The 114950-nt window shown below is 73.9% G+C and carries 105 protein-coding genes, 3 tRNA genes and 2 pseudogenes (2 of these 110 cut by a window edge); 61 read left to right on the top strand and 49 right to left on the bottom strand.

Annotated elements, in window-relative coordinates:
- The 3 genes from rpsR to rpsF form a co-directional block, all read right to left on the bottom strand.
- Window positions 1–178: the 5' portion of a 30S ribosomal protein S18 gene (gene rpsR, locus CRP39_RS16795; RefSeq protein WP_097207512.1), read on the bottom strand. Its footprint begins 59 nt before the window's first position; only the first 178 of its 237 coding nucleotides appear in the window; the start codon lies at window positions 176–178; its stop codon lies beyond the left edge, outside the window.
- A 94-nt stretch (window positions 179–272) separates the two neighbouring features.
- Window positions 273–758 carry a single-stranded DNA-binding protein gene (locus CRP39_RS16790; RefSeq protein ID WP_097207511.1) on the bottom strand — a complete coding sequence of 162 codons (486 nt, stop codon included), beginning with the start codon at window positions 756–758 and terminating at the stop codon, window positions 273–275.
- Window positions 759–760: 2 nt separating this feature from the next.
- A complete protein-coding gene (rpsF, locus tag CRP39_RS16785) occupies window positions 761–1048 on the bottom strand; it encodes a 30S ribosomal protein S6 (RefSeq protein WP_097207598.1) in 288 nt (95 codons plus the stop codon).
- Between the two features lie 191 nt (window positions 1049–1239).
- On the opposite strand from rpsF, the gene CRP39_RS16780 reads away from it, so the two are divergent.
- Window positions 1240–2052 (top strand): deoxyribonuclease IV, encoded by an 813-nt coding sequence (locus CRP39_RS16780; RefSeq protein ID WP_097207597.1) that lies wholly within the window; start codon window positions 1240–1242, stop codon window positions 2050–2052.
- Between the two features lie 30 nt (window positions 2053–2082).
- On the opposite strand, the gene CRP39_RS16775 is transcribed toward CRP39_RS16780, so the two are convergent.
- The 3 genes from CRP39_RS16775 to CRP39_RS16765 all read right to left on the bottom strand — a co-directional run bounded on the left by CRP39_RS16775 (window position 2083) and on the right by CRP39_RS16765 (window position 6707).
- On the bottom strand, window positions 2083–3588 hold the full coding sequence (locus CRP39_RS16775) for a glycosyltransferase family 87 protein (protein WP_245853923.1): 1506 nt from the start codon (window positions 3586–3588) through the stop codon (window positions 2083–2085).
- A 100-nt stretch (window positions 3589–3688) separates the two neighbouring features.
- Window positions 3689–6127 carry a transglycosylase domain-containing protein gene (locus CRP39_RS16770; protein WP_245853922.1) on the bottom strand — a complete coding sequence of 813 codons (2439 nt, stop codon included), beginning with the start codon at window positions 6125–6127 and terminating at the stop codon, window positions 3689–3691.
- A 166-nt stretch (window positions 6128–6293) separates the two neighbouring features.
- A complete protein-coding gene (locus CRP39_RS16765) occupies window positions 6294–6707 on the bottom strand; it encodes a DUF5318 family protein (RefSeq protein ID WP_097207509.1) in 414 nt (137 codons plus the stop codon).
- Between the two features lie 166 nt (window positions 6708–6873).
- Between CRP39_RS16765 and CRP39_RS16760 the strand changes: the two genes are divergently transcribed.
- Window positions 6874–7503, top strand: coding sequence for a PadR family transcriptional regulator (locus tag CRP39_RS16760; protein ID WP_097207508.1), 630 nt, complete (start codon window positions 6874–6876; stop codon window positions 7501–7503).
- Window positions 7504–7595: 92 nt separating this feature from the next.
- A complete protein-coding gene (locus tag CRP39_RS16755) occupies window positions 7596–8675 on the top strand; it encodes an inositol-3-phosphate synthase (RefSeq protein ID WP_097207507.1) in 1080 nt (359 codons plus the stop codon).
- 83 nt (window positions 8676–8758) lie between these two features.
- On the opposite strand, the gene CRP39_RS16750 is transcribed toward CRP39_RS16755, so the two are convergent.
- A complete protein-coding gene (locus CRP39_RS16750) occupies window positions 8759–9535 on the bottom strand; it encodes a glycerophosphodiester phosphodiesterase (RefSeq protein WP_097207506.1) in 777 nt (258 codons plus the stop codon).
- 290 nt (window positions 9536–9825) lie between these two features.
- Here CRP39_RS16750 and CRP39_RS16745 point away from each other — a divergent pair, with 290 nt between their 5' ends.
- The 3 genes from CRP39_RS16745 to CRP39_RS16735 are packed head-to-tail and all read left to right on the top strand — an operon-like array spanning window position 9826 to window position 13009.
- A complete protein-coding gene (locus CRP39_RS16745) occupies window positions 9826–10803 on the top strand; it encodes an ATP-grasp domain-containing protein (RefSeq protein WP_097207505.1) in 978 nt (325 codons plus the stop codon).
- Window positions 10800–11624 (top strand): ATP-grasp domain-containing protein, encoded by an 825-nt coding sequence (locus tag CRP39_RS16740; RefSeq protein ID WP_097207504.1) that lies wholly within the window; start codon window positions 10800–10802, stop codon window positions 11622–11624. Before CRP39_RS16745 ends, CRP39_RS16740 begins: the two co-directional genes overlap by 4 nt.
- Before the next feature lie 44 nt (window positions 11625–11668).
- Window positions 11669–13009: a phosphotransferase family protein gene (locus tag CRP39_RS16735; protein WP_097207503.1), complete on the top strand. Its 1341-nt coding sequence runs from the start codon at window positions 11669–11671 to the stop codon at window positions 13007–13009.
- Here the strand turns inward: CRP39_RS16735 and CRP39_RS16730 are convergent.
- The 5 genes from CRP39_RS16730 to CRP39_RS16710 form a co-directional block, all read right to left on the bottom strand.
- Window positions 13006–16434: an Hsp70 family protein gene (locus CRP39_RS16730; protein WP_097207502.1), complete on the bottom strand. Its 3429-nt coding sequence runs from the start codon at window positions 16432–16434 to the stop codon at window positions 13006–13008. The two genes, CRP39_RS16735 and CRP39_RS16730, sit on opposite strands and share 4 nt — an antisense overlap.
- Window positions 16435–16662: 228 nt before the next feature.
- Window positions 16663–20136, bottom strand: coding sequence for an ABC transporter ATP-binding protein (locus CRP39_RS16725; RefSeq protein ID WP_097207501.1), 3474 nt, complete (start codon window positions 20134–20136; stop codon window positions 16663–16665).
- Window positions 20137–20246: 110 nt separating this feature from the next.
- A complete protein-coding gene (locus tag CRP39_RS16720) occupies window positions 20247–21062 on the bottom strand; it encodes a protein kinase domain-containing protein (protein WP_172442481.1) in 816 nt (271 codons plus the stop codon).
- 77 nt (window positions 21063–21139) lie between these two features.
- Window positions 21140–22348 carry an FHA domain-containing protein gene (locus tag CRP39_RS16715; RefSeq protein ID WP_143426678.1) on the bottom strand — a complete coding sequence of 403 codons (1209 nt, stop codon included), beginning with the start codon at window positions 22346–22348 and terminating at the stop codon, window positions 21140–21142.
- Between the two features lie 58 nt (window positions 22349–22406).
- Complete coding sequence (locus CRP39_RS16710; protein WP_097207498.1) at window positions 22407–24200, bottom strand: glycoside hydrolase family 15 protein; 1794 nt, start codon at window positions 24198–24200, stop codon at window positions 22407–22409.
- 151 nt (window positions 24201–24351) lie between these two features.
- Here CRP39_RS16710 and CRP39_RS16705 point away from each other — a divergent pair, with 151 nt between their 5' ends.
- From CRP39_RS16705 to CRP39_RS16695, 3 genes are all read left to right on the top strand, one after another.
- Window positions 24352–25005, top strand: a complete 654-nt coding sequence (locus CRP39_RS16705) for an FHA domain-containing protein (protein WP_097207497.1) — start codon at window positions 24352–24354, stop codon at window positions 25003–25005.
- A 184-nt stretch (window positions 25006–25189) separates the two neighbouring features.
- Window positions 25190–25642 carry a PepSY domain-containing protein gene (locus CRP39_RS16700; RefSeq protein ID WP_097207496.1) on the top strand — a complete coding sequence of 151 codons (453 nt, stop codon included), beginning with the start codon at window positions 25190–25192 and terminating at the stop codon, window positions 25640–25642.
- Window positions 25643–25763: 121 nt separating this feature from the next.
- The gene (locus CRP39_RS16695) at window positions 25764–26525 is read left to right on the top strand and encodes a hypothetical protein (RefSeq protein ID WP_097207495.1); all 762 of its coding nucleotides are present in this window, start codon (window positions 25764–25766) and stop codon (window positions 26523–26525) included.
- A gap of 131 nt (window positions 26526–26656) precedes the next feature.
- On the opposite strand, the gene CRP39_RS16690 is transcribed toward CRP39_RS16695, so the two are convergent.
- Window positions 26657–27322, bottom strand: coding sequence for a YqgE/AlgH family protein (locus CRP39_RS16690; RefSeq protein ID WP_172442480.1), 666 nt, complete (start codon window positions 27320–27322; stop codon window positions 26657–26659).
- A gap of 117 nt (window positions 27323–27439) precedes the next feature.
- Between CRP39_RS16690 and CRP39_RS16685 the strand changes: the two genes are divergently transcribed.
- On the top strand, window positions 27440–28720 hold the full coding sequence (locus CRP39_RS16685; protein ID WP_097207494.1) for an MFS transporter: 1281 nt from the start codon (window positions 27440–27442) through the stop codon (window positions 28718–28720).
- Here the strand turns inward: CRP39_RS16685 and CRP39_RS16680 are convergent.
- Complete coding sequence (locus tag CRP39_RS16680; RefSeq protein WP_097207493.1) at window positions 28683–28937, bottom strand: hypothetical protein; 255 nt, start codon at window positions 28935–28937, stop codon at window positions 28683–28685. The two genes, CRP39_RS16685 and CRP39_RS16680, sit on opposite strands and share 38 nt — an antisense overlap.
- 155 nt (window positions 28938–29092) lie before the next feature.
- Window positions 29093–30580 (bottom strand): CCA tRNA nucleotidyltransferase, encoded by a 1488-nt coding sequence (locus tag CRP39_RS16675; RefSeq protein WP_097207492.1) that lies wholly within the window; start codon window positions 30578–30580, stop codon window positions 29093–29095.
- Window positions 30581–30622: 42 nt separating this feature from the next.
- Here CRP39_RS16675 and CRP39_RS16670 point away from each other — a divergent pair, with 42 nt between their 5' ends.
- The 9 genes from CRP39_RS16670 (at window position 30623) to CRP39_RS16630 (ending at window position 42577) form a co-directional block, all read left to right on the top strand.
- Window positions 30623–31099, top strand: a complete 477-nt coding sequence (locus CRP39_RS16670; protein WP_097207491.1) for an NUDIX hydrolase — start codon at window positions 30623–30625, stop codon at window positions 31097–31099.
- 73 nt (window positions 31100–31172) lie between these two features.
- On the top strand, window positions 31173–33497 hold the full coding sequence (locus CRP39_RS26930) for a DUF6049 family protein (protein WP_097207490.1): 2325 nt from the start codon (window positions 31173–31175) through the stop codon (window positions 33495–33497).
- A 230-nt stretch (window positions 33498–33727) separates the two neighbouring features.
- Window positions 33728–35557 carry a murein biosynthesis integral membrane protein MurJ gene (gene murJ / locus CRP39_RS16660; protein WP_245853921.1) on the top strand — a complete coding sequence of 610 codons (1830 nt, stop codon included), beginning with the start codon at window positions 33728–33730 and terminating at the stop codon, window positions 35555–35557.
- A 71-nt stretch (window positions 35558–35628) separates the two neighbouring features.
- Window positions 35629–37281, top strand: coding sequence for a protein kinase family protein (locus CRP39_RS16655; protein ID WP_097207488.1), 1653 nt, complete (start codon window positions 35629–35631; stop codon window positions 37279–37281).
- An 88-nt stretch (window positions 37282–37369) separates the two neighbouring features.
- Window positions 37370–38386, top strand: a complete 1017-nt coding sequence (gene trxB, locus CRP39_RS16650; RefSeq protein WP_216359773.1) for a thioredoxin-disulfide reductase — start codon at window positions 37370–37372, stop codon at window positions 38384–38386.
- Window positions 38387–38501: 115 nt separating this feature from the next.
- Window positions 38502–38828 carry a thioredoxin gene (gene trxA, locus CRP39_RS16645; RefSeq protein WP_097207487.1) on the top strand — a complete coding sequence of 109 codons (327 nt, stop codon included), beginning with the start codon at window positions 38502–38504 and terminating at the stop codon, window positions 38826–38828.
- A 131-nt stretch (window positions 38829–38959) separates the two neighbouring features.
- Window positions 38960–40114 (top strand): N-acetylmuramoyl-L-alanine amidase, encoded by a 1155-nt coding sequence (locus CRP39_RS16640; RefSeq protein WP_245853920.1) that lies wholly within the window; start codon window positions 38960–38962, stop codon window positions 40112–40114.
- A 67-nt stretch (window positions 40115–40181) separates the two neighbouring features.
- Window positions 40182–41585, top strand: coding sequence for an aminotransferase-like domain-containing protein (locus CRP39_RS16635; protein ID WP_245853919.1), 1404 nt, complete (start codon window positions 40182–40184; stop codon window positions 41583–41585).
- Window positions 41582–42577, top strand: coding sequence for a D-alanine--D-alanine ligase family protein (locus CRP39_RS16630; protein ID WP_097207486.1), 996 nt, complete (start codon window positions 41582–41584; stop codon window positions 42575–42577). Before CRP39_RS16635 ends, CRP39_RS16630 begins: the two co-directional genes overlap by 4 nt.
- A 103-nt stretch (window positions 42578–42680) precedes the next feature.
- Here the strand turns inward: CRP39_RS16630 and CRP39_RS16625 are convergent, their stop codons facing one another.
- From CRP39_RS16625 to rpmH, 8 genes are all read right to left on the bottom strand, one after another.
- Window positions 42681–43733: a ParB/RepB/Spo0J family partition protein gene (locus CRP39_RS16625; protein ID WP_097207485.1), complete on the bottom strand. Its 1053-nt coding sequence runs from the start codon at window positions 43731–43733 to the stop codon at window positions 42681–42683.
- On the bottom strand, window positions 43730–44797 hold the full coding sequence (locus CRP39_RS16620) for a ParA family protein (protein ID WP_097207484.1): 1068 nt from the start codon (window positions 44795–44797) through the stop codon (window positions 43730–43732). Before CRP39_RS16620 ends, CRP39_RS16625 begins: the two co-directional genes overlap by 4 nt.
- A gap of 82 nt (window positions 44798–44879) precedes the next feature.
- Window positions 44880–45539, bottom strand: coding sequence for a 16S rRNA (guanine(527)-N(7))-methyltransferase RsmG (gene rsmG, locus CRP39_RS16615; RefSeq protein ID WP_097207483.1), 660 nt, complete (start codon window positions 45537–45539; stop codon window positions 44880–44882).
- Window positions 45536–46168: a Jag family protein gene (locus tag CRP39_RS16610; RefSeq protein WP_172442479.1), complete on the bottom strand. Its 633-nt coding sequence runs from the start codon at window positions 46166–46168 to the stop codon at window positions 45536–45538. Before CRP39_RS16610 ends, rsmG begins: the two co-directional genes overlap by 4 nt.
- 97 nt (window positions 46169–46265) lie before the next feature.
- A complete protein-coding gene (gene yidC, locus CRP39_RS16605; RefSeq protein ID WP_097207482.1) occupies window positions 46266–47384 on the bottom strand; it encodes a membrane protein insertase YidC in 1119 nt (372 codons plus the stop codon).
- Window positions 47377–47727, bottom strand: a complete 351-nt coding sequence (gene yidD, locus CRP39_RS16600) for a membrane protein insertion efficiency factor YidD (protein WP_375791628.1) — start codon at window positions 47725–47727, stop codon at window positions 47377–47379. The genes yidC and yidD overlap by 8 nt, the downstream gene beginning before the upstream one ends.
- On the bottom strand, window positions 47724–48107 hold the full coding sequence (gene rnpA / locus CRP39_RS16595) for a ribonuclease P protein component (protein WP_097207481.1): 384 nt from the start codon (window positions 48105–48107) through the stop codon (window positions 47724–47726). The genes yidD and rnpA overlap by 4 nt, the downstream gene beginning before the upstream one ends.
- Before the next feature lies 1 nt (window position 48108).
- Window positions 48109–48246, bottom strand: a complete 138-nt coding sequence (gene rpmH, locus CRP39_RS16590) for a 50S ribosomal protein L34 (protein ID WP_089305879.1) — start codon at window positions 48244–48246, stop codon at window positions 48109–48111.
- 591 nt (window positions 48247–48837) lie between these two features.
- Here rpmH and dnaA point away from each other — a divergent pair.
- The 7 genes from dnaA to CRP39_RS16555 all read left to right on the top strand — a co-directional run bounded on the left by dnaA (window position 48838) and on the right by CRP39_RS16555 (window position 58180).
- Complete coding sequence (dnaA, locus tag CRP39_RS16585; RefSeq protein ID WP_097207480.1) at window positions 48838–50622, top strand: chromosomal replication initiator protein DnaA; 1785 nt, start codon at window positions 48838–48840, stop codon at window positions 50620–50622.
- Window positions 50623–51390: 768 nt separating this feature from the next.
- Complete coding sequence (gene dnaN / locus CRP39_RS16580) at window positions 51391–52551, top strand: DNA polymerase III subunit beta (RefSeq protein ID WP_097207479.1); 1161 nt, start codon at window positions 51391–51393, stop codon at window positions 52549–52551.
- 116 nt (window positions 52552–52667) lie between these two features.
- Window positions 52668–53600, top strand: a complete 933-nt coding sequence (gnd, locus tag CRP39_RS16575; RefSeq protein ID WP_097207478.1) for a phosphogluconate dehydrogenase (NAD(+)-dependent, decarboxylating) — start codon at window positions 52668–52670, stop codon at window positions 53598–53600.
- 65 nt (window positions 53601–53665) lie between these two features.
- Window positions 53666–54868, top strand: coding sequence for a DNA replication/repair protein RecF (gene recF, locus CRP39_RS16570; protein ID WP_097207477.1), 1203 nt, complete (start codon window positions 53666–53668; stop codon window positions 54866–54868).
- Window positions 54865–55365, top strand: coding sequence for a DciA family protein (locus tag CRP39_RS16565; RefSeq protein WP_097207476.1), 501 nt, complete (start codon window positions 54865–54867; stop codon window positions 55363–55365). The genes recF and CRP39_RS16565 overlap by 4 nt, the downstream gene beginning before the upstream one ends.
- Before the next feature lie 41 nt (window positions 55366–55406).
- Window positions 55407–56420: a hypothetical protein gene (locus tag CRP39_RS16560; protein ID WP_143426677.1), complete on the top strand. Its 1014-nt coding sequence runs from the start codon at window positions 55407–55409 to the stop codon at window positions 56418–56420.
- Complete coding sequence (locus tag CRP39_RS16555; protein ID WP_216359772.1) at window positions 56417–58180, top strand: ABC transporter ATP-binding protein; 1764 nt, start codon at window positions 56417–56419, stop codon at window positions 58178–58180. Before CRP39_RS16560 ends, CRP39_RS16555 begins: the two co-directional genes overlap by 4 nt.
- 45 nt (window positions 58181–58225) lie before the next feature.
- On the opposite strand, the gene CRP39_RS16550 is transcribed toward CRP39_RS16555, so the two are convergent.
- The gene (locus tag CRP39_RS16550) at window positions 58226–59749 is read right to left on the bottom strand and encodes an SDR family oxidoreductase (RefSeq protein ID WP_097207474.1); all 1524 of its coding nucleotides are present in this window, start codon (window positions 59747–59749) and stop codon (window positions 58226–58228) included.
- 137 nt (window positions 59750–59886) lie between these two features.
- On the opposite strand from CRP39_RS16550, the gene CRP39_RS16545 reads away from it, so the two are divergent.
- The 7 genes from CRP39_RS16545 to CRP39_RS16520 all read left to right on the top strand — a co-directional run bounded on the left by CRP39_RS16545 (window position 59887) and on the right by CRP39_RS16520 (window position 67608).
- Complete coding sequence (locus CRP39_RS16545; RefSeq protein WP_097207473.1) at window positions 59887–61302, top strand: APC family permease; 1416 nt, start codon at window positions 59887–59889, stop codon at window positions 61300–61302.
- Between the two features lie 302 nt (window positions 61303–61604).
- Window positions 61605–63641, top strand: a complete 2037-nt coding sequence (gene gyrB, locus CRP39_RS16540) for a DNA topoisomerase (ATP-hydrolyzing) subunit B (protein ID WP_097207472.1) — start codon at window positions 61605–61607, stop codon at window positions 63639–63641.
- Window positions 63642–63753: 112 nt separating this feature from the next.
- Entirely contained in the window at window positions 63754–66222 is a 2469-nt protein-coding gene (gene gyrA, locus CRP39_RS16535; protein WP_097207471.1) for a DNA gyrase subunit A, read from the top strand.
- 171 nt (window positions 66223–66393) lie between these two features.
- Window positions 66394–67131 carry a DUF3566 domain-containing protein gene (locus CRP39_RS16530; RefSeq protein ID WP_097207470.1) on the top strand — a complete coding sequence of 246 codons (738 nt, stop codon included), beginning with the start codon at window positions 66394–66396 and terminating at the stop codon, window positions 67129–67131.
- A 63-nt stretch (window positions 67132–67194) separates the two neighbouring features.
- A tRNA-Ile gene (locus CRP39_RS16525) sits at window positions 67195–67268 on the top strand.
- Window positions 67269–67366: 98 nt separating this feature from the next.
- Window positions 67367–67510, top strand: a complete 144-nt coding sequence (locus CRP39_RS26925; RefSeq protein WP_172442478.1) for a DLW-39 family protein — start codon at window positions 67367–67369, stop codon at window positions 67508–67510.
- A 25-nt stretch (window positions 67511–67535) separates the two neighbouring features.
- Window positions 67536–67608 (top strand) — tRNA-Ala (locus CRP39_RS16520).
- Window positions 67609–67777: 169 nt separating this feature from the next.
- Here CRP39_RS16520 and CRP39_RS16515 read toward each other — a convergent pair.
- From CRP39_RS16515 to CRP39_RS16500, 4 genes and pseudogenes are all read right to left on the bottom strand, one after another.
- Window positions 67778–68773 (bottom strand): annotated as a pseudogene (locus tag CRP39_RS16515) (site-specific integrase); the annotation flags it as partial.
- Window positions 68774–68934: 161 nt separating this feature from the next.
- Complete coding sequence (locus CRP39_RS16510) at window positions 68935–69162, bottom strand: helix-turn-helix transcriptional regulator (protein WP_097207469.1); 228 nt, start codon at window positions 69160–69162, stop codon at window positions 68935–68937.
- 152 nt (window positions 69163–69314) lie between these two features.
- Entirely contained in the window at window positions 69315–72104 is a 2790-nt protein-coding gene (gene mobF, locus CRP39_RS16505) for a MobF family relaxase (RefSeq protein WP_375791629.1), read from the bottom strand.
- Between the two features lie 593 nt (window positions 72105–72697).
- Window positions 72698–73048, bottom strand: a complete 351-nt coding sequence (locus CRP39_RS16500; RefSeq protein ID WP_216359771.1) for a cupin domain-containing protein — start codon at window positions 73046–73048, stop codon at window positions 72698–72700.
- Window positions 73049–73217: 169 nt separating this feature from the next.
- Between CRP39_RS16500 and CRP39_RS16495 the strand changes: the two genes are divergently transcribed.
- From CRP39_RS16495 to CRP39_RS16460, 9 genes and pseudogenes are all read left to right on the top strand, one after another.
- Entirely contained in the window at window positions 73218–73736 is a 519-nt protein-coding gene (locus CRP39_RS16495) for a MarR family winged helix-turn-helix transcriptional regulator (RefSeq protein ID WP_245853918.1), read from the top strand.
- A 123-nt stretch (window positions 73737–73859) separates the two neighbouring features.
- Entirely contained in the window at window positions 73860–74312 is a 453-nt protein-coding gene (locus CRP39_RS16490; RefSeq protein WP_097207465.1) for a DUF5313 family protein, read from the top strand.
- A gap of 233 nt (window positions 74313–74545) precedes the next feature.
- Window positions 74546–74719 (top strand): hypothetical protein, encoded by a 174-nt coding sequence (locus tag CRP39_RS28385; RefSeq protein WP_245853937.1) that lies wholly within the window; start codon window positions 74546–74548, stop codon window positions 74717–74719.
- Window positions 74716–75312, top strand: a complete 597-nt coding sequence (locus CRP39_RS16485) for a sulfurtransferase (RefSeq protein ID WP_425432563.1) — start codon at window positions 74716–74718, stop codon at window positions 75310–75312. Before CRP39_RS28385 ends, CRP39_RS16485 begins: the two co-directional genes overlap by 4 nt.
- A gap of 920 nt (window positions 75313–76232) precedes the next feature.
- Window positions 76233–76823 carry a dihydrofolate reductase family protein gene (locus CRP39_RS16475; RefSeq protein WP_097207463.1) on the top strand — a complete coding sequence of 197 codons (591 nt, stop codon included), beginning with the start codon at window positions 76233–76235 and terminating at the stop codon, window positions 76821–76823.
- A 147-nt stretch (window positions 76824–76970) separates the two neighbouring features.
- A complete protein-coding gene (locus CRP39_RS16470) occupies window positions 76971–77465 on the top strand; it encodes a DUF1059 domain-containing protein (RefSeq protein ID WP_097207462.1) in 495 nt (164 codons plus the stop codon).
- A gap of 110 nt (window positions 77466–77575) precedes the next feature.
- Window positions 77576–78109, top strand: coding sequence for a peptidylprolyl isomerase (locus CRP39_RS16465; protein ID WP_097207589.1), 534 nt, complete (start codon window positions 77576–77578; stop codon window positions 78107–78109).
- A pseudogene (locus CRP39_RS28380) lies at window positions 78106–78240 on the top strand (hypothetical protein); the annotation flags it as partial. The gene CRP39_RS16465 and the pseudogene CRP39_RS28380, both read left to right, overlap by 4 nt.
- A 6-nt stretch (window positions 78241–78246) precedes the next feature.
- Window positions 78247–79005 (top strand): rhomboid family intramembrane serine protease, encoded by a 759-nt coding sequence (locus tag CRP39_RS16460; RefSeq protein WP_097207461.1) that lies wholly within the window; start codon window positions 78247–78249, stop codon window positions 79003–79005.
- On the opposite strand, the gene CRP39_RS16455 is transcribed toward CRP39_RS16460, so the two are convergent.
- Window positions 79002–79409: a PH domain-containing protein gene (locus CRP39_RS16455; RefSeq protein WP_097207460.1), complete on the bottom strand. Its 408-nt coding sequence runs from the start codon at window positions 79407–79409 to the stop codon at window positions 79002–79004. The two genes, CRP39_RS16460 and CRP39_RS16455, sit on opposite strands and share 4 nt — an antisense overlap.
- 99 nt (window positions 79410–79508) lie before the next feature.
- On the opposite strand from CRP39_RS16455, the gene CRP39_RS16450 reads away from it, so the two are divergent.
- Window positions 79509–80666 carry a thiolase family protein gene (locus CRP39_RS16450; protein WP_097207459.1) on the top strand — a complete coding sequence of 386 codons (1158 nt, stop codon included), beginning with the start codon at window positions 79509–79511 and terminating at the stop codon, window positions 80664–80666.
- A gap of 611 nt (window positions 80667–81277) precedes the next feature.
- Here CRP39_RS16450 and crgA read toward each other — a convergent pair.
- Window positions 81278–81550: a cell division protein CrgA gene (crgA, locus tag CRP39_RS16445; protein WP_097207458.1), complete on the bottom strand. Its 273-nt coding sequence runs from the start codon at window positions 81548–81550 to the stop codon at window positions 81278–81280.
- A 69-nt stretch (window positions 81551–81619) separates the two neighbouring features.
- Here crgA and CRP39_RS16440 point away from each other — a divergent pair, with 69 nt between their 5' ends.
- Together CRP39_RS16440 and CRP39_RS16435 are read left to right on the top strand one after the other, a co-directional pair.
- A complete protein-coding gene (locus tag CRP39_RS16440; protein WP_097207457.1) occupies window positions 81620–82387 on the top strand; it encodes a DUF881 domain-containing protein in 768 nt (255 codons plus the stop codon).
- 69 nt (window positions 82388–82456) lie between these two features.
- Window positions 82457–83113: an aminodeoxychorismate/anthranilate synthase component II gene (locus tag CRP39_RS16435; protein WP_097207456.1), complete on the top strand. Its 657-nt coding sequence runs from the start codon at window positions 82457–82459 to the stop codon at window positions 83111–83113.
- A 66-nt stretch (window positions 83114–83179) separates the two neighbouring features.
- Here CRP39_RS16435 and pknB read toward each other — a convergent pair whose 3' ends face one another.
- The 7 genes from pknB to CRP39_RS16400 form a co-directional block, all read right to left on the bottom strand.
- Window positions 83180–85090: a Stk1 family PASTA domain-containing Ser/Thr kinase gene (gene pknB / locus CRP39_RS16430; protein ID WP_097207455.1), complete on the bottom strand. Its 1911-nt coding sequence runs from the start codon at window positions 85088–85090 to the stop codon at window positions 83180–83182.
- A gap of 133 nt (window positions 85091–85223) precedes the next feature.
- Window positions 85224–87017, bottom strand: coding sequence for a serine/threonine-protein kinase (locus tag CRP39_RS16425; RefSeq protein WP_097207454.1), 1794 nt, complete (start codon window positions 87015–87017; stop codon window positions 85224–85226).
- On the bottom strand, window positions 87017–88465 hold the full coding sequence (locus CRP39_RS16420; RefSeq protein ID WP_097207453.1) for a peptidoglycan D,D-transpeptidase FtsI family protein: 1449 nt from the start codon (window positions 88463–88465) through the stop codon (window positions 87017–87019). Before CRP39_RS16420 ends, CRP39_RS16425 begins: the two co-directional genes overlap by 1 nt.
- Window positions 88462–89880 carry an FtsW/RodA/SpoVE family cell cycle protein gene (locus tag CRP39_RS16415; RefSeq protein WP_097207452.1) on the bottom strand — a complete coding sequence of 473 codons (1419 nt, stop codon included), beginning with the start codon at window positions 89878–89880 and terminating at the stop codon, window positions 88462–88464. The genes CRP39_RS16420 and CRP39_RS16415 overlap by 4 nt, the downstream gene beginning before the upstream one ends.
- Window positions 89877–91292 (bottom strand): PP2C family protein-serine/threonine phosphatase, encoded by a 1416-nt coding sequence (locus CRP39_RS16410; protein WP_097207451.1) that lies wholly within the window; start codon window positions 91290–91292, stop codon window positions 89877–89879. Before CRP39_RS16410 ends, CRP39_RS16415 begins: the two co-directional genes overlap by 4 nt.
- A gap of 55 nt (window positions 91293–91347) precedes the next feature.
- A complete protein-coding gene (locus CRP39_RS16405) occupies window positions 91348–91812 on the bottom strand; it encodes an FHA domain-containing protein FhaB/FipA (protein ID WP_097207450.1) in 465 nt (154 codons plus the stop codon).
- A 91-nt stretch (window positions 91813–91903) separates the two neighbouring features.
- Entirely contained in the window at window positions 91904–92710 is an 807-nt protein-coding gene (locus tag CRP39_RS16400) for an FHA domain-containing protein (RefSeq protein ID WP_097207449.1), read from the bottom strand.
- Between the two features lie 177 nt (window positions 92711–92887).
- Here CRP39_RS16400 and CRP39_RS16395 point away from each other — a divergent pair.
- Window positions 92888–92970 (top strand) — tRNA-Leu (locus tag CRP39_RS16395).
- Between the two features lie 222 nt (window positions 92971–93192).
- On the opposite strand, the gene CRP39_RS26920 is transcribed toward CRP39_RS16395, so the two are convergent.
- Window positions 93193–93369, bottom strand: coding sequence for a hypothetical protein (locus CRP39_RS26920; RefSeq protein WP_172442477.1), 177 nt, complete (start codon window positions 93367–93369; stop codon window positions 93193–93195).
- Between the two features lie 218 nt (window positions 93370–93587).
- Entirely contained in the window at window positions 93588–95495 is a 1908-nt protein-coding gene (locus CRP39_RS16390) for an alkyl/aryl-sulfatase (protein ID WP_097207448.1), read from the bottom strand.
- Window positions 95496–95881: 386 nt separating this feature from the next.
- Between CRP39_RS16390 and CRP39_RS16385 the strand changes: the two genes are divergently transcribed.
- Window positions 95882–96148 (top strand): SHOCT domain-containing protein, encoded by a 267-nt coding sequence (locus tag CRP39_RS16385; RefSeq protein WP_097207588.1) that lies wholly within the window; start codon window positions 95882–95884, stop codon window positions 96146–96148.
- A gap of 5 nt (window positions 96149–96153) precedes the next feature.
- Here the strand turns inward: CRP39_RS16385 and CRP39_RS16380 are convergent, their stop codons facing one another.
- The 3 genes from CRP39_RS16380 to CRP39_RS16370 all read right to left on the bottom strand — a co-directional run bounded on the left by CRP39_RS16380 (window position 96154) and on the right by CRP39_RS16370 (window position 98489).
- Window positions 96154–96630, bottom strand: coding sequence for a DUF1707 SHOCT-like domain-containing protein (locus CRP39_RS16380; protein ID WP_097207447.1), 477 nt, complete (start codon window positions 96628–96630; stop codon window positions 96154–96156).
- A 90-nt stretch (window positions 96631–96720) separates the two neighbouring features.
- A complete protein-coding gene (locus CRP39_RS16375) occupies window positions 96721–97200 on the bottom strand; it encodes a pyridoxamine 5'-phosphate oxidase family protein (protein WP_097207587.1) in 480 nt (159 codons plus the stop codon).
- 125 nt (window positions 97201–97325) lie between these two features.
- Complete coding sequence (locus CRP39_RS16370) at window positions 97326–98489, bottom strand: acyl-CoA dehydrogenase family protein (RefSeq protein ID WP_097207446.1); 1164 nt, start codon at window positions 98487–98489, stop codon at window positions 97326–97328.
- Between the two features lie 85 nt (window positions 98490–98574).
- On the opposite strand from CRP39_RS16370, the gene CRP39_RS16365 reads away from it, so the two are divergent.
- On the top strand, window positions 98575–99168 hold the full coding sequence (locus CRP39_RS16365) for a TetR/AcrR family transcriptional regulator (RefSeq protein WP_097207445.1): 594 nt from the start codon (window positions 98575–98577) through the stop codon (window positions 99166–99168).
- Here CRP39_RS16365 and CRP39_RS26915 read toward each other — a convergent pair whose 3' ends face one another.
- Window positions 99169–99342 (bottom strand): hypothetical protein, encoded by a 174-nt coding sequence (locus tag CRP39_RS26915; RefSeq protein ID WP_172442476.1) that lies wholly within the window; start codon window positions 99340–99342, stop codon window positions 99169–99171. It abuts the gene before it with no gap.
- Window positions 99343–99443: 101 nt separating this feature from the next.
- Between CRP39_RS26915 and CRP39_RS16360 the strand changes: the two genes are divergently transcribed.
- The 5 genes from CRP39_RS16360 to CRP39_RS16340 are packed head-to-tail and all read left to right on the top strand — an operon-like array spanning window position 99444 to window position 103373.
- Complete coding sequence (locus CRP39_RS16360) at window positions 99444–100358, top strand: aldose 1-epimerase family protein (protein ID WP_097207586.1); 915 nt, start codon at window positions 99444–99446, stop codon at window positions 100356–100358.
- Between the two features lies 1 nt (window position 100359).
- Window positions 100360–101166, top strand: coding sequence for an MOSC domain-containing protein (locus CRP39_RS16355; RefSeq protein ID WP_097207444.1), 807 nt, complete (start codon window positions 100360–100362; stop codon window positions 101164–101166).
- The gene (locus CRP39_RS16350) at window positions 101163–101387 is read left to right on the top strand and encodes an RNA-binding S4 domain-containing protein (RefSeq protein WP_097207443.1); all 225 of its coding nucleotides are present in this window, start codon (window positions 101163–101165) and stop codon (window positions 101385–101387) included. The genes CRP39_RS16355 and CRP39_RS16350 overlap by 4 nt, the downstream gene beginning before the upstream one ends.
- 40 nt (window positions 101388–101427) lie before the next feature.
- Window positions 101428–102618 (top strand): pyridoxal phosphate-dependent aminotransferase, encoded by a 1191-nt coding sequence (locus CRP39_RS16345; protein ID WP_097207442.1) that lies wholly within the window; start codon window positions 101428–101430, stop codon window positions 102616–102618.
- Window positions 102615–103373: a carbon-nitrogen family hydrolase gene (locus tag CRP39_RS16340; RefSeq protein WP_097207441.1), complete on the top strand. Its 759-nt coding sequence runs from the start codon at window positions 102615–102617 to the stop codon at window positions 103371–103373. The genes CRP39_RS16345 and CRP39_RS16340 overlap by 4 nt, the downstream gene beginning before the upstream one ends.
- 55 nt (window positions 103374–103428) lie before the next feature.
- Here CRP39_RS16340 and CRP39_RS16335 read toward each other — a convergent pair whose 3' ends face one another.
- On the bottom strand, window positions 103429–103635 hold the full coding sequence (locus tag CRP39_RS16335; protein ID WP_183358958.1) for a DsrE family protein: 207 nt from the start codon (window positions 103633–103635) through the stop codon (window positions 103429–103431).
- Between the two features lie 51 nt (window positions 103636–103686).
- Entirely contained in the window at window positions 103687–104688 is a 1002-nt protein-coding gene (locus CRP39_RS16330) for a DUF2382 domain-containing protein (RefSeq protein ID WP_097207440.1), read from the bottom strand.
- A 150-nt stretch (window positions 104689–104838) separates the two neighbouring features.
- Between CRP39_RS16330 and CRP39_RS16325 the strand changes: the two genes are divergently transcribed.
- Both CRP39_RS16325 and CRP39_RS16320 read left to right on the top strand, forming a co-directional pair.
- Window positions 104839–106449, top strand: a complete 1611-nt coding sequence (locus CRP39_RS16325; protein WP_097207439.1) for a CYTH and CHAD domain-containing protein — start codon at window positions 104839–104841, stop codon at window positions 106447–106449.
- 86 nt (window positions 106450–106535) lie between these two features.
- A complete protein-coding gene (locus CRP39_RS16320) occupies window positions 106536–107744 on the top strand; it encodes a metallophosphoesterase (RefSeq protein WP_245853917.1) in 1209 nt (402 codons plus the stop codon).
- 1 nt (window position 107745) lies between these two features.
- On the opposite strand, the gene CRP39_RS16315 is transcribed toward CRP39_RS16320, so the two are convergent.
- Window positions 107746–108315, bottom strand: a complete 570-nt coding sequence (locus CRP39_RS16315) for a TetR/AcrR family transcriptional regulator (RefSeq protein ID WP_097207438.1) — start codon at window positions 108313–108315, stop codon at window positions 107746–107748.
- A gap of 98 nt (window positions 108316–108413) precedes the next feature.
- Here CRP39_RS16315 and CRP39_RS16310 point away from each other — a divergent pair, with 98 nt between their 5' ends.
- Window positions 108414–108680, top strand: a complete 267-nt coding sequence (locus CRP39_RS16310; protein WP_097207584.1) for a DUF167 domain-containing protein — start codon at window positions 108414–108416, stop codon at window positions 108678–108680.
- A 50-nt stretch (window positions 108681–108730) separates the two neighbouring features.
- On the top strand, window positions 108731–109471 hold the full coding sequence (locus CRP39_RS16305; RefSeq protein WP_245853916.1) for a GntR family transcriptional regulator: 741 nt from the start codon (window positions 108731–108733) through the stop codon (window positions 109469–109471).
- A gap of 3 nt (window positions 109472–109474) precedes the next feature.
- Here CRP39_RS16305 and CRP39_RS16300 read toward each other — a convergent pair whose 3' ends face one another.
- Window positions 109475–110590: a phosphotransferase gene (locus CRP39_RS16300; RefSeq protein ID WP_097207437.1), complete on the bottom strand. Its 1116-nt coding sequence runs from the start codon at window positions 110588–110590 to the stop codon at window positions 109475–109477.
- Window positions 110591–110753: 163 nt separating this feature from the next.
- On the opposite strand from CRP39_RS16300, the gene CRP39_RS16295 reads away from it, so the two are divergent.
- The 3 genes from CRP39_RS16295 (at window position 110754) to CRP39_RS16285 (ending at window position 112138) form a co-directional block, all read left to right on the top strand.
- Complete coding sequence (locus tag CRP39_RS16295; RefSeq protein ID WP_097207436.1) at window positions 110754–111209, top strand: MarR family winged helix-turn-helix transcriptional regulator; 456 nt, start codon at window positions 110754–110756, stop codon at window positions 111207–111209.
- Between the two features lie 64 nt (window positions 111210–111273).
- Window positions 111274–111771, top strand: coding sequence for an SRPBCC family protein (locus CRP39_RS16290; RefSeq protein WP_097207435.1), 498 nt, complete (start codon window positions 111274–111276; stop codon window positions 111769–111771).
- A gap of 91 nt (window positions 111772–111862) precedes the next feature.
- Window positions 111863–112138, top strand: a complete 276-nt coding sequence (locus tag CRP39_RS16285) for a GlsB/YeaQ/YmgE family stress response membrane protein (protein ID WP_245853915.1) — start codon at window positions 111863–111865, stop codon at window positions 112136–112138.
- A 28-nt stretch (window positions 112139–112166) separates the two neighbouring features.
- On the opposite strand, the gene CRP39_RS16280 is transcribed toward CRP39_RS16285, so the two are convergent.
- Window positions 112167–112805, bottom strand: a complete 639-nt coding sequence (locus CRP39_RS16280) for an MBL fold metallo-hydrolase (protein ID WP_097207434.1) — start codon at window positions 112803–112805, stop codon at window positions 112167–112169.
- 131 nt (window positions 112806–112936) lie between these two features.
- Here CRP39_RS16280 and CRP39_RS16275 point away from each other — a divergent pair, with 131 nt between their 5' ends.
- On the top strand, window positions 112937–113161 hold the full coding sequence (locus CRP39_RS16275) for a hypothetical protein (RefSeq protein WP_097207581.1): 225 nt from the start codon (window positions 112937–112939) through the stop codon (window positions 113159–113161).
- A 61-nt stretch (window positions 113162–113222) separates the two neighbouring features.
- Here CRP39_RS16275 and CRP39_RS28100 read toward each other — a convergent pair whose 3' ends face one another.
- On the bottom strand, window positions 113223–114950 hold the 3' portion of the coding sequence (locus CRP39_RS28100; RefSeq protein ID WP_097207433.1) for a helix-turn-helix transcriptional regulator. Its footprint extends 951 nt past the window's final position; only the last 1728 of its 2679 coding nucleotides appear in the window; the start codon falls outside the window, past its right edge; the stop codon is at window positions 113223–113225.

Genomic DNA, 114950 nt, shown 5'->3' with positions numbered 1-114950 from the left:
CGGCGACGTCCCGCTGGTGCTGGCTGCAGTTGCCGCTGACGCGGCGGGCACGGATCTTGCCGCGGTCGGAGATGAACTTCCGCAGCAGGGTCGTGTCCTTGTAGTCGATGTAGGTCGCCTTGTCCTTGCAGAACTGGCAGACCTTCTTCTTCGGCTTGCGGATGGGGGGCTTGGCCACCGGGGTTCTCCAGTTACGAAGAGGGTTTCAGGGACGGCCCCGTCCGGAGGCCCACCCCGGACGTGCGAAGGGATGGGGAGGACGGGGTCCTTGTTCAGAAGGGCGGTTCGTCGGACGGCGGGGCCGGGGTCGACCACGGGTCGCTGGACCCGCCGCCGCCACCGCCGAAGCCGCCACCGCCACCGCTGCCGCCGAAGCCGCCGCCACCCTCACCGCGGGAGGCCTTGGTGACCTTCGCGGTGGCGTAGCGGAGCGAGGGGCCGATCTCGTCGACCTCGAGCTCGACGACGGTGCGCTTCTCGCCTTCCTTGGTCTCGAACGACCGCTGCTTGAGCCGGCCGGAGACGATCACCCGCGAGCCGCGGGTCAGCGACTCGGCGACGTTCTCCGCCGCCTGCCGCCACACGTTGCAGCGCAGGAACAGCGCCTCGCCGTCCTTCCACTCCTGCGACTGGCGGTCGAAGGTCCGCGGGGTCGAGGCGACGGTGAAGTTGGCGACCGCGGCACCGGACGGCGTGAACCGCAGCTCCGGGTCCGACGTCAGGTTGCCGATGACGGTGATGACGGTCTCGCCGGCCATCGTCAGTGGGCCTCGGGCCGCATCAGCTTCGTGCGCAGGACCGACTCGTTCAGGTTGAGCTGCCGGTCCAGCTCGGCGACCGCGGCGGGCTCGGCCTGGATGTCGATGACGGCGTAGATGCCCTCGGCCTGCTTCTTGATCTCGTAGGCCATGCGGCGACGGCCCCAGATCTCGGTCTTGTACGTGCCGCCGGCGTTGCTGACGACGGTCAGGAACCGGTCGAGGGACGGCGCGATGGTCCGCTCCTCGAGATCGGGGTCGAGGATGACCATCAGTTCGTAGTGACGCACGGAGAACCCCACCTCCTCTGGTCTGGGCGGCTGCAGTAGGTCTGCAGCAGGAGGGTCGTACACGCGTCGCGCGCCCCCTCGGTGACAGCCACCGCTGGAACGCGCTCCGGCGAGACTACCAGCAACGGCGCCTGCAGCCGGCTGTCGCCGGCGAGCCGGGATCGTCAGCACGCAGAACTATGGTCGGCGCCGTGGCAGCTCACCCGATCGGCGTACACGTCGGCCCCGGCCTCACCGAGGACAACGAGCTCGACGCCGGCGGTCCGCTGGCGCGGGCGGCGGAGATGGACGCCGACGGCGTGCAGGTCTTCCTCGCCGACCCGCAGGGCTGGACCGCTCCGAGGCCCCGCCCGGACGCCGAGGCGCTGCAGGCCGGCGACGTCATGGTCGTCGTCCACGCGCCGTACGTGCTCAACGTGGCGACGACCAACAACCGCATCCGGATCCCGAGCCGCAAGCTGCTGGACAAGCACGCCCAGGCCGCCGCGGCGATCGGCGCCCGCGGCATGGTGGTGCACGGCGGCCACGTGCTGGCCAAGGACGACCCGGCGGCCGGGGTCGACAACTGGCGCAAGACCTTCGCCCGGCAGGCCGAGAGCGGTGGCTTCGCCGTCCCGCTGCTCATCGAGAACACCGCCGGCGGCGGCAACGCCATGGCGCGCGACCTCGAGGCGATCGCACGGTTGTGGGAGGTGGTGGGCGAGTTCGGCGCCGGCTTCGTGCTCGACACCTGCCACGCCTGGGCCGCCGGCTGGGACCTCGGCACCGCGGTGGACGACGTCCGCGCGATCACCGGCCGCGTCGACCTGGTGCACCTCAACAACAGCCGGGACCCGGCCGGCTCCAGCCGCGACCGGCACGCTCCGCTGGGCGACGGCGAGATCCCGACCGAGCTGCTCGTCGAGGTCGCTCGGGCGGCGGACTGCCCCGTCGTCCTGGAGACGCCCGGCGACGCCGCGTCGCACGCCGCCGAGATCGAGTTGCTCAGGAGCGCGCTGACCTGACCGGTTCCCCGGCGGGACCAGGTTCCCCGGTCATCGGGTGTCCTCCCTCGCGTTCTGCGGTGAGGGTGGACGCGCCCCGACCAGGTCGCCTGATCCCGGACGACGGCGCGGCGACGTCAGCCGGCGGACGTCGGGAGCGTGGTCGAGCACCCCACCGGCGGGGTCGTCGACGCCGGGCCAGCTCGACCGGACGACGTCGCCGTCGGGGTACCAGACGTCCCGCACGACCAGCGCCATGAGGACGACGACAGCCAGGTCACGCAGCGTCACGGCGAGGAAGAACCACTGCACCTCGACGCCGCGGTTGTCGGTGCCGAGGTACCAGAGCAGCCGGGGCACCCACAGCACCGCCTCGGTGGCCTGCCACAGCAGCAGCGCCCGCCACCGCGGCCGGGCCAGCACCGCCAGTGGCAGCAACCAGAGGGAGAACTGCGGGCTCCACACCTTGTTCAGCAGCAGGAAGCCGGCGACCAGCAGGAACGCCACCTGGGCGAGGCGGGGCCGCACCGGGGCGGCCAGGGTCAGCCAGGCCACCCCCGCTACCAGGGCCAGCACCGCTCCCGCCACGACCGCGTTGAGCACGGCCGGCGCCTCGCCGTCGGCGAGCGGGCCGTCGAACAGCCGCCCGTCGGACACGGTGATCGCGATGTTCCACAGGGTGTCCGGATCGGCCGGCCGCTCGCCGTTGAGCCGGAAGAAGCGCGACCAGTTCTCCGGGGCGAGGACGGCCACCGGCACGTTCACCGCCAGCCAGGAGACGCCAGCGGCGACCGCCGTCCGCAGCCAGGTGCGCAGCCGACCGGCGCGCAGGCACAGCAGGAACAGCGCCGCCAGCAGCAGCACCGGGTACAGCTTCGCGGCGACGCCGAGCCCCAGCAGCGCCCCGGCCAGGACCGGGCGGCGCCGCGCCCAGGCCCACAGCCCGAGCGAGGCCAGCGCGACGGCCAGCAGGTCCCAGTTCGTGAACGCGTGCACGAACAGCAGCGGGGACAAGCCGATCATCGCCGCGTCCCACGGCCGCCGTCCGGAGGCGCCGAGCACCGCGCGGGTGACCAGCAGGGCGCACAGCGACAGCAGCAGGCAGGTGGCGACGTAGTAGGACTGCACCGCCGGGACGGCGGGCAGCACGCCGGTCGCCGACGCCAGGGCGTCGTAGGCCCGGCCCAGACCGGCCGCGGTGAGCATCAGCAGGCCGGTGAGCACCGGGTACTCGACGGCGGAGTCGAGGTAGGGGATCGCGCCGCCGTCCAGCCCGTGCAGGCCGTACAGCGGGACGGTGTCGGAGTAGCAGAAGTGCGTGTACTGGACCCAGCCCGCCCAGTTGCCGTCGGAGCACGGCGCCTGCTTGACCCACGCGAGCGCGAGCACGGTCGTGGTGAACAGCAGGCAGACCCGCAGCGGCGTCCAGAACAGCGCGCGGCCGGTCACCGCGTGCCGCCCCCAGGGGCCGCCCACCGCCTCGCTGGCCTGGATGGCGACCGGGTCGGTCCAGGTGGGGACGACGCGGTCCGGCTCCCCACCCGGCGACGGCCGCACGGCGGTCCCCGGAGACGCCGAGGGCCCGCCCGCCGGCTGGTCAGCCGGATCGGACGGGCCCTGCGGGGGAGTGCTCACTCGGACAGTCTGCCCGCGCGGGTCAGCCGGTCGGCTGGGCCTGGGGGACGGGTTCGACGGGTTGCCCCGGCTCGACGGGGGCGGGGCTTCCCCCGCCCGTGCCGGGGGGGTTCGGCTGCGGCCCGGGGTTGGTCCCACCGGGGCCGGGGGGGTTCGGCTGCGGCACGGGGTTGTTCCCACCGGTGCCCGGATCGGTCCCCGTCCCGTCGTCCGGGGTCACCTCCTCGACGACCGGCGGGGTGGACGGCTGCGACGGCTGGGTGGGCTGCGACGGCTGGGTGGACGGCGCGCTCGGCCGCGACTCGGTGGTCCGGGGGGCCGGCTCCGGCACGCCCTGGCCGGTGTCGCCGCGGATGACCGCCCGGTCGGGCAGGTCCTCCTTCGGCGTCCCCTCGAGGACGTCGTTCATGAACTCCTGCCAGATCGCACCCGGCAGGCCCGAGCCGTAGATGATCGCGCCGTTGGCATTGACGATCGGGTCGCTGGGCGAGTCGTTGCCCATCCACACCGCCGTCGACAGCGACGGGGTGTAGCCGACCATCCAGGCGTCGGAGTTGTCCTCGCCCTGGCCCTGGGTACCGGTCTTGCTGGCCACCTCGCGGCCGCCGTCCAGCGCCCGCTTGGAGTAGGACGCCACGCCCTTGAGCGCGAACGTGACGTCGTTGGCGACGTCGGCGCTGATCGCCTGGTCGCCGGCGTCACCGGAGTACTCCAGCAGCGGCGCGCCCTGGCTGTCGGTCACGCGGGTGACGAAGAACGGCTCGTGCTCGACCCCGCCGTTGGCCAGGGTGGCGAAGCCGTGCGCCTGGTCGATCGGGCGCATCTCGTACTCACCGATGCCGATCGCCGAGCCGGTGAAGCCATCGGCGTTGGCCAGCGTGGTGTTGCCCTCCAGCGTGCCGCCCTGCCAGGTCTCGGGCAGCCCGGTCGCGGACAGCGCCGTCTCACGCACCTGCTCCGGGCCGACCTCGTGGGCCAGGCCGTAGAAGGTGGTGTTCAGCGACCGGGTCATGGCCTCGACCAGCGTGCACGCCCCGCAGGAGGCGCCGCCGGAGTTGCGCACCGGCGCCTCGCGGTCCGGGAACTTCTGCGGCGAGCTGCCATCGCGGCGGGCGTTGACGCTGATGCCCTGCTCCAGCGCGGTGGCCAGGGCGTAGGGCTTCATCGACGAGCCGGGCTGGCGCTGGGCCTGGGCGTAGTCCGTGCCCGTGCCGTTCGACCCGCCGTGGTAGGCGCGCACCCCCCCGTTGTGCGGGTCGACGGCGACCAGCGCCTGTCGCAGGCCGTCGGGCTGGCCCTCCATCACCTCGGCTACGGCGGCGCCCGCGGCGTCCTGCGCGCGCTTCTCCACCGTGGTGGTGATCCGCAGGCCGCCGGCCCGGACCTGCTGCTCGGTGTACCCCTTGGCCTCGAGCTCGGCCATGGCCTGCTGCACGACCAGCCCCTCCGGCCCGCTGGGGATGCCGAGGTTCGAGGGGGTCTTGGGCCGCACCGGCGGGTAGACCGAGGCGTCCCGCTCCTGCTGGGTCAGCCAGCCCTCGTCGACCATCGCGTCGAGCACCAGACCCCAGCGGTGCTGCGCACCCTCCGGGTTCACCTCGGGGTCGTTGTTGCTGGGGCTGCGGATCAGGACGGCGAGGACGGCGCCCTGCTGCGGGGTGAGCTCGGCGGCCGGCACGTCGAAGTAGGTGTCGGCCGCGGCCTCGATGCCGTAGGCGTTGCGGCCGAAGTAGATGGTGTTCAGGTAGTTCTCGAGGATCTCGTCCTTCTCGTACTGGTTGTCCAGCTTGATGGCGAGGAAGAGCTCCTGGAACTTGCGGCTGAACGTCTGCTCCTGGGTCAGGAAGGCGTTCTTGACGTACTGCTGGGTGATCGTCGAGCCACCCTGGGTCGAGCCGCCGGTGAGGTTGTTCCACGCGGCCCGCACGATCCCGGTGAAGGAGATGCCCGGGTCGGAGTAGAAGCTGCGGTTCTCGGCGGCGAGGATGGCCTCCTGCGCCGGCTTCGAGACCTGGTCCAGGTTGACGTTGGTGCGGTTGCCACCGTCCACGCCGAGCCGGGCCATCTCGGTGGTGCCGTCGGCGTAGTAGACGACGGTCGTCTGGGCGTTCTGCACCGAGTCGGGGTCGGGTACCTCGGTGGTGGCGTAGACCACGCCGACGAACACGCCGAGCAGCACGAGCATGCCGGCGAACGCCGCACCGACGATCTTCAGCCGGCGACGGCGCTTCTGCTTCCTCGAGCGGGCCGCCTTGGTCGTCGGCCGGCCGGTGGGCCGGCCCGACCGGGCGACGGCGGACCCGGGGCGTGCGCCGCCGGACCGCGACGCCGACGTCCGGCCCCCACGGCCGGCCTGTGGCCTCCGGTTGCCGCCGTTCCCGCCGCCGGTGCGACCCGATGGCGGACGGCGGTTCGAGCCGCCGTGCGGCCCGACCGGGGAGGTCTCGTCGTGGGGAGGCACGAAGGGGCCCCTCTCTGACTCGTTCGGTGGGCGGGACGAGGGCGTCCCGCGCTCAGGGTGTCGTCTTCAGCTGTGGGAGCGGGGGAGGACCCGCGGCAGCGCCGTCCCACAGCGGTCCCATGAGACGGAAGGGTCAACCGGGGTGACTTGTTCCCCGGCGCGGCGACTACTCCGTCGCCGCGCGCCGGCGGGTGCGGCGGGGCGAGCGCCCCGGCTCCGGCTCGTTCCCGAGGACGTACGAGCAGTCCAGGTGGTTCCACCCGCAGCCGCGGCACACCTGGACGGCGTAGACGGAGAACTCCTCCTGCGCCGCGTCCATGCGGGCGAGTTCGGTCTGGGTCTTGGCCTGCCCGGCCGTCGGCCCGAGGTGCTCACCGTAGACGTAGCTGACCAGGGTCAGCCGCTCCTTGCGGCACACCGGGCACGGCACGTCGGTCGGCTCACCGTGGTACTTGGCCGCCCGGGACAGGTACGGACTGGCGTCGCAGACCTCGAAGAGCCCCGTGCGGCCGGCGTACACGTCGGCGAGGACCGACCGCCGCTGCAGCGAGTAGTCCACGACGGAACGTCGTCCGGGCACGGCGCCAATGTACGCACCGGGGTCGACGCCGTCAGGGCTCCCGGAGCCGCCGGCGCGGTCACCCGCCGCCGCGCCGCGGGCCGTCCGCGATCCCCGCCGGTGTCGTCCCGGCCACCCGTCGATGTATCGTCTCGATACATCGAACCGTGGGCGAAGGGGAGGCGACGTGCTCGAGCTCGCCATCCTCGGTCTGCTGCACCAGTCGCCGATGCACGGCTACGAGCTGCGCAAACAGCTCGCACAGGTGCTCGGCGGGCTGCGCAGCATCTCCTACGGCTCGCTGTACCCCGCGCTCAAGCGTCTGCACGCGGCCGGCTACGTCGTCACCGACGAGCCGGACCCGCGGGCACCGCTGCCGGCCGACGCTCCGGCGCTCACCGGCCGGCGCGGGAAGGTGGTCTACACGATCACCGCGGAGGGGAAGGAGCGCTTCCACGAGCTGGTCAGCCAGGCCGGCCCCGAGGCGTACGACGACGGCGGTCTCTTCGGCGTCCGCCTGGCGTTCTTCCGGCACACCGCCGCTGACGTGCGGCTGCGGATCCTCGAGGGCCGCCGCCGCACCGTGGAGCAGCAGCGGGAGGGTCTGCGGGCCTCACTGGCGAGGACCCGCGAGCGTCTCGACCGCTACACCCTCGAGCTGCAGCGCCACGGCCTGGAGTCGGTGGACCGGGAGGTCCGCTGGCTCGCCGAGCTGATCGACCAGGAGCTGACCGACAGCGGACAGCGGCGGACCGACGGCCCCAGCAGCGGGGACGCCGACCCACCCCCCGCGACGACGCCACCGCCCCCGGGTTGAGCCCGGGCGGAGCGCCGCCACCTCTCGAACACCGCAGGACCGCCCCCGGTCCGCTCATCGACCGTTCGCGGTCCGACAAGAAGGAGACCCCTGTGGGATCTGTCAAGGTCGCCATCGTCGGCGTCGGCAACTGCGCCGCGTCGCTCGTCCAGGGCGTGCACTACTACCGGGACGCCGACGAGACCGCTTCGGTGCCCGGGCTCATGCACGTGCGCTTCGGCGAGTACCACGTCTCCGACGTGCAGTTCGTGGCCGCGTTCGACGTCGACGCGAAGAAGGTCGGCCGCGACCTGTCCGAGGCCATCGTCGCCAGCGAGAACAACACCATCACGATCTGCGACGTCCCCCCGCTGGGTGTGACCGTGCAGCGTGGCACCACGCTCGACGGTCTCGGCAAGTACTACCGCGAGACGATCGAGGAGTCCGACGAGCAGCCCGTCGACATCGTCGCCGCGCTGCGCGACTCCGGCGCCGACGTCCTCGTCTGCTACCTGCCCGTCGGCTCCCAGCACGCCGCCGAGTTCTACGCCCAGGCCGCCCTCGACGCCGGCGTCGCGTTCGTCAACGCCCTGCCGGTCTTCATCGCCGGCACCCAGGAGTGGGCCGACAAGTTCACCGCCGCCGGCGTGCCGATCGTCGGTGACGACATCAAGAGCCAGGTCGGCGCCACCATCACCCACCGCGTGCTGGCCAAGCTGTTCGAGGACCGCGGCGTCCAGCTGGACCGCACCATGCAGCTCAACGTCGGCGGCAACATGGACTTCAAGAACATGCTCGAGCGCGAGCGCCTGGAGTCCAAGAAGATCTCCAAGACCCAGTCGGTCACCAGCCAGGTCGACCGCGACATGGGCGCCGGCAACGTGCACATCGGCCCGTCGGACCACGTGCCGTGGCTGTCCGACCGCAAGTGGGCCTACGTCCGCCTGGAGGGCCGCGCCTTCGGCGACGTCCCGCTGAACCTGGAGTACAAGCTCGAGGTCTGGGACTCGCCGAACTCCGCCGGCATCATCATCGACGCCGTCCGCGCCGCGAAGATCGCCAAGGACCGGGGCATCGGCGGACCGATCCTCTCGGCGTCCTCCTACTTCATGAAGAGCCCGCCCGTGCAGTACGACGACAGCGAGGCCCGCGACGCCGTCGAGGCCTTCATCCGCGGCGACATCGAGAGGTAACGGCCGTCCTGCAGAGGGCCGCACACACACCGCACCCCCGTCCCCTCCCGTGCCGAGCACGGGGGAGGCGGGGGTGCGGCACGTCAGGCGGCGACCGTCTCCCGGACAGCCGCCGCCCGGTCCAGCTCCCTCCGCGCGGTGACGACGTCGTCGGTGATGACGGCGTCCACGCCGAGCCCGGCGACCCACCGCAGCGCGGGTCGGGCGTTGACCGTCCACACCGTCACGGACAGGCCGAGGTCGCGCGCCCGCGCCACGACCTCGGGCATGCGCAGGACGCCGGCCAGGGGGAGGTGCACCTCGTCGTGCCCGTCCTCGTGCGCGCGCTGCACGACCACGGCGGCCGGAGCCGACCGGTCGCCGAGCAGCGCGGTGCGCACGGGCAGGTCGGCGCAGGCCGCGCGGACCCTCGCGAGCAGGGCGGGGTCGAAGGACGAGAGGGTGAGGGCGGCGCCACCGGCGGAGGCACTCAGGTCGTCGGCCAGGGCGGTCGCGGTCCGCGCCGCGACGACCGGGTCGGACACCGGCTTGGCCTCGACGACCAGCCGGACGCCGGCGGGCTGCTGCGCGGCGGCGAGCAGTTCGGGCAGCGTCGCGAGGGCGCTGCGGCCGGGCCCGGCGACGACCGGGTCGTGTGAGCACACCAGCGTGCCGTCGGCGGTCAGCCAGACGTCGACCTCGGCGCCGTCCGCGCCCCGGAGCAGGGCCTCGGTCACCGCCGCGACGGAGTTGTCCGGACGGCCCGGCCCGGGTGCCCCGCGGTGCCCGAGCACGCGGACCCGGTCGTCGCGCCCCGACGGCAGGAAGGGGTCCTGCGGGAGGGCGGCCACCTGGCGGCCGGAGCCGTTGCTCTCGTCCATGGACTGACCTCTTCTGCGGATCCGCGGGATGCGTCGACCGAAGGGTCAGCCGCGGCGAGGTGCCCGGGTAGCGACCGCAGGGGTGGTCGGGAACCGCTCGAGGTGTCGTCCCTGGCCACCTTGGTGGCCACCGCCCGGCGCGAACACCGGCAGACCCCACCTTGGTGGGGGAGGTCCACACCCCGAGCGGCGCCGCACCACCCCTGGGATGCCTGTGTCCCGCTCCCTCCCGGATCGAGAGTCGTGTCACGCCGATCGGCGGCCGGGACACACCGAGGGTGGCGAGTCAGATGACCAGCACGGGCCAGCAGCGCAAGGTGACGCGGACCGGCATCTCCTCGGTCCACCGCACGGTCGACGGGTCCGTGCTCACCGCGCCGGCGCGGCTGTGCTTCATCGTCGAGGAGCGCTACGAGAACGACGTGATGCCGGGTGCCGTCGTGGACGTGCTGCGGTCGTGGGGACACGAGGTCGACGTGCTGCGACCCCACGGCACGGTGGCCGACCTCTGGGACCTGCTCTTCACGGACTCGACGCGGTACGACGCCTTCGTGCTCAAGACCGTCTCCGACGGCCCGGGCCAGACCCTGCTCGACGCCGCCGCTGCCGCCGGTCTCACGACGGTGAACGACTCCCGTGCGATCCGCCTGGCGCGGGACAAGGCCGTCGCCGCCGTCCGGGCCCGGGCCGCCGGCATCCCCTTCCCGAAGACCTGGTTCGCGTCTCGCACCGCGCTGCTCGACCAGATCCCGGCCGACGCCTACCCGCTGGTGGTCAAGCCCAACAACGGCAGCTCCCTGAAGGACGTCCACCGGGTGGACAGCCCCGAGGAGCTCGCCCGGCTGGACGTCGACGACAGCACCCGCATGCTCGCCCAGCCCTACCTGCCGAACCCGGGCTACGACCTGAAGGTCTACAACACCGGCGACGAGGTGTTCGCCACGGTGAAGCGCTCGCCGCTGCACCCGGGCGCCGCGGTCGTCGAGGAGCAGATCCCGGTCCCCCCCGAGCTGGGCGAGCTGGCGCTCGCCGTGGGCCGCGCGTTCGGCCTCGACATCTACGGCATCGACGTCGTCGAGACCCCGGACGGCTACGTCGTCCTGGACGTCAACGACTTCCCCAGCTTCGGCCGGGTCCCCCGGGCCGCCGAACAGCTCGCCCGCACGGTGCTGCGCGTCACCCGGCGCTCCGCCCTCGCCGCCACCACGGCTCCCGCTGTCACCATCGACCCCACCTCCGCTCCCGCCGCCATGGAGGCCACGGCATGAGGATCCACCTGCTCGCCGAGTCGTCCCCGAACCCCGTCCTGACCGCCGTGATGGAGGAGCTCGCCCGCGAGCACGAGGTCGCGGTCCACGACACCCGGACCCTGCCCGCGGGCTACGGCCGGGGACCCGGCCTGCAGGAGCCGCCGGACGTCGTCCTGCTCAAGTCCCGCACCCCGCAGGCCAGGCGGGTCGCGCGGACGGCGGAGCGCGCCGGCAGCCTGGTCGTGAACCCGCCGGCCGCGACCACCACGGCGCTGGACCGCGCCGCCACCGCCGACGCCCTCGACCGCGCCGGCGTCCCGGCCCCACGCAGCTGGTCCGTCCCCGCCCTGCGCGACCTGGGCGCGGACGGTGCGGCGCTGCCGTGGCCCCTCGTCGTCAAGAGCCGCACCAGCTCCCGCCGCGACCTCGTGCGCCTGGTGACCGGCCGTGCCGAGCTCGACGAACTGCTCGCCGAGTGGGGCGACGAACCGGTCGTCGCCCAGGAGTTCGCGGCCAACGACGGTTTCGACATCAAGGTGTGGGTGATCGGCTCGGACCTGTCCGCCGCCCGGCGACGCAGCGCCCTGGAGCCGATCGACAAGAGCGCCGACCAGCACCTGGACCCGGCCGACCTCCCCGCGGACTGGACCCGGACAGCACGGGACGCCGGAGCGGCCCTGGGCCTGCAGCTGTACGGCGTCGACCTGCTGATCACCGGGGGACACCCCGTGGTGGTGGACGTCAACCCCTTCCCCGGCTTCCGCGGCGCCCGCGGGCCCGCGGAGTCCCTGCTCCGCTTCCTGTCGCCGATCATGGCTCCGGGGATGGTGGCGGCATGAGCGCTCCGGCAGGACCGGCGAGGACCGGTCCGGCGAGGCCGCGGGTGACCGGCGCGACCGAGGCCCTCGACGCGTACCTCGCCCGGCAGGGCACCGACCGGGTCCGCCCCCCGCTGCGCTACCTGCGGCGCAAGCCCGGACGCGGGCTGGTCGCGGTCTTCGGCCCGGGCCGGTCCGGCGACGTCTACACCGTCACCGTCGACGAGCGGTCCCTGCTCGAGGGTTCCGACGGCGCCACGCTGTCCGGCTCCACCGTCCAGGCGTTCCCGGACGACCCGGAGCTACCGCACCTGGACGCCGTGATGACGCCGTCCGAGCACGCCGACCTCGCCGCCGCTCTCGAGTCGGCCGCGCGAGCGGCCCACCACGTGCTCCCCGACTGGCAGCTGCTGGACGTCGCCGCCGAGCCCGTCCGGTACAAGCCGGGCAACCGGTGCGTGCTCCGCTACCGGCTGCGCTTCGGCGGACCGGGGACCGGCGACGCCACGCGGACCTGCACCCTCGTCGCGAAGCTGTACCAGGACCTCCAGGAGGCGCAGGCCGCCGACGACCTCCTGACCCGGCTGCGCGACCAGGCCGCGGTCCCCTGGACCGCCCGGCCCCTGGGCGTGGTGCCGGGGTTGCCGCTGGCCCTGACCGAGGACCTCGGCAGCCGCCGCGACCGCGTGCCCGCGCACTCCGGACCGGACGTCGTGCACCCCGGGTCCGACGACGCGTTCGAGGTGGTCCGCCGGGCCGCCCGGGCCCTCGCCGAGCTGCACACCAGCGGCGTCGACACCGGTGGCCTCAGCCGGCGGACGGGGGTCGAGGAGGCCGGGAAGGCCGGCAAGCGCGCCCGGCTGCTCGAGCAGTACGTCCCCGACCTGGTCCCGGTGGCCCGGCCGGTCACCGACGCGGTGTGCGCCGCCCTGGCGGCGTTGCCGACGGACACCCTCCGGCCGGGACACGGGAGCTACAAGCCCAGCCAGCTGATGGTCCGGGACGGCTCGGTGTTCCTCGTGGACTTCGACCAGTTCTGCCTGGCCGACCCCGCCCTCGACGTCGGGTACTTCCTCGCCTACCTGCGGCCGGCGGGCCTCTGGTACCACCGGGCCGGGCGGCGCGCGTGGTTCGAGGCGGCCGCCGGGGCGTTCCTCTCGGCGTACGCCGAGCGCCTCGCCGAGCGCGGCGAGTCCGCGGCCACCTGTGCGGGCATCGCCCGCCGCGCCCCCGTGTTCGAGGCCGCGCTGCTCCTCAAGATCGCGGTGCGCCGGGCCAACCGGCTGCACAGCCCCCGCCCGGGAGAGGTCGCCGCGGTGCTCGACGAGGCCTCCCGCTGCCTCGCCGTCGCCGGGCCTCCCGGGTCGCCGGCCGAGGCCCGACCCGCCAGGTCGAGGGAGGCCTAACCGGCCAGGTTGAGGACGGTCAGCGTGCCGTCGCGGAGGTTGCTGACGTAGCCCCGGCTGCCGTCCGCCAGGACGGCGAAGGACGTGGGGGACTCGCCGGTGGGGATGGTGGCCGTGACCGCGAACGTCTCACCGTTGATGACCGAGATGCTGTTGCCCTCGTTGTTCGTGACGTAGGCGAACCGGCCGTCGGCCGACCACGCGGCGTGCTGCGGGAACGCGCCGACCGGGATCGTCGTGAGCACCTGGTCCGTCTCGGTGTCGATCACGGACGCCGAGTCGGCGTCGTAGGTCGCCACGATGAGGATCGGCCGGGTGGGGTGCACGGCGATGCTGTGCGGGCTCGTCGGCACCGGGATCTCGGCGGTGACCGTGTTGTCGGCGGGGTCGATCGCCGAGACGACGTTCGAGTCGTGGTTGGCGGTGTAGACCTTGGACCCGTCGGGCGTGAAGGCCACCCAGTGCGGGTTCGGCGCCACCTGGAAGTTGGTGACCAGGTCGTCGGTGGCGGTGTCGATCACCGACACGCTGTCGGTGTCGTGGTTGGGCACGTAGATCGACGCGCCGTCGGGGGACACCGCCGAGAGGAACGGCCGGGTGTCCACGGGGATGGTCTCGACCACCGAGTTCGTCGTCGTGTCCAGCACGCTGACCGCCGCGATGGTGCGCTCGTCGTCCCACACGCTCACGTACGCCCGGCGGCCGTCGGGGCTGAAGGCGATGAACTGCGGGGGACCGGCGTCGATCGGGATGGTCCCCGTCACCGTGTCCACGGCCGTGTCGACGACGGTGACCACCCCGGCCGTCCGGTTGGCGACGTAGAGGTGCCGGCCGTTCGGTGCCGCGGCGACGAAGCCCGGGGTCTCCCCGACGGGGATGGTGGCACCGATCGACGGGATCGGGACGGCCGTGGCCGGCGGGCTCTCGGGCGCCGGCGCCTCCGCCGAGGCCGTCGGCGACTGGTCCGCCGCGGTCTGGTCGTCGGGTTGCCGGTTCAGGTAGACGAACACGCCGGCCGCGACGACGACCAGCAGGCCGACGACGAGCGCGACCCACTTCTTCCCCGCCCGTCGAGGTGCCGTCGGCGGGGGACCGATCGGGGCGGGCCCCTGTGGCGGTGGACCGCCGGAGGGGCCGCCGGCCCGGGGGCCGGGGGCCTGGACCGGTGGACCGCCGGTGGCCGCCTCGGTCAGGGCCGGGGCGGCGGCTGCGGTGACCGCCGGGGCCGCGCCCGCCTCGACCGGAGCGGGAGCCCGTGCGGCCGGGCTCGGCGACCACTGCGGCGTTCCACGTGGAACCAGTTCGACCGGCCGGTAGTCGCTGACCACCGATCCGGTCGCCGTCCGCCGCGTAGCGGCGCCGACCACGAGCGCGGTGGGCACCTTCCGTCTGCGAGCCTCGGCGAGCAGGGCGGCGCCGAGTGCCACGGTGTGCTTGGGGTGCGCGCCGACGACCGTCGGCCGCCCGAAGGCCTCCGCGACCATCTGGGCGACCAGCGGGATCCGGGAGGAGCCGCCCACGAGCAGGACGGCAGCCATCGTCGTCCGGTCGATCTGCGCCGCCCGGAGCACCCGGTCGAGGGTCCCGATCGTCGACTCGATCGGGGCGCGGATCATGCCCTCCAGGTCGCTGCGCGTGAGCGTGACGTCGAAGTGGCGGTGCGGCAGGAACACCGGGATGGTCGCCTCGACGTCGACCGACAGGGCCTCCTTGGCCAGGGTGCAGTCCTGGCGGAGCCGGGCCAGGGCGACGACCGTCTTCGGGTCGCTCAGGTCCAGTTCGGTCAGCGCCCCGCGGGCCAGGTAGTTGACGTGGGCGAAGATCGCGTCGTCGAAGTCCGCGCCCCCGAGTCGCTCGATGCCCTCGGGCGTCCCCACGATCTCGAAGCCGTGCTGCGTGCGGCGGAGGACCGTCGCGTCGAAGGTGCCGCCACCAAGGTCGTAGACCGCGAGGACGTCGCCCTCGTCGAGCGGACGGGTGGAGGCGTAGTGCGCGGCCGCAGCCTCCGGCTCGGTGGTGTACAGGAGATCGGTGAGGCCCGCGGACTGGGCCACGTCCTCGAACAGGCCCCTCCGGAACGGGCCCCAGTTGGCCGGGTGGGTCAGCGCGACGACCTCGGGCTTGGCGCCCTGTCGATCGGCCGCGCGCACCAGCACGTCCTGCAGGAGTGCGCCGAGCAGGTCGGTGACGCCGTACGGGGCGCCCCCGAGCATGACCGGCGTCGGGTTGCCGAGGTTCCGTTTGATCTCTCGGGCGACGCGGTCGGGCCGGCTCACGGCGCGACGGGCCGCGGCGTCACCGGTCACGAGGCTGCCGTCCTCGCGGACGTAGACGGCGGCGGGCGCCACGAGAGAGCCGTCACCGAGCCCGAACATCTCCAGGCCGCGGTCGTCGGCGACCGCGGCGGCGATGAAGCTCGTCCCGAGGTCGATCGCGAGGCTGTAGCCCATGCTCCCCTGCGCGCGTCCCGGGAGGTCGGTGACCGTCGCGGTGGTCCGGCGGCCCCGGTCGGCCGGCGCATACGGGGGTGCCGGCGGCGGCGGTGGCGGCGGCGGCGGGGGTGCCGACGTCCGGAGGGCCCCCTCGAGCGCCTGCAGGAGCTCCTCGCACGACTCGAACCGGTCCTCCGGGGCCTTCGCCATGGCACGCGCCACCACGGCGTCGACGGCGGCGGGGACCTCGGGACGGATCGCCGAGACCGGGGCCGGTGTCTCGACCAGGTGCGCCCACAGCAGCGCGGCGTCGTCGTCCCGGCGGAAGGGCAGCTGCCCCGTCAGGCACTCGTAGAGCACGCAGCCCAGCGCGTACATGTCCGTGCCGGAACCCACCGGCCGGCCCTGGATCTGCTCGGGGGAGACGTAGTCCACGGTGCCGAGGAAGTGGCCGGTGCCGGTCAGTCCCCCGGACAGCTCCGTTGCCCGCTTCGTGAGCCCGAAGTCCGTGAGGTAGACGTGGTCGTCGTGGGGGGGACGGGCGCGCTCCGCGGCGGTGACGAGGATGTTGCCCGGCTTGACGTCGCGGTGCACGAGCCCCGCCCGGTGGGCGGCGTCCAGCGCGCTCCCGACCTGGCTGAACAGCCGCAGCGCACGTTCCAGGGGCAGTTGGCCGCCCTGCTCGGCCAGCAGGGCCTTCAGATCGGCACCGAGGACGTACCGCATCGCGATGAACAGCTGTCCGTCGGCCTCTCCGGCCTCGTAGATCGGGATGATGTTCGGGTGGTCCAGCGACGCCGCGAGCCGTGACTCCCGGATGAAGCGCTGCCGGAACTGCTCGCTGTCGGCGAGTTGCGGCGTGGGGAGCTTCAACGCGACCTTGCGGCCGAGGCGCGTGTCCTCCGCTCGGTACACCACCGCCATGCCACCGTGACCGATGACGGACTCGATCCGGTAGCCGGCGATCTCCGTGCCCGGTTGGTGGGTGTTCATCGATCCCCCAGCGCTCGGCCGCACCAGTCGCGGTCGCGGTTCCGGTGACGGGCCACAACGGTGCTCGCAGTGGGCGCCGCCCACCAGGGGATTCGGCGGCGGTGACCGGTCATGTGCACTCCGTGTGGACCACGGCACGCGGGGGAGCCGCGGCGGTCGGCTCTGTCACGTTCATAGGACTCCGTCACCCGGCGTGTCAATCTAAGCAGTGCTCCCGTCCGTCCAGAGTCAGGGAACGCCGCTCCGGATACGTGGCGGGTCCCGGAGAAGAGCCATCACGGGCCGCAGCCGCTGCGGCTTGAGCTGGCACCAGCTCCGGACGGCCAGACGCGCCAGCGACACCGTCCGGTACGCAGCGACCCGGGCGACGAGGGCGTCGGGCTCGGTGTCGTCGTCCAGCCGCGTGTACTCGCGGAGGAAGGCGGACTCGAGCTCTCGGCCGTCGTCCCCGGTCGGCCCCGCTCCGCCCGGGGTCGTGCGGAGCGCCACGGCGAGCCGCCCGGTGAACTCACCGAGGTCCAGCGCGGGCTCGGCGAGGCAGACCGCGTCGAAGCTGGTCAGGCCGGTGGTGGCACCGTCGAAGAGGACTCGCGAGGGCCGGAGGTCCCCATGTGCGACGGCCGGCCGCCCCGGTGCGTCGCGGGCGAGGTCAGCGATGCCGGCGAGGTGGCGGTGCAGTGACGCGGCCATCGCCGGGGCCAGCGGGGCGAGGTCGTCGACGGCGGCCCGCACGCCGTCGATCTCCTCGGCGAGGGGGCGAGGGGGACCCACGGGGATCGACGACCGGTGCAGGCCGGCGGCGACCCGGGCGCACGCCACCACCGCCTCCTCGGGAGTCGGTCCCCGGAACGCCGGCTCGCCGGCCACGCCCGACGGAGCGTGGAGCACCGACGGCAGCAGCGGGGACCCGGGCATCGCCTCGAGCAACGCGATCCGGAGGTCCGGCAGGTAGCCCTGGAACCGGGGCACCTGGAACCGCAGGGGGGACGGCGCCCCCTCCAGGCGGTCCCGGAGCGCGGTCACGGCCGGACCGACGAGGTGCCCTCGCCCGTCCGCGTACACCGTGCCGTAGACGACCTGCTTCAGGCTGCGCCCGCTGGGTCGGAGGTGCCACGCCAGCTCGTACCGCAGCACACAGGCGTGCCGCCGGTAGCGCACGACGTCGGCATGGACGCCCTCGAGCCGGAGCCCGGGCACCGAGCTCTCGAGCAGCGGCCCGAGCCGCGCCACGAGCTGGGCCGGGTCGGTGGCGGGACCCAGGCCCGGCAGCGCGGGGTCCACGGGGAACGCGTGCAGGACCAGGCGCAGCTCCCGGACCAGGAGCGTGGGGCAGGTGAAGGCGCTCAGGTCGCCCCGGCCGGCCAGGCGCCCGGCCAGGGGGTCGAGCTGCGCCCGCCACTCCTCGGCGGCCTCCACCGTGGGGAACAGCCGTCCCGCGACGAGGTGCTCGACGGTCTCGGCCGTACCCCGCCGTCGCACGTCCAGGCGGTACCGCAGCGTGGCGCCCTGCCCCGGTTCCACGAAGGGCTTCCCGGGGGAACAGGTGAGCAGTTCCCAGTCGTCGGCGAGCACGCGCTGCAGGCGCGCAGCCATCGCCGGACCGCTCAGTGCCTCGGCCAGCCCGGGGAGTGCCCGCGTCAGGCGAGGGGAGCGGAGCGGGTCCAGGTCGACCTCGCCGGGAACGGGGACCCCGACCGTGCTGGGCCAGCCGGTGGCGGCGAGGAACTGCTCCCGGGTCGCCGGTCGTGGCACCGCCTCGGCCAGGACGGTGTCGAACCTCCGCACGTCCACCCGTTCCGCCCCGGACACCTCCTCCTCGGCCTCGGACAGGGCGGCGGCCCGCTCCGCGGCCACGAGCTCACCGGTCCCGTCGCCCGCCGAGCCCGCGACGGCCGCGGCCGTCGCCTCGCCGAACTGGTGGGCGTACAGCTCCGCGTACAGGCCGCCGCTCGCGAGCAGGTCCTCGGGGCTGCCCTCCTCGAAGACCCGGCCGGCCGAGATGACCAGGACGCGGTCCACCCCGCGGATCAGGTTGAGGTCGTGCGACACGATGAGCGTGGTCCGATTGCGGGACAGCAGCTGCAGGGACTCGGCCACGAGCGCGGCCGAGGCCGCGTCCAGTCCCGTCGTGGGCTCGTCCAGGATCAGGATCGGGGTGTCCCGGATGAACGCGCGCGCGATGGACAGCCGCTGGCGTTGCCCCCCGGAGAGGGTCGCGGCGCGCTCGCCGAGGACGGTGTCGTAGCCGTCGGGCAGGGCCGTGATGAAGTCGTGGGCGTTGGCCCGCTGGGCGGCGCCGACGACCTCCTCGCGGGTGGCCCCCTCGCGACCGTAGGCGATGTTCTCGGCGACGGTGCCGCGGAGCAGCAGCGTCTCCTGGAGCACCATGCTGATCTGCGCCCGCAGGGAGTCGAGGGTGAACTGCCGGATGTCGTGGCCGTCGATGAGGACGGCGCCGACGTGCGGGTCGTAGAGCCGGGGGACCAGCTGGGCGATCGTGCTCTTGCCCGCCCCGCTGTGCCCCACGAGGGCCACGGACTCGCCCTCGACCACCTGGAAGTGGACGCCCTGCAGTGCCAGCCGGCCCGTGGACCCGTCGGGTCCGTCGGACGGGGACTGGTAGGCGAAGCTGACGTCCCGGAACGCGAGCTGCCCGCGCAGCGGCGGCGCCGGCCGCGCGTCCGGGGAGTCGAACACCGTGGGCCGGAGGTCGAGCAGCTCGTTGACCCGCTCCACGCTGGCGTAGACCCCGGCCACCCGGTTCCACTGCTTGATGATCCGGCGGATCGGCTTGAACATGTTCTGGATCAGCAGGATGAACGCGACCAGTTCCCCGGCGGTGAGCGAGTCGTCTGCCACCAGGCCGGCACCGACCAGGATGACGATCGCGATGCCGACGGACTCGATGAAGGCGACGGTGAAGCCGAAGACGGCCTCCAGCCGCGCCGTGCGCAGGATGGCGTCCCGCGCCACGCCGCTCTGCCGGGCGAACTTCCGCTGCTCGGTCTCACCCCGGCCGTAGACCTGGACGAGGCTGATCGCGGACAGCATCTCCTGCGCCGTGGAGGCCAGCTCGCCCTCGCTGGCCCGCTGCTGCTTGGAGGCGGCCTTGATCCGCCGGGCGAACAGGTTCGAGACCAGCGTGAGCAGCGGCACGATGACGAGCGCGAGGAGCCCGATCTCCCAGGACTGGCCGAACAGGTAGTACAGCGTCGCCGAGAGGACCAGCACGCTGCCCACGATGTCCCCGACCGAGTCCTCGACGAAGTCCTCCATGGCCTTGACGTCGCCGGTGAGGCGGGTGAGGACGTCCCCGGTGCTGCGCTGGAGGTGGAAGGCCAGGGGCAGCCGCTGCAGGTGGGCGAAGAGCGTGCCGCGGAGGTTGAACCCGAGCGTCCGCCCGGCGTTGGCCAGGTGGATCTCCGCCAGCGACGACGAGGAGCTGTTCACCGCGGTCGCCACGACGATCCCCGCCGCGATCACGTAGACCGCGGCATCGGTCGGGGCCGTGAACCCGAACCAGCTCGGCTCCTCGTCGTCGACGAGGAAGTCGGTCAGCTTGCTGATCAGGTCGGGGACCGCGACGGCGGTGACCGCCTCGAGCGCCAGCAGCAGGGTGGCGTACAGGAAGACCCGCCGCTGCCCGGCGGTGAAGCGCGCGAACAGCCGCAGGGTGCGACGGAGATCGCCGCTGCCCCTCATGACGGGCCGGATCTGGCCACGCGTTCCTCCAGTGGGAACCGGTCGCGCGGCGCCAGGCTAGCGGCCCGGCCGCGTGTTCTGGACCGGATCGGGTGCCCCGCCCCTCCCGGTCAGCCGCCGGGACGCCGGGCCACGTCCTCGACCGCGTCGGCGAGGTCTCCGGCGGTGCGGTAGCGGCGGGCCGGGTCCGGGTGCACCGCCGTGACCACGACCGCCCGCTCGCCGTCGGTCAGGTCCTCACCCGGCTCCGGATGGCTCCGCAGGTAGATCCGGACCGCCGTGAACGGGTCCGCGGACACCAGCGCGGGGAACAGCCCGTGCCCGGTCAGGACGAGGTGCAGGGTCACCCCGAGCGACCAGATGTCGCTGGCCCGGCCCGCCGGACGCCCCTGCATGAGCAGGGGGTCGACGAGTTCCAGGCCACCGGCCTGCGCCCGCGGGCCCAGACCGCTGAGCGTGTGCCCGTGGGTGAGCAGGTGCCCGACGGCCGGCTCGGCCAGGACGGCGCCGGCCCGGTCGAGCAGGACGTTCGCGGGTCCGATGCCGCGGTGCGCGAGGCCCGCCTCGTGGAGTTCGTGCGCGCCGCGGGCCGCGGCGGCGACGGCCCGGAGCTGCTCCCGACGCGTCAGCTCCTGCGCAGGGGCCGACAGCGAACCCAGCGGCTGGTACCGCATCGCGTAGAACACCACCCCGGCGTCCGTCCCGACGTCGTACAGCGGGAGCAGGTGGGGTGAGCCCAGCCCCGCGAAGAGGGTCAGGTCGTCGACCACGGCGTCGAACCCGTCGGTCCCCGGCAGGGACAGGACCTTGACCGCGACGGCGTCCGTCGCGATCCCGAGGCGCCGCGGTGTCCGGGCGAGGTAGACGTGGCTGTGCTCGCCCCGTCCGAGTTCCCGGAGGAACACGTAGTCCCCGACCCTGTCCACGACCCGACCCTCCCGTGCCCGACCCTCCCGTGCCCGTCCTCCAGTGCCCGACCCTCCCGTGCCCGTCCTCCAGTGCCTCAGCGGAAGGCCTGGGGCACGACCGCCTCCCGCCAGGTGTCGAACAGGAGCTGCCGCTTGCCCAGCCGCACGCGGTCCCCGTGCACCAGGACGAGCGGGGCGTGCGGCGTCACCGGCAGCCAGGGGCCGGCCGCGCCGGAACGGCTGACGAGGGTGCCGTTGGCGGACCGCTCGTCGCTGAGCAGGACCTGCCACCCCCGGACGGTCAGCCGGGCGTGGACCCGGGAGGTGCTGCGCGCCGCGTCGCGCAGCGGCAGGGGACGGGCCCACCCGGCGAGCACGTCCGGTGCCTGCTCCGCCTCCCGGCCGATGACGAGGTCCCCGGTCACCGTGTAGATCGTCCCCCCGTCGGTGACGACGACGCCCAACGGAGGTCTCGGCAGGCTCACCCGCTGCCCGCCGGCCGGCAGCGGTGTCCCGCACCGGAGACACGTCGAGCGCTCCGGGTCCGTGAAGTGCCCGGCGGGACAGCGCACGCCCTCCACGACGACCTCGGGGCCCGTCGTCCCGGAGCCGGCCGCGTCCTCGCCCGGCGTGCCGACGACCGGCAGCGGCGGGCGTCGCCGTCCTGCGGGCCGTCCGGCGGACGCGCGGGCGGCGCACTCGCCGAGCAGCACGGTGCGGAACTGCACGGCCGGCCGCAGCTGGGTCGTGGACGTCGGGAGCCCGGAGGCGGCCGACACCGCGACCGGCACGGCGGGCGGCCGCTGCGCCGACCCCTCCGGGGCGCGCCGCAGGGTGGCCCCGGAGCCCAGCACGGTGCCGGCCTCCAGGTCGAGCGGCAGGACGTCGACGACGTCCTGCGGCGGGGCGCCCCCGTCCCCCGCGATCGTCACCTCGTGCCACGCGCCGTCCTCGAGGACCTGCTCGGCCACCCCCGCGCCCCTGCCTCCCGGCTGCTCGACCGGCCGGCCGTCGACGAGGACCGGCACCGGACCGTGGACGAGGACCCGCAGCGCGGCACCGGTACGGAGCAGCAGCGCGAAGCCGGGCACCTCCGCCGCGGGCCACAGGCCGACCAGGGCCCGCAGCGCGTCGACCCGGGCACGGCCGGTCGGGTCCGGACGGTGGCAGAGATCGAGCAGTTCACGGACACGGTGGCCGGCCGCCACCGGTACCGCCGGCACCACGAGCAGGGTGTCGCCGTGCCGGTCGACGACACCCGTCCCCGGGTGCACCAGAACCCGCGGCCAGTCCCTCCCGGACATGCTCACCTGCCAGTGTCGAGGTGTCCTGGGTCTGCTCCCCGGGGCGGGTCCGTCGGTCTCACCGACCGGCGGCGGCCAGCGCCCGGTCCAGCTTCACCGCCGCGCGGATGAGGCCGAGGTGCGTGAACGCCTGCGGGAAGTTGCCCAGCGCCTCACCGGACGGGCCGATCTCCTCCGCGTACAGCCCGAGGTGGTTGGCGTAGGTCAGCATCTTCTCGAGGGTGTGCCGGGCCAGGTCCAGGCGTCCCGCCCGGGTGAGGGCCTCGACGTACCAGAACGAGCACAGGTTGAAGGTGCCCTCGGGCTCGTCGAAACCGTCGCTGCCGTCGGTGTGGTACCGGTGCACCAGGCTGTCGGTCACCAGCTCGGCCTCGATCCGCTCCAGGGTCGACAGGAAGCGCGGGTCCTCGGCACCGGTGAAGCCCACCAGCGGGATCATCAGGGCCCCGGCATCCAGCGTCCGCGAGTGCGGGTACTGCACGTACGCGCCCACGTCCGGGTTCCAGCAGTGCTCCTGGACCTGCAGGTAGGCGCGGTCGGCCGCCTGGCGCCAGGGGGTCCGCGGCGCGGGCAACCCGCGCCGGTGGGCGAGCCGGCCGGCCCGCTCGAAGGCCACCCAGGTCATCAGCGTGGAGTACGTGAAGCGCTGCTGGGGACCGCGGACCTCCCAGACCCCGCAGTCGGGTTCCTCCCAGTGCGCCTCGAGCCAGTCGAGCTGGCGGCACATCGCCGTCCACAGCTCGTAGGAGACCGGTCGGCCGCTCCGGTCGTACAGGTGGAGCGAGTCCATGACCTCGCCGAGGATGTCGAGCTGGAGCTGGTGGGCAGCGCCGTTGCCGATCCGCACCGGTCTCGAGTCCCGGTACCCGCGGAGGTGGTCCAGCGTCGACTCGGAGCCCACGACGTCCCCGTCGATGCCGTAGAGGATGTGCAGGCCCTTCTCCGCGCTGGCCTCGATGCACCTTGCCTCGAGCCAGGTCATGAAGGCGCCGGCCTCCTCGGTGAAGCCGAGCCGCATCAGCGCGTACACCGTGAACGAGGCGTCGCGGACCCAGGTGAAGCGGTAGTCCCAGTTGCGGGTGCCGCCGAGCGCCTCGGGCAGCGAGGTGGTCGGTGCGGCCACCAGCGCTCCGGTGGGCTGGTAGACCAGCAGCTTCAAGGTCAGCGCGGACCGTTCCACCATCTCCCGGTACCGGCCCCGGTACCGGGACCTGCGGATCCACCGCTGCCAGTACCCGAGCGTGGCGTCGAGCAGGTCCTGGACCTCTGCCATCTCCAGCGGCCGTGGCGAGCCCCAGCGGGACAGCGCCAGTGCGAGGCTCTCGCCCTCCTCGAGCACCACGTGACCCACGGCCGCCGACCCGTCGGCGGTCAGCGCGACGGTGGACCGGAGGACGAGCTGGGCCAGGGGGGAGAAGAAGAAGGCACCGGCGCCCTCGACGATGTCCACCTCGGTGCGCGCCCGGGCGTAGTCGAAGGCGGGGGCGCACCGGATGTCGACGTCGACCCGGCCGCGGACGGCGCGCACGAGCCGCACGAGCTGGCTGGCGCCGCGCCTGGTCGCCCCCTGCTCGTGGGGCACCATGAAGTCGACGACCTCGCCGACGAACTGCTCGCCCAGGAAGCGGGTGACGAGCACGTTCGAGTCCGGCAGGTACATCTGCTTGACCCGCGTGGCGCCGGCGCACCGCACGGTGAACCGGCCGCCCCGTTCGTCGTCGAGGATCGAGGCGAACACCGACGGGGAGTCGAACCGGGGCAGGCAGAGCCAGTCGATGTCGCCCTCGGTGGAGACGAGGGCGGCCGTGTGGAGGTCGCCGATGATGCCGTGGTCCTCGATGAGAGCAGCCATCCGCGCCTCGCGTCGTCCCGTGGAGCACTCCCGGCGGTGGGCCAGGGCAGGCGACGGGATCCGACCGGGACGGTCAGCCTAGTGCCGTCGGGGGGCCGCGAGAGGCCCTGGCGACCGCCGTGGCCACTACCGTGAGGTCCATGGGTGGGCGATGACCGGCCCGGGCGACGGTGGCGGGCCGCGGCAGTGGGCCGGCGCCGACGGGGCGGTCCTGGTGTACCGGGACGACACCGGGGCGCAGCAGTTCGTCCCCCTCGAGGGCCGGTCGTCGCTGACGATCGGGCGCGGCTCCGGGTGTGACGTCCGGCTGGCCTGGGACGAGCGGGTCTCACGGGTGCACGCCGGTCTCGACCGCGTCGGTTCCGACTGGGCGCTCGTCGACGACGGACTGTCCCGGAACGGCACCTACCTCAACGGGGACCGGATCAACGGCCGCCGCAGGCTGCACGACGGCGACACGTTCGTGCTCGGCTCGACGTCCTTCCGCTTCCGCGACACCCACCGCGGGTCGACCCAGCTCACCAAGGTGGGGGAGCAGCTGGTCACCGCGGCGTCCCTGTCCCCGACCCAGCGACAGATCGTCATCGCGCTGTGCCGGCCGTACAAGCACGAGGAGCCCTACGCCACCCCGGCGTCCAACCAGCAGATCGCCGATGAGCTGTTCCTCAGCGTCGACGCGGTGAAGACCCACCTGCGCACGCTGTTCCAGAAGTTCCAGATCGAGGACCTGCCGCAGAACCAGAAGCGGGTCAAGCTGGTCGAGCGGGTCCTCGGCCTCGGCCTCGTCAACCGCCGGGACCTGTAGCCCCTCCTCGCCGCGCCGTCCCCCGCTGCCGAGGCGCGCCCGCAGGTGTGCACCGACGACGCCCAGGTGGGGTCATCCGCCACCCAGGGTGGCTACTGACGGCGCTCGCCGGCCCCGACAGTTCTGGGCAGGACATCGCGCGGGTCGCCAGGACCCGGGCAGCCTGACCAGGAAGGACCTCCTCATGCGTCGTCCATCTGCACCCTCCCGCCGGGTCATCGGGTTCGCTGCCGCCATCGCCGTCTGCGCCGGCATCGGGTTCGGCGCGTACACGCTCGGCTCCGCGGGCGCGGACTCGTCGTACCTGCCCCGCGTCGCGAGTGTCACGACCACGCCGGTCGCCCCCGCCGACCCGGCCGCCCCGGCCGGGCCCGAGGTGCCGGGCGGGCCGGGCACCACCCCGCCGGCCGGGACGCCCCTGACCACCCCGCTGACCCTGGAGCAGGCCAAGGAGGTCGCCCTGCAGGTCGCGCCGCCCGGCCGCGTCGTCGAGGTGGACGAGGACCTCGAGCCGACCGGATCCCGCTACGACGTGACCGTGCTGCACGACAACTACACGGCCACCGAGGTCGAGGTGGACACCGTGACCGGACAGGTCACCAGCATCGCGACCGACGACGACTGGGACGGCAGCTGAGCCCGGCGGCGACACCGGGCGCCGGCCGCCCGCCGACAGGGCCCGTCCCCCGAGGTGGGGGACGGGCCCTGTCGCGTTGCGCGGAGGGTGCCGCCCCGGCCGGCTGCCTACGCTGGGCCGCATGCCGCCGCGCCGCCGTCCGCAGCTCCCGGCCCTGGCGCTGGTCCTCGCCCTGCTCACCGGGTGCTCCGGCGGCGACGGCGAACGGCAGGCCGGGGACGCCGTGACCGCGGCCGAGGCCGACGTCCTGGCGCAGCTGCTGGCGCGCAACCAGGAGGAGGGCGGCGCGGACGTGGTCGTGACCGCGCCGTACGGCGAGGACACCGTCCTGACGCTGACCGGCGAGGTCGACTTCACCGGCGAGGTCGGCCGGGCCCAGGCGGTGACCGCCTACGGTGACGGCCGGCCCGACGACACCCGCACGCTGTTCTTCACGCCCGAGGCGGTCTGGTTCGGCGACGTGCCCGGGCTCGGTGCGGCCCTGACGGCGGCGGGGCTGCCGGAGGCCCCGTACGTGCGCCGGCCCCTGGCCACCGGCGAGGAGTCCCCGCTCACCGACGTGCTGGTGCGGCTGGTGCTCAACCTCTCCGCCGAGGAGGCCGACGACCCGGGGGCGTTCCGGGGCGAGGACTACACCTGGCAGGGCGAGCGCTCGGTCGACGGCGACCTGACGGCGGTCTACGCGTCGGACTCCGGCTGGTCGGTGGCCGTGGACAGCTCCAGCGACCTGCTCGTGCAGTTCCTCACCCGGCTCCCCGGCCAGGACCACGACGTGACGGTGACGCTGTCCGACCACGGCCCGCGGCAGATCGAGGTGCCGGTGGCGGAGCAGACCGTCGACGCGGCGGCCCACCCGGAGATCACGGAGACGATCGGCCTCTGAGCGGCCCCGCCCGGGGCACCCGGCCCCGGACATGCGGGAAGGGGCGGCCTCTTCCCCAGACCGCCCCTTCCCGAGGTCTTCCTACCAGACGCCGCCCGGCGGCGCCGACCCCGGCGGCGAAATCGTGACCGTCAGTTGACCGACGGGTCGGCCGGTGCCGTGGACAGCACCGCCAGCCGGCCGGTCTGCCGGCCCATGACCCGACGCCACAGGTCGGGGCCGGCCAGCTCGCTGAGCACGTCGTCCGGGGTGCCGGGCACGCACGCCCACGCGCCCTCGGCGACCTCACCGGCCAGCTGCCCCGGCGACCAGCCCGCGTAGCCGGCGAAGACCCGCAGGCCGCGCACCTGCCCGTCGAGCTCGTCGGGCTCGGCGTCGAGGTCGACCAGGTGGACGTCGCCGGCCACCTGGCGCAGACCGCTGTCGGGCGCCGGGGTGATCCCGGGACAGACCGCCAGGCACAGCGCGGTGTCGGTCTCGCAGGGACCGCCCACGTGGAACACCCCCGGTTCGACGGCGAGGTCGCACCAGCCGGGCAGGACGTCGCGGATCTCCACCTGGCTGGGCCGGCCCAGGACGACGCCCAGCGTGCCGGTGTCGCTGTGGTCGAGCACGAACACCACCGTCCCGGCGAAGGTCGGGTCGGTCAGCGCGGGCATCGCCACGAGCAGGGAGCCCGGATGGACGTCGTCCAGGCTGCCGATCGACAGCGCCGGGACCGCGTGCGCCCGGCGTCGCCCCGTCGCCGGGCGCGTCGGACGCCCGGGTTCGGGTTCGGACGAGGGCGGGGGAGTCATCGCACCCAGTGTGCCTCACCCGGCGGCACCGGGGTGGGCGCGGCGGCCCCCCTGGGATCGGCCGTCGCGGCCCGTCGTCCACCCTGTGGCAGGGCACGGCCACCGTAGGGTGACGGCGTGCGCGACGCGGGGACCACCGTGCGCCACCTGCTGGTGCGATCCGACTTCCGCCGGCTGCTCCTCACGCGCCTCACGGCGCAGTCCGGGGACGGCGTGCTGCAGGCCGCCCTCGCCGGGACGCTGCTGTTCAACCCGCAGCGCGCGGCCGATCCGCTCGACGTCGCCGCCGGGTTCGCCGTCCTCCTCCTGCCCTACTCCCTCGTCGGCCCGTTCGCGGGTGTCTGGCTGGACCGTTGGAGCCGCCGCCAGGTGCTGCTGCGGGCCAACCTCGTCCGATCCGCCCTGGTCGGGCTGCTGGCGGTGCTGGTCTGGGGTGGCGTCTCCGGGCTGCCGTTCCTCCTCATCGGCCTGGCGGTCTTCTCGGTCAGCCGGTTCCTCCTCTCCGCCCTGTCGGCGTCCCTGCCGCACACGACCGACGAGCCGTCCCTGGTGCCGGCCAACGCCCTGTCGACGACGTCCGGCGCGGTGGCCACCGTCGTGGGGGGCGCGGTCGCCGTCGCGTTGCTGCCTCTCGCCGGCGCGGGCGACGGCGCGTACGCGGTGATGACGCTGGCGGCGGCCCTGCCGTACCTGGCCTCGGCGCGCGCGGCCGGCGGCTTCGACCGCCGGTACCTCGGCCCGGACTCCGCGACCCGGGCGGCGTCCCTGTCGATGCGCGCGGTCGGCGCCGGGATGGTGGCCGGCGCGCGGCACGCGTGGGCCCGCCCGCCCGCCGTCGTCGCGCTCGCGGTGATCACCGCCCACCGGCTGTGCTTCGGCCTGGTCACGCTGATGACGCTGCTGCTGTTCCGCAACACCCTCGACGCCTGGGGGCCGGTGCCGGGTGGGCTCGGCGGGCTGGGCGTCGTGGTGGCCGCGGGCGCGGGCGGCACCCTGCTCGCCGCCGCGGTCACCCCCGCGGCCGTGCGCCGGCTCGGCCGCTCCCGCTGGGTGACCCTGCTGCTGGCCGTCGCCGGGCCGCTGCTGGTCGCTCTCGGGCTGCCCGCCCTCGCACCGACCGTCGTCCTGGCGGGTCTCGTGCTCGGGTTCGTGGGCCAGGGGGTCAAGATCTGCGTCGACGCGACCCTGCAGGAGTCGGTGGAGGACGACTTCCGCGGCCGGGTGTTCTCCGTCTACGACACACTGGTCAACGTCAGCTACGTGGTCGCGCTCGTGGCAGCGGCGTTCCTGCTGCCCGCATCGGGCGTCTCGGCCGCACTGGTCGTCACCGTCGGCGCCGTCTACGCCCTGACCGCCGTCCTCAGCGGAGTGCCACAGGCGAAGTTTCCTGCACGCTGAGCCTCCGGTCAGGCGACGAGGGGCGCCAGTTCGAGCCCGCATGACTCATGCCCCGCCGTGCATCCGCGATCGCCGCCTGCAGCCAGGGCGTCAGTCGGCGGGCGAGCGCGGCCGCCTCGTCCTCGAGCTGCCGCACCGTGCACAGCCCACGCTGCAGGACGTCAGCGACGACGTGATCGGTGTCGGCCCGGCGGCGGGAGGTGATGGCGACGTCCACCGCTGCTCGGGCCGGTGGGCGCGACCTGGAGACCTCTGTGGTCGATCGGCTGCAGGTGCACCGGAGAAGGCTGGACCACCCGCGGGCGACCTCGCTGGCGTCATCCACAGCGGAGGCTGAGGAGCGAGGTTTCCTGCGCGCTCGCACTCCGCGGGTCAGGGGCGGGCGGCCCACCAGGCGCGGAGCTCGGCCTCGGCCTCGTCGCGGTCGAGGGGGCCACGCTCCAGCCGCAGCTCCTTCAGGTGCTTCCAGGCCTCGCCGACCTCCCGGCCCGGCGGGATCCCGAGGATCTCCATGATGGCGTTGCCGTCGAGGTCCGGGCGCACGCGGGCGAGGTCCTCGGCCGCCGTCAGCTCGGCGATCCGCTGCTCCAGCGAGTCGTAGGTGGCCGACAGCGCCGCCGCCCGCCGCTTGTTGCGGGTCGTGCAGTCCGAGCGAACCAGCTTGTGCAGGCGGGGCAGGAGGTCCCCGGCGTCGGTGACGTACCGGCGGACGGCGGAGTCGGTCCACTCGCCCCGGCCGTAGCCGTGGAAGCGCAGGTGCAGGAAGGTGAGCCGGGCGACGGCCTCGGTGACGTCCTTGGGATACCGCAGCGCGGCCAGCCGCTTGCGTACCAGCTTCGCGCCGACCACCTCGTGGTGGTGGAACGACACCCGCCCCCGGGGTTCGTGACGACGCGTGGCGGGCTTGCCGATGTCGTGCAGCAGCGCCGCCAGCCGCAGCACCAGGTCCGGCTCGGTGACGGTGCCGTCGGCCCGCTCCAGCTCGATCGCCTGGTCCAGCACCGTCAGGGAGTGGCTGTAGACGTCCTTGTGCTGGTGGTGCTCGTCGATCTCCATCCGCAGCGCCGCGAGCTCCGGCAGGACGACGTCGGCCAGCCCGGTGGAGACGAACAGCTCCAGCGCCGCCCGCGGGGAGTCCTGCAGCAGCGTCTTGGACAGCTCGACCTGCACCCGCTCCGGCGTGATCCGGGCCAGCTCGCCGGCGAGGGAGGTCATCGCCTCCACCACGTCGTCGTCCGGCGTCAGCCCGAGCTGGGCGACGAACCGGACGGCGCGCAGCATCCGCAGCGGGTCGTCGGCGAAGGAGTCGACGGCGGCACCGGGGGTGCGCAGCCGCCGGGCGAGCAGGTCGCCCAGCCCGCCGTAGGGGTCGGTCACGGTGCGGTCCGGCCCGAGGGAGACCGCCATGGCGTTGACGGTGAAGTCGCGCCGGGAGAGGTCGTCGACCAGCGAGCTGCCCCAGGCGACCTCCGGGTTGCGCGACTCCCGGTCGTAGCGGTCGGCGCGGAACGTGGTGATCTCCAGCCGGACGCCGGAGACCTCCGCACCCACCGTGCCGAACGCGATGCCGGTGTTCCACGTGGAACTGGCGACGCCGCGCAGCAGGTCCAGCACCTGCTCCGGGTGGGCGTCGGTGGTGAGGTCGAGGTCGCCCGGGGTGCGCGGCGCGTCGGACCCGGCGGCCAGCAGCGCGTCACGGACCGAGCCGCCGACCAGGTGCACCTCGAAACCGGCCCGGGTGAAGTGCTCGCCGACCCGCGTCAGCACGGGGGAGACGTCGACCAGCTCCCGCACGGTCTCCTGGACGGCGGGCGGCACCGGCTCGGCGACCGGGGGACGACTTGGCGGCTGACCGGACACGACGACCCAGGGTAGTGCCGTGCCGCGCGCTACCCTCCTGGCATGGCTGGGACGGGTGGTCGAGGGCGCCCCGGCCGTCGGTTGCGCCGGGTCGACGAGACCTCTGCCGGGGGCCTGGTGGTCGCTGACGACCCCGTCACCGGGCCGCGCGCGGCCCTGATCGGCCGCACCGACCGCCGCGGCCGGCTGCTGTGGTCCCTGCCCAAGGGGCACATCGAGGAGGGCGAGACCCCCGAGGACACCGCCGTCCGTGAGGTGGCCGAGGAGACCGGCATCATCGGTGAGGTCGTCGCCCCGCTGGGCATCATCGACTTCTGGTTCGTCGCCGACGGCCGCCGGGTGCACAAGACCGTGCACCACTTCCTGCTCCGCGCCATCGGAGGAGCCCTGTCCGACGCCGACATCGAGGTGACCGAGGTCGCCTGGGTACCCCTCGACGAGCTCAGCGACCGGCTCGCCTACGCCGACGAGCGCGCCCTCGTCGAGCGGGCACCGGCGCTCCTCGCCGACAGCGCGTGAGCGGGTCGCGACCCTTCCGCACGGGGCACGACGCCGGGGCCGAAGCGATGACGGGCGCCGGCGAGGAGCTGTCGTGACCCGGCCGGCTGCCGGGAGCACCGGCGGCCGGGGCGCGCCGCTGTGCGCCGTCCTGGCCGGGTTGCTGGCCGCTCCCCTCGTGGGCCTGGCCCCGGTGCCCGCAGCCGCGGCCGCGCCGGGTGACCCGGCGCCGGTGAGCGAGGACGACGCCACCGTCCGGCCGGTGCAGGTGGAGGTGACCCGCATCGACCCGCGGGCGCTGACCCCCGACGCCGTCGTCACCATCGGCGGCACGCTGACCAACACCGGGTCCGAGGCGCTCACCGGGCTCGAGGTCCGGCTCCAGCGGGGCGAGGTGCTCCAGAGCCGGGCCGCGCTGCAGGCCACCGACGCCGACCGCGACCCCGTCACCGGCGTCGCGACACCGTTCCAGCCCGTCCCCGGGGAGCTGCGCCCGGGTGGGTCGCTCGCGTTCGCGCTCACGACCACCGTCGCCGAGCTGCAGATCGACCGGGACGGCGTCTACCCGGTGCTGCTCAACCTCAACGGCATGGCATCCGACGGGGAGCGCCGCCGGGTGGGCGAGCTGTCCACGTTCCTGGTGCAGCCCCCGGCGCAGCCGACCGCGACGACCGGCGTCGCCTGGCTGTGGCCACTGGTGGAGCGCACCCACCGGGACGCCGCCGGCCGGTTCGCCGACGACGGCCTGGCCGACGCCGTGGAGGACGGCGGCCGGCTGGACCGGGTCCTGGCCGCCGTCGAGCGGCTGCCGGAGACCGCTCCGCCCGAGGGCGGGGAACCGTCCCCGGCCGTGCGGGTGACCCTCGCCGTCGACCCCGCCCTGGTCGAGGAGCTGGAGCTGATGGCCGCCGGCCCCTACGACGTCGGCGAGCAGGACGACGCCGGGCAGGGCACCGAGGAGGCCGCGGAGTTCCTCGACCGGTTGCGGGCCGTCGCCGCCGACCACCCGGTGGCCGCCCTGCCCTACGGCGACGTGGACGCCGACGCCCTGACCGCCGCGGGCCTCTCCGACGTGGTCACGCGCAGCCTGCCGGGCACCCCGGACGGGACGGCTCAGGACGACCCGGACGCGCCCGCGCCCGCCACCGCGACCGGGGAGGTACCGCCCCCGGCGGAGGCCGGCGACGGCACCGGCGCCGGCGCGCAGATCCTGCGCGACACCCTCGGGATCGAGCCACGCACCGACCTGGCGTGGGCCGTGGGCGGCTCGGTGCGCCCCGACACCCTGGCCACCCTGCAGGCCGGCGGGGTCCGGGAGCTGGTGCTCTCGCCCGACGGCCTCACCGACGGCACCGCGGCGCTCGGTCTCGACGGCGGTGGCGCCGCGGCCCGGACGACGGTCCCGGTCGAGAGCGGTGAGGTCGAGGCGCTGGTGGCCGACAGCGGCCTCAGCGGGCTGGCCGGCGCGGCGCCTCCGGCCGCGGGTGGCGCGCGGGTCGCCGAGCAGCGGTACCTGGCCGAGCTGTCCCTGCTCGCCCTGAGCGCCTCCGGTGACCCTGCCGGGCAGACGGTCCTCGTCGCCCCCACCCGCGAGGTGGACCCCGATCCCGGCGGCGTCGCGGCCATGATGGCCGCCGCCGCCCAGCTGCCGTGGCTGCGCCCGGCGACGGTCTCCCAGCTCGGCGACGGCCCCACGGCGGCCACCGGCGAGCTCGGCTCACCGGACGCGCCCGGCGGGCTGGAGGCCGCGGGGCTGGCCGACGTCGTGACGGCGGTCGGCGTCCGCGACGACCTGGCCGGCGCGGTGGTGGAGGACCCCGGCACCACGCTGGCGCCGTACGACGCCGCGGTCGCCCGGGCCGTGTCCGCCGCGTGGCGGGACGACCCGGCGGCCTTCGACACCGGCGCGGCGGAGCTGCTGACCACGCTCGGGCAGCTCCGGGAGCGGGTCACGCTGTTGTCCCCGGCCGACGGCACCTACAGCCTCGGCTCGGGGGACGCCCCGCTGGTGCTCACCGTCCGCAACGACCTGCCGTTCGCCGTCCGGGTGTTGCTGCGCGTGCAGCCGAGGGGGAACGCCGCCATCACCATCGACGACATCGGCGCGCAGGTGCTCGCCCCCGGGCAGCGGACGACGCTGCAGGTGCCGGCCGCGGTGAGCCAGTCCGGCCGCTTCGGCGTCGTCGCCACGCTGACCACCCCCGACGGCGGTCCGCTCGGCGACCCGGTGGAACTGCAGGTCAAGAGCACCGCGTACGGGTCGATCTCCCTGATCATCACGATCGGCGCGGCGGCGTTGCTCGGGCTGCTGTTCCTCCGCCGCCTGGTGCGGTTCCTGCTGCGCCGCCGGCGTGGCCCCGAGGCTGCGGCCGAGCAGCCGCAGCCGCAGCCGCTGCCGCCGACGCGGAGCCCGGTGTGACCCCGGCCGGCCGGGGTGACGGGCCCGTGGACGAGCGGCAGCGCCGGATCCCGCTGCCTCCGGTCCCCCCGGCCTCCCGCCCGACGGCCGACCGGTCCGCCACCGACCGGTCGAACGCCGACCGCCCCACGACCGGCCACCCGGCAGCCGACCGCCCGGCGGGTCCGCCGCCGGTACCCGGTCCGGGGACGCCGCCAGCCCTGCCGCTGCCCCCGCCGCCGTACCCGCGGGTGCCCGACCCGCAGCGGCCGGCACCGGGCCCGGCCCAGCCGCCCGTCCCGCCGCCGGCGTCCCGGGCCCGGCCGCTGCCCCCGGTGCCGCCGCCGCGGCCGCGTGCCGCGCGCTGGGTGCCCGGGCCCGACGACACCCAGCTCATCCCGGTGCTGCCGGCGGTGCCGCGCCCGGTCGACGAGAGCGACGAGGACCTCGATGCCAGGGAGGGCGCGCCCGGTGCCAGCCGCGGCATCCTCCGCGCGGCCGGCACCATGGCCGTGGCCACGCTCGTCTCCCGGGTCACCGGTCTGCTGCGCACCATGGTGCTCGCCGCGGCGCTGGGTGTGGGGCTGGTCAACGACGCCTACAACACCGCCAACACGCTCCCCAACATCGTCTACGAGCTGCTGCTCGGCGGAGTCCTGACCTCGGTGATCGTGCCGCTGCTGGTGCACGCCCAGGAACGGGACCGCGACGGCGGCACCGCCTACGCCCAGCGGTTGTCGACGATCGCCGTCGCCGGGCTGGTCGTGGTGACGGCGATCGCGGTCGCGATCGCGCCGGCCCTCACCGCGCTGTACGGCATCCAGGGCGACCCCGAGCAGGTCCGGCTGGCCAACTGGCTGGCCCGGATCCTGCTGGTCGAGATCGTGTTCTACGGCGTCGGCGCCCTGGCCCAGGCGATCCTCAACTCGCGCGGGGTCTTCGGGCCACCGGCCTGGGCGCCGGTCCTCAACAACGTCGTCGTCATCACCACCGGCGTGCTGTTCGTCGCCGCCACCGGACCCGGCGACCTCACCCCGGCCACGATCACCCCGGCCCAGGTGTGGTTGCTCGGCGGCGGCACCACCCTGGGCATCGCGGCGCAGGCGCTCGTGCTCCTGCCGCTGCTGGGCCGGGCCGGGGTTCCGGTGCGGCCGCGCTGGGGCCTGCGGAACACCGGCCTGCGCGAAGCCGGCACCCTCGGCCTGTGGGTGATCGGGTACAGCGCGGTGAGCGCGGTCGGCGTCGTCGTCGCCACCCGGATCGCCAACGCGGCCGGCCGCGCCGGCGGGCTGGGCTCCAGCGCCTTCGCCATCGCCAGCCTGCTGTTCCACATGCCCTACGGGATCATCGGCGTGGCGTTGCTGACGGCGCTGCTACCGCGGATGAGCCGGGCGGCCGCGCGGTCCGACGTCCCCGGGGTGGTGCAGGACCTCGCCCTCGGGACCCGGCTGTCGGCCCTCGGCCTGCTGCCGGTCACCGCTGCCCTCACGGTGCTGGGTCCCGCCCTGGCGACGGTGGCCTTCGCCCGCGGCAACACCAGCGTCGAGGAGGCGCAGGCCATCGGGGCGGCGCTGGCCGTCGGCGCCTTCGGCCTGCTGCCCATGGCCGTCACGCTGCTCCAGTTGCGCGTCTTCTATGCCATGAAGGACGCCCGCACCCCGACGCTCATCCAGCTCGGCATGGTCGCCGTCCGGGTGCCGCTGCTCCTGCTGGTGCCGGTCGTCGTCGGCCCCGAGCACGTGGTGGCCGGGCTGATGCTGGTCACCAGCGTCACGTACGTGGTCGGGTGGGTGCTGGGCCACCTGGCCCTGAGCCGGCGGATCGGCGCCCTGCGCGGACGGGAGACGCTGGGGCCGGTACTGCGCATCGCCGCCGCCTCCGCCGTCGCCGCCCTGCTGGGCTGGGTGACGGTCCTGGTGACGGAGGACGCTCTCGGCTCGTCGGTCGCGGGCTCGCTCGGCACCCTGCTGATCGGTACCGTGGTGATCGGCGTCGTGGCCCTGGCAGGGCTGGTGCTCGCTCGAGTTCCCGAGGTCCGTGAGCCCCTGGCCGCCGTCAGGGCCCGGTTGGGGCGCGGGTGAGCACCCCGGCGACGCCCTCGCCGGGGCAACCCAGCCGCCGGCCGGGACTGGACTGGGGGTCGGCCGCGTCGATGACGTCCACGACCACCGGTCTCCCCGACCGGTACCGCCCGCTGGACGAGGTGGGCCCGGCGGAGAACACCGCCACCGGCGTCATCCGCTGCTGGCGCGCCAAGGACCGCATCCTCAACCGCGACGTCGCGATCCGGGTGCACACCCCCGGCGGCGCGGCGGCCCGCGACTGGATCACCCGGGCGCTCACCGCGGGCGGGCTGGCCACGCCCGCCCTGGCCATGGTGTACGACGCGGCGGAGGGCAGCGGGGGCACCGCTCCCGGTGGCGCGGCCTACGTCGTCAACGAGTGGATCGAGGGGCAGACCCTCGCCGAGCGGCTGGCCGACGGCCCGATGCCCGACCGCGAGGCGCGCACCGTCCTGCGCCGGCTGGCCGAGGGCGTGGCCGAGGCGCACCGCGTCGGGCTGGCCGTCGGTGGGCTCACCCCCGAGACCGTCGTCCTGCGGCCCAACGGCCTGGTCGGCCTGCGTGCCGTGCCCGCCGCCAGCGGCACGATGCAGGGCGACATCACCGCGCTCGCCGAGCTGCTCGAGTACTGCCTCACCGGCCGCCGTCCCGGCGAGCCGCCTCCTCCCGGGCGGAGCCCGGCCATGGCCCCCGACCTCGCCGCCCTGGTGCGGCGCGCCCGCTCCACCGAGCCCGGCGCGGGCCTGTCCAGCGTCGCGGCGATGGCCGCGCTGCTGGCCGAGCGGCCGCGCGGCGGGCACGTCTCCGAGCCGATCCGCGGAAGCGACGAGACCGACAGCGGCTGGCTGCGCCGGCTGCGGGAGCGCCGGGACGACGACGGCGCCGACGACTCCGCGCCGACCATGAACGCCGCCGGGCCCGGAGCGCCGCGGCGGCTCGACGCCCGGGGCCGCCCGCCGGTGCCCGCTCCGCGCGGCGACGACGCCGAGGAGGACCTGCTGCCGCTGGCCGGTGCCTTCGAAAGCGACGACGACTACGACGACTACGACGACCCGGGCTACGACGAGGACGCCGCTGTCGAGCCCGGGGACGGCGACGGGCCGTCGCCCGCGCGGCGGCGGCTGCTGGTCATCGGCCTGCCGCTGGCCGCTCTCGCGATCGTCGTGGCCCTCGCCTGGTGGTTCGGCTCCAGCGTGCTGTCGGTGGCCGACTCCGTGGAAGGAGGGAGTGGCGCGACGTCGGCACCGCCGGCCAGCAGCGCCCCCGCCGAGGACGACACGCCCGCCCCCGCCGGGCCGCCCGCGACGATCGTCTCCGGCACCGTGCTGGACCCCGGCGGCGACGGCGAGCCGGAGAACGTCGACGACATCCCGCTGTCCTTCGACGGCGACCCCGCGACCACCTGGTCGACGCTGACCTACCGCGGCTCGCCGGCCTTCGGCAACCTCAAGGACGGCGTCGGCATCGTCTACGACCTCGGCAGCGAGCAGGCCCTGGCCGGCGTCGCCCTCACCACGACCACCCCCGGGGCGACCGTCGAGGTGCGGGTCGGCGAGGAGCCCGACGCCGGGCTCGAGGGCTTCGACGTGGTCGCCTCCGGCGAGCTGGACGAGACCACCGACCTCGCCTTCGACGAGCCGGTCACCACCCGGTACGTGCTGGTGTGGGTCACCGGCCTGGTGCCCTCCGACGACGGTTTCTCCGCCGACATCGCCGAGGTCGCCCCCCAGCCCGCGGGCTGATCGCAGCGCCTCGGGTGCGGCGCAGAACCTTCCGTCCGTTGGAATGCGGCGCTGCTCACAGGGGAATGCGGCTCCTACCATCCACGTTGTGCCGCCCGTGACCTCAGACCACCCGACCCCCGGCCCCGCCGTGACGACCGGCGGGAACCCCGCGATCCCGCCGGCCGAGCACGACGGCATCCGCGACCTGATCATCATCGGGTCGGGCCCGGCGGGCTACACCGCCGCCGTCTACGCCGCCCGCGCCAACCTCCACCCGCTGGTGTTCGAGGGTTCGCAGTTCGGCGGCGCGCTGATGACCACCACCGAGGTCGAGAACTTCCCGGGCTTCGCCGAGGGCATCCAGGGCCCGCAGCTGATGATGGACATGCGCCAGCAGGCCGAGCGCTTCGGCGCCGAGCTGGTGGCCCGCGACGTCAGCGAGGTCGACCTCACGGCCGAGCCGAAGATCGTCAAGGTCGGCGACGAGGTCCACCGCGCCCACGCCGTCATCGTGGCCACCGGCTCGAAGTACCGGTACCTGGGCCTGGACAACGAGGCCCGGCTGCTGGGCCGCGGCGTGTCCGCCTGTGCCACCTGTGACGGGTTCTTCTTCCGCGACCAGGACATCGTCGTGGTCGGCGGCGGCGACTCCGCGATGGAGGAGGCGACCTTCCTCACCCGCTTCGCCAAGACGGTGACCGTGGTGCACCGCCGGCAGGAGCTGCGCGCCTCGAAGATCATGCAGAAGCGCGCCCAGGACAACGAGAAGATCCGCTGGGCCCTCGGCAAGCAGGTCACCGACGTCCTCGGCGAGGAGACCGTCGCCGGCGTCCAGCTCACCGACGTGGAGAGCGGCGACACCGAGACCATGCCGGTCAGCGGCGTCTTCGTGGCGATCGGCCACGACCCGCGCAGCGAGATCTTCGCCGGTCAGCTCAAGCTGGACGACGAGGGCTACATCCAGGTGGAGCACCCCACCACCCGCACCAACATCGACGGGGTCTTCGCCTGTGGCGACGTCGTCGACCACATCTACCGGCAGGCCATCACCTCCGCCGGCACCGGCGCCGCCGCGGCGATCGACGCCGAGCGGTACCTGGCCGAGTCCTTCGGCGAGCGCTGAGCGCGTTCGCCGCCGGGTGATCCGGGGCACCCACCCCGCTGGGGCATAGACGGCCGCTCCGGGGGGTTACCCCTGCCGGGCCACATCCCAGCCACGAACCACGAGGAGAACGACCATGGCAGGCAACACCGTGACCGTCACCGACGCCAGCTTCGCCGACGACGTCCTGGGCAGCGACAAGCCCGTGCTCGTCGACTTCTGGGCGGAGTGGTGCGGTCCGTGCAAGATGGTCGCTCCCGTCCTCGAGGAGATCGCCGCCGAGCACGGCGACAAGCTCACGATCGCGAAGCTGAACATCGACGAGAACCCGCAGATCGCCCGTGACTACCAGGTCATGTCGATCCCCACGATGACCGTCTTCCAGGGTGGCAAGCCGGTGAAGAGCATCATCGGCGCCAAGCCCAAGGGTGCGATCCTCTCGGACCTCTCCGACTACATCTGAGCCGCACCCCCTCCAGGGGGCAGCACGTGCGTTCCCAGGGCCTCCCCGGCCGCCCGGCCGGGGAGGTCCTGTCGCGTCCGGGTGCCCCCCGGGAGGCCACGGCGGCGGGCGGGGACGACAATCGACCCACGATGGGAACCGACAGCCGCATGCACCCCCTGGGCCCCGGTGACCGCGGCCCCGCCGTGGCCGACGTGCACGCCGCTCTGCGCGCGCTCGGCCTGCTGCCCTCCGCGAACGGCGGTCCCGGCGACGAGGCACTGGAGGACACGGTCTACGACCCGTCCACCGAGCTCGCCGTCCGGTACTTCCAGCAGGTGCGTGGCCTCTCCGTCGACGGCCGGGTCGGGGAGGAGACCTACCGGGCACTGTCGGAGGCCCGCTGGTCGCTGGGTGACCGGCTGCTGCACCACGACCCCGAGCGGCCCATCCGCGGGGACGACGTCACCAACCTGCAGGACCGGCTGCACGAGCTCGGCTACGACGCCGGCCCGGTCGACGGCGTCTTCGGCTACGAGACCGAACTCGGTCTGCGGGCCTTCCAGCGTGACTACGGGCTGACCTCCGACGGCACCTGCGGGCCGGCGACGCTGCGTGCGCTGCGCCAGCTGGGACGCAAGGTGACCGGCGGCCGGCCGCAGCTGCTGCGACAGAGTGCGAGCTTCGTGGAGAGCGGCCCGCACCTCATCGGCCGGCGGATCGTCATCGATCCCGGGCACGGCGGGGCCGACACCGGCTTCACCGCCGGTGAGACGACCGAGGCCGACCTCGTCCTCGACCTCGCCTCCCGCATCGAGGGCCGGCTGGCCGCCGCCGGGGCCACCGTCTACCTGACCCGCGGCCGGGAGCAGAACCCGGAGCCGGCCGAGCGCACGGCGTTCGCCAACGACGCCCACGCCGACCTGTTCCTCTCCCTGCACATCGACGCGCACAGCTCCGAGCACGCCCGCGGCGTGGCCAGCTACTACTACGGCACCGGCTCCGGGGCGTCGTCCACCGTGGGGGAGCAGTTCGCCAACCTGGTGCGCCGTGAGGTGGTGGCCCGCACCGGCCTGCTCGACCTGGGGTCGCACCCCAAGACCTGGGACCTGCTGCGGATGAGCCGCATGCCCGCGGTGCGGATCGACTGCGGCTACCTGTCCCACCCGGTGGACCGGTTGCTGCTGCTCGACGCACGCCTGCGCAGCACCGTCGCCAGCGCCGTCCTGGCCGCCGTCCAGCGGCTGTTCCTGCCCGCCGAGGCCGATCCGCCCACCGGCACCTTCGTCCTCCCCGGCCGCGTCTGAGCGGACTGGTCCGTCCGGTCGCCGTGTCCCTGTCCGGTGACCCTGTGTGCCTCCCTACACTCGACAGGTGGCCATCCTCCCGCCCGGCACGCCTCCGGGCCCCGGCGTGAACCCCCACCCGGCTCCGCGTCACCCGCGGCTGGACCCGCTGGCGGACCGCTACGCGGCCCGTACCCACGGGATGAAGACCTCGGAGATCCGAGCACTGTTCTCGGTCGTCAGCCGGCCCGAGGTCGTCTCGCTGGCCGGCGGCATGCCCGCGGTGACCGCGCTGCCCCTGGACGCGGTCGGCTCCATGATCGGCGAGCTCGTCTCCGGCATGGGGGCCCAGACCCTGCAGTACGGCTCAGGTCAGGGCGACCCGCGACTGCGGGAGCGGATCTGCGACGTCATGGCGCTGGAGGGCATCACCGACGCCTCGCCCAGCGAGGTCGTCGTCACCGTGGGCTCCCAGCAGGGGCTGGACCTGGTCACCCGCGTCTTCGTCGACCCCGGTGACGTCATCCTCGCCGAGGCGCCCTCGTACGTCGGTGCGCTGGGCGTCTTCCAGTCCGCCGAGGCCCGCGTCCGGCACGTCCCGATGGACGACGACGGGCTGATCCCCGAGGCCCTGGAGCAGGCGCTCATCGAGTGCCGCGCCAACGGGGACCGGGTGAAGTTCCTCTACACGGTGCCGAACTACCACAACCCGGCCGGTGTGACGCTGACCGAGCCCCGCCGCCAGGCGGTCATGGAGATCGCCGACCGCTACGACCTCCTGGTCGTCGAGGACAACCCCTACGGGCTGCTCGGCTTCGACCGGGAGCCGATGCGGGCGCTGCGGGCGCGCGACGACCGGCGGGTCATCTACCTGGGCTCGTTCTCCAAGACGTTCTCGCCCGGGCTGCGGGTCGGCTGGGTGCTCGCGCCGCTCGCCGTCCGCGAGAAGCTGGTGCTCGCCACCGAGGCGCAGGTGCTCTGCCCGCCGTCGCTCACCCAGTACGCCGTCGCCCGGTACCTGGACACCCAGCCGTGGCGGGAGCAGATCAAGCACTTCGTCGAGCTGTACCGGGAGCGCCGCGACGCCACCCTGGAGTCCCTGGAGCAGCTGATGCCCGCGGGCACCACCTGGACCAAGCCGGACGGCGGGTTCTACGTGTGGCTCAAGCTGCCGCACGGCCTGGACGCCAAGCTCATGCAGCCGCGCGCGGTCAACGCGCACGTCGCCTACGTACCGGGCATCGGGTTCTACGCCGACGGCGGCGGCCGGGAGTACATGCGGCTGTCCTACTGCTACCCGGAGCCGGACGAGATCCGTGAGGGCGTCCGCCGGCTGGCCCGCGTCATCGAGGCCGAACTGGACCTGCACTCCACCTTCGACGCGGTGGACACCGGCACCTTCCGCGCCGCGGCGCGGCCCACCCCCGGGCACGAGGCCGAGAACATGGTCGGGCCGGCCAACAGCGACACCTACGAGGACGGTCGGGCATGAGCGACTCCGCAACCGCACCCGCCGCCGAGTCGACGTCGGCCCCGCACCCCCTGCGGGCCGTCGTCCTGGCCGGTGGGCTGAACTTCGAGCGGGAGGTGAGCCTCTCGTCCGGCACCCAGGTGTGGGAGGAGCTCACCCGCGCCGGCGTGGACGCCGAGATCCGCGACGCCGACGCCGAGCTGCTGCCCGGCCTGGCCGTCGCGCCCGCCGACGCGGTCTTCATCGCGCTGCACGGCGCCACAGGGGAGGACGGCGCGCTGCGCGCGGTGCTCGACCTCGCCGGCGTCCCGTACGTGGGCTCTCCCGCCTCGGCCTGCCGGCTGGCGTGGGACAAGCCCGCCGCGAAGTCGGTGGTGCGCTCCGCGGGCGTCACGACGCCGGACTGGGTGGCGCTCCCGCACAGCACCTTCCGCGAGCTGGGTGCCGGCGCGGTCCTCGACCTCATCGTGGCCCGACTCGGCCTGCCGCTGATGGTCAAGCCCGCGTCGGGCGGCTCGGCGCTGGGTGCGCAGAAGGTGGCCCGCGTCGAGGACCTCCCCGCCGCGATGGTCAGCTGCTTCGCCTACGGGGACACCGTGCTCGTCGAGCGTTTCGTCGACGGCGTCGAGCTGGCCCTGTCGGTCGTCGACCTGGGGGAGGGGCCGCAGGCGCTGCCGGCGGTGGAGATCGTCCCCGAGTCCGGGGTCTTCGACTACACCGCCCGGTACACCCCTGGCCTCACCGAGTACCACGCGCCGGCCCGGGTGACGGAGGATGTGGCGGCCAAGGCCGCGGAGCTCGCCGTCCAGGTGCACCGCGTGCTCGGGCTGGCCGACCTGTCCCGGACCGACGCGATCGTCAGCCCGGACGGCGAGGTGCACTTCCTCGAGGTGAACGTGTCCCCGGGGCTGACCGAGACGTCGATGTTCCCGATGGCGGTGGAGGCGGCCGGTCACTCGCTCGGCGACGTCCTCTCCCGGCTGCTGAACCGCCGGGCGACGTCGACCCGCTGAACCACGAGCGAGGCCGGGTTACGTCTGTGACGTAACCCGGCCTCGGGTCCCTGCCGGGTCCCACCACGAGCCTCCGAGTGGCGAGGGGCAAGGGGATCCTTGATCAGTCCTCGTCGCGGCGGCCGGCGATGTCCGGGGCCATCTGGCCGATGATGCGCTGCAGGTCGTCGACGGAGCCGAACTCCACGACGATGCGGCCCTTCGCCCGGCCGATCTGGATCTTCACCTTGGTCTCGAAGGCGTCGGAGAGCCGGCCGGCGAGGTCCTCGACGCCGGGCGCGCTGAACCGCCGGGTGCGCCGCTTCGCCGAGGGCTGCTCGGCCGCGGCCATCGCGACGGCCTCCTCCGTGGCCCGAACCGAGAGACCCTCCGCGACGATCCTGGTGGCCAGCGCGTCCTGCGCCTCGGCGTCGGCCAGACCCAGCAGCGCCCGGGCGTGACCGGCGGAGATGACCCCGGCCGCGACCCGCGTCTGCACCTTCACCGGCAGCTTCAGCAGGCGGATGGTGTTGGTGACCTGCGACCGGCTGCGACCGATGCGCTGCGCCAGCTCCTCGTGGGTGGCGCCGAACTCCTCCAGCAGCTGCTGGTAGGCCGCCGCCTCCTCCAGCGGGTTCAGCTGGACGCGGTGGATGTTCTCCAGGAGGGCGTCGCGGAGCAGGGCGTCGTCGGTGGTGTCCCGGACGATCGCCGGCACGGTGTCCAGCCCGGCGGCGCGGGCGGCGCGCAGCCGGCGCTCGCCCATGATGAGCTCGTAGCCGCCGTTGGCGTCGCCGTCCCGCTCGCGCACGACGATCGGCTGCAGCAGGCCGAACTCACGCACCGAGTGGGTGAGCTCCTCCAGCGCCTCGTCGTCGAAGACCTGACGGGGCTGCTTGGGGTTGGGCGCGACGTCGGTGACGACGACCTCGCGCAGCTGGGCACCGGGGACGCCGACCGCGGTCTCCTCACGCTGCCGGGCCACCGTCTCGGCCGCCTGGGCCGCCGGCGGCAGCAGGTGCACCGGGGGAACGGCCGGCGCCTCGGGCGGCGAGGGCGCCGCGGCCGCCGGGCGCTCGCCGAGCTCGGTGTCCGGCAGCGTCGGCTGCTCGACGGGTGGAGCGCTGGTGGGGATCAGTGCCGCGAGCCCCCGGCCCAGGCCGCCGCGCTTGGTCATGCTCTCTCCTCAGTGGACGGGGGGACGGGCACGGCGGCCGCGTCGGTGTCGGGGAAGGCCGCGCCCAGTGGCGCCGGGGGAGCGGCGGGCATCCCGGGGCCCGAGCGGGAGGCGAGGGGCGGCAGGGAGACGCCCCGCTCGGCCAGTTCGCGGGCGGCGTCGACATAACTCGTCGAGCCGCGGGAGCCGGGGTCGTAGGTGAGCACCGACTGTCCGTAGCCCGGCGCCTCGGACACCCGCACGTTGCGCGGGATGACGGCGTCGAGCACGAGGTCCCCGAAGTGGTTGCGGACCTCCTCCGCCACCTGGTCGGCGAGCTTGGTGCGGCCGTCGTACATGGTCAGCAGGATGGTGCGGACGGCGATGCCCGGGTTGAGGTGCTGGCGGACCAGGTCGATGTTGTTGAGCAGCTGGCCCAGTCCCTCCAGCGCGTAGTACTCGCACTGGATGGGGATGAGCACCTCGTCCCCGGCGACCAGCGCGTTCAGCGTGAGCAGGCCGAGGGACGGCGGGCAGTCCACCAGGACGTAGTGCGGCCGCTGCTCGGCCGGGAGCGCGGTGAGGTAGGCCTCGATCGCTCGGCGCAGCCGGTACTCACGGGCGACGACGGACACCAGCTCGATCTCCGCGCCGGCGAGGTCGATCGTCGCCGGGACGCAGAGCAGCAGCGGGCTCGCCGTGGTCGGGTGCACGACCTCCGACAGCGAGCTGTCACCGACGAGGGCGTCGTACACCGACGGCGTCCCGACGCTGTGGTCGACGCCGAGCGCGGTGCTGGTGTTGCCCTGCGGGTCGAGGTCGATGACCAGCGTCCGTAGCCCGTACAGCGACAGTGCCACCCCCAGGTTGACCGCCGAGGTGGTCTTGCCGACGCCGCCCTTCTGGTTGGCGATGGTGATGACCCGGATGCGCCCCGGGCGGGGGAACGGCTCCTGGTTGGCCGCGTGCAGCACCCGCGTGGCGCGCATCGCCTCCATGGCGATGGGGCTGTCGAAGTCCGCACCGGAACTGACCGCCTGATCGGCGGCGAGGCTGCTCCGCAGCCGCTGGCCCGGGTCGGTCATCTCGGGTCCTTCCTGCCGAACCGTTTCACGTGGAACGGGCTCGGGAAGATGTACGGGTTCCACGTGGAACAGCGAGGGGAGGTCACCGCTGTCCACGCGTCATGACCACCACGGTAGTGGCAGCGTCGCCGAGCTCCGCGCCGACAGCCCGCGCGTGGACGTCCCGCATCCCCGCCGCCTCGAGCTCGGGAACCAGTGCGGGCAGTTCCTCGACGGCCCGGGCCCCGACGAGGGCGACCAGCAGCGTGCCCGGGCGCATCAACCCGCGGCACCACGAGGCCAGCCGGGGCAACGCCGCCACCGCGCGGGCGGTGACGACGTCGACCGGCCCCACGGCGGTGCGCACCGAGCGCTCCTCGGCCCGCCCGCGCACCACCCGCCACGGCGCCCCGAGCTCGGTGACGACCTCCTCCAGGAACTCCACGCGGCGGGCCATCGGCTCCACCAGGGCGATCCGGAGGTCCGGCCGCGCCAGCGCCAGCGGGATCCCGGGCAGGCCGGCGCCGCTGCCGACGTCCACGACACGGGCACCCTCCGGCACCGCCTCCGCCACGGCGGCGCTGTTCAGCACGTGCCGCTCCCACAGCCGCGGCACCTCGCGCGGCCCGATCAGCCCGCGGGTGACGCCGTCGGTGGCGAGCCGGGCCACGTACCGCTCGGCGCTGGGGAGGGCGTCCCCGAACACCTGCCGCGCGACGGGTGGGGCCGGTGGGGCGGCCGGGACGTCGGCGGAGGCGCTCACCTGTCCGGCAGGACCACGACGCGGCGGTTGGGCTCCTCGCCCTCCGACTCGCTGTGCACGCCGGCGACGTCGGCGATCACGTCGTGGACGACCTTGCGCTCGAACGGGTTCATCGCGGCCAGCCGCTCGGGCTGTCGGCTCTGGGCCACCCGGCGGGCAGCCTCCGCGGCCAGCGCGGTGAGGTCCGCGCGGCGCTTGGCGCGGAACCCGCTGATGTCGAGCATCAGCCGGCTGCGGACACCGGTCGACTGCGCAACGGCCAGCCGGGTCAGCTCCTGGAGGGCTTCCAGGACCGAGCCGTCCGGTCCGACGAGGTCCTGCAGCTCGCCGCCGACGATGGCGACCGAGGCGCGGTCACCCTCGACGTCGAGGTCGATGTCGCCGTCCACGTCGAGGATGTCCAGCAGCCGCTCGAGGTAGTCCCCGGCCACGTCGCCCTCGCGGACGAGCAGGTCGTCGCCGTCCTCGTCGGTGTCGGCCGGGTCGACCACCGCGTCGGCGCTGTCGACGTCCGGGTCGGGCAGGTCGGGCTGAGCCGGGCCGGCGTCGCCGGGCACGGGGCTGAGGACCGCACCCGACGTCGCCTCGGCGGTCGCGGCCGTGTCTGTGGGGTGCTGCGGGGCGCTCATGGCGTTTCCTCCCAGTCGGTACGGGCGTCCGGGCTTCCCCGGTGGTCGGGAGCCGGCGGCGAGCCGGCGGGCGTCCGAGGGACGCCGGTGGGCGCCGTCAGCGGCGCTTGCGCTTGCCCCTGTTCGCCGGGCCCGGACTGCCGCCACGGCCGGCGTTCCCCCGCGGCCGGTTGGTCGAGCCCTTGGCACCCGGCGCCTGGCCGTTGGACCCGGCGGCGGACGCCCCGCTCGCGCCGTTCGCGCCGGTCGCGCCGTCGGACGGCGCGGTGTCCCCGGTGGGGTTGGCGGGGTCGACCGTGGACGACGGCGCCGCGGGGCGGCCGGGCTTCGGCCGGACCGGCTTGGCGCCGGGCTTGGGCGCGAGGGTCTTCGGGTCGATCGCCGGCTTGTCCTCCGCCGCCTTGGCGAGGGCCGCGGGTGACCCGGGCGGCGGCATCTTGCGCAGGATGAAGAACTGCTGGCCCAGCGTCCACAGGTTGTTGGTGAACCAGTACAGGAGGACGCCGATGGGGAAGAAGAACCCCGTGACGAAGAGGCTGATCGGCATGCCGTAGAGCAGCAGCTTCTGCACCGTGGCGGCCTGGCCCTCGACCGGCCCCGAGCGCTTCATCGTCTGCTTCTGCGTCACGTACGTCGTCGCACACATGATGACGATGAGGACGAAGGCGACGATCCGGATGCTGGTGTAGGTGACCCCCGGCAGCGCGAGGATCGCCGCCTCCTTCTCCCCGGTCATGTTGAACGAGGAGGAGATGGGCGCCCCGAAGAACGGTGCGCGCGCCGCCTCGTCGGTGAGCTCGTCGCTCCAGCCGTAGAGGCCAGGCGCCCCGGGCGCGAGCCGGCGCAGGACGTGGAACAGCGAGAGGAAGACCGGGATCTGCGGCAGGATCGGCAGGCAGCCGGCCAGCGGGTTGACCCCCCGCTCCTTCTGCAGCGCCATCATCGCCTGGCTGAAGCCCTGCTTGTCGCTGCCGTACTGCTTGCGGAGCTTCTGGATCTCCGGCTGGATCTCCTGCATCGCCCGCTGCGACTTGATCTGTTTGACGAACAGCGGGAAGAGGATCAGCCGGATCGTGACGACGAGGAAGACGATCGACAGCGCCCACGTGAGGCCCGACAGGCCCGTCCCGGGCTCGGGGTCACCGAAGACCACGTCCCACAGCGAGTGCCACCGGGCCATGACCCACGAGATGGCGGTGTACAGCCAGTCAAGCAAGGGAGGACTCCTCCTGCGGGGCCCGGGCGGGGGCCGGCGGGGTGGCTCGGTCGGTTCCGGGTGGTGCGGTGCTCGCTGAGGGAACGGGGTCGAAGCCCCCGGGGTGCCAGGGCGCGCACTTGAGCAGGCGGAGCAGCGCCAGCCAGCTGCCCCGGGCGGCGCCGTGCACCTCGATCGCCTCGACGGCGTAGGCGCTGCAGGTGGGCGCGAACCGGCACCGCGGTGGCAGGGCCGGGCTGATCGCCCGCTGGTAGAAGCGCACCGTCCCCAGCAGGGCACGGCCGGCGGAGCCCCGCCCGCGTGCGGCGGGAGCGGCGCCGGAGGTGGCCGAGGTGCCGGTCACGGGGTGCGGGCCCTCGAGCCGAGGACCCGGTCCAGACCGGCGGCGAGGTCGCGGCGCAGGTCGACCGAGCTGGCGGTCGCCGCCTCGGGCCGCGCTCGGACGACGAGGTCGGCCGAGGGGGGTAGCCGGTGCAGCTCGCCGAGGACGACCGCCCGCAGCCGACGCGTCACCCGGTGCCGCACCACGGAGTTCCCCACGGCCTTGCCCACCACGAAGCCGGCCCGTGGACTGCCGGTCCCGCCGGCGGTGCCGGCGGCCGGAGTCACGGGCCGTTCGGGGAGGTAGTGGAGCACCATGGTCGGCCGTCCGGCACGCCGACCGGACCGGACGACCGCGGTGAACTCCGGACGCCGGCGCAGGCGTGCCTGCGCGGGCAGCACCTCAGGCGGAGAGCTTCTCGCGACCCTTGCGCCGACGGCCGGCGATGATCGCCCGGCCCGCGCGGGTGCGCATCCGCAGCCGGAAGCCGTGGGTCTTGGACCGGCGGCGGTTGTTCGGCTGGAACGTGCGCTTGCTCACGAGGTACTCCCACTACACGACATCGACGGTGCGCACCGGCCGGGGGGCAGGCACGCGCGGAGGGACGGTTGGAGCTCGGCAGGAACCGGCACCCCGTCCACAGACTCCGACCAGCATAGCCGAGGAATCGCGAGGGCCGGAGAGGCCGTCCGCACACCGACCACTCCGGTCCCCCGACCCCCGGGAACGGAGGAGGACGGTGCGCCGGTGCCCGGCGACGACGGTTCCCGCGGCGCGCCGGGCGACCGCGCCGGTCTCGTTGCCGGGCTGTGGACGAGGCTGTTAGCGTCGCCGTCGCTCCACACCGGACATCCGCGTCCGGCGCAGGGGCCGCCCCGCTGGGTCGACCGACCACCGCGTTCACCGAACAACCTCTCGACCACCTCCCTGACCAGCGACGACGTCCCTGCCCGGTCCGCACGAGCGGCTGCCGGACCAGCGCGTCGCCGACCGTGCACAGCCTGTGGACGACGGTGTGGACACCGTGTGCCCGCCTGTCCACAGCAGGGAACTGTCGAAGGGGGGCCGGTCGCGGCGGTGCGCACCCTGGCGGCAGTGGCGACGAACACACGGTTTGGGGAGGACACGGTCATGGCCGATGCCACGGTGGACCTGGCGACGGTCTGGGACCAGATCCGCGAACGGCTGGCGACGAGTCTGTCCCCACAGCAGAACGCGATGCTGAACCTGACCCGTCCGGTCGGGGTGTTCGAGGACACCGCGGTGCTGTCGGCGCCCAACGAGTTCACCCAGACGGTGCTCGAGTCGCGCATGCGCCGGGTGCTGGCCGAGGCGCTGTCCGAGCAGCTCGGCCGGGACATCCGGGTCGCCGTCCAGGTGGAGGACACCCCGGCGCGGCCCGAGGAGGAGCCGCGGGTGGAGGTCCCCACCCGGCGCCCGTGGTCCGCGGTGGAGGCGCAGCGCGCCGAGGAGGACCGCGCGACGCAGGACCGTGCCGACGACGGGCGCAGTGCCTTCGGCGTCCGTGCCGACGTCACCCGGCCGCTGACCTGGGAGCGCGACGTCACCGGCCGCCCCGGTCCCCCGGAGCGGCCGGCGCCGGCCGGGGACGACGAGGACCGGCCGGCCACCGACTGGAGCCCGCCGACGCGGCGGGCCACCGGCCGGGGCACCCGCGGAGCCGACCGTGACTGGGGCGGTGGCGACGTGGACGAGGACGGTGCCGCCGTCCTCCCCTTCGACCTGGAACCGGGTGGGCACGCTGACGACCGGCCGCCGGCCGGCGGCCGGGGCCGCCGGGGTGAGGGCCGCGGGTCGGGCGGTCGCGGCGGCGACGCCGTCCCGCTGTTCGGCGACCGCCGGGCGCCGGCCGGTGCGCAGGACCCGGGGCTGAACCCGAAGTACGTCTTCGACAGCTTCGTCATCGGCAACAGCAACCGGTTCGCCCACGCCGCGGCGGTCGCCGTGGCCGAGGCGCCGGCACGGGCCTACAACCCGCTGTTCATCTACGGCGACTCCGGGCTGGGCAAGACGCACCTGCTGCACGCCATCGGGCACTACGCGGCGCGGATGTTTCCCAACGTGCGGGTCCGCTACGTGAGCACCGAGGAGTTCACCAACGAGTTCATCAACCTGGTGCACTCCGGCCGGGCCGAGGACTTCCGCCGTCGCTACCGCGACATCGACTTCCTGCTGATCGACGACATCCAGTTCCTGGAGCGCGCCGAGCGGACGCAGGAGGAGTTCTTCCACACCTTCAACACGCTGCACAACGCCAGCAAGCAGATCGTCATCACCTCCGATCGCGCGCCGAAGAAGCTGACGACGCTGGAGGACCGGCTGCGCACCCGCTTCGAGTGGGGCCTCATCACCGACGTCCAGGCGCCGGACCTGGAGACCCGCATCGCGATCCTGCGGAAGAAGGCCTACGGCGAGCGGCTGCAGGTGCCCGACGCGGTGCTGGAGTTCATCGCCAGCAAGGTGCAGACCAACATCCGCGAGCTCGAGGGCGCCCTGATCCGGGTGACCGCGTTCGCCAGCCTCAACAAGCAGCAGGTCGACCTGCCGCTGGCCGAGCTGGTGCTCAAGGACCTGATCAGCGACGAGCAGGGCCCCCAGATCACCGCGGCGATCATCATGGCGGCCACGGCCGAGTACTTCTCCGTGACGATGGAGGAGCTGCAGGGCGCCAACCGCAGCCGCACGCTGGTGAACGCCCGGCAGATCGCGATGTACCTGTGCCGCGAGCTGACCGAGCTGTCGCTGCCGCGGATCGGGGCCTCCTTCGGCGGCAAGGACCACACCACGGTCATGCACGCCGTCAAGAAGATCACCAACCTGATGAGCGAGCGCCGGGCCACGTACACGCAGGTCACGGAGCTGACCGCCCGCATCAAGAGCCGCGCCCGCCAGTAGCCCGGGACGCCTCGGTCGACGGCGACGCCGGCCGACGGGGCGGGCCAGGACACCCGGACGACGACGGTCCGCTGCGGTGGCGGCCGGTGGGCCGCCGGTGGAGACTGTCGACTTCTCCACACCTGTGGGCAACCGTGTGCATGGCGTCATGCCGTGCCTCGTCCGGGGAAGGCCGCGCTGGCCGTCCGGCCTGCGGTCGACTCGTCGACGAGTTGTCCCCAGGGATGTGCACAGTCTGGGGGTATCTCGTACCGACCACCTCACGCGTCGTGACGCCTCTCCGTGGGAGTGCCGTCGTCCCCTGGCCACCTCCCCGTCGTCCGCACGTCGTTGACCTGCTGGTATGCGTTCCGTGCCGGCCGAGCCCCCGTCCGGTCGCGCCATCGGCGCCGCCGTCGTGCACAGGACCTGGGGACGGGTACTGGGGGAACCAGGGGACAGCAGGTGGAGAGACGGCGGTCGGTGTGCACGGACGTCGAGATGTCCACGTGTCGACAACAGGGACGGTCGCTGCACCCACAGTCGGCCAACATGTCGACTTCGGGGCTGGCCTGCGCAAAGGGCCTCGATCCCCAGCTTCCACACCAGTGATGACGAGGATGAGGGAGTTGTCTCGATGAGTTCTCGAACCACATTCAGGGTGGGGAAGCAGGGTCTCGAGGGGCTCCAGCACACCTGATCGGGGCCGCAGTTACCCGCATGTCCCTGTCACACGGCACCATGAGCACCGCAACGAAGCGGTACGACAGAGCTGGGGTGGATCGGGTCATGAAGTTCCGGGTGGCACGTGAGGTGCTCGCCGATGCCGTTGCGTGGACGGCGCGCAGCCTGCCGCCCCGGCCGTCGGTGCCGGTCCTGGCCGGCATCCTGCTCGAGGTGGACGGCAGTCAGCTGTCGGTGAGCGGGTTCGACTACGAGGTCTCCGCCCGCGCGGAGGTCGACGTGCAGGCCACGGAGAGTGGTCGCACGCTCGTGCCCGGCCGGCTGCTGGCCGAGATCACGCGGGCGCTGCCGCCGCACCCGGTCGACGTCACCGCGGAGGGCCCGCGGCTGTCCATTGCCTGTGGCAACGCCCGGTTCAGCCTGCCGACGCTGCCGGTGGAGGACTACCCCTCCCTGCCGTCGATGCCGTCCTCGGCCGGGGTGGTGGACAGTGACGTCTTCGCCGAGGCGGTCGGCCAGGTGGCCGTCGCCGCGGGCCGTGACGACACCCTGCCCATGCTCACCGGTGTCCGGCTGGAGATCGAGGACGACCTCGTCACCCTCGCGGCCACCGACCGCTACCGGTTGGCGGTGCGGGAGTTCGCCTGGCGTCCGGAGACGCCCGGGCTGTCGGCGGCGGTCCTCGTCCCGGCCCGCACGCTGGCCGACGCGGCCAAGACGCTGACCAGCGGGCCGGAGATCACCCTGTCGCTGTCCTCCGGCACCTCCGGGGAGGGCATCCTCGGGTTGTCGGGCAAGGACCGGCAGACCACCACCCGGCTGCTGGACGCCGAGTTCGTCAAGTACCGCGCGATCATGCCCAGCGAGTCGCACGCCAACGCGGTGCTGCCGGTCGGGCTGTTCACCGACGCCGCCAAGCGCGTCGCCCTCGTCGCCGAGCGCGGTACGCCGCTGCGTTGTGAGTTCACGCCGGGGCAGGTCACCCTGCGGGCCGGTGGCAGCGACGACGAGGGGCAGGCGGAGGAGCGCTGCGACGTCGAGTTCGACGGGGAGCCGCTGACCATCGGCTTCAACCCGACGTTCCTGCTCGACGGGCTGGCCGCGGTGCACACGCCCCGGGCGCGCATGGACTTCACCAGCCCGCTGAAGCCGGCCGTCCTGTCCGGTGTGGAGGAGCCGGCCGCCGACGACGACGCCCCCGCCAAGCCGGCCGAGCGGCCCGGCAGCTACCGCTACCTGATCATGCCGGTGCGCCTGCCTGGGTGAACCAACCGGTCGCGCCTCGGCCCGTGCCGAGGCAGGCTCTCCTGCAGGGTCCCGCCGCGAGCCTGCGAGTGGTGGGGGGCAGGAGGGTCCTTCTACTGCGAGGAGAGGACGTCGTCGTGCAGCTGGGGCTGATCGGGCTGGGCAAGATGGGCGGCAACATGGCCGAGCGGCTGCGCCGTGCCGGTCACGAGGTCGTCGGCTTCGACCACCACCCCGACAAGCGGGACGTCGACAGCCTGCCCGCGCTGGTCGAGGCGCTCTCCGCCCCGCGGGTGGTGTGGGTGATGGTGCCCGCCGGGGAGCCGACGCGGGCGACGGTCAAGGAGCTGGCCGAGCTGCTCAGCCCCGGCGACGTCATCGTCGACGGCGGCAACTCCAAGTACACCGACGACCAGGTCCACGACGTGCTGTGCCGGGAGAAGGGCGTGGGCTACGTCGACGCCGGCGTCTCCGGCGGGGTGTGGGGCCTGGAGAACGGCTACGCGCTGATGGTCGGCGGCACGAAGGACGACGTCGCCAAGGTGCAGCCGGCCTTCGACGCCCTCAAGCCGCCGGCGCCGGTCGACGCCTCGGGCCAGGAGATGCCGGGTGCGGGCTTCGTGCACGCCGGGCCGGTGGGCGCCGGGCACTTCTCGAAGATGGTCCACAACGGCATCGAGTACGCGATGATGCAGGCCTACGGCGAGGGCTATGAGCTGCTCGCCGCCGTCAACCTGATCGAGGACGTCCCCGGGGTGGTCAAGTCCTGGACCCAGGGCACCGTCATCCGCTCGTGGCTGCTGGACCTGCTGGTCCGCGCGCTGGAGGAGGACCCGGACCTCGACCGCATCCGCGGGTACGCCGAGGACTCCGGTGAGGGGCGATGGACCGTCGAGCAGGCCATCGAGAACGCCGTCCCGATGCCGACGATCGCCGCCTCGCTGTTCGCCCGGTTCTCCTCGCGGCAGGAGGACTCGCCGACGATGAAGGCCGTCGCCGCGCTGCGCCAGCAGTTCGGCGGGCACGCGGTGCAGGCGGTCCGGGAGCAGGAGGCCGAGCGCCCCGCGTGAGCACGCTCCTCCCGACCTCTCGGAGGGGCAGAAATGGCCATTTCTGCCCCTCAGGGGCCTGACACGTGTACGTCCGGCACCTGCAGCTCGGCTCGTTCCGCAACTGGGACCGGGTGGACCTGGCCCTCCGCCCCGGACCGACCGTCTTCGTCGGCCGCAACGGCGAGGGCAAGACCAACCTCGTCGAGGCCGTCGGCTACCTGGCCACGATGAGCAGCCACCGGGTCGCCAGCGACACCCCGCTGGTCCGCCAGGGTGCGGGGCAGGCGGTGGTCCGTGCGGCGCTGCGCCGCGAGGACCGCGAGCTGCTCGTCGAGATCGAGATCAACCCGGGCAGGGCCAACCGGGTGCGGGTCAACCGGGCTCAGCTGCCGCGGCCGCGGGAGCTGCTCGGGCTGGTGAAGTCGGTGCTGTTCGCGCCGGAGGACCTCGTCCTGGTGCGGGGGGACCCCGCCGAGCGGCGCCGGTTCCTCGACGACCTCCTGGTCAGCCGGACGCCGCGGCTGGCCGGTGTGCGCAGCGACTACGACCGGGTGCTCAAGCAGCGCAACGCCCTGCTCAAGACCGCCCGGCTGGCCCGCGGCAACGCCCTGGCCACCCTCGACGTCTGGGACGGGCACCTGATCGACCTGGGCGGGCAGCTGCTCGCCGCCCGCCTGCGGCTGCTCGCCGACCTCGGTCCGCACGTCGCCCGCGCCTACGCAGGGGTCGCGGGGGCCGACGCCGCGGTGGCGGCGCTGGGCTACGCCAGCACCGTCCCCCTGGCCGGGGACGGGACGCCGCTGGTCGAGGGGGCCCGGCTGCCGGACGCCGCCGAGCTCAGCACGGCGCTGCGGGACCGCGTCGCCGAGCGCCGGGCCGAGGAGGTGGACCGGGGGATGACCCTGGTCGGGCCGCACCGCGACGACCTGGTCATCTCGCTGGGCACCATGCCGGCCAAGGGGTTCGCCAGCCACGGGGAGTCCTGGTCGCTGGCGCTCGCCCTCAAGCTCGGCTGCTTCGAGCTCCTGCGGGCCGACGGCGAGGAGCCGCTGCTGGTGCTCGACGACGTCTTCGCCACGCTGGACGCCGACCGGCGCGCGGCCCTGGTCGCGGTGGCCCGATCGGCCGAGCAGACGCTGATCACCGCCGCGGTGCTCGACGACGTCCCGGCGGAGCTGCGCGGCACGGTCGTGCAGGTCGCCGGTGGGCAGGCGGTTCCACTGGCCCCCGCGGCAGCCGAGGATGGTCCGGTGGACGCTGCGGTGCTCGAGGAGGAGGTCCGGTGAGCGCTGACCCGCCCGCCCGGCCCAGCGACATCGCGCGGGCGGCGCTGGAGGCCGCCCGCGCCGCGTCGGCGGCCCGGCCGCGCCCGACCCGGCGGCGGATCGCCGGTCCGCGGCGGACCTGGACCGGCGCCCGGCCCGGGGACGACGACCCACAGCCGCTGGGCCGGCTGGTCGACTCTCTGGTCACCGCGCAGGACTGGAGCACGCACACCAAGGTGGGCGCGGTCTTCGGGCGCTGGTCGGCGCTGGTCGGCCCGGACATCGCCGCACACTGCACCCCGCAGACCCTCACCGAGGGCGAGCTGCTGGTCGTCGCGGAGTCCACCGCGTGGGCGACGCAGTTGCGGCTGCTCGCCCCGACCATCCTCGGCCGGCTGCGCGCGCAGGTCGGCGGGGACGTCGTGACCCGCCTGCGCGTTGTCGGACCGACGGCCCCCAGCTGGAAGAAGGGCCCGCGCTCGGTCCGCGGGCGGGGGCCACGGGACACGTACGGATAGGAGCGGTCCGCGTCGGACCGCTCCGGGAGGACGATGCAGCGATGAGCAGCCCCCGCGACCGCGACGGCTTCGACGACCGGCCCGACGACGGCAGCGGCTGGCGGGAGCCCGCCCACCTGGGGGACGACGACGCGCAGCCGGCGCCCGGCTCGGCCCCGGGACGGTTCCCCGAGGACGGTCCCGCCGGTGCGCAGCCGCCGTCCGACGCCGGCGCCTCCTGGCAGCCGCCGGGCTGGGACCTGCCGGCCGCCGAGCCCGTCCGACCGGTTCCACCGCCCGCCGGGACCGGCTCCCCGGCGCCGGCCGAGGCCTGGGACAACCGGACGTCGTCCGACGAGCCGTGGGACCGGCCCTCGCCGGAGCCGGCACCCCCACCGGCCGAGCAGCCGGTGCGCGGGGGCCTGTTCGGCGGTCGCCGTCCACGCCAGCCGGGTGAGGTGGAGCGGGTCTTCGCCTACCAGGGCGACGTGGTCGGCGCGCAGGGCTGGGCGGTCCAGCACGGCTGGGCGATCTCCGACGGCACCGGCCCGGAGGACGCCCCGCTCGCCGAGCTGGTCGCCTCCGCGCCGGTCCGCGCGACGAAGGACCACCGGCCGGCCGGGGTGATGCGCGGCCGCTACGGCTCCACCGAGCTCGTCGCCTTCGACGTCCTCTACGCCTCCGGGCGCTACGCGGTGCCGGAGTACGCGATCACCGCGGCGCCGGTGCTGATCCCCGTCCCGTCGCTGCGGCTGTCGCCGGCCCGGTTCTGGAAGCACCGCACCGGCGGGCTGGTGCAGGTGCCCAGCGGGGACCCGGAGTTCGACGCCCGCTGGGTGCTGCTGGCCGCCGAGGACGGCCCGGTGACGCGGCGGCTGGTGGCGGACGCGACGGTGCGCGGGCTGCTGCTGGGCACCGACGACGGCGACGAGTTCTGGACGTCGGCCAGTCAGGGGAGCAGCTGGGCGGGCGGCTTCGTCGCCGCGATCCGGCCCGACGGCCACCGCCCCGAGCTCATCGAGCACCACGCCCGGCTGCTGACCGCGATCGTCGGCGCCCTCGCCGCGTCCTCGTGACCGCGGCCGACGGCGCGCCGTCGGCCGGGCTGCGGGAGCTGCTCCCGCTGCTGCGCCCGCACCGCCGGCCGTTGCTGGGCGCCGCCGGGCTGTCCCTGGTGGCCGCCGCGGGCGCGCTGGCCCAGCCGGCGCTGGTGGCCCGCGCGATCGAGGCGGTCGGGGAGGGCCAGCTCCTGCTGCCGGCGGTGGTGGCGCTCGTCGTCGTCGTGGTCGCCGCCTCGGCGGTGTCGGCCTTCCAGCAGTACCTGCTGCAGCGCACCGCTGAGGGGGTGGTGCTCTCCACCCGCCGGACGGTGGCCGACCGGCTGTTGCGCCTGCCGATCGCCGAGTACGACCGGCGGCGCACCGGGGACCTGATGTCCCGGGTGGGCGCGGACACCACGCTGCTGCGGGCCACCGTCACCTCCGGCGTCGTCGACATCGTCGGCTCGGTGGTCGTCGGCGTCGGCGCGCTCGTCGCGATGGCCCTGGTGGACGCGTGGCTGCTGCTGGTCACCGTCGTCGCGGTCGCCATCGGCGTGGCCGTCGTCGCCTCCGTGTCCCGGGGTGTGCGCCGGTTGTCGCGGCAGGCCCAGGAGGAGGTCGGCGCCATGAGCGCCGCGGTGGAGCGGGCGCTGTCGGCGGTGCGCACCATCCGCGCCAGCGGCGCCACCGCCCGCGAGGTCGACGTCGTCGGCGCCAGCGCGGGGCGGGCCTACGCGGCCGGCGTCCGGGTGGCGCGGCTGGAGGCGCTGGTCTCCCCCGCCGGCTCGATCGCCGTCCAGGGGGCCTTCCTCGCCGTCCTCGGGCTGGGCGGGTACCGGGTGGCGGCCGGCACGATCTCCGTCGCCGACCTGGTCGCCTTCATCCTGTACCTGTTCCTGCTGGTCATGCCGCTGGGACAGGCGATCGGCGCCTGGACCCAGCTGCAGACCGGGCTGGGGGCACTGGCCCGCATCCAGGAGGTGCTCGGGCTGGCGCCGGAGGAGGACGCCCGGCCCGAGCGCGGCAGCGCCGCCGTCGCCGTCCCGCCGGCGCCGCCGTCCCGCGAGGTCCCGCTGCTCGAACTGGACGACGTCTCCTTCGCCTATCCGGACGGCACCGAGGTGCTGCGCGGGGTGTCCCTGGCGGTGCCGGCCGGCAGCCGGGTGGCGCTGGTGGGGCCGTCGGGTGCGGGCAAGTCGACGGTGCTGGCGCTGGTCGAGGGCTTCTACCCGCTGACCGGCGGGGCGATCCGGTGGGCCGGCACCGACGTGCGCGACCTGCCGCGGGCCGGGCTGCGAGCGCGACTGGGGTACGTCGAGCAGGAGGCCCCCGTGCTCGCGGGCTCGGTGCGGGACAACCTGCTACTGGCGGCGCCGGACGCCACCGACCCCCAGCTGTGGGCGGTGCTCGCCGACGTCGGCCTCACCGAGGTGGTGCAGCGCTCCCCGCGAGGGCTCGACGTGCCGGTGGGGGACGAGGGCGTGTTGCTGTCCGGTGGGGAGCGGCAGCGGCTGGCGATCGCCCGCTCGCTGCTGTCCCGCCCGGCGCTGCTGCTGCTCGACGAGCCCACCGCCAGCCTGGACGCCCGCAACGAGCAACTGCTCCGGCAGACCCTCGCCGCGGCCGCCGAGGACCGCGCCCTGCTCGTGGTGGCCCACCGGCTGTCCACGGTGCTCGACAGCGACCAGATCGTGGTGCTCGACGGCGGGCGGGTGGTCGCCCGCGGCACCCACGCCGAGCTGGTCGAGTCCAGCCCCCTGTACCGCGAGCTCGCCGCCGCCCAGCTGCTGGTGTGACCGGTCGCCGCACGATCAGCCTGGCTGATCCTGCGGCGTCCTGGCTCACTGTCGGCGCTGAACCAGGACGCGCTCCGGTGAGCCAGGCTGATCATGCGTCTCCGCGGCGCGGCAGGTGTTGCGGAGCATCCCGCCGAACACGAACCCGTGGAACGGCACGAGCGCCCACCAGTAGACGTGGCCGAACAGCCCGTGCGGCCGGAAGGTCGCCTTCTGCCGCAGCCGGGTGCGCCCGCCCTCCTGTTCCACGTGGAACTCCAGCCAGGCCAGCCCGGGTACCCGCATCTCGGCGCGCAGCCGCAGCAGCCGGCCGGGCTCGATCTCCTCCACGCGCCAGAAGTCGAGGGCGTCGCCGACGTAGAGCTGCGACGGCGAGCGCCGTCCCCGCCGCAGGCCCACGCCGCCGACCGCGCGGTCCAGCCAGCCGCGCACCTCCCAGGCGAGCCGGAAGGAGTACCAGCCGTTCTCCCCGCCGATGCCCTCGACCACCCGCCACAGTGCGGACGGCGTCGCGGTGGTCTCTTGGGTGCGCTCGTCGACGTACAGGCTGCCGCCGGCCCAGTCCGGGTCGGTCGGCAGCGGGTCCGACGGCGCACCGGGCACGGAGGCCGAGGACCACCGGGTGGCCACCGTGGCGTTCGAGACGCGCTGGATCGCCAGCCGCACCGCCTCGTCGAAGCCGAGCAGCCCGCCGGGCGGGTCGGGCACGTACCGGGCGATGTCGTGCTCGCCGCAGACCACGGTGTTGCGCAGCGACTCCACCAGCGGCCGCGCGATCCCGGCCGGTACGGGGGTGATGAGACCGACCCAGTGGCTGGACAGCGACGGCGTGAACAGCGGCACCGGCAGGATCCGCCGCCGCGGCAGCCCGGCCACGGTCGCGAACCGCTGCATCATCTCGGCGTAGTCCATGACGTCGGGGCCGCCGATGTCGAAGCAGCGGGAGACGTCGGCCGGCAGGGTGGCGCAGCCGACCAGGTAGCGCAGCACGTCGCGGATCGCGATCGGCTGGATGCGGCTGTGCACCCACCGCGGCGTCACCATCACCGGCAGCCGCTCGGTCAGGTACCGCAGCATCTCGAACGACGCCGACCCCGACCCCAGCACCACCGCCGCCCGCAGGACGACGGCCGGCACGCCGGACGCCAGCAGGATCTGCGCCACCTCCGCGCGCGAGCGCAGGTGCGGGGAGAGCTCCTCGTCGGCCGGCTCGAGCCCGCCGAGGTAGACCAGCCGCCCCACCCCGGCGTCCCGGGCGGCGCCGGCCACGACCCGCGCCGTCCGCCGGTCGGTCTCCTCGAACTCCGGGCCGGTGCCCAGGGCGTGGACCAGGTAGTAGACGACGTCGACCCCGGCGCAGGCGGCCGCGACCGCCTCGGCGTCCCCGGCGTCGGCGCGGGCCACCTCGACCCGGCCGGCCCACGGGTGGTCGCGCAGCCGTTCCGGGGTGCGGGTCATGACCCGCACCCGGTGACCGGCGGCGAGCAGTTCGGGCACCAGCCGCCCGCCGATGTAGCCGGTGGCCCCGGTGACGAGGCAGGTCTTCGGGGGGGCGACGGGTTCGGCCATGGCCCGAGTGTCGGCCGTCGGAAGGTGTCGCGCTCGGGTCGCGCGCGACGGGCACGAGGACCACGATCGGGCACCACGGCACGGCCAACGGGGTCGGACAGGGACGTGACCCGGCACGAGCTCAGCAGGAGGCAGCCATGGCCGACACCACCGAGGCACCGGAACGGACCGAGGACGGTCAACCCACCCTCAAGCGGGTCATGGGGCCCGGGCTCCTCCTGCTGTTCATCGTCGGCGACATCCTCGGCACCGGGATCTACGCGCTGACCGGCCAGGTCGCCGCCCAGGTCGGCGGGGTCGTGTGGCTGCCGTTCCTGGTCGCGTTCCTGGTCGCGCTGGTCACCGCGTTCAGCTACCTGGAGCTGGTGACGAAGTACCCGCAGGCGGCCGGCGCGGCGCTGTACACGCACAAGGCGTTCGGCATCCACTTCGTCACCTTCCTCGTCGCCTTCGCGGTGATGAGCTCCGGCATCACCTCGGCGTCCACCGCGGCCCGGGCGTTCAGCGCCAATGCGGCCAGCGTGTTCGGGCTCGGCATCGAGGACGGCATCGGGATCACCCTCATCGGCCTGGGCTTCATGTCACTGGTCGCGCTGGTCAACCACCGCGGGGTGGGGGAGAGCGTCAAGACCAACGTGGTGCTCACCTGCGTGGAGCTCTCGGGCCTGCTCATCGTCATCGGGGTCGGCGTCTGGGCCCTGGGGCTGGGCGAGGGCGACTTCTCCCGCGTGACGGAGTTCGACACCGGCGACCGGTCGGTGGTCGGCGGGGTGATCGCGGCGACCGGGCTGGCCTTCTTCGCGATGGTCGGCTTCGAGGACTCGGTGAACATGGCCGAGGAGTGCAAGGAGCCGCGGCGGATCTTCCCGAAGGTGCTGCTCGCCGGGTTGCTGGCCACCGGGCTCATCTACGTGCTCGTCTCGATCTCGGCGATCGCGCTGGTGCCGGCCGAGGCCCTCAGCCAGGGCGACACCCCGCTGCTGCAGGTCGTCGAGGCCGGCGCGCCCGGCTTCCCCATCGGCATCTTCGGCGTCATCACGATGTTCGCCGTCGCCAACTCGGCGCTGATCAACATGCTGATGGCCAGCCGGTTGGTCTACGGGATGAGCCGCCAGCACGTGCTCCCGCCGCTGCTGGGCCGGGTGCACGCCAAGCGGCGCACCCCCACCACCGCGATCCTCTTCACCACCGCGCTGGCGTTCGGGCTGATCACGTTCGTGGGCGCGGTGCCGGCCCTGGGCGGCACGACGGCGCTGCTCCTGCTGATCGTCTTCACCGTCGTCAACGTCGCGGTCCTGGTGCTGCGCAAGGACGAGATCGACGCCGACCACTTCCGCACCCCCACCGTGCTGCCCGTCATCGGGGCCCTGGCCTGCGCGTTCCTGGCCACGCCGTGGGCCGGCCGGCCCACGGAGCAGTACCGGATCGCCGGGGTGCTGCTGGTGATCGGCGTCGTCCTGTGGGGCGTCACGGTGCTCATCAACCGCCGCACCGGGCCCGCCGTCCCGCCCCTGGACCCCGACCGGTTCACCAAGGGCGGCCCCGTCAACTGACGGCGGACCCCTGCCCCCGCTGGGGCCGCCCGTCGACCGGGCCGCCAGGCGAGCCCGGGACGGCATGTCGACCCGGGGGCCGCCACAGGGGGTGGCGAGCGAGCCCGGAGTGGCGCAGGAACGCCCTGAGGGCGTGGACGGCGGCATTCCTGTCGTACCACCCGGTATCCTGGGAGACGAGAAACCGCCAGCAACCGGCTCAGCGTCGTTCTGCGCCCTCGAAGGTGCAACGCCGTCCCGCGTCCTGCCCTCCCCGCCCTGCGGGGGAGCCGTGCGTCGGTTGCGCGACAGAAGGGCCCCACGTGGTCGCTCGACCCCAGACTGACAACGCGTACTCCGGCAGCTCGATCACGGTCCTCGAGGGCCTCGAGGCCGTGCGCAAGCGTCCCGGCATGTACATCGGCTCCACCGGTGAGCGGGGTCTGCACCACATGGTGTGGGAGGTCGTCGACAACTCCGTCGACGAGGCCCTCGCCGGCCACTGCGACACCGTGCGGGTGACCCTCCTGGCCGACGGCGGGGTCCGGGTCGAGGACAACGGCCGTGGCATCCCCGTCGACATGCACCCGGTGGAGAAGCGGCCCACCGTCGAGGTGGTCATGACCATCCTCCACGCGGGCGGCAAGTTCGACGGCAAGAGCTACGCGGTCTCCGGCGGCCTGCACGGCGTCGGCGTCACGGTCGTCAACGCGCTGTCCACCCGGCTGGACGTGCGCATCTGGCGCGACGGCACCGAGTGGCACCAGTCCTACGACATGGCCAAGCCCGGTCCGCTGGAGGAGGTCGGCCCGACGACCAAGACCGGCACCCAGATCACCTTCTGGGCCGACAGCGACATCTTCGAGACGACGAGCTACTCGTTCGACACCATCAGCCGCCGGCTGCAGGAGATGGCCTTCCTCAACAAGGGCCTGACCATCGTGCTGCGCGACGAGCGGCCCGGTCAGAGCAAGGCCGAGACCGGCCTGGCCGAGGAGGTCACGCTCGCCGAGATCGCCCCCCAGCCGGGTGCCGAGGCCCGCGCGTTCGAGCCGACCGAGATCACCTACCGCTACGACGGCGGGCTCGAGGACTACGTCAAGCACATCAACGTCAAGAAGACGCCGATCCACCGCTCGATCATCAGCTTCGGGGCCGAGGGCACCGGCAAGAACGACATGCGGATGAGCGTCGAGGTGGCCATGCAGTGGTCCGATGCGTACTCCGAGTCGGTCTACTCGTTCGCCAACACGATCAACACGCACGAGGGCGGCACCCACGAGGAGGGCTTCCGCACCGCGCTGACCTCGATCGTGAACCGCTACGCCGAGGAGAAGAAGCTCTTCAAGGCCAAGGACGAGAAGCTCACGGGTGAGGACATCCGCGAGGGCCTGGCCGCGATCGTCTCCGTCAAGCTCGGCGACCCGCAGTTCGAGGGCCAGACCAAGACCAAGCTCGGCAACACCGAGGTCAAGGGCTTCGTCCAGAAGATCTGCAACGAGCAGATCGCGCACTGGTTCGAGGCCAACCCGACCGAGGCCAAGACGATCATCAACAAGGCCTCGTCGGCGGCCCGGGCGCGGCGCGCGGCGCAGGACGCCCGCAAGCTGGCCCGGAAGAACCTGCTGAGCAACAACTCGCTGCCCGGCAAGCTGGCCGACTGCCGCTCCACCGACCCGCGCGCCTCGGAGATCTACATCGTCGAGGGCGACTCGGCCGGCGGCTCGGCCAAGTCCGGTCGCGACTCGATGTTCCAGGCGATCCTGCCGATCCGCGGGAAGATCATCAACGTCGAGAAGGCGCGCATCGACCGGGTCCTCAAGAACGCCGAGGTCCAGTCGATGATCACTGCCTTCGGCACCGGCATCCACGACGAGTTCGACGTCTCCAAGCTGCGGTACCACAAGATCGTGCTGATGGCCGACGCCGACGTCGACGGCCAGCACATCCGCACCCTGCTGCTGACGCTGCTCTTCCGCTTCATGCGGCCGCTGGTCGAAGCCGGCTACGTCTACCTCGCGCAGCCGCCGCTGTACAAGATCAAGTGGGGCGGCAAGTTCGGTGACGAGTACGTCTACACCGACAAGGAGCGCGACGCCGTCCTCAAGGCCGGCGCCGAGTCCGGCCGCAAGCTGCCCAAGGACGACGCGATCCAGCGCTTCAAGGGTCTCGGTGAGATGAACGCCACCGAGCTGTGGGAGACCACGATGAACCCCGAGACGCGGATCCTGCTGCAGGTCACGCTCGAGGACGCCGCGACCGCCGACGAGCTGTTCAGCATCCTCATGGGCGAGGACGTCGAGGCCCGCCGCAGCTTCATCACCCGCAACGCCAAGGACGTCCGCTTCCTCGACGTCTGAGGAACGGCCCCCTCGCTCCCCACTGCTCGTACAAGGACCCCGTCCTCCCCGCCCTTCGCAAGCTCAGGGCGGGACCCGGGACGGGGCCGACCGAACCATGAGGACCTGAAACGTGACCGAGACCCCTGCCCGCGACCGCGTCGAACCGGTCGACCTCCAGCAGGAGATGCAGCGCAGCTACATCGACTACGCGATGTCGGTCATCGTCGGCCGCGCCCTGCCCGAGGTCCGTGACGGCCTCAAGCCGGTGCACCGACGCGTCCTGTTCGCCATGTTCGACCAGGGCTTCCGCCCTGACCGCGGCTACGTCAAGTGCGCCCGCGTCGTCGGTGAGGTGATGGGTAACTACCACCCGCACGGCGACAGCTCGATCTATGACGCCCTCGTCCGGCTGGCCCAGCCCTGGGCCATGCGCTACCCGTTGGTGGACGGGCAGGGCAACTTCGGCTCGCCGGGCAACGACCCGGCCGCGGCCATGCGGTACACCGAGGCCCGGCTCACCCCGCTGGCCATGGAGATGCTGGCCAACATCGACGAGGACACCGTCGACTTCCAGCCCAACTACGACGGCAAGAACCAGGAGCCCCTGGTCCTGCCGGGGCGCATCCCGAACCTGCTGATCAACGGTTCGGCCGGCATCGCGGTCGGCATGGCCACCAACATGCCGCCGCACAACCTCCGCGAGGTGGCGGAGGCGGTGTTCTGGATGCTCGAGCACCCGGACGCCGAGCCGGAGGAGGCGCTCACCGCCTGCATGCAGCGCATCCCCGGCCCCGACTTCCCCACCCACGGCCTGATCGTCGGCCGGGAGGGCATCGAGGACGCCTACCGCACCGGCCGCGGCTCGGTGCGCATGCGGGCGGTCGTCACCGTCGAGGAGGACGCCCGCGGGCGCGTCCAGCTGGTCTGCACCGAGCTGCCCTACCAGGTCAACCCGGACAACCTGGCCGAGGCGATCGCCGAGGGGGTCAAGGACGGCCGGCTCCAGGGCATCAGCGAGATCGCCGACGAGTCCTCCGACCGCGTCGGCCGCCGGCTGGTCATCACCCTGCGCCGGGACGCCGTGGCCAAGGTCGTCCTGAACAACCTCTACAAGCACACCCAGCTGCAGACGACGTTCGGCTGCAACATGCTGTCCATCGTCGACGGCGTCCCGCGGACGCTGCGCCTGGACGAGCTCATCCGCTACTACGTCGCCCACCAGGTCGACGTCATCCAGCGGCGGACCCGCTACCGGCTGAGGAAGGCCGAGGAGCGCGCGCACATCCTGCGCGGCTACGCCAAGGCCCTCGACCACCTCGACGACGTCATCGCGCTGATCCGCAACAGCGAGTCGGCCGAGGCGGCGCGCAGCGGCCTCATGGAGCTGCTCGACGTCGACGAGATCCAGGCGACGGCCATCCTCGACCTGCAGCTGCGCCGGCTGGCCGCCCTCGAGCGGCAGCGGATCATGGACGAGCTGGCCGAGATCGAGGCCCGCATCGCCGACCTGCAGGCCATCCTCGACTCCCCCGAGCGGCAGCGGCAGATCATCCACGACGAGCTCGCCGAGATCGTGGAGAAGTACGGCGACGACCGGCGCACGAAGTTCGTGGCCAACGACGGCGACGTCTCCATGGAGGACCTCATCGCCGAGGAGGAGGTCGTCGTCACCATCACCCGCACCGGCTACGCCAAGCGGACCAAGAGCGACCTCTACCGGTCGCAGCGGCGCGGTGGCAAGGGCGTCATGGGTGCGGCGCTGAAGCAGGACGACCTCGTCGACCACTTCTTCGTGGGCTCCACCCACGACTGGATCCTGTTCTTCACCAACAAGGGCCGGGTCTACCGCGCCAAGGCCTACGAGCTGCCCGAGGCCAACCGCACCGCCCGGGGCGCGCACGTGGCGAACATCCTGGCGTTCCAGCCGGACGAGCGGATCGCCCAGGTCATGCAGATCAAGGACTACTCGGTCGCCCCGTACCTGGTCCTCGCCACCGCGAACGGCCAGGTCAAGAAGACCCGCCTGACCGACTTCGACTCCCCGCGCAGCGGCGGCGTGATCGCCATCAACCTGCGCGACGGTGACGAGCTGGTGGGTGCCGCGCTCATCGACCCCGAGCAGGACCTGCTGCTGGTCACCCGCAAGGCGATGTCGATCCGGTTCAAGGCCGACGACGCCGCCCTGCGGCCGATGGGTCGGGCGACCGAGGGCGTCCGCGGCATCTCGCTGACCTCCGACGACCGGCTGCTGTCGATGATCGTGGTCGAGGAGGGCGTCGACGTCCTCGTCGCCACCGAGCGCGGTTTCGCCAAGCGGACCGGGATCGAGAACTACCCGAACCAGGGCCGCGGCGGGAAGGGCGTGCTCACCGCCGACCCCAAGGCGCGCAAGGGCTCGCTCGTCGGCGCCCTGGCGGTGCGGCTCGGCGACGAGCTCTACGCGATCACCTCCGGCGGCGGCGTCATCCGGACGCCGGTCAACGGCGTCCGCCACAACAAGGACCGCGCCACCATGGGTGTCAAGCTCATGAACTTGCCGGAAGACGTGTCGATCGTGGCAATCGCGCGGACGACGGACAACGACGAGCCTGCCGCCTAGTCTGGGCACGATGACGGAGGAGGTGCGGCGGCCGGGCCCCCGGGTCGCGGTGCCGCACCTCCTCCGGTCATGCCAGCACAGATCTGACCGGCGCCCGGGCGCCCCCGGCCGCGAGCCGGGACACCCGGGTACGAGGGAGCGGCGAGGGCCGCTGGGGAACGGGAGACTCGCATGAGCGACCGGACGCAGGGTTCGGTGCGCACCGGGTCCCGGCCTGGGGGCGCCACCACCTCGGAGGGGACGCCGACCGGCCAGCAGCCCGCCGCCGACGGGGAGGGCGCCGCCGCAGCCGGGCCGTCCACGCCGGCCACGGGTACCCAGCGGGTGACCCCGGCCGACACCACGGTGCCGGTCGCGCCCGAGTCGCCGGCCGCCGGTCCCGCCACGCCGGCAACCGGTCCCGCCACGCCGGCAACCGGTCCCGCCACGCCGGCCAGGACGGGTCCGGCGACCGGAGCCGTCGCGACCACGGCCGCTCCGGCGTCGGGGACCGGCGGCCCGTCCGCGTCCGGCGGCAAGCCCGGTAAGCAGAAGGCCGCTCGCGGCCCCCGTCGGGCCCGCCTGCAGCTGCGGCACATCGACACCTGGTCGGCGCTGAAGATCTCCCTGGTGCTGTCCATCGCGATGTTCTTCATCTGGATGGTCGCCGTCGGCGTCCTCTACGGGGTGCTCTCCGGCCTCGGCGTCTTCGAGACCCTCAACGACCTGTTCGGTCAGCTCGGCACCGCCTCCGGTGCCGACGGCAGCAGCGAGGTCATCACCCCGGGCATCGTGTTCGGCGGGGCGGCGGTCATCGGCGCGATCAACATCGTGCTCATGACCGCGCTGTGCACCGTCGCCGCGTTCATCTACAACATGTGCTCCGACCTGGTCGGCGGCCTCGAGGTGACCCTCTCCGAGCGGGACTAGGAGGAGGGGGGACACCCCCCTCCGATCGCCTCGGACGAGCCAGGTACGCTGTTCGAGGTTCACGGGCCTGTAGCTCAGGCGGTTAGAGCGCATCCCTGATAAGGATGAGGCCGGAGGTTCAAGTCCTCCCAGGCCCACCCGTGCCCGGCGCCCCACGCGCCACCCGGCCCGTCCTCCCGACGGGCCGGCCGGCCCCGCCAGGGAGCCGGGAACTCCCGTCGAGGAGGTACACCGCGTGCTGAAGAAGCTGGCTCTGGCGGCAGCCGGGGCAGCGGCCCTGGCCCTCGTCCGCAAGCGGTCCGCCGGGAAGGCCGAGGCCGACCTGTGGGCCGAGGCGACCCGAGGTCCACAGGCGGTCAGCACCCCCACCGCACGCTGACCCACCGGGGCACCCGCCCCGCACCGGGGACGTAGCTCAATTGGCAGAGCACCGCCTTTGCAAGGCGGGGGTTAGGGGTTCGATTCCCCTCGTCTCCACTCCTTCTCCACCATGGTTGACCTGCGGTTTCGCCGATTCTCCAGTCCCGTCGGGGCGGTCCGGATCGGGCGCAGTCCGCAAAAAGTCCGCAAAAGTCCGCAAGGTTGCGGACCGCAGGACGTCCAGCCGGTTGGCCACGTCGTCCAGGTCGTCGTCGAACAGGTCGGCGTAGCGGTCCAGGGTCATTGCCGCCGAGGCGTGCCCGAGCATCCGCTGCACGGCCTTGACGTTGGCGCCGGCCTTGATCGCCAGCGAGGCCGCGGTGTGCCGCAGCTCGTGCGGCGTGAGCCCGGGCTCCCCGATGGCCGCGGCGGCGGCGTCGAACCAGGCCGAGCGGGCGTTGCGGTTGCGCAGCACCGCCCCCTGCGGTGACGGGAAGGCCAGCTCGTCCGGGGGACGGGTCACCACCGTGCGGGCGAGCTCGTCGACGAGGAACCGCGGCAGCGGGACCGAGCGGCGGGCATGGGTCTTCGGGGTGCCCCAGGCAAGGGTCTTGCCATCAACCTCGGTGACCGCCTCCTCGATCAGGACCCGGCGGCGCAGCAGGTCGAAGTTCCGCACCCGCAGGGCGGCCAGCTCCGACCAGCTCAGGCCGCAGTAGCCCAACACCAGGACGGCGACGCGGCCGGGGCCGGCTGCGTCGGCGAGCGCCTCGAGCTGCTCGGCGGTGAGATACCGGCGGCGCTGCTGCTCCAGCGGGGGCAGGGCAACCCCCAGCGCGGGGTTGACCGCGAGCCGCCGGTCCTTGACGGCGAGCCCGCGGATGCCGGATAGGACGCCCTGCGCCTTGCGGACCGAGGCGCCGGCCAGGCCGGCGGCGGAGAGTTCGGACAGCCAGGCCTGGACGTCGCCGTGGGTGACCCGGATCAGCGGCACGTCTCGCCAGCGCGGTATCACGTGGGTCTTGAGGACGTCGGCGTATCGGGCGCGCGAGGTGGGCTTGAGGTTGATCTTCCCGGCCAACCAGACGGGGGCCAGCTCGCCGACCGTCAGCCGGGCCGGCTTGGGGTCGACGTAGCTGCCGGTCTGCACCGCGGCGGTGACCTCGTCGAGCCATCGCTGGGCGTCGACCTTGCGCTTGAAGTGGCGGGCGTGCTCCTTGCCCTGCGCGTCGCGGTATCGCGGCCGGTAGGTGCCGTCAGGCCGCCTGGCGATCGACCCCATCGTCGATCACCCGCCTCTCTCGAGCCCCGGCCGGGCCCCACGCCGGCGGAGGTCTACCACCGGCGCGCTCATCTCGGGAGAGAGCCTGCCGTCGATCCCCGCCTCTCTGGACGGCCGCGGCACGATCTGTGGACGGCGGTGTGCGCCGTGGGTCGGGGCGGTCACCGCCGGACGCCCGCTGCGGCGGAGGCCTGGTCGTCGCGCTGGGCGTCGATCCAGCTGCGCAGGTCGTCGGAGCGGTAGAGGACGCGGCGGCCGAGGCGGAAGCTGCGCGGACCGGTGCCCAGGTGGCGCCAGTACCGAAGGGTGGCCACCGGAGCGCGGAGCAGCTCGGCGGCCTCGGTGATGGTGAGCAGTTCGGGCTCGCGGCTGGCGGGATCGTCGGACATGGCTGGCTCCGGTGGGCTGTGCTCCGTCACGGGAGAAGGCGCCTCTTGGGCGCGATGGGTGGCAGCCGACCACCGACGGCTTCCGAAATGCTCCAGTTCTCCTCCTGCTGCTGGTGTCCGGGCCCGCGGCCCGCCGGTGGAGGCGGCCCTGCTCATCGACCGATGCCCGGTGCGGCACCTGCAGGGGCGAGGGATGCTCCCCGCTGCTCCGCCTCGGGCCGGGGGACGCTCGGTCCCGGTGCGACCGGCCGCGGGGGAGCGGCTGCCGTCCGGTCGGGCGACCGCTCCTGGCGGTCGCGGGCGGCCTCTCGAGCGGCCAGCTCGGCAGCGTGGCCGGGGCCGAGGTCGGCCCGGTCGCGGCCGAAGACGGCGATCCACTGCTCCCGTGCCTCAGCCACGTCGGCCGCGACGAGGTGAGCGGTGTTCGACGACCGGCCGCGGGTCATGCCGACGTAGGCCGAAGCGGCGCCGGTGTGCTCACCGATCACCACGTGCGCAGCGGGAACGGTGTCACCCTGCACGCCATGCACGGTGCTGGCGTAGGCCAGCTCCACCTGCTCGGCGACGTAGTCGGCGGGCAGCACCCGGACTCCTGCTCCGGCCGGGGTGACATCGCCGGAGACACCCCCGGCAGCCGTGCCGGCAGTGACGAGCAGACCACCGCGCCGGCCGACCGCGGTGACGGTCCACGTGTCCCGGTTGGCCACGTCCAGGTTGCGGTCGTTGCGGCGGGTGGCGACCCGGTCGCCGGCGCCGATCCGCTGCCCCGCCCGCGTGGTCACGACGTGGACGTCATCGACGCGCCCGTCGGCGACCAGCCGGTCCCGGATCGCGGCGTTGAGCTCGCTGACCTGCTCGCGGGTGTCCACCACCACCACCGCGGCGTCGGCTGCCCGGCCGTCGGCGGCGACGATGGCGGCCAGCGCGTCCCGGAGCGCTCCGGGGCCGGGATGCAGGCGGATCCGGCCGCCGGCGAGCAGAGCGTCGAACACCGCGCCCGGGGTGTCACACCGCCGCATCACCAGCGTCAGCTGGGCGTACTGGCTGTCCAGGACTGCCTGGCCGATGGTGTTCGTCCGGGTGAAGCGGTGCACCGACTCCAGTGTTAGGCAGGCAGCCGGATCGACGGCGCCGGCAGCCAGGTCCAGGACCCCGCCGCGGCCGACCGCGGCGAGCTGGTGGCGGTCCCCCAGCAGTGCCAGCCGCGCCCCGGCCTCGTCGGCGACGGTGAGCAGAGCGCGGGCGGTGTCCTGGTCGAGCATCCCGGCCTCATCGACGACCAGCAGATCCCCGGGCCGCAGCCGGGCTTGGTCCTGAGGCGCCGAGTGAACGCGGCCGGTGACCGGATCGACCTCGCCGACGGCGAGTCGGGTCCAGGCGCCGTGCTCGTCCCAGCGCCAGCCGTGGACGAAGACGAGGGACGCCGCCGATCCGGCGGGTGCACCGGTCTCGGCGCGCGCGACCTGGGCGGCCTTCAGCGTCGGGGTGACCACCATCAGCCGCCGCCCCTGCCGTTCGAGCAGGTCGCGGGCCGCGGCCAGCATCGTGGTCCTGCCCGCACCGGCCGCACCCTCCACCACTAGCAGCCCCCGATCGCCGGCCAGGACGGCGACCGCCGCGGCCTGACCGCCATCCAGCTCCCGCGCAACCCCGGTGGGCAGCAGGTCCGATCTGGGTCCGGCCAGGGGCGGCTGGCCGGCCCGGGCGGCAAACCGGGTGCGCAGGCCGGCCTCTACCTCGAGCACCGGCCTCGAGCTCCAGGACCGGATGTGCTCCGCCACTTCCTTACCGTCCACCAGGCGAACGCATCGGCCAAGGGGACGGGCGGTGAGGTCCTCGGCCAGCTCGAGGCGCACCGCCGCGTCGGCGACGATGCCCTCGGCTGCGACCAGATGCTCGACCTCGCCACGAACATCGGCGACGTTCCACGCCGACCGGCCGGCGGCCGGCCGGCTCAGTACCCGGTCGACGAGACCCTCTTGGTCCAGCGCGCCCACTGGGGTCGGGACCAGGTCCACGGGTCGCTGGGGATCGCGATGGCCAAGGGCGTTCAGCTCTGCCAACCAGCGGGCGGTGAGGTCCTCGCCCGGGTGAGGGGTGATCTTGTCCGGGCGGCCCTCGGCCCAGGCTCTGACGTCCCAGGCCCGCCGCAGCGTCGGCCCGGGGACCTCACCCGGGTGCGCTTGAGTCCATTCCCGTTCGTAGCGATCCAGATGCCGGTTGATCTGCACCGCCCGAGCGCTGAAAGCGCCCACGTAGTCGGCAAGCTCCAGTATTTCTCCAGTCGCGTCGAGGGTGTAGCCGTGTGCGGCCAGTGCGCTCCGAAACTGTGGGTCGGTGACGACCGCCGCGTGTCCAATCCCGTTGATCGCGGCGAGGAAGTCACGCACGCCGACCGTGTGCAGTCCTCGCCATGCACCGGCGGCGAACACGCGGGCGTTGATCTGCAGATGCACATGTCGATGCGGATCGCCGGCGCGTGAGGTGTAGTGCCGCACGGTCACCGCCTCCAGCACCTCGACCGGGAGCTGCACTTGCCCACCGCGCGGCCCGACCCGAGTCGTCGCGTGCCCGGCGAGCCAGTGGAGGATCTGGCCGGCGGCGCGGTCTTGTGCCGCGTCGTAGGCGGCAGCGATGTCCGGGTGCCGCGCCGAGGCCAGCGACCATGACTTGGGTCCGTTGACCACGACCTCGACGAACCGAACGGCGCGGTCATCGGTGCGCAACCGCCCCCGTGCCATCCCGGTCTCCGGGTCCACGCCGGCCACCCAGGCCTCATAGGCGTCGCCGGTCAGTGCCGCCATCTCCTGCACTCCACCGCCACCGGCGGCGTAGCGGCGGGCGATCCCGGCCCCCTCCGCCAGGTAGTAGTCATCCACCCGGCCCCGGCCAGCCTCCAGGTAGTTCCGGGCAGCCGTCGGCGCGCCAGCATAGATCTTCATCCCGCCACGCATTCGTCAACGCCACCCGATAATGGCCAACAGGTCACCTCCAGAAACGCCGAAAGGCCCCGCTAAGCGGGGCCCCGAGCTACCTCTACTGGTAGCATGCGTGCCGTTCTTCAGTAAATAATTGGGCGTTGGGTGTAAGTGCTGGTGGATATTCGAGATAGGGACGATAGCGGCTTACGACTGTTGGAAGTCCTCGCCGTGGCGCGCGTCGGTACAGCGCCGGAACCCGGGCCCTCTACTACGAGGCACCTTGTCAGTCGCGCCAACCACGCGACCGAGGCGTCGCTTGCCCGGCCCCACACCGGGCGGAGGTCGACACGCCCTCCATGCAGCCCCGCACGGAAGGTGCGAGGGTGTCCAGAAGGCGGCCTTAGGGACACTCCGTGTCGCGAGCAACGCGGCCCGACGGTGTGGCCGACCGGTTCCGTGGGCTAGGAGCGCATGGCTACGCATGGGGCCGTGGAGATGATCCGTTGCTTCAGCCGGGGCGCTATGTGGGGCCGACGCGCGCGGGGCTACCGAGTCCGGCCCCCAGGACGCGGGACGTCAGCAGTCTCGTCCGCGCCGGCGGCCCGTCGCGAGGTTCACTCCTTGCCCGGGTAGTGGATGCCGAACGGCTTGTTGGTGATGAACAGGAACACGCAGTCGGCGTCGTCGGTGGCGCCGTGCTCCATGACTCCGCCTTCGGGGAACCAAACGAAGCTGCCGGGCCCGAAGGTGCCCTGGTGGGTCTTCAGCGTGCCCTCGAGGACGTACATTCCGTGAGCGCAGGGATGGGTGTGCCAGACGTTGATGAAGCCGGCCCGGTAGACCACCTTCATGGCCTGCATGCCGGTGTCCGGATCGTCGATGAGCGGGATGAGCTCAAGGTCGACACCGAGCTGCGGGATGGGAAAGTCCACCCACTCGGCCGTGCTCGTGTCAACGACGGTCACTTCGACCGGCTGTAGGTCCTGGGTCATCGTTGAGCCCCTCTGTCGGGCCCGCCGACGGACGACGGGGCCGCCGATGATGTCGGCGGCGGCCTGCCCGAGCAAGGGTTGCAGGCGTGAACCGAAGGTTGGGCTGCCAATGCTTTGCGTGCCACAGGTCTAGGCTGAACCGGTGACGACCAGCCAGATGCCCGAGTTGCCACCCGCTTCCGAGGACATGCTCGCCCTGGACCGGCAGGTCTGCTTCGCCCTGGCGGTGGCCGCCCGCAACGTGATCGCCGTCTACCGGCCGGTGCTCGAGCCGCTCGGCCTGACTCACCCCCAGTACCTGGTGATGCTGGCCCTATGGCAGCACGGTCCGCTGTCGGTCAAGGCGCTGTCCGGTCTGCTGCAGCTGGACCCCGGCACGCTGTCGCCGCTACTCAAGCGGCTGGAGGCCGCCGGACTGCTGCGTCGCGAGCGGGACCCGAAGGACCAGCGCAACCTCGCCCTCGCACTGACCGATCGCGGGATGGCGTTGCGCGAGCAGGCCGAGAAGATCCCGGCCGGCATCGTCGAGCGCCTGGGCATGCCGGTCGAGCAGCTGATGCACCTGCACGAGGTGCTCACCCAGGTGATCGCCGCGTCCCAACAGGCCCTCGCCAGTCCTACGACGAGCGATGAAGCGGGACCGAAAACCACGGTGGCCTGAGTACGGCAGGTGACCCTTATCCCTCTTGGTAGGCCAAGAATTGGTACCCCAACTCTTGGCCTACCTAGCGTCCTGAGGCACCATAGAGGCGTGACCGTTGTCGATCAGGAGCGCAGAGGCGTCATGACAGACCCCGTGCAGCACGACACGTCCGAGCCGATCGTGCGGCCGGCTCCGCACCGGTGGGTCCGGTACGCCTTCGGCGGCGCACTGCCCGCCCGCCACCGCGGCTGGGTGCTGTACGACACCACCACCCGGACCTGGGCGCTGCGCCACGTCGTCCGCATGCTCGTACAGCTGGCCGTTCCGATCGCGTTACTGCTGGCATTCCTGCCGGCCGGCTGGGGGCTGCGCCTGGCCTGCGCCGGCGGTGGCCTGGCCCTGGCGCTGTTCTACTCCCTGGCCTACATGCCCGAGGCAGTCGAGAACCGCGTCGTCAAAGCCGGCTACCCGGCCGGCACCGCAACCAAGGTCCGGGACCGCGCGAGCCTCGCCCGACAGCAGCAGGAGACGGAACGCAAGCGCGCCGCCAACGCCAAGCGCGCCGCCCGCTACCGCGACCGCATGGGGCGCTGAGCCCCCAGCTTCGATCGGACCGGCGCGGCCGCAGTCACCGGGGCCGCCTCGGTCACGCTCATCCGCTCCTGCCACCTGTACCGCCCTGACCGGCCCAGACGGCGCCCTCCCGCGCGCGTCATCCCCGCGCGTCAGCCCCACCCAAGGAGAAATCGTGGCCCGAAACGATGTGCTGGTCGACGGCGACTGGCTCGAGAAGCACCTGAACGCCCCGGCCGTAGTGGTTATCCGTAGTGGTTATCGAGGTCGACGAGGACAGCGACGCCTACTACACCAGCCACATCCCTGGCGCCATCGCCCTGGACTGGCGGGCCGATCTGCAGGATCCACTGCGCCGGGACTTCGTCGACCGGGCCGGCTTCGAGGCCTGCTCTCGGAGAGGGGCGTCACCGCCGAGGACACGGTGATCCTCTACGGCGGCAACAACAACTGGTTCGCCGCCTACGCCTACTGGTATTTCAAGGTCTACGGCCACCGCGACGTCCGCCTGCTCGACGGCGGCCGCAAGCGCTGGGAGCTCGACGGCCGCCCACTGGTCGCCGACCCGGTCCAGCGCCCGGCGGCCACCTACGTCGCCCAGGACGCCGACCCGTCCATCCGCGCGTTCCGCGACGAGGTCATCGCCTCCATCGGCGTGAAGAACATCCTCGACGTCCGCTCCCCGGCGGAGTTCAGCGGTGAGATCCTCGCGCCGGCGTCCTTCCCCCAGGAGCAGCCGCAGAAGGGCGGGCACGTGCCGACCGCGGTCAACGTGCCCTGGTCGAAGGCCGCCGCCGAGGACGGCACCTTCCGCTCCGACGAGGAGCTGCGCGCCCTCTACGCCGACGCTGGCCTCGACCTGTCCGGAGAGCGAGACACGGTCGTGTACTGCCGGATCGGCGAGCGGAGCGCACACACGTGGTTCGTGCTGCGCGAGCTCCTCGGCCAGCCACAGGTGAAGAACTACGACGGCTCCTGGGTCGAGTACGGCTCCCTGGTCGGCGCCCCGATCGAGAAGTGACTGACCGGAGGTCATTCCTCTTGAGCACGGCCGGCGAGCCGGACACATTCGTCCGGGTCGCCGACCGCTTCCCCTCCGGCGTTGCCACCGATCCGGTGCTGCGCGCCATGTACCTGGCCGACCTGGGCCCCGCCCGGCAGCGCAGGACCGCCTTCCGTCCTACCTCGAGCGGGCTGGCTTCAGCCTCGCCCCCACCCTCCTGACGCTCCGCCGAGTCCGAGGACATTCACCCGCTGCACCGATCCTGGCCTCAGGATCCGCCACCGCCGACAGCGGAACGGTGACGCCGGGCCCTACCGCGCGAGACAGGACCCGGCGGTCAACCGAGGGTCCATCCCGCTTCCCGTAACCCGCTCCCCTCCGACTGCGCAGCGCCGGGGGAAGGGTGGGCCGCAGGCCCATCCCGCAGGGACGCGCAGCGCCCTTCCGGCGGCCGGCGCAGTCGGAGAGGCTCCCGCGGGTGTGGGGACGGGTGCTGTCATCAGGGGAGTGGCCGAGGCGACTGCTGCGGCGGCCCCAGTCCGCAGATGGTCCGCAAAACGCCCAGAAACGGCCAACACGGCCCGACAGGCACCAACGATAAATGCCCTGGTCAGCCGCCGTCTTCAGTGACAGCCCACTGCGCCAAACCACCCCTCGGTCGATTGTGCAAGGCGGGGGTTAGGGGTTCGATTCCCCTCGTCTCCACCAGACGCGATGTCGCGGGACACCGTTCACAGGTGTCCGCGACATCGTTCACGTTCGGGCCTGTGGCTGGTGGTCCCGGGTGGGGTCGAGGGTCGGGTCTCGGAGCAGTCCGCGTCGGAGTGCAGGCGATGAGTCTCCGCGCCGCGACCGGTCACCCCTGTCGAGTCCATGGACCCACGCGGGTCCACCGGCGCGACCACGGCGCCAGCCGCGTGCCGACGGGAGGCAACCCGATGTCCGACCTGATGGTGGACTTCATCGTCTCGCTCGACGGTTACGGAGCCGCGGAGGGCTGGCCCGGCTACTGGGGCCTGGAGGGGCCCGAGTACCTCGCCTGGATCGAGGAGGACGCCGAACGGGAGCACGTCGCCCTCATGGGCGCGACGACGTACCGACTGATGTCGGGATTCGCCGTCGAGCTGCCCGACGACCCCGGTGTGGCGGCACTCACCGCGCTGCCCAAGGTGGTCTTCTCCTCGACCCTGGAGCCGCCCCTGTCATGGGGCAACACCGAGCTGGTCGGCGGGGACGCGGTCGAGGCCGTGCGCGACATGAAGCGGCGCGACCCGCGACCGCTGCGCACCGTCGGCAGTCTCAGCCTCAGCCGGTCGCTGCTCCGAGCCGGTCTGGTGGACCGCTTCCGCGTGGTCGTCTTCCCGGTCATCACCGGCGCCACCGGACGGGAGCGCATCTTCGACGGGTATCCCGACATCGCGCTCGACCTGGTCGACGGCCGCACGTTCGACGGTCGGCTCCAGCTGCTCGAGTACGTGCCGACGGTGCTCGACGGACCACCCGGGGTCGGCGACCACGCGCCCTCCTGACAGCCGGTCCACCGCGCGCACCGACCCCACCCGCACGCAGCGCCCAGGGACCTCCGTCACTGGACGCGGCGCCCCTGGAGGGTGACCGTCGGGGCCGCCGCGGGCCCACCGGCCGGGCGGGGCACGGCTCTCTGACGAGGAGGAGCCATGGCGCGGAAGACCATGGACTGCCGGACCATGCCGAGCGACAGCAACTGCACCGTCCAGATCTCCGGCGAGGAGGACGAGGTCCTCGAGACCGCGGCGGCACACGCGGTCGCCGCACACGGGCACACCGACGGCCCGGAGCTGCGCGACGGGCTGCGGGCCGCCCTGCGGGACGAGGAGGTGCTCCTCGTCGACGACGGCTCGTTCGTCCAGCTGATCGAGTTCCACGCCCGCGACCTGAGCGGCTTCCGGGCGACCGCCGAGCAGTGGCGCGAACGCATGGGCAAGGAGACGACGGCCCGCTGGGGGGTGGTCGCCGCCGACCGCGACCGTCCGGACACCTACGTCGAGCTGGTCGGCTTCCCCGACCACGACGCGGCGATGCGCAACTCCGAGCACCCGGTGACCACCGACTTCGCCAAGCGCATGCATGAGGTCACCGAGGGCGAGGCGTCGTTCCGCAACCTCGACGTCGTGGAGGTCCTGCGCATGTAGGAGGACCCCCTTGCCCCCCGCCACTCGCAGGCTCGCGGCGGGACCCTGCAAGGGGGCCGTGTCCGCTCCCCGCGGTTCGCGGGGAGCGGACCAGTGGGAGAGTGGGCGGCGTGACCGAATCGACTCCCGCACGCCGCGCCGTGCTGCACACCAACCACGGCGACATCACCGTGGACCTGTTCCCCGACCACGCCCCGAAGACGGTCGCCAACTTCGCCGACCTCGCCGAGGGCCGCCGGGAGTGGACCCACCCGCAGACCCGCGAGAAGACCACCGACCGCCTCTACGACGGCACGGTCTTCCACCGGATCATCGACGGCTTCATGATCCAGGGCGGCGACCCGCTCGGTCAGGGCATCGGCGGCCCCGGCTACAAGTTCGGCGACGAGATCCACCCCGAACTGGCCTTCACCAAGCCGTACCTGCTGGCCATGGCCAACGCCGGCCCCGGCACCAACGGCTCGCAGTTCTTCATCACGGTCGCCGCGACCACGTGGCTGACCGGAAAGCACACGATCTTCGGCGAGGTGGCCGACCAGGCCAGCCGCGACGTCGTCGACCGCATCGCCAAGGTGCCCACCGCCCGCGGTGACCGGCCGGTGGAGGACGTCGTCCTGCAGTCGGTCGAGGTGCAGCGCAGCTGACCACCGGCCCCGACGACGGGGGCGCCGGCCCTGGCCAGCCGCAGCCGGCGCCCCCGACGACCACCTGCTACCGGCACCCCGACCGGCCCACCCGCATCTCCTGCACGCGGTGCGGGCGGCCGATCTGCCCGGAGTGCATGACCCCCGCCTCGGTGGGGTTCCAGTGCCCCGCGTGCGTCCGCGAAGGGCAGGCCGGCGTACGCCGGCCGCGCCGGCCGTCCGCGCTGCGCCGGGCGAGCGGCCGCTTCGGCGCGGTCACGGTGAGCCTCATCGGGCTCAACGTCGCCATGTTCGTCGCGACGGCGGTCTCCGCGGGTCTGGTCGGGGCCAACCCCCTGGACAACCAGTTCTCACCGCTGTTCGCCCGCCTGGCGCAGATCCCGATCCTCGTGGAGCTGGGCGAGGACTGGCGGCTGCTCACCGCCGCCTTCCTGCACATCGGGCTCGTCCACCTGGTGCTGAACATGCTCGCGCTGCTCGTGTTCGGCTCCGAGCTGGAACGGCAGCTGGGCCGCTGGCGCTACCTCGTCGTCTACCTGGTCTCCCTGCTGGGCGGGGCGGTGGCGCTGCAGTTGTTCGGCGACCCGGGCCGCGCGGTCGCCGGCGCGTCCGCGGCCATCTACGGCCTCCTGGGCGGCCTGGCGGTCGTGATGATCGCCCGGAAGCAGGACCTGCGCGGCCTGCTCACCCTGCTGGCGATCAACGTCGTCATCAGCTTCCTGCCCGGCGTCTCCCTGCTCGGCCACCTCGGCGGGCTGGTCGCCGGGTTCGCCGCCACCGCGGTGGTGGTCCTGGCCCGCCGGCGCACGGAGCTGCAGGTGCTCGGCCTCATGCTGCTGGCCGCGGCGCTGGCCGTCGTCGCGCTGACCGTGCCGACGCTCGTCGTCCTCGGTTAGCGCGGCGACCAGGCCAGCAGGGCCCGGGCGACGTCCTCGGGGTCGGTGCCCAGGTCGCGGCGACCGAGCAGGAGCAGGACGCCGTCGTCGTCCCCATCCGGGGCGGCGTCGAGCTCCAGCAGCCGGGACCGGACGCCGAGCCGCCGCGTCTCCCGCAGCCGGATCCGCAGCCCGGTCCAGGGCAGCGCCACCGTGCCGGTCAGCGTGCGGACGGCGACCCCGGCCGGACCCGCGGTGAGGCGCGGGCGCAGCACGAGGTCCCGCGTGGCCAGCGCCATCAGGAGCAGGGCGGCCCCGCCCACGAGGACCCGCCCGGCGGGGTCGAGCAGGACCGCGACCAGCGCGAGGACGACGCCCCCGGCTCCCAGGGCCCAGGTCTCCGCCCGGCGCGCCGACCACTCCACCCGTCCAGCCTCCCAGGCGCCTCTGGGGCGCGGATGCTCGGACGTCCTACCATTCGGCCAGGGACGGCGGGAAGCCGCCGACGTGGACGAGGAGTGGTCATGCGAGATGCCGTTATCTGTGCCGCCGTGCGGACCCCGGTGGGCAAGCGGGGCGGGGGGTTGTCCGGTGTGCACGCCGTCGACCTCTCCGCACACGTGCTGGAGGCGCTGGTCGAGCGCAGCGGCATCGACCCCGCGGTGGTCGACGACGTGATCTGGGGCTGCGTCAGCCAGATCGGGGAGCAGACGTACAACGTGGCCCGCAACGCGGCGCTGGCGGCCGGCTGGCCCGAGACGGTCCCGGGGACGACGATCGACCGGCAGTGCGGCTCCTCGCAGCAGGCGGTCGCCTTCGCGGCGGCCTCGGTCATCAGCGGTCAGGCCGACGTCGTCGTCGCCGGTGGCGTCGAGTCGATGAGCCGGGTGCCGATGGGCTCCTCGATCGGGGACGGCTCGGCCGGGCGCCCCCTCGGCCCGCGCTTCATGGAGCGCTATGGAGTGGCCCCCAACCAGGGCGTCGGCGCCGAGATGATCGCCGAGCGGTGGGGCTTCTCCCGCACCCAGCTCGACGAGTTCTCCCTCGCCTCGCACGAGAAGGCGGCCAAGGCGCAGGCCGACGGCGCCTTCGACGAGGAGATCGCGCCGGTCACCACCCCCGAGGGCACGGTGGTCCGGGCCGACGAGGGCGTCCGCCCCGGCGGCACGCTGGAGAAGCTGGCGTCCCTGAAGACCCCGTTCAAGGCCGACGGCGTCATCAGCGCCGGCAACGCCAGCCAGATCTCCGACGGCTCGGCCGCGCTGCTGGTGACCACCTCGGAGAAGGCCCGCGAGCTCGGCCTGCGCCCGCTGGTGCGCATCCACACCACGGTCATGGCCGGCGACGACCCGGTCATCATGCTCACCGCGCCGATCCCGGCGACCCACAAGGTGTTGCAGCGCTCCGGCCTGTCGGTCGACGAGATCGGCATCTTCGAGGTGAACGAGGCGTTCGCGCCGGTGCCGCTGGCCTGGCAGGTCGAGACCGGCGCGGCCCTGGACCGGGTCAACCCCCGCGGCGGGGCGATCGCGCTGGGCCACCCGCTGGGCGGCTCCGGGGCCCGGATCATGACCACCCTCGTCCACAGCATGCTCGCCACGGGCACCCGCTACGGCCTGCAGACGATGTGCGAGGGCGGGGGGATGGCGAACGCGACCATCCTCGAGCTGATCGCCGCCTGACGCCGGCCCGTGCACATCCGCGGATGTGCACGGGACCTCGCTGGATGTGCACAGACGGCCCCCGGTCCTCTGCGGACCGGGGGCCGTCGTCGTCCCTGGGGAGGGACGGTCCGCCCCGGGACATCTGCCGTGGTCAGGTCGCGTGTCGCGGGGCAGCCGGCGGGGTAGGGGCTGGCTCCGGTCGCCGTCCCGCGCCTGCCGCCATGTCGATTCGTCCACAGCTGTGTGCACAACTGGGGATGGAGTCACAGGCATGTAGTTACTCGGGTGCCCTTCCCGTCACACCTGCCTCACTCGTGGGAAAAGCGCAGGTCAGCGGAGTCTGGTCGAACACCCGTTCTCCACACTCGGTGGACAACTCTGGGGGTATCGCGCTTTGTCGACCTGTGGACGCAGCGATCCGCTGTGCACAGCGTCGCTTGTGGACAACACGGTGGGTATCCGGACGCTCACACCAAAACGGCCCTCGTCTCCGGGTGGGGACGAGGGCCGTGAAGCACGCCCTCCTGCAGGTGGGACCCGGCCCCGTCCCAGGTGCCACCTCGAGCCTGCGAGGGGTGGGGAGGACGGGGTCCTCCAACGAGCAGTGAGGGGCAGGAGCGTCCTCTTCTTCAGCGCCAGCGCATCGACATGACCAGGCCGGCCACCATGAGGCCGAAGCCGACGGCGAAGTTCCACGGACCGATGCTGCTCATGAAGCCGATCCGGTCACCGGCCACGTAGAAGACCACGATCCACAGCAGCCCGAGCACCATGAGGGCGACCATCAGCGGCGCGTACCAGCGCGGGCTGGGCTGGGCGACGCGGGCCGCCGGCGTGCCGGCCTGCAGCGTGCCCTGCGGCGGCGTGTAGACCGACTTCTTGCGCACCTTGGACTTGGGCACCGTACGAACTCCCTCCGGGGCCGGTTCGTCGCTGCCGGCCGTGACAGAACTCCAGCCTAAGCTGCGGACGTGGCCGGAGCCCGCACCCTGACCCGTCGGGGGAGCCGCCGTGGCGCCGCGTGGGCCGCCCTGGTGCCCGTCGTGGCCCTGTCGGCCGGCCTGCTGTTCGCCACGTCCAGCCAGACCGCCGACGGCATGGACCTGCGCGGTGGTGAGGTCACCGAGCTGTCGGCCCTCATCGCGGACCGCGAGGAGGTCGTGCGTGGCCAGCAGGACCAGCTGGCCGCCCTGCGCGAGCAGACGCAGGCCCTGACCGAGCAGGCGGCCTCCCGGGACGGCGCGGTGGCCGCGGCCCAGGTGCAGGACGACGGTGCCGAGCTCTCGGCCGGCCTGGTGGGACTCAGCGGACGCGGTGTGGAGATCGTCCTGGACGACGCGCCGCGCCGTCCGGACGGCTCGCTGCCGATCGGGGCCCGCCCGGACGACGTCGTCATCCACCAGTCGGACGTGCAGGCGGTGGTGAACGCGGTGTGGGCGGCCGGCGCGGACGGCGTCGCGATCATGGACCGGCGGCTGATCGCCACCAGCGCCGTCCGCTGCGTCGGCAACGTGCTGCTCCTGGAGGGGCGCACCTACTCGCCGCCGTTCGTCGTCACCGCGGTCGGCGACACCACCGCCATCCGCGCCCAGCTGGCCGCCTCCCCGCAGGTCGCGGTGTTCCAGCAGGCGGTGGAGGACTTCGGGCTGGGCTTCGCCGTCCGCGACCGTCCGTCGGTGACCCTGCCGGCCCACGAGGGCACGCTCGACATGGAGTACACCACCGTCGCTGACGAGTGAGGCCCCCGTGCCGGGTCCCGCTGCGAGCGCGCGAGCCGGAGGCACGAGGTTCTTTGGTACACAGGGAACGTGAACCGGCCCGTCCTCGTCGTCGACAACTTCGACAGCTTCGTCTACAACCTGGTCCAGTACCTGGGGCAGCTGGGCGTGCACTGCATCGTCCGCCGCAACGACGCCGTGACCGTCGACGAGCTCGCCGACCTCGACGTCGCGGGCGTGCTCCTCTCGCCCGGTCCCGGGACGCCGTCCGGCGCCGGGGTGACCGTGCCGATGGTGCGAGCCGCCGCGGACGCCGGGACGCCGGTCCTCGGGGTGTGCCTGGGCCACCAGGCGATCGCCGAGGCGTTCGGCGCCGAGGTGGTGCGAGCGCCGGAGCTGCTGCACGGTAAGACCAGCCAGGTGGTGCACACGGGCGCCGGCGTCCTCGCCGGGCTGCCGTCGCCGTTCACCGCCACCCGGTACCACTCGCTGGCCGTGGAGCGCTCCACCGTGCCGGCCGAGCTGGAGGTGACCGGCGAGACGCCGTCGGGGATCGTCATGGCGCTGCGGCACCGGGAGCTGCCCATCGAGGGCGTGCAGTTCCACCCCGAGTCCGTGCTCACCGAGGGCGGGCACCGGATGCTGGCCACGTGGCTGGAGTCCTGCGGTCTCGCACCCGACCCCGCGGCCGTCGAGGCGGCCACCGCGGCCGCGCACCGGCTCACGACGGTCGCCACGCCCGTCTGAGCCCCCCAGGAACGACGCAGGGCCCCTCCCGGTGCGGGGGAGGGGCCCTGCGTCGTCTCGGGCCGATCAGGGCGGGCCGCTGTCACCGCCGGTCTGGGGCGCCCGGCCGACGGTGATGGTCACCGTCGAGCCCGGCTGCACCTCGGCGTTCGCCGACGGGCTCTGCGCGATCACCAGGCCGACGTCGGCCTGGTCGGCGGCGTCCTGCTGGACCACGTCCACGGTCAGATCCAGCCCCTGCAGCGTGCTGGTCGCCGCGGCCTGCGGCTGGTCGACGACGTTCGGCACGCGCACGGTCTCCGGCTCCGCGGGGCCGCCGGAGACCTGCAGGGTGATCTGCGTGTCGGCGGTGGCCTGGCTGCCGCCGGCGGGGGACATGGCGACGACGGTGCCCGGGGGCTGCTCGTCCTCGACCGGCTCCACCCGGACGTCGGTGAACCCGTCGTCACGCAGGGCCTGGGTCGCGGTGTCCTGCTGCTGGCCGACGACGTCGCGCACCTGCGCGTCCCCGTCGGACACCGACAGCGTGATCGTCGTGTCCAGGGGGACCTGGGTGCCCTCCTCCGGGTCGACGGCGACGACGGTCCCCTCCGGCTCGAGGGAGTCGACGCTGTCCCGGTTGATGTTCCCCGTGAGACCCGCGTTCTCCAGCGCGGTCCGCGCGTCGTCCTCGTCGAGGTTGACCACCGGCGGGACGGTGGTGCTGTCCGGCGCCGTGCCGACCACGAGGTCGACCGCGGTGCCCTCCTCGCGTGGCACGCCGCTGGCGGGGTCGCTGGACAGGACGTTGCCGACCTGGGCGTCGTCGGTCGTGACCTCGGTGGTCACGTCGCCCACCACCAGTCCGGCGCCGGTGATCGCGGCCTCCGCCTCGGCCTGCGGGAGACCCACCAGCGTCGGCACCGCGACCTCGCGGGCGGCCGGCGGTGCGTCGTCGCCGGAGTCGAGCAGCAGCGCTGCGGCGATCACGCCACCGATCACCAGGACGGCGGCGACGACGGCGATGACCACCCGGGTGCGCTTGCGCCTGCGGGCCGCCTCGTCGTCCTCGTCCCAGTCCTCGTCGCCGTAGCCCGGCGTCGCGCCGAGGATCGTGGTCTTCTCGGCGTCGTTCATGACCGGCGTGGCCTCGACCCGCTGCCCGGCCAGCGCCCGCAGCAGGTCGTTGCGCATGTCGGCGGCCGACTGGTAGCGGTTGGCCGGGTTCTTGCTCATCGCCTTGAGCAGGATCGCGTCGAGCTCCGGCGGGATCACCGGGTTGATCGACGACGGCAGCCGGGGGTCCTCGCGCACGTGCTGGTAGGCGACCGCCACCGGGGAGTCACCGGTGAACGGCGGCGCGCCGGTGACGAGCTCGTAGAGCAGGCAGCCGACCGAGTAGACGTCGGAGCGGGCGTCGACGCCCTCACCGCGGGCCTGCTCGGGGGAGAGGTACTGGGCGGTGCCGATGACCGCAGCGGTGGAGGTCATCGTCGCCGCGGAGTCGGAGACCGCGCGGGCGATGCCGAAGTCCATGACCTTGACGGAGCCCTGCGGCGTGATCATCACGTTCCCGGGCTTCACGTCGCGGTGCACGATGCCGTTGCGGTGGCTGAAGTCCAGCGCCCCGCAGATGTCGGCGGCCAGGCTCATGGCCCGCTCGGGGGAGAGCACGCCCTCGCCGCGCAGCACGTCACGCAGGGTCTGGCCCTCGACGTACTCCATGACGATGTACGGGGTGGCCCCGCTGGCCGAGCGGTCCTCGCCGGTGTCGTAGACCGCGACGATCGCGGGGTGGTTCAGCGAGGCCGCGGCCTGGGCTTCGCGCCGGAACCGCACCTGGAAGGACGGGTCGCGGGCCAGGTCGCTGCGCAGCACCTTGACCGCCACCTCACGGCCGAGCCGGAGGTCGCGGCCCCGGTGCACCTCGGCCATGCCTCCACGGCCGAGCACCCCGCCGATCTCGTAGCGCTCTCCGAGCACCTGCGGCGTGGTCATCAGGGGTCCTCTCGGGCGGTGCGGTCCCGCGTCCGGACGGGGGCGGGGCACGGGCAACAGCGGCGGACGGACGGGCCGGCGGGGAGCCTAACCGCTGGGACGGCGCCGACCCGGGTGGCGCGGGGGTGCGCCGTCACTCCGCCGCACCCGGTGCCTGCTGACCCGCCTGCGGCTCCTCGGGGGCGGGTTCCCCGGGCTGCGGGGCCGGGGGTTCCGGCGCCGGCGCCCCCGGGGCCGGGGAGGTCGTGGCCTGCGTCGGCTGGGGCGGCTGCGTCTCCGCCGTCGTGGTCGCGGTGGCGGTCGTCGTGTTGCCCCCGCCGGGGCGGCCGGTGGGACGCCCGTCGTCGTCGTCGCCGCCGTCGTCGTCCCCGCCCTGGGTCGGGGTGGGCGTCGCCGACGTCGGCTGGGGCTGGGTGTCGCCGCCGGTGTCGCCGCTGGTGTCGTCGCCGGTGTCCGGGGCGTAGTCGTCGGGTGCGTAGTAGAGGGTGACGACGGTGCCCAGGGGCACGGCCTCGTTGGCGGGGTCGGAGGTGACGACGTCCCCCGCGTCGAACGCCCGACCGGGTGCGGTCACCTGCGCGGCGTCGGCCTCGCGCTTGCTGACCTGCAGGCCGTTGCCGACCAGGTACTCCTCGACGGTGTCGACGTTCTGCCCGATGAACTCGTCGGTGTTGACGGTGAACGTGCCGGCCGCCGTGCTCACGCTCGTGGATGATGCGCTGGTCGGCTGCCTGTTCCCGGCCGGGGAGTCGTTGTCGCCGGCCAACAGGAACCACGTGCCCCCGCCCACCAGGGCGAGCAGCAGCAGGCCCGCGACCAGCCACACCCACCGGTTGCCGCCGCGCGGCCGCTCGGCGTGCCGGGGGCCGCCGGCGGGCTCGTCGTCCTCGGGGGGCCGGCGCAGCGGGGGCATGGCGCCGGGCGCCGTCCCCGGACCGCCGGTGCCGCCGGCGGAGGCGGCACCGAGCACCTGGGTCCGGCTGTCGGAGATGTCGGTGACGAGCTCGGTCCGGGCCCGCGCCGGCGTGGGTGCCGGGGCCGGACCGGGGCGGGCCGGGAGCGTGCCCCCGGTCAGCGGGGCGGCCGACAGCCCGTTCCCGGCGGCCACCGAACGGATCGCGGCGGCGAAGGCCGCGCCGTCGGCGAAGCGGTCGGCGGGGTCCTTGGCCAGGGCGCGCTCGATGAGCAGCCGCACCGCGGCCGGCACGTTGCCCGGCAGCGGGGGCGGCGGCCGGTTGATGTGCGCCAGGGCCACCGCCACCTGGGAGGTGCCGTCGAACGGGCGCCCGCCGGTCAGGCACTCGTAGCCGACCACGCCCAGGGAGTAGACGTCGGAGGCGGCGGTGACCTCGAAGCCCTGGGCCTGCTCGGGCGAGAGGTACTGGGCGGTGCCGACGACCATGCCGGTGCGGGTCAGGGGTGTGGCGTCGCGAGCGCGGGCGATGCCGAAGTCGGTCAGCTTCACCACGCCGTCGGGCCGGACGATGAGGTTGCCCGGCTTGATGTCGCGGTGCACGACGCCGGCCTTGTGGGCTGCCGACAGTCCGTCGGCGGACTGGCTCAGCACGTGCAGGGTCCAGTCGACCGGGAGCTTGCCCTCCTCGTGGAGGATGGTCACCAGCGGCTTGCCCTCGACCAGCTCCATGACGAGGAACGCCAGCTGGCCGCCGCGCTCGTCGTCGGTCTCGCCGTAGTCGTAGACCGAGGCGATGTTGGGGTGGCTGAGCGCCGCGGTGTGCCGCGCCTCGTTGCGGAACCGGGCGACGAAGCTGGGGTCGCCGGTGAACTCGCTGCGCAGCACCTTGGCGGCGACGACGCGGTCGAGCACGCGGTCGCGGGCGCGCCACACCTCACCCATCCCGCCGGTGGCGATCGGGGCGGTGATCTCGTAGCGGCCGGCGAGGATCGTGCCGGTGGACAGGGCCATCAGCCGCCCTCCCCGTCCAGGTGGGCCTGCATGACCTCACGGGCGATGGGGGCGGACACGTCCCCGCCCGTACCCCCGCCGTTGGCCACGAAGACCGCGACCGCGATCTGGGGGTCGTCGGCGGGGGCGAACCCGATGAACCAGTTGTGGTCGGGCACGTCCTCGGACACCTCCGCAGTACCGGTCTTGCCGGCCACCGGGACGCCGGGGATGCGTGCGGCGCGGCCGGAGCCGTTGGCGACGACGCTGGTCATCATCTCGGTCAGCTGGTCGGCGACCTCCGGGATGATCGGCTCGCTGAGCCCCTCCGGGTCGGTCTCGTCGACGACCGACAGGTCGGGGGCGCGCAGCTGATCGACCAGGTAGGGCGCCATCAGGGTGCCGTCGTTGGCGACCGCGGCGGCGATCATCGCAGCCTGCAGCGGGGTCATCCGGACGTCCTGCTGACCGATCGAGCTCACCCCGAGCTGGGCGTCGTTCTCCGGGTCGCCCATCGTGCTGGCCTCCACGGTCAGCGGGATCTCCCGCTTCTCGCCGTCCATGCCGAAGGCCTCGGCCATCTCCCGCACGCGGTCCTCGCCGAGGTCGATGCCGAGCTGGGCGAAGGCGGTGTTGCAGGAGACGGTCAGCGCGTCGATCAACGACTGCTCACCGGTGCTGCTGCAGCTCGAGCCGCCGAAGTTCTCCAGCTCGGTGTTGGTGCCGGGGAGGGTCAGCGTGTCCGGCGCCGGGATCACCGTGTCCGGCGTGTACTCCCCGGTCGACAGCGCGGCCGCCGACACGACGACCTTGAACACCGATCCCGGCGGGTAGTTGTCGCCGATCCCCCGGTTCAGCCGCGGGTCACGGTCGGCGCCGTTGAGCTGATCCCAGTAGTCGCGGATGCCCTGCGGATCGTGGCTGGACAGCAGGTTGGGGTCGTACGTGGGGGTGCTGGCCATGCCCAGCACCGCACCACTGCTGGGGTCGAGGGCCACCACGGCGCCGGTGACGCCCTCCAGGCCGGCCATCGCGGCCTCCTGGACGGCGGGGTCGAGGGTGAGGACGACATCGCCGCCGGAGGGGTCGCGGCCGGTGAACAGGTCGGCGATCCGCCGGGCGAACAGCCGGGCGTCGTTGCCGGCGAGGAACTCGTTCATCGACCTCTCGGTCTGCGCGTTGCCGTAGACCAGCGAGTAGTAGCCGGTCACCGGCGCGTACAGCTCGGCCTGCGGGTACTGCCGCAGGTAGGTCAGCCGGTCGTCGGTGGCCACCGACGTGGCGATCTCGGTGCCCGCGACGACGATCGAGCCGCGCTCGCGGTCGTACTCCTCGGAGAGCACGCGGGTGTTGCCCGGGTCGTTGCGCAGCTCGTCGGAGCGGACCACCTGGATGTAGTTGACGTTGATGATCAGCAGCGTGAACAGCACGAGCACGCTGATGGCGACGCGGCGCAGGGGTGCGTTCACGGCGTCACCACCTCGGTGGGCGCGTCACCCAGCGCCGGCTTCGGTGGTCCGACCGGGGCGGCCGGGCGGCGGGCGGCGTCACTGATCCGCACCAGGACGGCGACCAGCACGAAGTTGGCCACCAGGGAGGACCCGCCGTAGGCGAGGAACGGTGTGGTGAGGCCGGTCAGCGGCAGCAGGCCGGTGACCCCGCCGAGGACGACGAACACCTGCCAGGCGATGGCGAAGGACAGGCCGGCGGCGAGCAGCTTGCCGAAGGCGTCGCGGACGATCAGCGACGTCCGCAGACCGCGCTCGACGAGGACCAGGTACACGATGATCACCGCGACGAGGCCGAACAGCCCGAGCTCCTCGCCGATGGCCGCGGCGATGAAGTCGCTCTTGGCGACCGGCACCTGATCCGGGCGGCCACCGCCGAGGCCGGCGCCGAACAGGCCGCCGGTGCCGAGCCCGAACAGCGACTGCACCAGTTGGTACCCCGCGCCGTCCCGGTAGTCGAAGGGGCTCAGCCAGACGTCGACGCGGTCCCGCACGTGGCCGAACACCTGGTAGGCGATGAACGCGGCGCCGGCGAACAGACCGAGGCCGATGAGCAGCCAGCTCGCCCGTTCCGTGGCGACGTAGAGCATCACCACGAAGATGCCGAACAGCAGCAGGGAGCTGCCGAGGTCCCGCTCGAAGACCAGCACGAGGATCGACATCGCCCAGGCGACCAGCACCGGGCCGAGGTCACGGGCGCGCGGCAGCTCCAGGCCGGCGACGCGGCGGCTGGCCAGCGCGAGCACGTCGCGCTTGTCCACCAGGTAGGCGGCGAAGAAGACGATCAGGCAGATCTTGGCGAACTCACCGGGCTGGATGCTGAAGCCCGCCAGCCGGATCCAGATCTTCGCGCCGTTGACCTCCGACAGCGACGACGGCAGCACCGCGGGGATCGCCAGGAGCACCAGGCCGACCAGGGCGAGCGTGTAGGCGAATCGGGCGAGCACCCGGTGGTCGCGCAGCACCACGAGGACGGCGACGAACAGGACGACCCCGAGCGTCGCCCACACCAACTGGACCGGGGCGTCCTCGCGGGAGACGGTGCTGTCGACCTGTTCGGCGGCGAGGTCGAGCCGGTGGATCACCGACAGCCCCAGCCCGGTCAGCAGCGCCACCGCCGGCAGCAGGAGCGGGTCGGCGTAGGGCGCCAGCTTGCGGACGACGAGGTGCACGACGGCCCACAGGCCCGCGAACCAGCCGCCGAACGTGACCAATTCCGGGCGCAGGGACCCGGTCATGGTCAGGTCGACGATGCTCTGCGCGACGAGCGTGATGAGGACGGCGAAGACCAGCAGCGCAAGCTCGGTGTTCCGCCGCTTCGGCGGGGCGGCACCTGCCGCGTTCGCACGCGGATCCGTGGACGGGCCGGCGGTCACTTCGCCTCCCGGCAGTCCACTCCGGGCTCGGGCGCCGGCGTCGACCGCTCGGCCGCGGTGGCCTCGGAGGTGGGTTCCGCCGGCACGACCGGCGGGGTGGGCTCGCCGGGCGCCGGGAGGGCGCCGCCGTCCGGCGCCGGCGCCGGGGCGGGCGTGGGGGACGACGACAGCGTCTGCCCGCCGTCGGCCTGCTCGGCGGGGCAGGTGGGCAGGCGCTGGTCGCGCAGCATCGCGACGATCCGGTCGGCGTGGTCGCCGTCGTTGGCCTCGATGCCCCGGCGCACCTTGCTCGCGTCGGCCTGGGTGAGGTCGTCGACGCCGAGGTCGGTCACGTCGGCCACCCGGTTGAGGTCGACGCCCAGCAGTGCGGTGTCGATGCCGCGGAAGACGGTCACCCGCTCGCCGCTGGCGGTGTCCTGGACGCCGACGAACCAGTTGGACAGCACCCACACGTAGGCGCCGGCGACGACCGCCAGGACCAGCAGCAGCGCACCGAGGCCCCACAGCAGGCGGCGCCGGCGGCGTCCCGGCGGCGGGGCGGAGGCCATCCCGGCCCCCGGAGCTGCCGGTGGGGTCGGCGGCGGGTCGGCGAGGGCGGCGCGGCCGGCCGCCGACCGGGGGTCCACCGCGCGCTGGCCGACGTTGTCACCGGCCGCGCCGTCGACGACGGGGTCCAGCGGCGCGGTGCCGTGCCCGCCGTCCTCGACGACGTCGGCCACGATGACGGTGATGTTGTCCGGGCCGCCGCTGCGCAGCGCCAGCTCGATGAGCCGGTCGGCGGTCGCCTGCGGGTCCGGGTCCTCCAGCGCCGAGGCGAGGGTCTCCTCGCTGACCACGCCGGACAGGCCGTCGGAGCACAGCAGGTAGCGGTCGCCGGCGCGCGCCTCCCGCATCGACAGGTAGGGGTCGACCTCCTGCCCGTTCAGCGCGCGCAGCAGCAGCGAGCGCTGGGGGTGGTGGTTGGCCTCCTCCGGGGTGATCCGCCCGTCGTCGATCAGCGTCTGCACGAACGTGTCGTCGTGGGTGATCTGGGTGAGCACGCCGTCGCGCAGCAGGTAGGCGCGGGAGTCCCCGATGTGGCACAGGGCCAGGCGACCCCCGGCGAACAGGACGGCGGTCAGCGTCGTCCCCATGCCCTCCAGTTGCGGCGACTCGCGGATCACCTCGCGCAGGTGCTCGCTGCCGTCGAAGACCGCCTCGCGCAGGGCCTGCAGCATGTCGCCGGACGGCGCGTCGTCGTCCAGGTGCTCGAGCGCGGCGATGACCACCTTGCTGGCGACGTCACCAGCAGCGTGGCCTCCCATGCCGTCGGCGACAGCGAGCAGCCGCGGCCCGGCGTACACCGAGTCCTGGTTGTTGCCGCGGACCAGGCCGCGGTCGGACCGGGCCGCGTAGCGCAGCACGAGGGTCATCGGATCCGGCTTCCGGGAGTGCGGCCGCTCCCCGCGACGATGGTGGGCGCGATGGTCATGAACGCAGCTCCAGGGCCGTCTGCCCGATGCGGATCGGCTGGCCCGGGGACACCAGCAGCGGGCCCTGCACGCGCTGCTGGTCGAGGTAGGTGCCGTTGGTCGAGCCGAGGTCCTCGACGTACCACTGACCGCCGCGGTTGGTCAGCCGGGCGTGGCGGGAGCTGGCGAAGTCGTCGGTGAGCACGAGGGTGGAGTCGTCGGCCCGGCCGATGAGGATCGGCTGGTCGCCGAGCGTGATCTTGGTGCCGGTGAGCGGCCCGGCGGTGACGACGAGCGTCTTCAGGCCGCGGTTCTTCTTCTGCTTGCCGGCGGCCGCCGCCCGCGGGGGCACGGACGACACGCGCCCGGCCCGGCCGCCGAACAGGTCGGCGCGCACCACGCGGAACGCGGCGAAGATGAACAGCCACAACAGCAGGAGGAAGCCGAAGCGGAAGACCTGCAGCACGATCTCGGCGGTCACGACGCCGCCTCACCGGCGCTCGTCGCCGCGGTGCCGGGCCGTCCTGTGCTCCCGCACGGCCCCGCGAGCCCGGTCACTGACGCGACCCGCCTCACGCGCCGTCCTGTCGGTAGACCAGCACCGAGTGGCCGATGCGGATGACGTCGCCGTCCGACAGCGGCTGCCGGGTGATCCGGCGGCCGTTGACGAGGGTGCCGTTGGTCGAGCCGAGGTCCTCGGCGATCGCGGTGCCCCCGTCGAGGACGACGTCGACGTGCTTGCGGCTCACCCCGGTGTCCGGCAGCCGGATGTCGGCGTCGGTGCCGCGGCCGATGACGTTGCGGCCGGTGGTCAGCTCGTGGCGGGTGCCCGGGCCGTCGACCAGCAGGACGTGGGTGACGCCGGGCTTGGTGCCCGCCCGTCCGACGACCGACGGCTGCTGCCGGCCGGTGTCGGTGGCCATGCGGCCCTGCAACGGGGGCAGCGGCGGCACGCCACCGGTGGCCAGCGGGGCCGGGGCATCGTCGGCGCGGCTGCCCGGGCGTGCCGGGTCGGCGACGTGCGAGCTCACCTCGAAGACACCGGTGGGCAGGGCGTCGTCGCGCTCGAGGCGCACCTGGACGGCGTCGAAGACCTGGTAGCCCTCGCCCTCGATGTGCTCGGACACCATGTCGGCGAGCTGCGCGGCGAGCTGCTCGGACCACTCGGCGAGGTGGTCGTAGTCGGTGGGGCCGAGGCGGACGTCGTAGACGTTGGGCGCCAGGACCCGCCCCTCACCCATCACCGAGCGCTGCTCGTCGGCCTCGCGGGTCAGTGCCTTGGCGATCTCGGCGGGGTGCACCTTGCCCTTGAAGAGGCGGGCGAAGGCCAGTCCGACCATGCCCTCCAGCCGCCGCTCGAAGCGCTGCAGCACACCCACAGTCGCTCCTCTGCGCTCGTCCGGACGTCCCGATCTGCCACCGTTGATCGTAGCCGGGTGTGGCCCGCGTGCCCGGCCGGTGACCACCCGACGCCCCGGGCGCGCCGACTCTGCCGCCCGCGCCGGCGCCCCCCGTGCCGGGCTCCGCGAGGCGGCTGCTAGGGTTCTTCCTCGCCAGGGCAAGTGGCGGAATGGCAGACGCGCACGGTTCAGGTCCGTGTGTCCGAGAGGACGTGGGGGTTCAACTCCCCCCTTGCCCACTCCGCACTGGGGGATCCCCCAGTGCTCGCAGGCCGGTGGTCACCGGCCCCGTAGTCACCTGAGGTGACGCACCCACCCGCGGTGACGGCCGTCCGCGGCCTGGGTCAGTCGTATCGGGCGGCCCGCCGCGCCACCCGACGACGATGCCGGCGCAGCACACCGCGACCGATCCACACGACCGCTCCCAGCGTCGCGTCCACCAGGGCGAACCACCACAGTGGTCAGGCGGAGCTCCAGACCAGGAACTGCAGGGTGACGTCCTGGGTGTTCTGCAGCATGAACACCAGCAGCAGACCGCCGCCGGCGAGCGTCGCGATGGCCCCACCGTTGAGACGCGCGGCGCTGGACGCGGGACCTGTCCCGGTGGTTGTGCCCGGGCCGGGGCTCTGCTGGGCCATGACCGCCTCCTACGCCGTTGCCGGACCGTGGGGCCGCCGGCTCCGGGGGGCGTCACTCCGCGAGGACGAGCCGGCGCACCACCCTGTTCCTCGCGGTTGCCGGAGTCCCGGTCCGGCCGCTGACCCTCGTCGCCGTCGTGGCTGTCCAGGTCGTGGGCGGAGCAGCGCGCCGCGGAGGCTCCGTCGGCCGAACCGGGATCGGCCGAGGATCGAGGTGCTCACGGGGTGACGATGGCGAAGTCGGGGTCGGGTTCGTCGAGGGCGGCGAGCAGTCGACTCACGGCCGCCACGTCGCCGTCGACCTGCACGCCGGCCGCAGCGAGCTGCTCGGGACCCACCCCGCGGGCGAGGAGGCCGGAGAGGGCCGTGGAGGGCAGGTGCAGGACCGCGTCCGCCGCGGCGGTCTGCAGCGCACCGGTGTAGGTCAGGGCGCCGTTGCGCAGCGCCAGCCGGTAGCGCGTGCCGGTGTCGCTGAGGTCGACGTCGATGGCCACCTTCTCGTCGCCGCAGCGCGGGCCGTCGATCCGGATGGCCAGGGCGTCGAAGAGCTGCTCGGGCGTGAGCTGGGCCAGCACGTCCGGGGAAGCCGCGACGGTGGGGGTGCCGAAGTTGCCGTGCCGCAGCTCGTGGGCACCGGAGAGGTAGACGCAGCGCCAGGTGCCGTTCTCCGCGCCGTAGCCGAGCTGCTCGTAGGTGTCGGCCAGCAGCTCCCGGGCGGCCTGGTGGTCCGGATCGGCGAAGACCACGTGGTTGAGGACCTCGGCGGCCCAGCGGAAGTCCCCGGCGTCGAAGGAGTCCCGGGCCTTGGCGACCACGGTGTCCGCGCCGCCCATGAGCTCGACGTACCGGCGCCCGGCCTCGGCCGGGGGGTGCGGCCACAGGTGCGCGGGGTTGCCGTCGTACCAGCCCATGTAGCGCTGGTAGATCGCCTTGACGTTGTGGCTCACCGAGCCGTAGTAGCCGCGCGCGCACCAGGCGCGCTCCAGCGCCGGCGGCAGCACCATCGCCTCGGCGATCTCCGCCCCGGTCAGCCCCTGGTTGAGCATGCGCAGGGTCTGGTCGTGCAGGTAGGCGTACAGGTCGCGCTGCAGGGCGAGGAACTCCACGGCGCGCTCGGAACCCCAGGTGGGCCAGTGGTGGGAGGCGAAGACCACCTCCAGCTCGGCGCCGAACAGGTCGATGGCCTCGGTCAGGTAGCCGGCCCAGGCGTGCGGATCGCGTACCACCGCGCCACGCAGGGTGAGGATGTTGTGCAGGTTGTGCGTGGCGTTCTCCGCGGCGCAGAAGGCCCGGTGCTGCGGGAAGTAGATGTGCAGCTCCGCCGGCGCCTCGGCGCCCGGAGCCATCTGGAAGACCATCCGGATGCCGTCGATCGTCTCCTGCTGGCCGGTGGTCGTGATCGCCACCGTCGGCGGCACGAGGCCGATCGTGCCGGTCGACGCGGTCTGCCCGAGGCCGGCACCGACCTGTCCACGCGGCCCGCGGTCCAGCGCCGCGCCGTACATGTAGCCGGCCCGGCGGGCCATCGCCGTTCCGGCGTAGACGTTCTCGCTCACCGCGTGCTCGGTGAATCCCTCCGGGGCGAGGATCGGCACCAGTCCGGCCTGGATCTCCTCGGCGGAGAGCACCCCGTGGACGCCGCCGAAGTGATCGACGTGGCTGTGCGTGTACAGCAGCCCGGACACCGGGCGGTTCCCGCGGTGCTGCCGGTAGAGGCCGAGTGCGGCCGCGGCGGTCTCGGCCGAGACCAGCGGGTCGATGACGAGGACGCCGCGCTCGCCCTCCACGATGGTCATGTTCGACAGGTCCAGCCCACGGACCTGGTAGATCCCGGGCACCACCTCGAACAAGCCCTGGACCGCGCTGAGGGCGGACTGACGCCACAGGCTCGGATTGACCGTCGGTGGGGCCTCGCCGGTGAGGAACCCGTAGGAGTCGTTGTCCCACACGACGCGACCGTCCGAGCGCACCACGCCCGGCTCGAGGGCGGCGACGAAGCCACGGCGGGCGTCCTCGAAGTCCTGCCGATCCTCGAACGGCAGCGTGGCCAGCACCTGCTCGTGCTGCGCGACGATCGGCCCGGTCGCCGGCTTCTGGGCCGTGTCCGTCAACTGCGCGGAAGTCATCGCGTGCTCCTCGGGTCAAGCCGGATCAGCGTGCGTCCCCGACCCGGTTGCGCCGCGGGAGCCGGCGGTCAGGGGACGCCCATCACGGCCGATGGGGTGGGTGGACAGTGCAGGAGAAGCCGGCGACGGCACGGTGTCCGTGTCGCTGGCCGCCGCCCGACTCCAGCAGCCCTGGCCGCCCGGAACGTCATCCCGCGCGGGTGAGCTCTCGATGCCGCCGGCCACCGCGGCTCGCTGCGCCTGCGGGTCGGCCCGGCCGGAGGCCCGAAGTCTCCCCAGGTCGGGACCTTCGAAGGGTGCGCCGGCCCGTCGGCTCGGCGACGGTCGGGTACTCGGACGCGGCCCGTGGTGCCTCGTCCCGTGCCCGACCGGAGGGTGTGAGCGCCATGTACTGGCCCGACCACATGAACGGCTGGGGCTGGATGGCGACGACCGTCGCCATGGTCCTGTTCTGGGGCCTGATCGTCGCCGGGGGTGTCCTGCTCGTGCGTGCGCTCAACCGCCGGACGGTGGGCCCGGTCGCGTCACCCGACCGGCCCACCCCGCAGCAGATCCTGGCCGAGCGGCTCGCCCGCGGGGACATCGACGAGGAGGAGTACCGGCGGCGGCTGGCGGCCCTGAGCTCCACCGAGCACCCGACGACCGCCCCCTGACCCGGTCAGGTCAGCCGGCGGTGCTCGTCGTCGTCCCGGCGGTTGCTGGCGATCGTCTGGGCCAGCAGGACCGCGCCCCAGGGGCCGATGACCCAGATCGGCCAGGGGTAGAGCAGCTCCCCGGAGCCGATCGAGGTGGCGATCCACACGGTCAGCACGATGACGGCGGTGGCCAGCCAGTTGCGCCAGGCCGCGTACCGCGAGGGCCCGCCGGACCAGCCGCCCCAGGACCCGGCGTGGGCGATCCCGTGGTGCGCCCACGGGGCGGGCGTGCTGGCGGCCGGTCCCGTCTGGCGGGCGACCGGCCTCGGCAGGTCGGCGGTGAGCTCGGCCAGCTCGCCGTAGGTGCGGGCGGCGTAGGCGCGGGCCAGCCGGTCGTCGTACTCGTCCACGCGCAGCCGCCCGGCGGCCATGTGCTCGCCCAGTTGGGCGGCGACAGCCGCGCGGTCGGCGTCGGCGGCACGCAGGTGCGGGTCGGGCATCGGGGACCTTCCTGTTCCGGGGGCTCCAGTCTCGTCCGTGATCACCCGCGGGGTCCACTGACGTCCGTCACGGGTTCCACGTGGAACCCGTCAGGTCCGCTGGGTGTGGGTGAGCCCCTGGCCCGGGTGCCACGAGGAGATGACCAGCGCCGTCTTGTCGTCGTTCAGCGCGGTGAGCACCACCTGGTCGATCTCCACGCGGAACAGGTCGAACGCCGCGGGGTCGTCGGGCACCTCGGCCGCCTCGGAGAACCGGCGCCGTTCGCCCGCGTCGGTCACCTCGGTGGCCCGGCCGGAGAGCTTCGCGTCGGCGGTGAAGTCGTCCGGGTCGGCGCTGCCGCCGTGCAGGGCGAAGCGGGGGTCGCGGCGTAGATCGGCGAACTTCACCGACCCCGGCATCCCCGCCAGCCACGGCTCGCCCCGCACGAACTGCATCTCGATGCCGCTGACCCGCGGCGAGCCGTCGGCCCGCAGTGTGGCCAGGACCTTGTGCCGGTGGGCGTCGAAGGCCGCGCGCACCTGGGCGGCGAACTCCGGTTCGGCGGTTTCCAGGTCGGCGAACGAGGCCATGCGCGCGATGGTGCACCCGGGTGCCGACGGGTGGGGCCGCCGCGTCGCCGAGATCCCGTGATCCCGCACCTCCCCGCGGTGCCGGACGTGCGAGACCCCGTGATCTCGCCGGGGGAGGGACGGGGTCAGCCGGCGGGGGGCACGGCCTCCGCGGCCAGGTGCCGGCCGATCACCATGCGCTGGATCTGGTTGGTGCCCTCGAAGATCTGCATGACCTTGGCCTCGCGCATGTAGCGCTCGGCGGGGAACTCGCGGGTGTACCCGGCCCCGCCGAGCACCTGGACGGCGTCGGTGGTCACCTTCATGGCGGCGTCGGTGGCCACGAGCTTGGCGATGCTGGCCTGGCGGGCGTAGGGCTTGCCGGCGTCCCTGCGCCGGGCCGCGACCAGGTACGTGGCGCGGGCGGACTCGACGGCGGCGGCCATGTCGGCCAGCAGGAACGCCACGCCCTGGTGGTCGACGATCCGCTTGCCGAACGCCTCGCGGTCCCGTGCGTAGGCGACCGCGACGTCGAGGGCGGACTGGGCCAGACCCACGGCCACCGCGCTGACCCCCAGGCGCCCGGAGTCCAGCGCCGCGAGCGCGATGCCGAGGCCACGGCCACGCTCGCCGACCAGCCGGTCGGCGGGGATCGGGACGTCGTCCAGCCGGATGGCGGCGGTCGTGGAACCGGTCAGGCCCATCTTCTCCTCCGGCCTCGCGGCGGAGAACCCGGCGAGGTCGGGGGTGAGGTGGAGACAGGAGATGGCGCGTTCGCCGTCGTCCGGCGTCCGGAGGAACGTCGAGTAGAAGTCCGCGTGCCCGCCGTGGGTGACCCACGCCTTCTCGCCGCTGGCCACCCACCCGTCGTCCGTGGCCCGCGCGGCGGCCCGCATGGCCGCCGGGTCGGAGCCGGCGTGCGCCTCGGACAGGCAGTAGGCGCCGAGCAGCCGCCCGCCGACCATCTCCGGCAGCAGGTCCCGGCGCTGGGCGTCGGTGCCGAACCGGTCGATGGGGAAGCAGGACAGCGTGTGCACGCTGACGCCGAGGGCCACGCTGGCCCAGCGGGCCGCGAGCTCCTCCACCACCTGCAGGTACACCTCGTAGGGCTGCCCGCCGCCGCCGACGTCCTCCCCGAACGGCAGCCCGAGCAGGCCGGCGTCGCCGAGCAGCCGGAAGACCTCGCGCGGGAAGCGCTCCTCGCGCTCGTACTGCGCTGCCTTCGGCGCGAGTTCGGCGTCGGCGATCTCACGGGTGAGGGCGAGGAGGTCGGCGGCCTCCTGGGTGGGCAGTTCGCGGTCGACCGGCACGGCATCTCCTCGGGCGCAGCTGTACTGGGATCGGTACGACAGTACTGTCGCGCGTCCAGGTGGAAGCTGGCCCGCGGGAGGTGCCATGACGGCGGAGATCGCGGGCGCGCCGGCCGGCCGGCTGACCCGCCGGCAGGCCGAGCTGCTCGACCAGCTGGAGCAGCTGTTCCTCGCCGAGGGCTTCGCGGGGTTCACCCTGGAGGACCTCGCCCTCCGGCTGCACTGCTCCAAGAGCACGCTCTACGCGCTGGCCGGCAGCAAGGAGCAGCTGGCCTCTCGGGTGGTCCGGCACTTCTTCCGCAAGGCCACGGCCGCGGTGGAAGCCGGGACGGCGACCGAGGAGGACCCCGCGCTGCGGGTCACCGCGTACCTGACCGCCGTCGCGCGGGCCCTGGCCCCGGCTTCGCCGGCCTTCTACCGGGACCTGGACGCCTTCGCGCCCGGGCGGGCGGTCTACGAGCAGAACACCGCGCGGGCGGCGGAGCGGGTGCGGGAGCTCATCGCCGACGGCGTGGCCCAGGGACGGTTCCGCGAGGTGCACCCCGCGCTGGTCGCCGACACCGTCTCCACGCTGGTGTTCCGCATCGGCCGCGGCGACACCGCCCGCGCCACCGGGCTGGACGACGCCGCTGCCTACCGGGAGCTGGCCGCCCTGCTGCTGCACGGGATCAGCCTGTGATCAGGTGGAGGTGACCACCTCCACCTGGTCCGTCACCGCCGCGGCCTGGGACGACCCCGACGTCCGACGGCTCATGGTGGCGCAGCAGGTCGAGCTCCGGGCGCGGTACGGCAGTGCGGGCGAGCCGGGCACCCCGCCGTCGGCCGCGGACGTCGGCGTCGTGCTGGTCGCCACGTCCAGGAGCCCGACGCCGGCTGCTCCCTGTACTACGAGCGCGATCTGTCCTGAGGCGTCCGCGGGCGCCGGTGTCGGTGGACTGTGGTGGGGTGGCGGCCATGAGCGGGACGTGGCCGGTGGCCGAGCCGGGTGGGGTCGAGGTGGTGGCGGGTGCCGCGCGGCTGGCGGTCGACCTGCGCGGTGGGGGCGTCCGGGCGCTGACGGTGGGCGGCCGCGAGGTGCTCGACGGCTACCCGGCGGGCACGATCCCGTCGGGACGGCGGGGCGGCGTGCTGCTGCCCTGGCCCAACCGACTGCGCGGTGGGCGCTGGTCCTGGGCCGGCCGCGACCTGCAGCTCGACGTCGCCTCGCCGGACACGCCCAACGCGGCGCACGGGCTGCTCTCCTGGCAGCCGTGGACGGTGCTCGACCGGTCCGACGACGCGGTCACCGTCGGCACCGTCGTCGAGCCGCGCCCCGGGTACCCCTTCCGGCTGCTGGTGGCCATCGACCACGCGCTGGCGCCCACGGGGCTGCGGGTCACCGTCCGCGTCCGCAACGCCGGTGCCGAGCCGGCTCCGTTCGGGGCCGGGATGCACCCCTACCTCGCCGTCGGCGCGCGGGACGACGGCGGCGTCGGGGACGCCGAGCTCCACCTGCCCGCGCGCACCGAGCTCGTCGTCGACGACGGCGGCCTACCCACCGGGGAGCGGCGGCCCTTCGACGGCGCCGTCGGCCGGATCGGTGACCGCGCCCTCGACACCCCGCTCACCGACCTGGACCGGGACGCCGACGGCTGGGCGCGCGTCCGGTTGACCGGGCCGGCCGGGGCGCTGGAGCTCGCCGTCGACCGCTCCTGGCCCTGGCTGCAGGTGTTCACCGGTGACACGCTGCCCGCGGGCCAGCGGCGGCGCAGCGTCGCTGTGGAGCCGATGACCTGCCCGCCCAACGCCCTGGCCGATGGCGTCGATCTCGTCGTCCTGGCGCCCGGCGCGGAGTGGGCCGGCACGTGGACCCTGAGCTGGGAGGCCTGACGTGCGCGTCGCGGAGCTGTGGCGGTACCCGGTCAAGTCGCTGCAGGGAGAGCGCCTGACCGCCGTCGAGGTGGGCCCGGAGGGGCTGACCGGGGACCGGCAGTGGGCCCTCTTCGACGTCGACACGGGGTTCGGCCTGACCGCCCGCCGCGTGTCCGACCTGCTGTTCGCCGCCGCCCGGCTGCGCCCCGACGGCGAGGTCGAGGTGGTGCTGCCCGACGGCACCGTCACCGCCGACGACGCCGTCCTGTCGGTGTGGCTGGGCCGGCCGGTCACGCTGCGGGCCGCGGCCGACGCGCCCGGCGACCGGCAGTACGAGAACCCGTTCGAGGTGGAGGACGACGACGAGTACGCCTGGGACGCCTTCACCGGGGCGCGCGGGGCCTTCCACGACAGCTCCCGCATCCGCGTCTCGCTGGTCTCGACCGGCACGCTGGGCACCTGGGACCGGCGGCGGTTCCGCGCCAACGTGCTGCTGGACGGGTCCGGCGAGGACGCGCTGGTCGGCACGCGGGTGCGTGTGGGCGGCGTCGGGCTGGACGTCGTCGCGCCGATCCCCCGCTGCGTCATGGTGACCCGCCCGCAGCCCGGCGGCATCGGCCGGGACACGTCGGTGCTCAGGACGGTGCACCGCGAGCGTGGCGGCATGCTGGCGATCGGGGCGCTGGTGGCGCACCCGGGCGCCGTTGCGGTGGGCGACGAGCTCGTGGACCTCGGGGAGGCGGACAGCCGCGGGAGCATCGCAGCGAGCGCCGGCGAGCGAGGAGCGGACCGGGGCGCGGAAGCCGACGGTGACACTGCAGGATGACCGCCGTGCGCACCGTCGACCTCCGGCCGGGCGAGGAGACCATCCGGCTCGGCCAGCTGCTGAAGCTGGTCGACGCCGTCCCGACCGGTGCCCAGGTGAAGGACGTCCTGCTCACCGGCGCCGTCCGGGTCAACGGCGAGCCGGAGGAGCGCCGCGGCCGCCAGGTCCGCCGGGGCGACGTGGTGAGCGTCGAGGGCATGGAGGACGTGCGCATCGCGTGATGCGGGTTCCACGTGGAACGGGGTCTGCCAGGCTGGGGGCATGACCCGCGCGCCGTACCTGTCGGCCCGCCTGCAGGGCTTCGGGACGACGGTCTTCGCCGAGATGAGTGCGCTCGCCGTCACCACGGGCGCGATCAACCTCGGCCAGGGCTTCCCGGACTACCCCGGCCCACCCGAGGTCCTCGACGTCGCCCGCGCGGCCATCGGCACCGCGCACGACCAGTACCCGCCGGGGCCGGGCATCCCGGAGCTGCGGGCGGCGATCGCCGAGCACGTCCAGCGCTTCGGCGGGCACGGCTACGCCCCGGCCGACGAGGTCCTCGTGACGGCCGGTGCCACGGAGGCGCTGTCGGCGTCGCTGCTGGCCCTGCTCGAGCCCGGTGACGAGGTGGTGCTGTTCGAGCCGATGTACGACTGCTACGCGGCGGGCATCGCGATGGCCGGCGGCGTCGCCCGGCCGGTGCCGCTGCGGCCCCCGGCGTCCGGTGCCGGCCAGTGGACCTTCGACGTCGCCGAGCTGCGTGCCGCGGTCACCCCGCGGGCGCGGCTGCTGCTGCTCAACAGCCCGCACAACCCGACCGGCAAGGTCTTCACCCGCGCCGAGCTCGGCACGCTGGCGGCGCTGGCCATGGAGCACGAGCTGCTCGTGCTCACCGACGAGGTGTACGAGCACCTGGTCTTCACCGGCGCCCAGCACACCTCGATCGCGACGTTCCCCGGCATGCGCGAGCGCACCCTGGTGGTCAGCAGCGCGGGGAAGACGTTCAACGTGACCGGCTGGAAGGTCGGCTGGATCTGCGGCCCGGCCGAGCTGGTGGCCGCCGTCCGCACCGCCAAGCAGTTCCTCACCTACGTCAACGCGGGCCCGTTCCAGCCGGCGGTCGCGGCCGGCCTGCGGCTGCCCGACGAGTACTTCGACGCGATCGCCGGGGACCTCGAGTACCGCCGCGACGTCCTGGTGCAGGGCCTGACGGAGGCCGGGCTGCCCGTGATCAGCCCGCAGGCGACGTACTTCGCGACCGTCGACGTCCGGCCGGTGCAGCCCGACGGCGACGGCGTGGCCTTCTGCCGGGCGCTCCCCGAGCGGGCGGGTGTCGTCGCCATCCCGACCGTGGTCTTCTACGACCCGGCGCACGCGCACCTGGGCCGTCACCTCGTGCGCTTCGCCTTCTGCAAGGGCGACGCCGTGCTCGGCGAGGCGGTGGAGCGACTGGGGAGGATGAGGTCGTGAGGATCGCAGCGGTACAGCACGACATCGTCTGGGAGGACCGGACGGCGAACTTCGCGCGGCTGGCCCCCCAGGTGGCCCGCGCGGTCGGCGCGGGGGCGGAGTTCGTCCTGCTGAGCGAGACGTTCTCGACCGGGTTCACGATGACCCCCGGAATCGGTGAGCCGGAGGGCGGGCCGTCGTCGCAGTTCCTGCAGGCGCAGGCGGCCGAGCACGGGGTGTGGGTGGCCGGCAGCTGCCCGGAGGTGGCCCCCGACGGCCAGTTGCCCTACAACTCGCTGGTCATGGCCGGTCCGGACGGCACCGTGCACCGCTACCGGAAGCTGCACCCGTTCACCCACGGCGGCGAGCACGAGCGGTTCCGCGCCGGCGAGAAGCCGTTGACGGTGGAGATCGGCGGTCTGCGGGTCACCCCGTTCATCTGCTACGACCTGCGCTTCGCCGACGTCTTCTGGTCCGCGGCGCTGGACACCGACGTCTACCTGGTGACGGCGAACTGGCCGGCTCGCCGCCGGCACCACTGGCAGACGCTGCTGCGGGCCCGGGCCATCGAGAACCAGGCCTACGTGGTCGGCTGCAACCGGGTCGGCGCCGCCGGCGACGGCACCGAGCACGCCGGCGACAGCATGGTGGTCGACCCGATGGGGGAGCTGCTCGCCACCGCGGCCGGGAGCGAGACGTTCGTGCTGGCCGACGTCGATCCGGCCGCGGTGACCGCCACCCGCGATCAGCTGCGCTTCCTCCCCGACCGCCGCTGACGGAGGGGACCCGTGGGCGGAACCCCGACGGGTCTCCTCGGTGGCCGGTCGTCGGTCAGTAGCTGAAGGTGCCGGCGTCGTCCTCGCCGATCCACTGCCACATCGGGACGGTCCCGGCCAGCTCCGCTCCGGCGATGAGGTCGCCCTCGTCCAGGCCCTTGGCGTCGAAGCAGATCGGGCAGACGAAGTAGCGCCCGCCGCCGACGGCGTAGCGCTCCGGCAGCGACCGCAGCGGCGGTGGTGGGTGGACACGGCGCGACACCGCGCGCGGGTCGCCGCGCCACCGTGGGGCCCCCGCCGGCGGCGGCTCGGATCAGCGGAGGCGGTCCTCGTCGACGACGATCTGCTCGCGCTGCACCTGCTCGGTGACCTGTTCCTGACCGGTGACGACGTCGGTGCGCAGCCGCACCCGCTCCACCGGCACCACCTCGACGGTGACGACCGGCCGCTCGGCGTGCAGGACGATCTCCTCGGGCAGCCCCGCGGGGCCGCCGGACGACGCGGACCCGACAGGGGCCCCGGTGGAGGTGCCGGCGGTGTCGGGGGCCAGGGACTCCCCGGGGCCGGCGTCGGGGGCGTCGACCGGCACCTGCTCCACGCGGATCTCCTCGCGGCGGATCGGGACGGTGATCGTCACCTCCTCGGTGACCACGTACTTCACCAGCCGGGCGCGGGTGGTCGCCACGCGCTCGGTGCCCACCCGCAGCTGCTCCTCGCTGCGGGTCATCGCCCCGCCGGCGTCCGGCGCCGGGGTCGCCGCGGCGCCCGCGCCGGCACCCGCCGCGCCGCCGGCACCGGCCGCGACGTCGCCGGCGGGGCCCCTGGTCCCGACCGCGGGGCCGCTGCTCCGGACCGCGGGGCCGCTGCTCCCGACCGCGGGGCCGTGGAGGGCGCCACCGTCGGTGGAGCCGCCGGCGGCGTCTCCACCGGCGGCCCCGGTCGTCGTCCCGTCCCCGGGTGCTGCCCCGCCGACGGTCTCGTCCCTGGTCGCCGCCCCGCCACCGGCGGCCTCGGCCTCGTAGTGCCGGCGCAACAGCGCCTCGGCGTCCGGGTCGAGGCGCTCATCGGAGACGTGCGGCGCGCTGCGGACGGCGTCCCGCGTCACCGGCAGCTGCAGGGCGCCGTCGACGAAGGCGGCCTCCGCCGCGGGGACCACGGAGCGGCGGGTGCCGAGCAGGCCGGTGGAGACGGCGACCCAGGTGGGCGCGCCCGTCCGGTCGTCGGTGAAGAAGTGCTCGACCGTGCCGATCTTGTGCCCGTCGGAATCGTAGGCGGTGCTGCCGATCGCCGCGGACAGTTCTCGCTCGCTCAACATCGGTCGGCTCCCCTCGCCGGAGGCCCCGCGCTGGGCGCTCCCTGCCGTCAGCGTGCCCAGCCGGGGCGCTCGGTGAACATCGCCCGGCCGGGCGGGTGGCGGGTGCGGTGACGTGCTGGCCAGGCGCGACCTGGCCTACCGTGGATCGTCGTGACCACCGAGCACCTGGAGATCGAGCGCAAGTTCGAGGCCGAGGAGTCCTTCGCGCTCCCGGACCTGGCCGGCGTCGGCGAGGTCGCGTCGATGGGGGAGCCGCAGACCCACGAGCTCGAGGCGACGTACTACGACACGGCCGACCTGCGCCTGCTGCGGTCCCGCGTGACGCTCCGCCGCCGCACCGGCGGCCCGGACGCCGGCTGGCACGTGAAGCTCCCCGCGGGAGCCGGCGCCCGGCGGGAGCTGCACCAGCCGCTGGGCCGCGCCTCCCGCACCGTGCCCAAGGCCGTCCTCGCCCCCGTCCTGGGCCAGCTCGGGACGGCGGCCCCGGCGCCGGTCGCCACCCTGAGCACCCGCCGCGTGGTGCACCCCCTGCTCGACGGCGAGGGCCGGGTGCTGGCCGAGGTGGCCGAGGACGTCGTCCACGGGACCGCGCTGGCCGCCGTTCCGGGCGAGCCGGCCACCGTCACGATCTGGCGCGAGGTGGAGGTCGAGCTTGTCGACGGCGACGCGGCGCTGCTCGACGCCGTCACCGAGCGGCTGGTCGACGCCGGCGCCCGGGTGTCGGCGTCGCCGTCGAAGGTGGGCCGGGTACTCGACGGCCGCCTCCCGGCTCCGGCGACCGCGCCCGGGGCCGGGGCCGACGGTGGGCCGGCCGGCAACGGGAAGAAGGGCAAGCGGCGCGAGAAGAAGGGCGGCGCGGGCGCGAAGGCGGATCCAGCATCTGGAGCCGGCGCCGTCGTCGTCGCCGCTCTGGCCGGCCAGCTGACGGCACTGAGGGCAGCCGATCTCGCCGTCCGCACGGGCCAGGAGGACGGCGTGCACGACGTCCGCGTCGCGTGCCGGCGGCTGCGGAGCATCCTCGCCGCCTTCCGCCCCGTCCTGGACCGCGAGCAGACCGACCCGCTGCGTGAGGAGCTGCGGTGGGTGGGGGAGCAGCTGTCCGGCGCGCGCGACGGCGAGGTGGCGCTGGCACACCTGCGGGCCCTGGTCGCCGAGCAGCCGCCCGAGCTGGTGCTCGGCCCGGTCGCGGCCCGCCTGCAGCAGACGGCGGTCTCCGACCACGAGGCGGGCGCGCGGGCGGTGACCCGCGCCCTCGCCGACCGCCGCTACCTGCGCCTGCTCGACGCCCTGGACGCGCTGCTGGCCGACCCGCCGCTCACCGCCGCCGCGGGCGACCCGGCACCGGCCGTGGTCGCCGACGCGGTGCGGCGCGCGGGCAGGCGGCTGCGGCGTGCGGTCGCGGCGGCGCAGGCCGCCGAGGGGGAGGAGCGCGAGCACGCCCTGCACGCGGTCCGCAAGGCCGCCAAGCGGGTCCGGTACACCGCCGAGGTCGCCGCCGGCCTGCTCGGGACGCCGGCGGAGGACCTCGTCGCGGACATGCAGCGGGTCCAGGACGCACTCGGCACCGTCCAGGACACCGTCATCACCCGGGCGTACTGCACCCGCCTCGGGCTGCTCGCCTTCGCCGCGGGCGAGAACGCCTGGTCCTTCGGCCGGCTGCACGGTCTGGAGGAGGCCCGCGCGGCCCGTGCCACGGACGCCTTCTGGGCGCTGGAGCCCTCGCTGCGGAAGGCCGTCCGCGCGGCCTCCCGCGCCGGCTGACCGGGCTCACGCAGGATCGCGGCACCACCCCCGGCGAAGCGAGGTCCGCCCTGTCCATCCTCGGTCTGCTCGGCTTCGGCACGATCGTGCTGTCCGCCTTGCTGATCCTCCACGGCTACCTGTGGTGGCGGCTGGTGCGCAGCACCACGCGGCGTGGCCGGGTCCGGCGGTGGCTCACCCTCGGCCTGCTGGTCCTCGCTGCGTTGCCGGTGCTGGCCGTCTTCCTCGACGGGGACGGCGCCGGTGCGGTCGCCGCCGACTGGGTGGGCTTCACCTGGCTGGGCGTCGCCTTCTACACGTTCCTGACGCTGCTGGTGCTCGAGCCGGTCCGGCTGCTCCTGCGACCCTGGGCCCGGAGCCGGCGTGCGGAGGTCGTCGGGGCACCGGTCGCGGTGCTGCCGAGCGGCGCGGCCCCCGAGCGGGAGGCGGTCCAGCCGGAGCACGAGGTCATCGACCCCTCCCGGCGGCTGTTCGTCGCCCGCGGACTGGCGCTCACGGCCGGCGTGGTCGCGCTGGGCACCGCGGGCACCGGCGCCCACCTGGCGAACTCGGCCCCCGTCGTCCGCCGGGTGCCGGTGACCCTGGCGGGTCTGGACCCGGCCCTCGACGGCCTGCGCATCGTCACCTTCTCCGACGGCCACCTCTCCACCACGTACGGCGGGCGGCGCTTCGAGCGGCTGGTGGAGATCGTCAACGCCCAGCGGCCCGACGTCGTGGCCATCGTCGGTGACCTGGTCGACGGCGAGGTCGCCGACCTGCGGGACGACGTCGCCCCGCTGGCCGACCTGGTGAGCGACCAGGGCGTCTACTTCGTGACCGGCAACCACGAGTACTTCGTCGACACGACCGCCTGGCTGCGGCACCTGCCCACCCTCGGGGTGCAGGTGCTGCGCAACGAGCGGGTGGCGATCCGCCGCGGCGGCGCGTCGTTCGACCTGGCCGGCATCGACGACCGGACGGCCGACCGCTCCGGCCTGCCCGGCCATGGTGCCGACCTCGACGCCGCACTCGACGGCCGGGACGACGCCACGCCCGTCGTGCTGCTGGCCCACCAGCCGGTGATGGTGGAGCAGGCCCGGGCCGCCGGGGTGGACCTGCAGGTGTCCGGGCACACCCACGGCGGTCAGCTCTGGCCCTTCGACTACGCGATCCGCCTGGACCAGCCGGCCGTGCAGGGCCGGTCGCGGGTGGGCGACACCCAGCTCTACGTCACCCCGGGCGCGGGGTTCTGGGGACCGCCGATGCGGATCGGCGCCCGCCCGGAGGTCTCGGTGATCGAGCTGCGGGCGCCGTAGGTCAGAGCTGCCGGAGCGCCGCCAGGACCTGCTCGGCGACGTCCTCCAGCGGCACCTTGCCCTCGCCCTCCGCCCAGCGCACCAGGATCTGGGTGTAGGCCGACAGGCTGGCGTTCACGACGACGTCGGGGACGACGGCCCGGTCGTCGGGCTGGACGACGTCCAGCACCATCTCCGCGGTGGCCCGCTCGAACGTGGCCGCCCGGGTGCGCAGTCCCGGGGTGGTGACCACGATCCGCCAGCGCTCGAGCAGCTCGTCCCGGTCGGGTCCCTGGAAGCTGCCCAGCCAGGCGAGGATCCCCACGCGCATCCGTTCGGCGATGCTCAGCCCCTCGGGCTGCGCGGCCAGGGCCTGCTGGACCTCGCCGGGCTCCGGCATCGGCAGGACGATGTGTTCCTTGCTCGGGAAGTGGTCGTAGAACGTCGGCACCGAGACCTTCGAGGCCGCGGCGATGTGGCCGACGGTCACCGCGTCGTAGCCGTGCTCGGTGAACAGCCGCATGGCGGTGGTGTAGATGCGCCGGTGGGTGGCCTGTCGTCGGCGGGCGCGGTGGTCATGCGGCTCGGTCACAAGCGACCATCCTCCGGCCACGTCGATGCGGGATGCGCACGTACCCGCGTGGTTTCGATCTCAACCTCCTCGTCGGCACCGGAGTGGACACTGGCCGGGTGCGCGTGACCATCCTGGTGTGGCCCGGCGCCGGCCGCACCGTGGTCGGCGGCAGCCACGACGGCGCGCTCGTCGTCCGGGTGGCCGCCCGGCCCGTCGATGGTCGGGCCACCGAGGCGGCGTTGGCCGCCGTGGCGGCGGCGCTGGGCGTGCGGCGCCGGCAGGTGACCCTGGTCAGCGGCCCCACCAGCCGCACCAAGGTGGTGGAGGTCGACGGGGCCGACCCCGCCCGGCTGACGGCCCTCCTGGGCCACCCGACCGGCTGAGACAGACGTCTCAGACGACCAGACGTCTACTGGTCCAGTACCTTTGCGGCGTGACGAGCGCCGTGCAGGGACCGAAGTACCTCGCGGTCCGCGAGCACCTGCGCCGCCGGGTGTCCGCGCTGCCCGAGCACACCCTGCTCCCCCCGGAGCCGGTGCTGTGTGCCGAGTACGGGGTCAGCCGGATCACGCTGCGCCGGGCCGTCGACGGGCTCGTGGCCGACGGGCACCTGGTGCGCGAGCAGGGCCGCGGGACCTACGTGACCCGCCCGCCGATCCGCCACGAGTACCGCGAGAGCTTCGTGCACCGCATCGCCGGGTTCAACTCGGTGATGACCGAGCAGGGCGCCCAGGTGGGCACCGCCGTGCTCACCCAGCGGATCGTGCCCGTCCAGCCCCCGATCGCCGCTGAGCTGGGCCTGGAGACGGCGACCGACGTCATCGAGCTGGTCCGGCTGCGCAGCGTGGACGGCACCCCCAACCACGTCGCGCACAGCTTCATGGCGGCCTCGGCCTACCCGCGGGCCGCCGAGGAGGACTTCAGCGAGGGTTCCCTCTACGACTTCCTCCGGAGGGAGTACTCCGCCGACCTCGCCCACGCCCGGATCGTGGTCGACGTGGGCACCGCGGCGCCGGACGAGGCCGAGGTGCTCGGCGTGATCGCCGGCTCGCCGCTGCTCGTCGTCCGGACGACGGTCCGTGACAGCGCCGGCCGGCCCCAGGTGCACAGCTACTCCCGGCTGCGCCCCGACGTCAGCCAGGTCGAGTTCGAGGTCTCCGTCGGTGGCCGCTGAGGGTCACACGGGCAGGACCGCCGGGAGGTCGAGGACCATCCGCACGAAGGCGGCGCGCTCCCGGGCACGGGTGACGGCGGCGTCGGTCACCGGCTCCATGGTCAGTGTCAGCGGCATGGTGGTGCACGGGTAGCGGAGCTGAGCCGCCGTGCGAACCCCGGCCGCCAGGTCGGCGAGCGGGACGTCGACCCCCTCGGCCGCCAGCCCCGCGCGGTACGCCGGGACGGCGATGTCGAGCAGCGCCGGCACCTCCTCGGGGGGGCCGACCCCGGACTCCGCCCGGCCGAACACCAGCGGCAGCAGGTCGAAGCCGGCGGGTGCGGACCCGGTCATCCCCCAGTCCACGAGCACGAACCCCTGGGGATCGCGCCGGGGACGCAGCAGGTTCATCGGGGTGGGGTCGCCGTGGGCCGGCAGCAGCGGCAGGTCCGCCAGCCGCGCGTGGACGTCGGCCACCCGGCCGGCCAGCGTGCAGACCTCCTCCCGGAGCGCCGCGACCTCGGGCAGCCGGAACAGCGGGTGTGCCCAGGTGGCGTCGTCCAGCAGCCAGGGCACCGCCCAGGCGCCCAGCTGCTCGTCCCGGTACGAGGTGAGCAGGTCCCCGCCCGGCGTCGGCGGCATCGACCGGCCCACCCGCCGCGCGGTGAGCCGCCCCAGGCGGCTCGCCGCGCGGGCGGTGTCGGCGCTCGTCCAGGGGGCGTCGACCGGGTCGGCGTCCTCCAGCCACAGGGTCAGGCGGTCGCCGTCCTGCTCGTGCACGGCGACGACGTCCGGCGTCCGCAGGCCCGGCGGCATCAGCGTGGCCACGTCGCCGGTGAGGACGTCGGCCTCCAGGCGCCACGGGATGAGGGCGTCGAGGTGGGCCCGGGTGTCGTCGGGCATCTGCGGTGGCAGGCCGTGGCGCGCGGCCTGCAGCTCCTTGGCGACCAGGCGCAGGGGGAGGGCGCCGTCGGCGGTCGCGACCGTGACCCGCGTGAGCGCGCGGGTGGTGGGGGCGGAGATGCGGTGCGGGATCGGCGTGCAGGTCACCGCGTCGACGACGAGCCCGGCGCGGCCGGTCCAGCGGCGGAGGTGCCCGCCCAGTTCGTCGACGGCGAGGCCGCCGGGCAGCGCGGTCACCGGGCCGCGGAGGGCGCGGGCGGGGGTGGCGGGGCCGGGTGCCAGGGGTGTCGCGGGCGCGGGAGCAGCAGGGACCAGCGGTACATGGCGGGGAGGGTCGTCATGGCGGACCTCGTGGGATGATGGTCAAGCACCTTGTCTGACACGGAGATGGTGAAGCAGCTTGTCCACTGCTGTCAACGGCCGGCCGGAGCCGCTGGTCTCGACCCTGTTCGAGCTCATGATGCTGCGGTTGCGCGACGAGCTCTACGCCCTCAGCGACGCCCGCTTCCCCGGGCTGCGGGCGCGCCACTACCGGCTGCTGTCGTTCCTGCCGCCGGAGGGGGAGCGGCTGAGCCGGCTCACCGAGGACAGCGGGCTGACCAAGCAGGCGCTGGCCCAGGCCCTGGCGCCGCTGGAGGTCGGCGGCTACGTCGAGGTGGGTCCCGACCCCTCCGACCGGCGGGCCCGGCTGGTCCGGCTCAGCCCGCGGGGCCGGGAGGTCAACGAGGCGGTGCGCGCCCGGCTGGCCGGCGTCGAGCGGGAGTGGGCGGCCCGGGTGGGCGACGACCGGTGGGCCTGCGCCCGCACCGTCCTGACCGACCTCGCCGTCGGCGGGACGCGCACCGGCGCCGACTAACGTCGGGCGGGCGACCGGAGCCGTCGGCCGTCGGCCGTCGCTCCCCCACGTCCCCGGAGGTCCCATGCCCCAGCCGGTCACCGCCAGCGGCGCCCGCGAGGTGCCCTACGACCGGAGCCGGGTGTGGCGGGCGCTCGCCGTCCTCTCGCCCTACTGTTCCGTCTGCGACGTCTCCTACGTCGTCGACGGCTCCGGGTCACCGGGCCGTGGGACGACGTTCGTCTGCGTTCCCGGCACGCTGGAGGACGGCGCGGAGCCGCCGGCCGGCGCGCCCCGCGGCGAGATCGTCGACTGGGAGCCGAAGCGGGCCGTCACCACCCGGCTGGAGCTCACGCCCGAGACGTGGACCACCCGCATCGAGCTCGCCGACGCCGGACCGGGCGCCACCCGGGTCACGATCACCGTCAGCCACGAGCCCCGGGGCGGCAACCGGCTCGTCCACCGGCTGATGCGCAGCGGCGTCCGGCAGATGGTCCAGCGCACCGTCGACGGCGAGCTGGAGAAGCTCCCCGCGCACGTGGACCTGTTGTCCGCGGGCGGCGGCAGGTCCACGATCGGGTGACCAGCAGGTGTGCGGCAGTGATCTTGGGGTAGCCATCTCGCCGAATGGGTCCGCCCACCGGGGCGGGTCCGCGAGCGCAAGGGAGAACACCGTGATCTGGGACATCCTCGGGCTCATCGTCGTCGGTCTGATCATCGGAGCGCTGGCCCGCCTGCTCAAGCCGGGCAAGCAGCAGATGAGCATCCTCGCCACGATGGTGCTCGGCGTCCTCGGGGCTCTGATCGGCGGGTTCATCGCCAGCCTGATCGGGACCGGGGACATCTTCGAGCTGAACATCCTCGGCTTCATCCTCGCCGTGGTGGCCGCCGTCATCCTGGTCGGCCTGTACGTCGGCATGTCGGGGCGCAGCAACCGCGCCGTCCGGTGAGCCCCGCCCCGGGGGCCCGGTCGACCTCTCAGAGGTCGACCGAGTCCCCGGGGGCCAGGCGGCTGTAGGGGGTCGGCGTGCCAGGACCCCGCTCACCCAGCATCCCGCCGATGACGCCCAGCCCGGTGTCGTTGAGCAGCCCGTCGTGCACCGCGAACGCCTGGTCGGCGTCGACCGCCCGCACGTAGTCGATGACCTCCGAGACCTTCGACCAGGGCGCGTGCACCGGCAGCAGCAGCGTCGAGACCGGCTCACCGGGGACGGTCAGCGCGTCCCCGGGGTGGAACACCTGCCCACCCACGAGGAACCCCACATTGAGGATCCGGGGGATGTCGGGGTGGATCACCGCGTGCAGCTCACCGTGCACGGTCACGTCGAAGCCGGCCACCGTGACCGCGTCCCCGTCGCCGACGACGTGCACCCGTGAGCCCAGGCCCTCCAGCTGACCGGCCACCGACCGGTTCGTCCACAGCTCCAGCCCCGGGTCGGCGTCCATCGCCGAGCGGATCACGTCCGGGCTGAAGTGGTCGAAGTGCTCGTGGGTCACCAGGACGGCGCTGGCCCCGTCGAGGACCGCCGGATCGGTGAAGGCCCCCGGGTCGATGACCACCCGCCGGTCGCCCTCGCTGAGGACGACGCAGGCGTGGCCGTGCTTGGTCAGCTCCATGTCACCACCTCCAGGACCGCATCCTGCCTGCCCCGCGGCAGGTCGGCGATCGGGTCCCCCGTGTCACCCCTCCGAGGGAGATCGGACGCCGGGCCGTGTCCCGTGCCGGCCGGCGTGCCGACGCACTGGTCATGAGCACCCACACCCTCGCCTCCACCGTCGTCGCCGCCCGCAGCCGGGCGCACGGGCCCACGGCCGCGCTGTGGCACGCGGTCGAGGTGCACCGCCCCACCGCCGAGCTCGACGGTGCCTGCGAGCTGACCCTGTGCGGGTCGCTGGCCCGTGTCCAGGTCGAGCAGCCCTGGCCGGCGACCTCCCGCGACGTCTGCCCCACCTGCGTCGTCCTCTCCCGGTGAAGAAGGCCCTCCCTGCCCCCCACCACTCGCATGCTCGCGGTGGGACCTTGCAGGAGGGCCGTCAGGCGCCGTCGGCGAGCTCCGCCCGCAGCCGGGCCAGCAGGTCCGAACGGTTGCTCGCGCCCAGCCGCTGCCGCATCCGCGACACGTGGTGCTCGACCGTCTTGGCCGAGATGTAGAGCCGGCTCCCGATCTCCCGGTAGGTCTGCCCCTCCACGACCAGCCGCGCCACCTCCCGCTCCCGCTCGCTGAGCACCCCGCTGGCCGCGGGCGCGGACGCCGGGGCAGGGCCGGGCGCCGCGTCGCCCGACTGCCGGGGCGCGGACAGCGACGGGGCGCTCTCGCACCCCGTGCTGTCGGCCAGCGCGCGGGCGCAGCCCAGCAGCACGGCGCGGGCCTTCTGGTCCACGGCCCGTGCCGCGGCCTGCCCGGCCAGCCGTGAGCCGTCCCAGCCCAGCCCGACCGCGGTGAGCTCCTCGGCCGCGGTCACCACGCTCGCCGCGTCGACGTCGCCGGTCAGCACCCGCATCCACGACCGCCCCGCCCGCGCCAGCGTCGCCGCGTAGGGGCTGGTCCGCGCCGCGGCGACCAGCGCCGCCGCGTGCGGCCGCAGCCCGTCCGGGTCGTCGGCGAGGATCGCCGCCTGCGCGCCGCTCCAGTGCAGCGACGTCGCCCACAGCTGGGGCTCCCCCAGCCGTGTCAGCAGCGCCTGCGCCTCGGCCAGGTGCGGCCGCAGCCGGTCGCCGTCCCGCAACCGGGCCGCGGCCACCACCAGCTCGCCCAGCGGAAGCAGCGTGAACAGGTCCACCGGGTGGCGGACCACCGCCTCGCGCGCCCTCACCCACGCCCGCACCAGCGCCGGCACGTCGCTGCTGCGGCGGGCCAGCCCCACCTCCAGCGCCCGCAGGAAGACGTCGTCGCGCGGCTCGAGCTGCCCGCCACCCTCCTGCGCTGGGCCTGAGCGCGCCGAGTCCTGCGCTGGGCCCGAGCGCGCCGAAGCCTGCGCTGGGCCCGATCGCGCCGAGTCCTGCGCTGGGCCCGATCGCGCCGAGTCCTGCGCCATCGCCATGTACTCGCGGGCCCGCGTCATCCGGCCGGCCAGCATCGCGATCCAGGCCAGCAGCAACCGGTGCCGCGGCCGGCACGGCGCACCCCCGAGGTCGGCGTCCACGGCCCGCTGCAGCACGGACTCCGCCACCCCCAGCTCCCCGCTGTGCAGGGCGACCAGGGCGGCGAGCGCCGCCGGGGTGTCGACCAGCAGCGCGGTACGCCCCACCGGCTCCAGCAGCGCCGCAGCCCGGGTCAGCGTGGACAGCGCCGCGGCGATGTCCTCCGCCGCGTCCGCCCCGGCCCGCAGCGACTGCAGCACACCCTGGGCGGTGAGCTCCTCACTCACCGACAGCATGGTCGGCAGCCCACCGGCCGCCCGCGCGCCGTCCAGGACGGCGGCCGCCTCCTCGGGTGCCCCGGTGGCGATCAGGGCCAGCGCGGCCGACCCCGCCCGCTCCGGGCCGGCCAGCCGGCACAGGGCGGCGGCCCGGCCCAGCAGCCCCCGCTGGGCCAGCACCGCGGCGGTCACCCCCGCCGCGCGGGCCCGGTCGGGCGCCGCCGGGTCGGCGAGGGCGGTGTCGGCCCACTGCAGGGCGCCGTCCAGGTCCCCGGCCAGCGCGGCCGCCTGCGCCCGCCGCGCCGCCAGCCCCGCCACCGGTGCGCCGCTGAGCGCGGCCGCGCCGAGCAGCTCGCCGGCCAGGGCGGGGTCGTCGGCCAGCGCCGCCTCGCCGCGCCGCTC

This window comes from Geodermatophilus sabuli (assembly GCF_900215145.1).
Classification (GTDB): domain Bacteria; phylum Actinomycetota; class Actinomycetes; order Mycobacteriales; family Geodermatophilaceae; genus Geodermatophilus; species Geodermatophilus sabuli.
This window is presented reverse-complemented; position numbering and strand designations above follow the sequence as displayed.

Excerpts from the sequence above, each read along its gene's own strand:
- CRP39_RS16790 (WP_097207511.1), bottom strand. The coding sequence starts at position 758 with ATGGCCGGCGAGACCGTCATCACCGTCATCGGCAACCTGACGTCGGAC.
- CRP39_RS16705 (WP_097207497.1), top strand. The coding sequence starts at position 24,352 with ATGACCGGCCCGGGCGACGGTGGCGGGCCGCGGCAGTGGGCCGGCGCC.
- CRP39_RS16550 (WP_097207474.1), bottom strand. The coding sequence starts at position 59,749 with ATGGCCGAACCCGTCGCCCCCCCGAAGACCTGCCTCGTCACCGGGGCC.
- CRP39_RS16280 (WP_097207434.1), bottom strand. The coding sequence starts at position 112,805 with ATGGAGCTGACCAAGCACGGCCACGCCTGCGTCGTCCTCAGCGAGGGC.
- CRP39_RS16655 (WP_097207488.1), top strand. The coding sequence starts at position 35,629 with ATGACGTCCACGACCACCGGTCTCCCCGACCGGTACCGCCCGCTGGAC.
- CRP39_RS16695 (WP_097207495.1), top strand. The coding sequence starts at position 25,764 with ATGCCGCCGCGCCGCCGTCCGCAGCTCCCGGCCCTGGCGCTGGTCCTC.
- CRP39_RS16490 (WP_097207465.1), top strand. The coding sequence starts at position 73,860 with ATGACAGACCCCGTGCAGCACGACACGTCCGAGCCGATCGTGCGGCCG.
- CRP39_RS16560 (WP_143426677.1), top strand. The coding sequence starts at position 55,407 with ATGAGCAGCCCCCGCGACCGCGACGGCTTCGACGACCGGCCCGACGAC.
- CRP39_RS16725 (WP_097207501.1), bottom strand. The coding sequence starts at position 20,136 with ATGAGGGGCAGCGGCGATCTCCGTCGCACCCTGCGGCTGTTCGCGCGC.
- CRP39_RS16460 (WP_097207461.1), top strand. The coding sequence starts at position 78,247 with ATGACCCCCGCCTCGGTGGGGTTCCAGTGCCCCGCGTGCGTCCGCGAA.
- CRP39_RS16670 (WP_097207491.1), top strand. The coding sequence starts at position 30,623 with ATGGCTGGGACGGGTGGTCGAGGGCGCCCCGGCCGTCGGTTGCGCCGG.
- CRP39_RS16630 (WP_097207486.1), top strand. The coding sequence starts at position 41,582 with ATGAGCGACTCCGCAACCGCACCCGCCGCCGAGTCGACGTCGGCCCCG.
- CRP39_RS16365 (WP_097207445.1), top strand. The coding sequence starts at position 98,575 with ATGACGGCGGAGATCGCGGGCGCGCCGGCCGGCCGGCTGACCCGCCGG.
- dnaN (WP_097207479.1), top strand. The coding sequence starts at position 51,391 with ATGAAGTTCCGGGTGGCACGTGAGGTGCTCGCCGATGCCGTTGCGTGG.
- CRP39_RS16530 (WP_097207470.1), top strand. The coding sequence starts at position 66,394 with ATGAGCGACCGGACGCAGGGTTCGGTGCGCACCGGGTCCCGGCCTGGG.
- CRP39_RS16290 (WP_097207435.1), top strand. The coding sequence starts at position 111,274 with ATGCCCCAGCCGGTCACCGCCAGCGGCGCCCGCGAGGTGCCCTACGAC.
- CRP39_RS16715 (WP_143426678.1), bottom strand. The coding sequence starts at position 22,348 with ATGTCCGGGAGGGACTGGCCGCGGGTTCTGGTGCACCCGGGGACGGGT.
- CRP39_RS16410 (WP_097207451.1), bottom strand. The coding sequence starts at position 91,292 with ATGACCCTCGTGCTGCGCTACGCGGCCCGGTCCGACCGCGGCCTGGTC.
- CRP39_RS16745 (WP_097207505.1), top strand. The coding sequence starts at position 9,826 with ATGACCAGCACGGGCCAGCAGCGCAAGGTGACGCGGACCGGCATCTCC.
- CRP39_RS16275 (WP_097207581.1), top strand. The coding sequence starts at position 112,937 with ATGAGCACCCACACCCTCGCCTCCACCGTCGTCGCCGCCCGCAGCCGG.
- CRP39_RS16470 (WP_097207462.1), top strand. The coding sequence starts at position 76,971 with ATGGCGCGGAAGACCATGGACTGCCGGACCATGCCGAGCGACAGCAAC.
- CRP39_RS26920 (WP_172442477.1), bottom strand. The coding sequence starts at position 93,369 with ATGGCCCAGCAGAGCCCCGGCCCGGGCACAACCACCGGGACAGGTCCC.
- trxA (WP_097207487.1), top strand. The coding sequence starts at position 38,502 with ATGGCAGGCAACACCGTGACCGTCACCGACGCCAGCTTCGCCGACGAC.
- CRP39_RS16345 (WP_097207442.1), top strand. The coding sequence starts at position 101,428 with ATGACCCGCGCGCCGTACCTGTCGGCCCGCCTGCAGGGCTTCGGGACG.
- CRP39_RS16740 (WP_097207504.1), top strand. The coding sequence starts at position 10,800 with ATGAGGATCCACCTGCTCGCCGAGTCGTCCCCGAACCCCGTCCTGACC.
- CRP39_RS16710 (WP_097207498.1), bottom strand. The coding sequence starts at position 24,200 with ATGGCTGCTCTCATCGAGGACCACGGCATCATCGGCGACCTCCACACG.
- CRP39_RS16730 (WP_097207502.1), bottom strand. The coding sequence starts at position 16,434 with ATGAACACCCACCAACCGGGCACGGAGATCGCCGGCTACCGGATCGAG.
- CRP39_RS16750 (WP_097207506.1), bottom strand. The coding sequence starts at position 9,535 with ATGGACGAGAGCAACGGCTCCGGCCGCCAGGTGGCCGCCCTCCCGCAG.
- CRP39_RS16450 (WP_097207459.1), top strand. The coding sequence starts at position 79,509 with ATGCGAGATGCCGTTATCTGTGCCGCCGTGCGGACCCCGGTGGGCAAG.
- CRP39_RS16475 (WP_097207463.1), top strand. The coding sequence starts at position 76,233 with ATGTCCGACCTGATGGTGGACTTCATCGTCTCGCTCGACGGTTACGGA.
- CRP39_RS16690 (WP_172442480.1), bottom strand. The coding sequence starts at position 27,322 with ATGACTCCCCCGCCCTCGTCCGAACCCGAACCCGGGCGTCCGACGCGC.
- CRP39_RS16620 (WP_097207484.1), bottom strand. The coding sequence starts at position 44,797 with ATGACCGACCCGGGCCAGCGGCTGCGGAGCAGCCTCGCCGCCGATCAG.
- dnaA (WP_097207480.1), top strand. The coding sequence starts at position 48,838 with ATGGCCGATGCCACGGTGGACCTGGCGACGGTCTGGGACCAGATCCGC.
- CRP39_RS16360 (WP_097207586.1), top strand. The coding sequence starts at position 99,444 with ATGAGCGGGACGTGGCCGGTGGCCGAGCCGGGTGGGGTCGAGGTGGTG.
- CRP39_RS16330 (WP_097207440.1), bottom strand. The coding sequence starts at position 104,688 with ATGTTGAGCGAGCGAGAACTGTCCGCGGCGATCGGCAGCACCGCCTAC.
- CRP39_RS16425 (WP_097207454.1), bottom strand. The coding sequence starts at position 87,017 with ATGGCCCTGTCCACCGGCACGATCCTCGCCGGCCGCTACGAGATCACC.
- CRP39_RS16390 (WP_097207448.1), bottom strand. The coding sequence starts at position 95,495 with ATGACTTCCGCGCAGTTGACGGACACGGCCCAGAAGCCGGCGACCGGG.
- CRP39_RS16640 (WP_245853920.1), top strand. The coding sequence starts at position 38,960 with ATGGGAACCGACAGCCGCATGCACCCCCTGGGCCCCGGTGACCGCGGC.
- CRP39_RS16625 (WP_097207485.1), bottom strand. The coding sequence starts at position 43,733 with ATGACCAAGCGCGGCGGCCTGGGCCGGGGGCTCGCGGCACTGATCCCC.
- CRP39_RS16510 (WP_097207469.1), bottom strand. The coding sequence starts at position 69,162 with ATGTCCGACGATCCCGCCAGCCGCGAGCCCGAACTGCTCACCATCACC.
- pknB (WP_097207455.1), bottom strand. The coding sequence starts at position 85,090 with ATGACCACGCCGCAGGTGCTCGGAGAGCGCTACGAGATCGGCGGGGTG.
- CRP39_RS16385 (WP_097207588.1), top strand. The coding sequence starts at position 95,882 with ATGTACTGGCCCGACCACATGAACGGCTGGGGCTGGATGGCGACGACC.
- CRP39_RS16375 (WP_097207587.1), bottom strand. The coding sequence starts at position 97,200 with ATGGCCTCGTTCGCCGACCTGGAAACCGCCGAACCGGAGTTCGCCGCC.
- CRP39_RS16350 (WP_097207443.1), top strand. The coding sequence starts at position 101,163 with ATGACCGCCGTGCGCACCGTCGACCTCCGGCCGGGCGAGGAGACCATC.
- CRP39_RS16610 (WP_172442479.1), bottom strand. The coding sequence starts at position 46,168 with ATGAGCGCCCCGCAGCACCCCACAGACACGGCCGCGACCGCCGAGGCG.
- mobF (WP_375791629.1), bottom strand. The coding sequence starts at position 72,104 with ATGAAGATCTATGCTGGCGCGCCGACGGCTGCCCGGAACTACCTGGAG.
- CRP39_RS16700 (WP_097207496.1), top strand. The coding sequence starts at position 25,190 with ATGCGTCGTCCATCTGCACCCTCCCGCCGGGTCATCGGGTTCGCTGCC.
- CRP39_RS16545 (WP_097207473.1), top strand. The coding sequence starts at position 59,887 with ATGGCCGACACCACCGAGGCACCGGAACGGACCGAGGACGGTCAACCC.
- CRP39_RS16380 (WP_097207447.1), bottom strand. The coding sequence starts at position 96,630 with ATGCCCGACCCGCACCTGCGTGCCGCCGACGCCGACCGCGCGGCTGTC.